At 66.2% G+C, this 104,000-nt stretch carries 87 protein-coding genes and 1 tRNA gene; 36 read left to right on the plus strand and 52 right to left on the minus strand.

What is annotated here, in order from left to right:
• The 3 genes from ACTIF2_RS21565 to ACTIF2_RS21575 all read left to right on the plus strand — a co-directional run.
• On the plus strand, positions 1-686 hold a 686-nt coding region (locus ACTIF2_RS21565; RefSeq protein WP_439499174.1), incomplete at its 5' end, for an amidohydrolase family protein.
• A 24-nt stretch (positions 687-710) separates the two neighbouring features.
• Positions 711-1,706, plus strand: coding sequence for an ABC transporter ATP-binding protein (locus ACTIF2_RS21570; protein WP_439499175.1), 996 nt, complete (start codon positions 711-713; stop codon positions 1,704-1,706).
• Positions 1,703-2,755, plus strand: coding sequence for an ABC transporter ATP-binding protein (locus ACTIF2_RS21575; RefSeq protein WP_439499176.1), 1,053 nt, complete (start codon positions 1,703-1,705; stop codon positions 2,753-2,755). The genes ACTIF2_RS21570 and ACTIF2_RS21575 overlap by 4 nt, the downstream gene beginning before the upstream one ends.
• Before the next feature lie 8 nt (positions 2,756-2,763).
• Here ACTIF2_RS21575 and ACTIF2_RS21580 read toward each other — a convergent pair whose 3' ends face one another.
• The 9 genes from ACTIF2_RS21580 to ACTIF2_RS21620 all read right to left on the minus strand — a co-directional run bounded on the left by ACTIF2_RS21580 (position 2,764) and on the right by ACTIF2_RS21620 (position 12,063).
• The gene (locus ACTIF2_RS21580) at positions 2,764-4,341 is read right to left on the minus strand and encodes a gamma-glutamyltransferase family protein (RefSeq protein WP_439499177.1); all 1,578 of its coding nucleotides are present in this window, start codon (positions 4,339-4,341) and stop codon (positions 2,764-2,766) included.
• Between the two features lie 154 nt (positions 4,342-4,495).
• Entirely contained in the window at positions 4,496-5,890 is a 1,395-nt protein-coding gene (locus ACTIF2_RS21585; RefSeq protein ID WP_439499178.1) for an amidase, read from the minus strand.
• A 16-nt stretch (positions 5,891-5,906) separates the two neighbouring features.
• A complete protein-coding gene (locus ACTIF2_RS21590) occupies positions 5,907-6,665 on the minus strand; it encodes an SDR family NAD(P)-dependent oxidoreductase (protein WP_439499179.1) in 759 nt (252 codons plus the stop codon).
• A 10-nt stretch (positions 6,666-6,675) separates the two neighbouring features.
• Positions 6,676-7,437 (minus strand): SDR family NAD(P)-dependent oxidoreductase, encoded by a 762-nt coding sequence (locus ACTIF2_RS21595; RefSeq protein WP_439499180.1) that lies wholly within the window; start codon positions 7,435-7,437, stop codon positions 6,676-6,678.
• Entirely contained in the window at positions 7,434-8,267 is an 834-nt protein-coding gene (locus tag ACTIF2_RS21600) for a polysaccharide deacetylase family protein (protein WP_439499181.1), read from the minus strand. Before ACTIF2_RS21600 ends, ACTIF2_RS21595 begins: the two co-directional genes overlap by 4 nt.
• 14 nt (positions 8,268-8,281) lie before the next feature.
• The gene (locus ACTIF2_RS21605; RefSeq protein ID WP_439499182.1) at positions 8,282-9,085 is read right to left on the minus strand and encodes an ABC transporter permease; all 804 of its coding nucleotides are present in this window, start codon (positions 9,083-9,085) and stop codon (positions 8,282-8,284) included.
• A complete protein-coding gene (locus ACTIF2_RS21610) occupies positions 9,082-9,933 on the minus strand; it encodes an ABC transporter permease (protein WP_439499183.1) in 852 nt (283 codons plus the stop codon). Before ACTIF2_RS21610 ends, ACTIF2_RS21605 begins: the two co-directional genes overlap by 4 nt.
• Positions 9,930-11,012 carry an ABC transporter ATP-binding protein gene (locus tag ACTIF2_RS21615; protein ID WP_439499184.1) on the minus strand — a complete coding sequence of 361 codons (1,083 nt, stop codon included), beginning with the start codon at positions 11,010-11,012 and terminating at the stop codon, positions 9,930-9,932. Before ACTIF2_RS21615 ends, ACTIF2_RS21610 begins: the two co-directional genes overlap by 4 nt.
• 25 nt (positions 11,013-11,037) lie before the next feature.
• A complete protein-coding gene (locus ACTIF2_RS21620) occupies positions 11,038-12,063 on the minus strand; it encodes an ABC transporter substrate-binding protein (RefSeq protein ID WP_439499185.1) in 1,026 nt (341 codons plus the stop codon).
• A gap of 221 nt (positions 12,064-12,284) precedes the next feature.
• On the opposite strand from ACTIF2_RS21620, the gene ACTIF2_RS21625 reads away from it, so the two are divergent.
• Together ACTIF2_RS21625 and ACTIF2_RS21630 are read left to right on the plus strand one after the other, a co-directional pair.
• Positions 12,285-12,827: a MarR family winged helix-turn-helix transcriptional regulator gene (locus ACTIF2_RS21625; RefSeq protein ID WP_439499186.1), complete on the plus strand. Its 543-nt coding sequence runs from the start codon at positions 12,285-12,287 to the stop codon at positions 12,825-12,827.
• A 104-nt stretch (positions 12,828-12,931) separates the two neighbouring features.
• The gene (locus ACTIF2_RS21630) at positions 12,932-14,290 is read left to right on the plus strand and encodes an amidase (RefSeq protein ID WP_439499187.1); all 1,359 of its coding nucleotides are present in this window, start codon (positions 12,932-12,934) and stop codon (positions 14,288-14,290) included.
• A gap of 48 nt (positions 14,291-14,338) precedes the next feature.
• Here ACTIF2_RS21630 and ACTIF2_RS21635 read toward each other — a convergent pair whose 3' ends face one another.
• Both ACTIF2_RS21635 and ACTIF2_RS21640 read right to left on the minus strand, forming a co-directional pair.
• On the minus strand, positions 14,339-15,775 hold the full coding sequence (locus ACTIF2_RS21635; RefSeq protein ID WP_439499188.1) for an aldehyde dehydrogenase family protein: 1,437 nt from the start codon (positions 15,773-15,775) through the stop codon (positions 14,339-14,341).
• A gap of 130 nt (positions 15,776-15,905) precedes the next feature.
• Positions 15,906-17,561 carry an acetolactate synthase large subunit gene (locus ACTIF2_RS21640; protein ID WP_439499189.1) on the minus strand — a complete coding sequence of 552 codons (1,656 nt, stop codon included), beginning with the start codon at positions 17,559-17,561 and terminating at the stop codon, positions 15,906-15,908.
• 309 nt (positions 17,562-17,870) lie between these two features.
• Here ACTIF2_RS21640 and ACTIF2_RS21645 point away from each other — a divergent pair, with 309 nt between their 5' ends.
• The 3 genes from ACTIF2_RS21645 to ACTIF2_RS21655 all read left to right on the plus strand — a co-directional run bounded on the left by ACTIF2_RS21645 (position 17,871) and on the right by ACTIF2_RS21655 (position 21,759).
• Positions 17,871-18,620 (plus strand): gluconate 2-dehydrogenase subunit 3 family protein, encoded by a 750-nt coding sequence (locus tag ACTIF2_RS21645; protein ID WP_439499190.1) that lies wholly within the window; start codon positions 17,871-17,873, stop codon positions 18,618-18,620.
• A gap of 158 nt (positions 18,621-18,778) precedes the next feature.
• The gene (locus tag ACTIF2_RS21650) at positions 18,779-20,542 is read left to right on the plus strand and encodes a GMC family oxidoreductase (protein ID WP_439499191.1); all 1,764 of its coding nucleotides are present in this window, start codon (positions 18,779-18,781) and stop codon (positions 20,540-20,542) included.
• Entirely contained in the window at positions 20,539-21,759 is a 1,221-nt protein-coding gene (locus ACTIF2_RS21655; protein WP_439499192.1) for a cytochrome c, read from the plus strand. Before ACTIF2_RS21650 ends, ACTIF2_RS21655 begins: the two co-directional genes overlap by 4 nt.
• Here the strand turns inward: ACTIF2_RS21655 and ACTIF2_RS21660 are convergent.
• The 6 genes from ACTIF2_RS21660 to ACTIF2_RS21685 all read right to left on the minus strand — a co-directional run bounded on the left by ACTIF2_RS21660 (position 21,756) and on the right by ACTIF2_RS21685 (position 28,190).
• Positions 21,756-23,357, minus strand: a complete 1,602-nt coding sequence (locus tag ACTIF2_RS21660) for an FGGY-family carbohydrate kinase (RefSeq protein ID WP_439499193.1) — start codon at positions 23,355-23,357, stop codon at positions 21,756-21,758. The genes ACTIF2_RS21655 and ACTIF2_RS21660 overlap by 4 nt on opposite strands.
• 65 nt (positions 23,358-23,422) lie before the next feature.
• A complete protein-coding gene (locus tag ACTIF2_RS21665; RefSeq protein WP_439499194.1) occupies positions 23,423-24,712 on the minus strand; it encodes an ABC transporter substrate-binding protein in 1,290 nt (429 codons plus the stop codon).
• A gap of 30 nt (positions 24,713-24,742) precedes the next feature.
• Positions 24,743-25,576 carry a carbohydrate ABC transporter permease gene (locus tag ACTIF2_RS21670; protein WP_439499195.1) on the minus strand — a complete coding sequence of 278 codons (834 nt, stop codon included), beginning with the start codon at positions 25,574-25,576 and terminating at the stop codon, positions 24,743-24,745.
• Positions 25,566-26,447 (minus strand): carbohydrate ABC transporter permease, encoded by an 882-nt coding sequence (locus tag ACTIF2_RS21675; RefSeq protein WP_439499196.1) that lies wholly within the window; start codon positions 26,445-26,447, stop codon positions 25,566-25,568. Before ACTIF2_RS21675 ends, ACTIF2_RS21670 begins: the two co-directional genes overlap by 11 nt.
• A 92-nt stretch (positions 26,448-26,539) precedes the next feature.
• Positions 26,540-27,421: a TauD/TfdA dioxygenase family protein gene (locus tag ACTIF2_RS21680; RefSeq protein WP_439499197.1), complete on the minus strand. Its 882-nt coding sequence runs from the start codon at positions 27,419-27,421 to the stop codon at positions 26,540-26,542.
• 112 nt (positions 27,422-27,533) lie between these two features.
• Positions 27,534-28,190 (minus strand): TetR/AcrR family transcriptional regulator, encoded by a 657-nt coding sequence (locus ACTIF2_RS21685; RefSeq protein ID WP_439499198.1) that lies wholly within the window; start codon positions 28,188-28,190, stop codon positions 27,534-27,536.
• A 321-nt stretch (positions 28,191-28,511) separates the two neighbouring features.
• On the opposite strand from ACTIF2_RS21685, the gene hpaI reads away from it, so the two are divergent.
• Positions 28,512-29,279 (plus strand): 4-hydroxy-2-oxoheptanedioate aldolase, encoded by a 768-nt coding sequence (gene hpaI, locus ACTIF2_RS21690; protein ID WP_439499199.1) that lies wholly within the window; start codon positions 28,512-28,514, stop codon positions 29,277-29,279.
• Between the two features lie 240 nt (positions 29,280-29,519).
• Here the strand turns inward: hpaI and ACTIF2_RS21695 are convergent, their stop codons facing one another.
• Both ACTIF2_RS21695 and asnB read right to left on the minus strand, forming a co-directional pair.
• Positions 29,520-30,176: a Crp/Fnr family transcriptional regulator gene (locus tag ACTIF2_RS21695; protein ID WP_439499200.1), complete on the minus strand. Its 657-nt coding sequence runs from the start codon at positions 30,174-30,176 to the stop codon at positions 29,520-29,522.
• 269 nt (positions 30,177-30,445) lie between these two features.
• Positions 30,446-32,395: an asparagine synthase (glutamine-hydrolyzing) gene (gene asnB / locus ACTIF2_RS21700; RefSeq protein ID WP_439499201.1), complete on the minus strand. Its 1,950-nt coding sequence runs from the start codon at positions 32,393-32,395 to the stop codon at positions 30,446-30,448.
• A gap of 220 nt (positions 32,396-32,615) precedes the next feature.
• Between asnB and ACTIF2_RS21705 the strand changes: the two genes are divergently transcribed.
• From ACTIF2_RS21705 to ACTIF2_RS21735, 7 genes are all read left to right on the plus strand, one after another.
• The gene (locus tag ACTIF2_RS21705; RefSeq protein WP_439499202.1) at positions 32,616-33,881 is read left to right on the plus strand and encodes a glycosyltransferase family 4 protein; all 1,266 of its coding nucleotides are present in this window, start codon (positions 32,616-32,618) and stop codon (positions 33,879-33,881) included.
• Positions 33,878-35,323, plus strand: coding sequence for an O-antigen ligase family protein (locus ACTIF2_RS21710; RefSeq protein WP_439499203.1), 1,446 nt, complete (start codon positions 33,878-33,880; stop codon positions 35,321-35,323). The genes ACTIF2_RS21705 and ACTIF2_RS21710 overlap by 4 nt, the downstream gene beginning before the upstream one ends.
• Before the next feature lie 4 nt (positions 35,324-35,327).
• Positions 35,328-37,061: a lipopolysaccharide biosynthesis protein gene (locus tag ACTIF2_RS21715; RefSeq protein WP_439499204.1), complete on the plus strand. Its 1,734-nt coding sequence runs from the start codon at positions 35,328-35,330 to the stop codon at positions 37,059-37,061.
• 80 nt (positions 37,062-37,141) lie between these two features.
• Positions 37,142-38,278: a glycosyltransferase gene (locus tag ACTIF2_RS21720; RefSeq protein ID WP_439499205.1), complete on the plus strand. Its 1,137-nt coding sequence runs from the start codon at positions 37,142-37,144 to the stop codon at positions 38,276-38,278.
• 124 nt (positions 38,279-38,402) lie between these two features.
• Entirely contained in the window at positions 38,403-39,617 is a 1,215-nt protein-coding gene (locus ACTIF2_RS21725) for a glycosyltransferase family 2 protein (protein WP_439499206.1), read from the plus strand.
• 167 nt (positions 39,618-39,784) lie between these two features.
• Positions 39,785-41,146, plus strand: coding sequence for a right-handed parallel beta-helix repeat-containing protein (locus ACTIF2_RS21730; RefSeq protein WP_439499207.1), 1,362 nt, complete (start codon positions 39,785-39,787; stop codon positions 41,144-41,146).
• Between the two features lie 379 nt (positions 41,147-41,525).
• Complete coding sequence (locus ACTIF2_RS21735) at positions 41,526-42,527, plus strand: NAD-dependent epimerase/dehydratase family protein (RefSeq protein WP_439499208.1); 1,002 nt, start codon at positions 41,526-41,528, stop codon at positions 42,525-42,527.
• A 79-nt stretch (positions 42,528-42,606) separates the two neighbouring features.
• Here the strand turns inward: ACTIF2_RS21735 and ACTIF2_RS21740 are convergent, their stop codons facing one another.
• The 7 genes from ACTIF2_RS21740 to ACTIF2_RS21770 form a co-directional block, all read right to left on the minus strand.
• The gene (locus tag ACTIF2_RS21740; RefSeq protein ID WP_439499209.1) at positions 42,607-43,695 is read right to left on the minus strand and encodes a glycosyltransferase family protein; all 1,089 of its coding nucleotides are present in this window, start codon (positions 43,693-43,695) and stop codon (positions 42,607-42,609) included.
• Between the two features lie 23 nt (positions 43,696-43,718).
• Positions 43,719-44,600, minus strand: a complete 882-nt coding sequence (locus tag ACTIF2_RS21745; RefSeq protein WP_439499210.1) for an O-methyltransferase — start codon at positions 44,598-44,600, stop codon at positions 43,719-43,721.
• Between the two features lie 323 nt (positions 44,601-44,923).
• Positions 44,924-46,195 carry a polysaccharide biosynthesis/export family protein gene (locus ACTIF2_RS21750; RefSeq protein ID WP_439499211.1) on the minus strand — a complete coding sequence of 424 codons (1,272 nt, stop codon included), beginning with the start codon at positions 46,193-46,195 and terminating at the stop codon, positions 44,924-44,926.
• Between the two features lie 77 nt (positions 46,196-46,272).
• Entirely contained in the window at positions 46,273-47,280 is a 1,008-nt protein-coding gene (locus ACTIF2_RS21755) for an SDR family NAD(P)-dependent oxidoreductase (RefSeq protein ID WP_439499212.1), read from the minus strand.
• A gap of 17 nt (positions 47,281-47,297) precedes the next feature.
• Entirely contained in the window at positions 47,298-48,029 is a 732-nt protein-coding gene (locus ACTIF2_RS21760) for a sugar transferase (RefSeq protein WP_439499213.1), read from the minus strand.
• A complete protein-coding gene (locus ACTIF2_RS21765; RefSeq protein ID WP_439499214.1) occupies positions 48,026-49,219 on the minus strand; it encodes a DegT/DnrJ/EryC1/StrS family aminotransferase in 1,194 nt (397 codons plus the stop codon). The genes ACTIF2_RS21760 and ACTIF2_RS21765 overlap by 4 nt, the downstream gene beginning before the upstream one ends.
• A gap of 52 nt (positions 49,220-49,271) precedes the next feature.
• Positions 49,272-49,988 (minus strand): nucleotidyltransferase family protein, encoded by a 717-nt coding sequence (locus ACTIF2_RS21770; RefSeq protein WP_439499215.1) that lies wholly within the window; start codon positions 49,986-49,988, stop codon positions 49,272-49,274.
• A 228-nt stretch (positions 49,989-50,216) separates the two neighbouring features.
• On the opposite strand from ACTIF2_RS21770, the gene ACTIF2_RS21775 reads away from it, so the two are divergent.
• The 3 genes from ACTIF2_RS21775 to ACTIF2_RS21785 all read left to right on the plus strand — a co-directional run bounded on the left by ACTIF2_RS21775 (position 50,217) and on the right by ACTIF2_RS21785 (position 54,534).
• Positions 50,217-52,427, plus strand: coding sequence for a GumC family protein (locus ACTIF2_RS21775; RefSeq protein ID WP_439499216.1), 2,211 nt, complete (start codon positions 50,217-50,219; stop codon positions 52,425-52,427).
• A 43-nt stretch (positions 52,428-52,470) separates the two neighbouring features.
• Positions 52,471-53,286: a YdcF family protein gene (locus tag ACTIF2_RS21780; RefSeq protein WP_439499217.1), complete on the plus strand. Its 816-nt coding sequence runs from the start codon at positions 52,471-52,473 to the stop codon at positions 53,284-53,286.
• A gap of 540 nt (positions 53,287-53,826) precedes the next feature.
• A complete protein-coding gene (locus ACTIF2_RS21785; protein ID WP_439499218.1) occupies positions 53,827-54,534 on the plus strand; it encodes a class I SAM-dependent methyltransferase in 708 nt (235 codons plus the stop codon).
• A gap of 53 nt (positions 54,535-54,587) precedes the next feature.
• Here ACTIF2_RS21785 and ACTIF2_RS21790 read toward each other — a convergent pair whose 3' ends face one another.
• The 11 genes from ACTIF2_RS21790 to ACTIF2_RS21840 form a co-directional block, all read right to left on the minus strand.
• Entirely contained in the window at positions 54,588-55,856 is a 1,269-nt protein-coding gene (locus tag ACTIF2_RS21790) for a DUF4910 domain-containing protein (RefSeq protein WP_439499258.1), read from the minus strand.
• 191 nt (positions 55,857-56,047) lie between these two features.
• Positions 56,048-57,355: a methyltransferase domain-containing protein gene (locus ACTIF2_RS21795; protein WP_439499219.1), complete on the minus strand. Its 1,308-nt coding sequence runs from the start codon at positions 57,353-57,355 to the stop codon at positions 56,048-56,050.
• The gene (locus tag ACTIF2_RS21800) at positions 57,348-57,935 is read right to left on the minus strand and encodes a dTDP-4-dehydrorhamnose 3,5-epimerase family protein (protein ID WP_439499220.1); all 588 of its coding nucleotides are present in this window, start codon (positions 57,933-57,935) and stop codon (positions 57,348-57,350) included. The genes ACTIF2_RS21795 and ACTIF2_RS21800 overlap by 8 nt, the downstream gene beginning before the upstream one ends.
• 13 nt (positions 57,936-57,948) lie before the next feature.
• Positions 57,949-59,004, minus strand: a complete 1,056-nt coding sequence (locus tag ACTIF2_RS21805) for an NAD-dependent epimerase/dehydratase family protein (protein WP_439499221.1) — start codon at positions 59,002-59,004, stop codon at positions 57,949-57,951.
• Positions 59,001-59,846: a glucose-1-phosphate cytidylyltransferase gene (gene rfbF, locus ACTIF2_RS21810; RefSeq protein ID WP_439499222.1), complete on the minus strand. Its 846-nt coding sequence runs from the start codon at positions 59,844-59,846 to the stop codon at positions 59,001-59,003. The genes ACTIF2_RS21805 and rfbF overlap by 4 nt, the downstream gene beginning before the upstream one ends.
• Before the next feature lie 270 nt (positions 59,847-60,116).
• Complete coding sequence (locus ACTIF2_RS21815) at positions 60,117-61,424, minus strand: HlyD family type I secretion periplasmic adaptor subunit (protein WP_439499223.1); 1,308 nt, start codon at positions 61,422-61,424, stop codon at positions 60,117-60,119.
• Entirely contained in the window at positions 61,417-63,186 is a 1,770-nt protein-coding gene (locus ACTIF2_RS21820) for a type I secretion system permease/ATPase (protein ID WP_439499259.1), read from the minus strand. Before ACTIF2_RS21820 ends, ACTIF2_RS21815 begins: the two co-directional genes overlap by 8 nt.
• Before the next feature lie 322 nt (positions 63,187-63,508).
• Positions 63,509-65,242, minus strand: a complete 1,734-nt coding sequence (locus ACTIF2_RS21825; protein ID WP_439499224.1) for a calcium-binding protein — start codon at positions 65,240-65,242, stop codon at positions 63,509-63,511.
• Positions 65,243-65,661: 419 nt separating this feature from the next.
• Entirely contained in the window at positions 65,662-66,726 is a 1,065-nt protein-coding gene (locus ACTIF2_RS21830; RefSeq protein ID WP_439499225.1) for a helix-turn-helix domain-containing protein, read from the minus strand.
• 318 nt (positions 66,727-67,044) lie between these two features.
• Positions 67,045-67,119: transfer RNA gene (locus tag ACTIF2_RS21835), tRNA-Glu, on the minus strand.
• A 123-nt stretch (positions 67,120-67,242) separates the two neighbouring features.
• Complete coding sequence (locus tag ACTIF2_RS21840) at positions 67,243-68,349, minus strand: alkene reductase (RefSeq protein ID WP_439499226.1); 1,107 nt, start codon at positions 68,347-68,349, stop codon at positions 67,243-67,245.
• 189 nt (positions 68,350-68,538) lie between these two features.
• On the opposite strand from ACTIF2_RS21840, the gene ACTIF2_RS21845 reads away from it, so the two are divergent.
• From ACTIF2_RS21845 to ACTIF2_RS21870, 6 genes are all read left to right on the plus strand, one after another.
• Positions 68,539-69,345, plus strand: coding sequence for a ComF family protein (locus tag ACTIF2_RS21845; RefSeq protein WP_439499227.1), 807 nt, complete (start codon positions 68,539-68,541; stop codon positions 69,343-69,345).
• A 45-nt stretch (positions 69,346-69,390) separates the two neighbouring features.
• Positions 69,391-69,648 carry a glutaredoxin 3 gene (gene grxC, locus ACTIF2_RS21850; protein ID WP_439499228.1) on the plus strand — a complete coding sequence of 86 codons (258 nt, stop codon included), beginning with the start codon at positions 69,391-69,393 and terminating at the stop codon, positions 69,646-69,648.
• 161 nt (positions 69,649-69,809) lie between these two features.
• Positions 69,810-70,283, plus strand: a complete 474-nt coding sequence (locus ACTIF2_RS21855; RefSeq protein WP_439499229.1) for a DUF1178 family protein — start codon at positions 69,810-69,812, stop codon at positions 70,281-70,283.
• Positions 70,284-70,445: 162 nt separating this feature from the next.
• Entirely contained in the window at positions 70,446-70,844 is a 399-nt protein-coding gene (locus ACTIF2_RS21860) for a MarR family winged helix-turn-helix transcriptional regulator (RefSeq protein WP_439499230.1), read from the plus strand.
• 45 nt (positions 70,845-70,889) lie between these two features.
• Entirely contained in the window at positions 70,890-72,206 is a 1,317-nt protein-coding gene (locus ACTIF2_RS21865) for an MFS transporter (RefSeq protein ID WP_439499231.1), read from the plus strand.
• Positions 72,207-72,264: 58 nt separating this feature from the next.
• Positions 72,265-72,957 carry an SDR family NAD(P)-dependent oxidoreductase gene (locus ACTIF2_RS21870; protein WP_439499232.1) on the plus strand — a complete coding sequence of 231 codons (693 nt, stop codon included), beginning with the start codon at positions 72,265-72,267 and terminating at the stop codon, positions 72,955-72,957.
• 149 nt (positions 72,958-73,106) lie between these two features.
• Here ACTIF2_RS21870 and ACTIF2_RS21875 read toward each other — a convergent pair whose 3' ends face one another.
• Positions 73,107-74,345: an aminotransferase-like domain-containing protein gene (locus ACTIF2_RS21875; RefSeq protein ID WP_439499233.1), complete on the minus strand. Its 1,239-nt coding sequence runs from the start codon at positions 74,343-74,345 to the stop codon at positions 73,107-73,109.
• 148 nt (positions 74,346-74,493) lie between these two features.
• Between ACTIF2_RS21875 and ACTIF2_RS21880 the strand changes: the two genes are divergently transcribed.
• The 4 genes from ACTIF2_RS21880 to ACTIF2_RS21895 all read left to right on the plus strand — a co-directional run bounded on the left by ACTIF2_RS21880 (position 74,494) and on the right by ACTIF2_RS21895 (position 79,444).
• The gene (locus ACTIF2_RS21880; RefSeq protein WP_439499234.1) at positions 74,494-75,657 is read left to right on the plus strand and encodes a mandelate racemase/muconate lactonizing enzyme family protein; all 1,164 of its coding nucleotides are present in this window, start codon (positions 74,494-74,496) and stop codon (positions 75,655-75,657) included.
• A gap of 116 nt (positions 75,658-75,773) precedes the next feature.
• A complete protein-coding gene (locus ACTIF2_RS21885; RefSeq protein WP_439499235.1) occupies positions 75,774-77,765 on the plus strand; it encodes a methylmalonyl-CoA mutase family protein in 1,992 nt (663 codons plus the stop codon).
• A 273-nt stretch (positions 77,766-78,038) separates the two neighbouring features.
• A complete protein-coding gene (locus ACTIF2_RS21890; RefSeq protein WP_439499236.1) occupies positions 78,039-78,629 on the plus strand; it encodes a helix-turn-helix domain-containing protein in 591 nt (196 codons plus the stop codon).
• Positions 78,630-78,640: 11 nt separating this feature from the next.
• Complete coding sequence (locus tag ACTIF2_RS21895; protein ID WP_439499237.1) at positions 78,641-79,444, plus strand: SRPBCC family protein; 804 nt, start codon at positions 78,641-78,643, stop codon at positions 79,442-79,444.
• 15 nt (positions 79,445-79,459) lie between these two features.
• Here ACTIF2_RS21895 and ACTIF2_RS21900 read toward each other — a convergent pair whose 3' ends face one another.
• Positions 79,460-80,080 (minus strand): DnaJ domain-containing protein, encoded by a 621-nt coding sequence (locus ACTIF2_RS21900; RefSeq protein WP_439499238.1) that lies wholly within the window; start codon positions 80,078-80,080, stop codon positions 79,460-79,462.
• A gap of 110 nt (positions 80,081-80,190) precedes the next feature.
• Between ACTIF2_RS21900 and ACTIF2_RS21905 the strand changes: the two genes are divergently transcribed.
• On the plus strand, positions 80,191-80,463 hold the full coding sequence (locus ACTIF2_RS21905) for a BolA family protein (RefSeq protein WP_439499260.1): 273 nt from the start codon (positions 80,191-80,193) through the stop codon (positions 80,461-80,463).
• 5 nt (positions 80,464-80,468) lie between these two features.
• On the opposite strand, the gene ACTIF2_RS21910 is transcribed toward ACTIF2_RS21905, so the two are convergent.
• The 3 genes from ACTIF2_RS21910 to ACTIF2_RS21920 all read right to left on the minus strand — a co-directional run bounded on the left by ACTIF2_RS21910 (position 80,469) and on the right by ACTIF2_RS21920 (position 83,904).
• Positions 80,469-81,665, minus strand: a complete 1,197-nt coding sequence (locus ACTIF2_RS21910) for an MFS transporter (protein ID WP_439499239.1) — start codon at positions 81,663-81,665, stop codon at positions 80,469-80,471.
• Positions 81,666-81,687: 22 nt separating this feature from the next.
• Positions 81,688-82,857 (minus strand): acetyl-CoA acetyltransferase, encoded by a 1,170-nt coding sequence (locus ACTIF2_RS21915; RefSeq protein WP_439499240.1) that lies wholly within the window; start codon positions 82,855-82,857, stop codon positions 81,688-81,690.
• 144 nt (positions 82,858-83,001) lie between these two features.
• A complete protein-coding gene (locus tag ACTIF2_RS21920; RefSeq protein WP_439499241.1) occupies positions 83,002-83,904 on the minus strand; it encodes an EamA family transporter in 903 nt (300 codons plus the stop codon).
• Between the two features lie 204 nt (positions 83,905-84,108).
• On the opposite strand from ACTIF2_RS21920, the gene ACTIF2_RS21925 reads away from it, so the two are divergent.
• From ACTIF2_RS21925 to ACTIF2_RS21940, 4 genes are all read left to right on the plus strand, one after another.
• The gene (locus ACTIF2_RS21925; RefSeq protein WP_439499242.1) at positions 84,109-85,686 is read left to right on the plus strand and encodes a D-alanyl-D-alanine carboxypeptidase family protein; all 1,578 of its coding nucleotides are present in this window, start codon (positions 84,109-84,111) and stop codon (positions 85,684-85,686) included.
• A gap of 10 nt (positions 85,687-85,696) precedes the next feature.
• Positions 85,697-86,614, plus strand: coding sequence for a DMT family transporter (locus ACTIF2_RS21930; protein WP_439499243.1), 918 nt, complete (start codon positions 85,697-85,699; stop codon positions 86,612-86,614).
• A gap of 12 nt (positions 86,615-86,626) precedes the next feature.
• Positions 86,627-87,769, plus strand: a complete 1,143-nt coding sequence (locus ACTIF2_RS21935) for a CobW family GTP-binding protein (RefSeq protein WP_439499244.1) — start codon at positions 86,627-86,629, stop codon at positions 87,767-87,769.
• A 116-nt stretch (positions 87,770-87,885) separates the two neighbouring features.
• Positions 87,886-89,022 (plus strand): GNAT family N-acetyltransferase, encoded by a 1,137-nt coding sequence (locus tag ACTIF2_RS21940; RefSeq protein WP_439499245.1) that lies wholly within the window; start codon positions 87,886-87,888, stop codon positions 89,020-89,022.
• Here ACTIF2_RS21940 and ACTIF2_RS21945 read toward each other — a convergent pair.
• From ACTIF2_RS21945 to ACTIF2_RS21955, 3 genes are all read right to left on the minus strand, one after another.
• Complete coding sequence (locus tag ACTIF2_RS21945; RefSeq protein ID WP_439499246.1) at positions 88,991-90,607, minus strand: AMP-binding protein; 1,617 nt, start codon at positions 90,605-90,607, stop codon at positions 88,991-88,993. The two genes, ACTIF2_RS21940 and ACTIF2_RS21945, sit on opposite strands and share 32 nt — an antisense overlap.
• A gap of 146 nt (positions 90,608-90,753) precedes the next feature.
• Complete coding sequence (locus ACTIF2_RS21950) at positions 90,754-91,809, minus strand: ABC transporter substrate-binding protein (protein ID WP_439499247.1); 1,056 nt, start codon at positions 91,807-91,809, stop codon at positions 90,754-90,756.
• Between the two features lie 178 nt (positions 91,810-91,987).
• Entirely contained in the window at positions 91,988-92,443 is a 456-nt protein-coding gene (locus ACTIF2_RS21955) for an Lrp/AsnC ligand binding domain-containing protein (RefSeq protein WP_439499248.1), read from the minus strand.
• Between the two features lie 128 nt (positions 92,444-92,571).
• Here ACTIF2_RS21955 and putA point away from each other — a divergent pair, with 128 nt between their 5' ends.
• Positions 92,572-95,691, plus strand: coding sequence for a bifunctional proline dehydrogenase/L-glutamate gamma-semialdehyde dehydrogenase PutA (gene putA / locus ACTIF2_RS21960; protein ID WP_439499249.1), 3,120 nt, complete (start codon positions 92,572-92,574; stop codon positions 95,689-95,691).
• A 53-nt stretch (positions 95,692-95,744) separates the two neighbouring features.
• Here putA and ACTIF2_RS21965 read toward each other — a convergent pair whose 3' ends face one another.
• On the minus strand, positions 95,745-96,845 hold the full coding sequence (locus ACTIF2_RS21965) for an NADH:flavin oxidoreductase/NADH oxidase (protein ID WP_439499250.1): 1,101 nt from the start codon (positions 96,843-96,845) through the stop codon (positions 95,745-95,747).
• A 91-nt stretch (positions 96,846-96,936) separates the two neighbouring features.
• Between ACTIF2_RS21965 and ACTIF2_RS21970 the strand changes: the two genes are divergently transcribed.
• Positions 96,937-97,242 (plus strand): ArsR/SmtB family transcription factor, encoded by a 306-nt coding sequence (locus ACTIF2_RS21970; RefSeq protein WP_439499251.1) that lies wholly within the window; start codon positions 96,937-96,939, stop codon positions 97,240-97,242.
• Between the two features lie 82 nt (positions 97,243-97,324).
• On the opposite strand, the gene ACTIF2_RS21975 is transcribed toward ACTIF2_RS21970, so the two are convergent.
• From ACTIF2_RS21975 to priA, 6 genes are all read right to left on the minus strand, one after another.
• Positions 97,325-97,741, minus strand: a complete 417-nt coding sequence (locus tag ACTIF2_RS21975; RefSeq protein WP_439499252.1) for a F0F1 ATP synthase subunit epsilon — start codon at positions 97,739-97,741, stop codon at positions 97,325-97,327.
• A gap of 104 nt (positions 97,742-97,845) precedes the next feature.
• Positions 97,846-99,342 (minus strand): F0F1 ATP synthase subunit beta, encoded by a 1,497-nt coding sequence (gene atpD / locus ACTIF2_RS21980; protein ID WP_439499253.1) that lies wholly within the window; start codon positions 99,340-99,342, stop codon positions 97,846-97,848.
• 72 nt (positions 99,343-99,414) lie between these two features.
• Positions 99,415-100,284, minus strand: a complete 870-nt coding sequence (locus tag ACTIF2_RS21985; RefSeq protein ID WP_439499254.1) for a F0F1 ATP synthase subunit gamma — start codon at positions 100,282-100,284, stop codon at positions 99,415-99,417.
• A 96-nt stretch (positions 100,285-100,380) separates the two neighbouring features.
• Positions 100,381-101,910 (minus strand): F0F1 ATP synthase subunit alpha, encoded by a 1,530-nt coding sequence (gene atpA / locus ACTIF2_RS21990; RefSeq protein ID WP_439499255.1) that lies wholly within the window; start codon positions 101,908-101,910, stop codon positions 100,381-100,383.
• Positions 101,910-102,482: a F0F1 ATP synthase subunit delta gene (locus ACTIF2_RS21995; RefSeq protein ID WP_439499256.1), complete on the minus strand. Its 573-nt coding sequence runs from the start codon at positions 102,480-102,482 to the stop codon at positions 101,910-101,912. Before ACTIF2_RS21995 ends, atpA begins: the two co-directional genes overlap by 1 nt.
• A 211-nt stretch (positions 102,483-102,693) precedes the next feature.
• A partial coding sequence (priA, locus tag ACTIF2_RS22000) for a replication restart helicase PriA (protein WP_439499257.1) occupies positions 102,694-104,000 on the minus strand: 1,307 nt, incomplete at its 5' end.

Raw genomic sequence — 104,000 nt, forward strand, 5'->3', positions numbered from 1 at the left:
AATGGCTCGAGCATCTCGATGTGCTCGGCCCCTCGACCATCATTGGCCACGGCATCTTCCTCGACCATCACAGCTCGGTGAAATGGCCGGCGACCGACGATCTCGGCGCGCTGGTCGAGACCGGCACCCATGTCGCCCATTGCCCGATCGTCTTCCAGCGCCGCGGCATCGCGATGCAGAGCTTCGGGCAATATGTCGCCGCCGGTGTGAATCTCGGCATCGGCACCGACACCTACCCGCATCATATGCTGGAAGAGCTGCGCGCGGTCTGCATCGGCTCGCGCATGGTGGCCGAGGACGTCTACGACCTGCGCACCTCGGATGCCTTCAACGCCGCGACGCTCGGCGGCGCCAAGATGCTCGGCCGCAACGATATCGGCCGGCTCGCCAAAGGCGCCAAGGCCGATATCGTGCTGGTCGACGTCACCCATCCGATGATGCGCCCGCTGCGCGACCCCATCCGCAGCCTGATCTATGCCGCCGGCGAGCGCGCCGTGACCACCGTCGTCGTCGATGGCGTCACCGTGGTCGAGAACGGCAAGGTCCTGACCATGGATTATGCCAGCGCCGCGGCCGAGCTCGAGGAGGCGCAGCGCCGGGCCGAACCGAATGTGAAGGGGCTGGACTGGGCCAAGCGCGACCATCTCGAGATCTCGCCGCTGACCTTCCCGGCGGGCAAAGCCTGAATGAGCGCGCCGGATCGACAGGGGATGCCCGCAAGCAACGCGCCGATCCTGGAGGTGCGCGATCTCAAGACGCATTTCCGCACCGAGCGCGGCTTCTACAAGGCGGTCGACGGCGTCAGCTTCCAGGTCGCTCCCGGTCGCACGCTCGGCGTCGTCGGCGAGAGCGGCTGCGGCAAGAGCGTGACCTCGCTCTCGATCATGGGCCTCGTGCCGGAGCCGCCCGGCATCCGCGCCGGCGGCGAGATCATCTTCGAGGGCGCCGACCTGCTCAAGCGCAGCCGGACGGAGATGGAGGAGATCAGGGGCGCCAGGATCGCCATGATCTTCCAGGAGCCGATGACCTCGCTGAACCCGGTCTACCGGGTCGGCGACCAGATCGTCGAAGGCCTGCGCCGGCACCGCAGGATCTCGAAGGGCGAGGCCCGCGAGCGCGCCATCGAGATGCTGCGGCTGGTGCGCATCCCGTCGCCCGAGACACGTGTCGATTCCTTTCCGCACGAGATGTCGGGCGGCATGCGCCAGCGCGTCATGATCGCGCTCGCGCTGGCCTGCGACCCGCAACTGCTGATCGCCGACGAGCCGACGACGGCGCTCGACGTCACCATCCAGGCGCAGATCCTCGACCTGATGCGCGACCTGCAGAAACGGCTCGGCACCGCGATCATCCTGATCACCCATGATCTCGGCGTCATTGCCGAGACCGCCGACGATGTCGTCGTGATGTATGCCGGCAAGATCGTCGAGCGCGCCGATGTCAGGACGCTCTTCGCCGACGCCCAGCACCCCTACACGCTCGGCCTGCTCGCCTCGATCCCGCGGCTCGACACCGAGCGCGACCGGCTCCAGACCATCGAGGGCATGGTGCCGGCACCCGACGACATGCCGGCCGGCTGCCGCTTCGCGCCGCGCTGCACGCTGGCGAGCGAGCGCTGCCGCAACGAGGAGCCGCCGCTGCGCCCGCTCGGAACCGGCCATCTCGTCGCCTGCTGGCGCGCGCCGATCGAGGAGGCCTCGCGATGAACGCGCCCCTGCTCGAAGTCGAGAACCTGTCCAAGCATTTCGTCCTCGATGGCGGCCTGTTCGGCCGGCGCAAGGGCGTGGTCAAGGCGGTCGACGGCGTCTCCTTCACCGTAGCGCGCGGCGAGACGCTGGCGCTTGTCGGTGAATCCGGCTGCGGCAAGTCGACGACCGGGCGGCTGATCCTGCGCCTGATCGAGCCGAGCGGGGGCGGCCTGCGCTTCGACGGCGCCGACATGCTGGCGCTCGACAAGACCGCGCTGCGCGCGCTGCGCCGGCGCATGCAGATCATCTTCCAGGACCCGTTCGCCTCGCTCAATCCGCGCATGTCGGTCTCCGATATCCTGGCCGAGCCGCTGCTGCTGCACCGGCTCGCGACGCCGGCCGAAATTCCCGGCAAGGTGCGCGAGCTGCTCGGCCTCGTCGGACTCGGCCCGCAGCATGCCGAGCGCTTCCCGCATGAATTCTCCGGCGGCCAGCGCCAGCGCATCGGCGTCGCCCGCGCGCTCGCGACGCATCCCGACCTCGTGGTCTGCGACGAGCCGGTCTCGGCGCTCGATGTCTCGATCCAGGCGCAGGTCGTCAACCTGCTGCAGGACCTGCAGGCCAGCCTCGGCCTGTCCTATATCTTCATCGCGCATGATCTCGCGGTGGTGAAGCATATCGCGACCCGCGTCGCGGTGATGTATCTCGGCCGCATCGTCGAGCTCGCCGACAAGCACACGCTCTATGCGCAGCCGCGCCATCCCTACACCCAGGCCCTGCTCGCAGCGGCGCCGCTGCCGAACCCGGGCCTCAGGCTGGAGCGGCCGATCCTGCAGGGAGACGTGCCGAGCCCGCTGAAGCCGCCCTCGGGCTGCGCCTTCCATCCGCGCTGCGTGCACGCAAAGGCAGTCTGCAAGGACGAGACGCCGGCGCTGCGGCCGATGCCGGACGGCGCCGTGGTCGCCTGCCATTTCGCCGGCACGCTTCCCGCGCCGGCGCTGGCGACGGCAGCCTCGCCCAACCCCGTGCTGGAGCGCCGCTTCGCCGCGCTCGCTACGGGCGAATAAAGCCGCCGCTACGCCGTCGCGACATAGCCGTCGCGGCGCGGGTCGGCCGCGCCGGTGAAGACGCCGGTGGCGGGATCGACCGCGATCGCCTGCATGCCGCCGACCTTCATCGTCCAGCCGGCATCGAAGGCCTCGATCTCGTGACCGCGCGCTTTCAGGCCGGTGATCACCTCAGGGATGATCCGATTCTCGGCCTGGACGAGGCGGCCGTCCCAGAGCCGTGCCCGCGGCGCCTCGATCGCCTGCTGCAGCGGCAGCCCGAAATCGACATATTGCACGAAGGCCTGGGCCTGGGTCTGCAGGATGCCGTAGCTGCCGGGCGTGCCGAGCGCCAGCACCGGCTTGCCGTCGCGCGTCGAGATCGATGGCGACATGCACATCAGGAGATCGCCGCCCGGTCGCGACCGGTTCGGGCTCTCCGGCTGCACATCGGCCCAGTACAGGAAGTTGTTGAGGCACAGGCCCGTGCCGGGCACCACGACGCCGCTGCCGAACGGGCTGCCCAGGCTCTGCGTGACGCAGATCAGGTTGCCGTCGCGGTCGGCGATCGAGAAGGAGGTGGTGTGCGCCGGGTCCTCGCCATCCTGCGGCATCCATTGTTCGGTCGGCCCGACGATCGGCTTGCCGTCGCGCAGACGCGCACGCAGGCGCTCGACGGACGCGTCCGAAAGCAGCTCGGCCAGCTTGTCCGGCGCCGGGTTGTTATGAGCGATCCGGATCCCGGCCGCGAGCCTGATCGCGCGATAGACCTGGTCGAGATGCTCGGTGCCGTTCGGCGCAGCGCCCTTGAGGTCGAGGCCTTCCAGGATGCGCAGCGTCAGCAGGAACTGGAAGCCTTCGCAGGGCGGCGGCGGCACATGCACGGTCAACCCGCGATATTGCACGGGCAACGGTTCGCGCCAGACCGGCTTGAAATCCGTGAGGTCGGAGAGCGTCAGCGTCCCGCCGAGGCTCCTGACATGGGCGACGATCGTCTCGCCGAGCGCGCCGCCATAAAGGTGCTCCGGCCCTTTTTCGGCGATGGCGCGTAAGGTCGCGGCGAGATCGGGCTGGCGCAGCAGCTTGCCGACGCTCGCCTTGGCTCCGTCGGGATAATAGGCTCGCGCCCAAGGCTCGTAGAGGTCCGGATACGCCTTCAGGACTGGGCGCTGCTCCTCGAACTCGAAAACGCCGAACTCGGCGAGCCCGAAACCGTCCTCGGCGAGCGCGATCGCCGGCGCGAAGATCTCGGGCAGCGCCTTTCGGCCGTAGCTGCGGACCAGCTCGCACCAGCCCCCGAGATTGCCGGGCGTGCCGACCGGCAGCGCCCCGCGTTCGAGCTCGGCGCGCTCGCGCAGGCGCTCGACCGGGAAGGCCGACGGGATTTTTGGCACGAAATCCAGCACCCGGATCCGCTTTTCGGCCGCGACCCACATCGTCGCGAGACCCTCGCCGGCGAGGCCCGACATGAAGGGCTCGACGACATTCAGCGCCGCCGCCGTCGCGGCCGCCGCATCGAAGGCATTGCCGCCATTGGCGAGGATGCGCGCGCCGGCCTGGGCCGCGTGAGGATGCGCCGCGGCCACCATGCCGTGGGCCGATGTCATCGTCGGCCGTCGTCCGTCCATTGCCGTCCCCTCTCGCATCGTTGTCCTGGAGACGATCATAACCACGACGCAGGGTTGCGCCCCACCCGCAATGGCGGGGCGCGCATGCAGCAGCGGCTGGGCGTGAGGCGACCGCCCGGCGAGCGGTTCGACTCTAGGCAGGGCGCGTCTGGACCCCCAGAACCGCCTCGAGCCGCGCGGTGATGTCGAGCAGATAGGCGTCCTCGTGCCAGCGCCCGACCAGTTGCAGCCCGATCGGCAAACCGGCCTGCGAGAGGCCGCAGGGCAGCGACAGCGCCGGATGGCCGGTGAGATTGAACGGAAAGGTATAGGGATACCAGGCGCCGCGGATGGTGCCGGCGTCGCGGCCGGCGATCTCGATCCGCCCGAGCGGATCGAGCCCGACCGGCAGGGCCGGGGCGGACAAGGTCGGCGAGGCGATGAGGTCGAAGCGAGAGAGGATATCCTGGATCTGCGCGAAGCAGTTTGTGCGGGCGAACTGCGCCTCGCAGAGATCGGCGGCGCTATAGGCCCGCCCGGACTCGATCGTCGCGATGAGGGTCGGGTCGAGCTTGTCAGGTGAGCGGCTGGCATGCCCCCCGAGCCGCGCCAGCAGCAGCGAGCGCAGCAGCACCAGAAAATGCGGTTCGAGCGAGACGAGGTCGAGCTCGATCGGTTCGACGATCATGCCGAGCGCTTCCGCCTGGCGCATGGCCGCGTTGACCGAGGCTTCGACCTCGGGATCGAGGATAGTGCCGCAGCGCAGGAGGAAACCGACGCGAGGCTTCTCGCCATCGGCAAGCCCACGACGCGGGAAGGCCTCGACCTGGCCATAGGGATCGCGGCGGTCCGGCCCGAGCAGTGCCTCGAACATCAGCCGCGTATCGGCAACATTCCGCGCCATCGGCCCGACAAAGGAATTGGCGCCGAACAGGTCGGGTGCCTGCAGGTTCGGGATCGCGCCGAGCGTCGCCTTCAGCCCGACCACGCCGCAGCAGGCGGCGGGAATCCGGATCGAGCCCCCGCCATCGGAGCCGAGCGCCAGCGGCCCCATCCCGGCCGCGACCGCGACAGCCGCGCCGCCGCTGGAGCCGCCGCAGGTATGGCCATGGTTCCAGGGATTGAGCGTGCGGCCGAAGAAGGGGCCCTCGGTGAACGGCTTGTGGCCGAATTCCGGCGTCGTCGTCTTGCCGATCAGGATCGCGCCGGCCGCGCGCGCCCGCGCCACCGCGACGGCATCGGCCTTCGGCACGTTGTCCGCGAAGAGCGCGCTGCCCTGCGTCGTCGCGACGCCCTCGGTATTGGTCAGGTCCTTGACCGAGAACGGGATGCCATGAAGCGGGCCGAGCACCTCGCCGCGCATGACGGTGGCCTCGGCGGCCTTCGCCTCGGCGCGCGCGCGTTCGGCGCAGATCGCCATGAAGGCGTTCAGCCCGGCCTTCTCCTCGATCCGGACAAGCGCGGCCTCGACCGCCTCGACAGGCGAGACGGACTTCGCCCGGATCGCGGCGGCGAGGTCGACGGCGGAAAGATCGGCGATGGCGGTCATGGTCTGGCTCCTCGCCTCAGATCATCCAGCGCCCGCCATCGATCAGCAGCGTCTGGCCGGTGACGTAGCGGGCATCCTCGCTGGCGAGGAAGGCGACGCAGCCCGCCACATCCTCGGGCTCGGCGATGAAGCCGGCCGGCGTCGTCGCCTTGATCCTCTCGATCACCGCCGGCGTCAGCCGGTCATGGGCGCGGGTACGGATGGCGCCGGGCGCCACCGCGTTGACGGTGACGCGATGGGGCGCGAGCTCCCGGGCAAGCGCGCGGGTGAAACCGATGATCCCCATCTTGGCGGCGGCATAGTCGGTCAGGCCGGCATCGCCGACGAGAGCCGCGTCGCTCGACATGTTGACGATTCGCCCGCCGCGCTCGCGCATCGTCGGCACGACGAGCCGCGACATCCGCATCGCGGTGAAGAGCGAGACCTCGAGCACGAAGCGCCAGACCTCTTCCTCCGATTCGTGGAACTGCGCCGCCCGCTCGCGCCCGCTCTGGCCGACATTGTTGAACAGGATGTCGACCGGCCCGAAGGCCGCGACGCTGCGCTCATGGAAGCCAGCGAGAACGGCTGCGTCGGTGCAATCGCCGGCCATGCTCAGCAGGCGCTCGGCAGGTTGGCCGGCAAAGCTCTCGGCAAAGCCCTCGGCCTCGCGATCGATGACGGCGACCCGCGCGCCCTCGCTCAGGAAGCGCCGGGCCGTCGCGGCGCCGATGCCGTGCGCGGCACCGGTAATGGCCACGACCTTCCCGGAAAAACGTCCTTCGGCTGCGGTCATCCTGGCGGCCTCAATGAAAGGTTCTGCCACCATCGACGGCAATCGCCGTGCCGGTGACATAGGAGGATTCCGAACTGGTCAGCCAGAGGATCGCGGCGGCAATCTCGTCCGGCGCGGCGATGCGCCGGAGCGCATAGCGGGCGCGCACCGCCTCATGGGCCGCCTGCGGGTCCGCCGCGCCGTCGATGCTGGAGCGGAACAGCTCGGTCTCGACCGCGCCGGGGCAGATCGTGTTGACGCGGATGCCGAATTCGGCCGCCTCCATCGCCAGCGCCTTGCTGGCCATCTGCAACCCGGCCTTGGAGGCGCAATAGGCTGTGCGGTGCTTCAGCGGCGCGAGACCGGCGCCGGAGGAGACATTGACGATGGTGCCGCCGCCGGCGGCGCGCAGATGCGGATAGGCTGCCTGCATCACCAGCATCGGCCCCGTCAGGTTGACCGCGATCAGGCGGTTCCAGTCCGCCAGCGCCATCGCCTCGATATCGGCGATCAGGTCGATGCCGGCCGCGTTGACGACACCGTCGAGCCCGCCGAGCGCTGCGGCTGCAGCCGTGACGGCGCGTATGACCGCCTCGGGCTCGACCACATCGACCCTGGCAGCATGGAGCGACGAGGCGTCGAAACGCCGGCGCAGCGCCGCCAGGGCGGCATCGTCGCGGTCGAGGGCCGCCACGCGCGCCCCCTCGGCGATGAAGCGTTCGGCGGTGGAAAGCCCGATGCCCTTGGCAGCGCCGGTGATCAGGACGCGCCGCCCGGCGAGCCCGCCGCTCACCGCCTTGCCTCCGCCCGCGCCGTCTCGAGGCCGGGGCGCATGTCGTCGACCAGCTCGTCGCAGCGGCCGATCCAGACATTGGGATGCTTCAGCGCATGCTCGATCAAGCCCTCCAGCACCTTGATGCGCGAGGGCTGGCCGATCATCTCGGGATGCATACCGAGCATCATCATCCGGTCCTCCGCATAGAGCACGTCGAACTCGCCCTTCCAGGCTTCGAGCAGCGCGGAGGGCGCCTGCATGGTGCGGCCGGGCAGCACGATCGAGTACTGGAAGAAGGGCGCGTCATCGAGCACCCAGCGGAAGGGCAATTCGACGATCTTGGTCTCCTTGCCCTCGACCTCGTGCAGATAGGGCGAGTCGTCGTCGAAGAAGTTGGACGAGTAGTCGAAGCCGTATTCGACCAGCATCGGCATGGTGATCGGACTGATCTCGGCGGCGGGCGAGCGCCAGCCCCGCGGCGCCTTGCCGCTGACGCGCTTGATCGACTGAAAGGCCTTCTCCATCTCCTCGCGCTCCTGCTCGGGCGTGAGCGAGAGGATCCAGGTGTGGCTGTAGCTGTGATGGGCGAGCTCGTGGCCGCGCTTCAGGATCTCCTCCATCAGTCCTTCGCGCTGGTCGATGATGATCCCCGGCACGAAGAAGGTCGCCTTGATGCCGTAGCGGTCGAGCAGATCGAGCACCCGGCCGGTTCCCACCTTCCAGCCATAGGCGCCCTGCGACATCAGGATCGGGCGTTGCGCATAGGCCGGGTCGCGCCCCGTCCACATCGTCTCGGCATCGAGATCGAAGGTCAGGAACAGCGGGAAACCCTTGCTGGTGAGCGGCATGTCAAAAACTCGGTTCAGACGAAGCGGTGGAAGCCGGCGCGGCGCTCGGCGATGAGCAGGACGATGCCGGTGGCGACGATCAGCAGCGTCGAGACGGCGGCGACGCTTGGATCGATGCCCATCTCGACGGAGGAGAAGATCAGCACCGGCAGCGTGGTCTGGTTGGCGCCGATCAGGAAGATCGTCACCGGGACATTGTCGAGCGAGGTGATGAAGGCGAAGAGCGCACCGGCGACCAGCCCCGGCTGGATCAGCGGCAAGGTGACCAGCCGGAACGCCTCGAAGCCGGTGGCGCCGAGCACGCGTGCCGCTTCCTCGACCGCGAGATCGAGGCCCGACAGACTCGCCAGCGCCGAGCGCACGATATAGGGCACGGTGATCACGACATGGGCCATGAGCAGCCCGAAAAGCGAGCCACGCAGCCCGGTCAGGCTGAAATATTGCAGCAGCGCGACGCCGATCACGACGGCCGGCAGGATCAGCGGCGCCATCAGGAACGAGGTGATCGCCTCCGCACCGGGGACCGCCTTGCGGAACAGCGCATAGGCCGCCGCGACCCCGAGCACGAGCGAGATCACGGTCGAGCCGCAGGCCAGGATCAGGCTCATGCGGATGGCGGAGAGATAGGTCGGGTCGCTCAGCACCTTGCCGAACCAGGCCAGCGTCCAGCCCTGCGGCGGGATCGTCAGGTAGGAGGTGGTCGAGAAGGCCGCCAGCACGACGACGATCACCGGAATCTGCAGGAAGACGATCACCGCCAGCGCCGCCGTCGTGACGGCTCGGCCCGGCATGGCGTCGCTGTCGGAGGCGCCGCTCATGCCATCCCCGCCCAGCGCTTGGTCAGCCGGCTGGACAGCCAGATCACGCCGACGGCCATCAGCGTCAGCGTGAAGGACAGCGCCGAGCCGCTCGGCCAGTCGAGAAGCTGCATGTATTCGTCGTAGATCAGCGTCGCCATCACCTTGTAGGTCGGCCCGCCCAGCATGCGCGGCGTCACCAGCGCGCTGATCGTCAGCACGAAGACCAGGATCGAGCCGGCGAGGATGCCCGGCGCCGACAGGGGCAGCGTCACCGAGGCGAAGACGTGCAGCCGGCTCGAGCCCAGCGTCGCGGCGGCGGATTCGACATCGCGCGGCACGTTGCGGATCGCCGCGACCAGCATCAGCACCATGAAGGGCAGGTAGATATGGGTCAGCCCGATCATCAGCCCGGTGAGGTTGAACATCAGCTTGAGCGGCGCCGCGATCAGGCCGAGATCGATCAGGAGGTTGTTGACCAGCCCACGATTGGCGAGCAGCGCGATCCAGCCGAAGGAGCGGACCACGAGATTGAGCAGCATCGGGAAGATGACCAGCAGGATCAGCGGCACGCGCCAGCGCTCCGGCCCGCGCGCGATCAGATAGGCCACCGGATAGCCCAGCAGCAGGCAGGCGAAGGTCACGAACAGGCCGAGACCCAGCGTGCGCCAGATCACCTCGCGGTAGTAATCGTCGGTGACGATGCGGGTGTAGTTCTCCAGCGTCCAGACACCCTTGGCGAGGCCGGAGCCCGGGACATATTCGCCGAAGCTGGTCGGCAGCAGCATCAGCACCGGCACGAGGAAGAAACCGGCCAGCACCAGCGCCAGCGGCGCCACCAGCATCAGTCCGTGCCGCGTCGCGATCACGCTGCCGCCCCGTCCGGCGTCATCGCGAAGACGGAGGCTGGATCGACCGCCAGCGCCACGGAGCTGCCGATGGCGAGCGCCGAATCCGGCCCGCTGGACGGCGCCTCGGCGACCAGCTCGACGCCGTCTGCGAGCTTCACCACATATTGTACCCGCGCGCCGCTGAAGGAGCGCAGCGCGATGGTGCCGGGCAGCGTGCCGGCCTCGACCTTGCCGCTGCGCAGCTGGACGGCTTCCTGCCGGATGACGATCTCGACCGCCCGCCCGACGTTGCCATCGACATAACCCGCCTGGAGCATGGGCCCCTCGCCGAGCCGGATGCGCCCGCCCGCGCCCTCGCGCGAGGCGACCGTACCGACGAGCCGGTTCGGCTTGCCGATGAAGCCTGCGACGAAGCCCGTCGCCGGGCGGTGATAGATGTCCTCGGGCGTCGCGAATTGCTGCATCACGCCCTTGGCCATGACGCCGACGCGGTCCGACATCGACAGCGCCTCGCCCTGGTCGTGCGTGACGAAGAGCGTGGTGATGCCCAGCCCGCGCTGCAGGCGCTTGAGCTCGATCTGCATTTCGTCGCGAAGCTGCGCGTCGAGATTGGACAAAGGCTCGTCGAAGAGCAGCACGCGCGGATGCGGAGCGAGCGCCCGGGCGATCGCGACCCGCTGCTGCTGGCCGCCCGAGAGCTGGCGCGGATAGCGCTCGCCGAAAGCGGCGAGCCGGACCATCGCGAGCGCTTCCTTGACGCGCTTGTCGAGCTCGGCGCCGGCGACCTTGCGGCGGCGCAGGCCGAAGGCGACGTTCTCGAACACCGTCAGATGCGGGAACAGCGCATAGGACTGGAAGACCAGCCCGAGGCCGCGCTTGTTCGGCGGCAGCGCCGTGACGTCGTCTTCGCCGATCAGGATACGGCCGCGGCTCGGCTCGACGAGGCCGGCGACCATCCGCAGGATCGTGGTCTTGCCGCAGCCGGACGGGCCGAGCAGCGAGACGAACTCGCCCTCCTTGATGGTGAGCGACACGTCCCTGACGACATCGACCTCGCCATAGGATTTGGCCAGCCCCTCGAAGGTCAGCGCGCTCATGCCCGGCTCCCGGTCGATGTCGCGCTCAGCGCGCGACCTCGCGCTGCCAGCGCCGGGTCCAGGTGGCGGTGTTCTTGGCGATGATCTCGGGATCGATGAACCAGGCCTTCTCCAGGCTCTCGCCATTGGGGACGATCTTCTGGACCTTGTCGGAGAGCTTCACCTTGGTGTTGACCGCGCCGATATAGGCGCGCTCGGAGAAGCAGCCCTGCCCGTCCGCCGACAGGATCTGGTCGAGGAACTTGTGCGCCAGCTCCGCCTTGGCCGTGCCCTTGGGGATGACGACCGCCGGCAGGATGCCTACCGCGCCTTCCTTCGGATAGGCGACGGCGAGCGACAGGCCCTTGTCGATCGCGACGCCGGCGCGGTCCGGATACCAGGGCGCGATCGCGATCTCGCCGCGCTCGAACAGCGAGAGCAGCTGGTCGGCCTGGGTGTAGAGCACGGCGGAGCCCTTCGCGATCGGCTTGATCGCCTCGATGCCGGGATCGACATTCTCGAGCGTGCCGCCCTTGAGCTTGTTCAGTGCCAGGAAGAAATGCAGGCCCGACGTGCCGCTGATGTCGCCGATCGAATATTTCCCGGCATAGGCCGGATCGGCCAGATCGAGCCAGGAGGTCGGCGGCGTCTTGACCAGCTTGGGATTGTAGACGAGCGCGGTCGCGCTCACCATGGCGACGACATAGGAATCGTCCTTGCCCCAGGCGGTCGGGATCACGTCGGCGGCGTTGCTCAGCTTCTTGCGGTCGATGGTCTCGGCCAGCTTCTCGCCATGAACCTGTGCCGCCAGCGAGTTGTCGATATAGACGATGTCCATGTCCGGCTTGCCGCCGGTGGCGCGGATCGCGGCGGCGAACTGCGAGGAATTGCCGAGCTTGAGCGAAACGGTTGCGCCCGTCGCCTTCTCGAAGGCGGCGACATGGCAGGCCTTGACGTTGTCGGCGAAGGAGCCGCCGAAGGAGCCGACGACCAGCTCCTCGGCCCGGGCGGAAAGCGAGAATCCGGCACACAGGATGGCGGTGGCCGTCGCGAAGCGAAACATATGGCGCATGGTTGCGTGTCCCCGTCTGTTGCGTGGCGCCAGCCGCTGTTCCGCGGCCTTGCGGCGGGAGGACGGGGCCTTGCCCTGCCGTCCGGAGGGGAGCATGGCATGGCTTCATTTCTCTTTCAAGAAAGATAAATGAAAGATACCATGATGCCCTCGGCCATCGATGCCGCCCCTTGCGGAGCGCCGCGCATCATGGTCGGAAAGGGTACGGTCTGGAGGACGGCATGCGCAGCAACGAGGCCCTGCGACGCGTCGAGGCGGAGGCGCCGGCGGAGCTCTGGGAGAACGACCGGGTCGGCGCCGGCATCGGGCGCTGGCGCCGCGAATTCCCCGAGATCGATTCCTCCGGCAAGGCCGTGGTCGGGCGCCTGCTGCATCTCCACGAGGTCTTCCTCACGGCGATCAACCGGACGCTCGCCCGGCACAAGCTGAAATACCCCTCGTTCGCCGTGCTCGCGACGCTGCGCGTCGAGGGCGCGCCCTACCGGATGTCGCCCAAGGCGCTGCTCGACACGCTGATCCTCACCTCAGGCGGCCTGTCGAACCTGCTGCGCCGGCTCGAGAAGGCCGGGCATGTCCGGCGCATGGCCGACGAGACCGACGGGCGCGGCGTCATCGTCGAATTGACCGAGCAGGGCCGCCGCCTGGTCGAGCCCGCGATGCGCGACCATGCCGAGACGGAGCGGCGGCTCGTCGCGGCGCTGTCGCAGGAGGAGCGGCAAGCGACGGCGCGGGCGCTGGGCCGCATGATGCTCGGCCGGCGCTAGAGCACGCTGATTTTGCACGAGCCGATCTTTCCGGTTGGACCGTGCCAGGAGAGCCGGCATCATCGCGCGCCGATCGACCCGCTTTCCGAAAATGGCCTGACGCGATGACCGAGACATTGACCGCCCTGAGCGCCGCCCTCACGGAGCGTCGCACGACCTCCGCCGCCCTGACGGAGGCCGCCCTCGCCCGCGCCAGCGACAAAGCAGGAGAAGGCGCACGCGTCTTCACCCGTCTCTACGCCGATCGTGCGCGCCTCGCCGCCCGCGCCTCCGACGACCTGCGCAAAGCCGGCTTCCCACGCTCGCCAATCGAGGGCCTGCCGATCTCGATCAAGGATCTGTTCGACGTCGCCGGCGAGACCACGCTGGCCGGCAGCGTCGCGCTCGACGACGCGCCGCCGGCCGAAACCGATTCTCCGGTGGTGAAGCGCCTGCTCGCCGCCGGCGCGGTGCTGGTCGGGCGCACCAACATGACCGAGTTCGCCTTCTCCGGCCTCGGCATCAATCCCCATTACGGCACGCCGCTCAACCCGTTCGACCGGGCGACGGGCCGCATCCCCGGCGGCTCCTCCTCCGGCGCAGCCGTCTCGGTGACGGACGGCATGGCGGCCGCGGCGATCGGCACCGATACCGGCGGCTCGGTCCGGATTCCGGCCGCGCTCTGTGGTCTCGCCGGCTTCAAGCCGACCGCGCGCCGGGTGCCGCGCGACGGCGTCGTGCCGCTCTCGACGAGCCTCGACTCGATCGGCCCGCTCGCGCCCTCGGTCGCCTGCTGCGCGATCCTCGATGCGGTGCTGTCGGGTGAAGCCGCCAATATCCCGCAGCCGGCCGCTCTCGACGGGCTGCGTCTCGCAGTGCCGCAGACGCTGGTGCTAGACGGCATGGATGCGGCTGTCGCGGCCGCGTTCCAGGCGGCACTGAGCCTGCTCTCCAGGGCAGGCGCGCGCATCACCGAGATCCCCCTGTCGGAATTCGGCTCGATCGGGACCATCAACGCCAAGGGCGGCTTCGCGCCGGCCGAAGCCTGGCACTGGCATCGCGCCCTGATCGAGCGAGCCGGCCCGCGCTACGATCCACGCGTGCTCTCGCGCATCCAGCGCGGCAAGGACATGTCGGCGGCCGACTATATCGACCTGCTCACGGCCCGCGCCGCCTGGATCGAAGCCGTCGAGGCCCGCCTTGCGCCATTCGACGCCCTGATCATGCCGACCGTACCGATCATCGCCCCGGCGATTGCCGCGCTCCAGGCGGACGACGCCGCCTATGGCGCGACCAACATGCTGATCCTGCGCAACCCGAGCCTGATCAATTTTCTCGACGGCTGCGCCCTCACCGTGCCCTGCCACGAGCAGGGCAGCGCGCCGGTCGGGCTGATGATCGCCGGCGCCGGCGGCCAGGACCGCAGGATCCTCGCGATCGGACAGGCCGTCGAGCAGGCGATCGCCGCAGCGCAGCGCGGCTGAGCCATCGCAGGACGAAGCGGAAAAGCGGGCGCGAGCCCGCTTACAGCCTCAGCCCCGGCGCATCAGGATCATCTTCTCCTGCGTCATGTCGCGCATGGTGTAGGGGATGCCGCCTATGCCGTAGCCGGATTCGCGGCGGCCGGCGAAGGGCATCCAGTCGGTGCGGAAGGTCGTCGGATCGTTGATCATCACCGCCGAGGCATCGAGCCGGTTGGCGGCCCGCAGCGCCACATCGATATCCTGCGCGAAGACGCTGGCCTGGAAGGCGACCGGCAGCGCATTCGCCCGGGCGATCGCGTCGTCCAGCTCCGAATAGCGATAGACGCAGACCACGGGTCCGAACACCTCGAGCTGCGAGACCTTGGCATCGACGGCCGGATCGACCAGCACCGTCGGCTCCAGCGTCGTCTCGGAGATGCGTCCGCCGCCGGTCGCGAGTTTTGCCCCGCCCTTGACCGCCTCCTCGACCCAGGAGGCGACCCGGTCGGCCTCGCGCGGCTGGATCAGCGGCCCGACCTCGGTGTCCTTGAGCGTCGGATCGCCGACGCGCAGCTTTTTCACCCGCGCCACGAGACGGTCGGTGAACGCCTCCGCGATGTCCCGATGCGCGAAGATGCGCTGCGTCGACACGCAGACCTGTCCGGCATGGTAGTAGCCGCCCTTCACCATCGGCTCGATGATCTTGTCGAGATCGGCGCTGCGGTCGACGATCGCGGGCGCGACCCCGCCATGCTCCAGCGCCGAGCGTGCGCCATGGGCGAGCTTGGAGTGCAGGTACCAGCCGACCTTCGCCGAGCCGATGAAGCTGAGGAACGCGACGCGCCGGTCTGTGGCCAGCTTCTCGGCGAGCTCGGTGCTCTCGGGGATGAAGGTCTGGCACCAGGCTTCGGGAAGACCGGCCTCGTGCACCAGCGCAACGAAGTCACGGCAGGAGAGCGGCGTCGTGCCGGCCGGCTTGATGATCACCGGGCAGCCGGTGGCGATTGCCGGCGCGACCTGATGCACGATCAGGTTGAGCGGGTGGTTGAAGGCCGAGATCGCGGCGACGATGCCGATCGGCTCTCTGGTGGTGAAGGCCCAGCGATCGGCGGCAGCCGGCGAAAGCCCCATCGGGATCTCGCGGCCGGCCAGGTTGCGCAGCTCGTCGGCGGCATTCTGCACGCCGTCGATCGCGCGCGTCGTCTCGATGATCGCATCGGGCAGCGGCTTGCCGCCCTCGCGCGCGATCTGCATGGCGAAATGGTCGCGCTTGGCCGCGAGCAGCCCGGCCAGCCGGCGCAGGATCGCCATCCGCTCATGCGGCTTCAGCCAATGATCGCGATCGCGAAAGACTTTTTCAGCAGCCTTGAGCTTGGCTTCGAGCGCCGTCGCGTCATCGGTCGCGATCTCCTCGATCGGCGCCCGGTCATAGGCCTGAACCACCTGCAGCATCGTTCTCTCCTGGGAGTCTGTAGAGCTTGTCCTGCCACCCAGCCACGCCGTCATTCCGGACAAGCGGCGAAGCCGCGACGCTCCGGAATCCATAGTAGAGTGCCGGAATCCTTCGATGGATTCCGGCACTCCGCTTCGCTACGGCCGGAATGACGGCCGTTTCCGACAGAGCACAGGAGCTCATTCAAGCCAGCTCGATATCGGGCGAGCGGTTGCGCAGCTCCTCGACGAGCACGCGGGTGTTCTCGGAATAGTCGATCGGCACGTCGACAATATGGACGCCGCCGCCAGTGAAGGCAGCTTCCAGCGTCGGCACCAGCTCTTCGACCGCGCTCACGCGCGAGCCCTTGGCGCCATAGGCCTGCGCATAGGCGACGAAGTCCGGATTGCCGAAGGTCATGCCGAAATCCGGGAACTTGTCGACCGACTGCTTCCAGCGGATCATGCCATAGGCGCCGTCGTTCAGGATCACGACGACGAGGTTGAGGCCGAGACGCACGGCCGTTTCCATCTCCTGCGAATTCATCATGAAGCCGCCATCGCCGCAGACGGCCATGACACGGCGCTTGGGGAAGAGCATCGCCGCCATCATTGCCGAGGGCAGGCCGGCCCCCATCGTCGCCAGCGCATTGTCGAGCAGCAGCGTGTTGGCGACATGGGTCCGGTAGTTCCGGGCGAACCAGATCTTGTACATGCCGTTGTCGAGGCAGACGATGCCGTCTTCCGGCATCACCTTGCGGACGTCGTGGACAAGGCGTTGCGGCGTCACCGGGAAGCGATCTTCGTCGGCGCGGTCGTTGATCCGCGCCAGGATCTTCTGGCGCAGCTCCAGCAATGCCGTGTCCGGCCCGAGCTTGCTCTCGAGCCGGTCGGCGAGCGCCGTGACGGTCGCGCCGATATCCCCGACGACCTCGGCGTCGGGATGGTAGACCTGCTCCACATTGGCCGACTGGTAGCCGATATGGATGACGCGCGGCCCGCCGGCGCTCTTCATCAGGAAGGGCGGCTTCTCGACCGTGTCATGGCCGATCGCGATGATCAGATCGGCCCGGTTCACGGCCAGATGAACATAGTCGCCCTCAGAGAGCGCAGCCGTGCCCATGTAGAGATTCGAGCCGCCGGTCACGGCGCCCTTGCCCATTTGCGTGTTGAAGAAGGGCAGGCCCGTGCGCCGGACGAAGGACGAGAGCGCCTCGACCAGCCGCGGCCGGTTGCCGGCGGCGCCGATCATCACCAGCGGCTGCTTCGCGGCCAGGATCATCGCGGCCGCGCGATCGAGCGCGACTGCGGGCGCCACCGGCTGCTCGAGCGGATGCACCGGGATGACCGGGACATCCTCGATCTCCTCGCCCGCGACGTCCTCGGGCAGCTCCAGATGGACCGGCCCGGGCCGCTCCTCCATCGCCACACGGAAGGCGTCGCGCACCGTCGACGGGATGCTCGCGGCGCTGACGATCTGCCGCGTCATCTTGGTCAGCGGCTTCATCGAGGCGACGACGTCGACGATCTGGAAGCGCGCCTGCTTGGCGCTCATGATCGGCTTCTGGCCGGTGATCAGGATCATCGGCATGGCGCCGAGATGGGCATAGGCCGCGCCGGTCGAGAAATTCAGCGCGCCCGGCCCGAGCGTGGCGATGCAGACGCCGGGCCGGCCGGTGAGCCGGCCATGAGTCGCCGCCATGAAGGCCGCCGCCTGCTCATGCCGGGTCAGGACCAGCTCGATCCTGGAGTTCCGGATCGACTCGACGACATCGAGATTTTCCTCGCCCGGCACGCCGAAGATGCGGTCGACGCCCTCGTTCTCGAGCGCCGCGATCAGGAGATCGGAACCTTTTTTCATCGCTTGTCGCCTTTCCGGTGAGCATGACCGCCGGCCCGTCATCGCCCGACAATGACGGCGCCCGCGACCGAAGGAAGGAAACACCGGCTGCGGCGCGCATGCAAAGGGAAGCCTTGCCGTCCCGCCGTCAGGCAGGCGAGGCATGCATAAACAGCAAGATAATGCGTCAACTCATCCAAACCCATGCGCGGGAGGGATGGCTGCACCGCGCATGTCGGATGTTGATTATTCTTGATCGAAAGAAGAGCCTTCTCACGTCCACGGTCGCCGCGGCACATCCGACCGGCGACGCGGACGCTCGAGGCCGGCATGACACGCTCCCCACCGTTTCGCCCCAGCCGCCGTCATTTCCTCTGCTCGACCGGCATGACTTTGCTCGTCGCCTCCCTCGGTGGCGCCAAGGCCGCCGAGCATTCCGGCGTCCTGCCATGGAAGCCGTTCTCGGCGCTGCCGCCGCAGGTTCTGCCGGGAGGCCGCTGGTACGTCTTCGCGCCCGACGAGGCGCGCGCCGTCGAGGCTGCCGTCGACCGCCTGATTCCGGCTGACGACCTGAGCGTCGGCGGCAAGGATGCCGGCTGCGCGACCTTCATCGACCGCCAGCTCGCCGGCAGCTACGGCTCCTCCGACAGGCTCTACACGCAAGGGCCCTTCCTGCCCGGCCTGCCGACCCAGGGCTATCAGGGCAGCGAGACTCCCGTCGGGCGCTACCGCGCCGGCCTCGCCGCGCTCGATCAGCATGTGCGCGCGCAATTCGCCGGCAAGGCCTTCGCCGACATCGCCGCCGCCGAGCAGGACAAGGTGCTGCAGGATTTCGAGGGCGGAAAGGTCGGGTTTCCGGCTGCGGCGAGCTTCTTCAACCTGCTGCTGCAGAACACCATGGAAGGCTTCTTCGCCGATCCGATCTATGGCGGCAATCGCGACATGGCGGGCTGGAAATTCATCGGCTTCCCCGGCGCCCGCTACGACTACCGCGACTATGTCACGGCCCATAACCAGCCCTTCCCGCTGCCGCCCGTCTCGATCGCCGGGCGGCCGGACTGGAAGGTCGGCGGCAGGTAACGAGCTGCAACGAGAGCCGGATGATGTCGGATGGCATCACGACGTGATGCCATCCGACATCTGAATCCGTCTCTCATCTTAAGAGTGAGAGCAGGATCAATGCGAAAAACCGGTTCCCACTTTTTCGCATCCTGCTCCAGCGAGCGAGACCAGGCACGATGGTGAAGAAACTGCCCCGCAGGGATGTCGTCATCGTCGGCCTCGGCTGGACCGGCTCGATCCTCGCGCATGAATTGACCGATGCCGGGCTCGACGTCGTCGCGATCGAGCGCGGTCCCTGGCGCGACACGGCGACCGATTTCAACATCACCTATGCGCCCGACGAGCTGCGCTACGCGATCCGCAAGGACCTGTTCCTGCAGCCGGCGCAGGAAGCGATGACGATGCGCAACAACGCCAGCCAGACGGCGTTGCCGATGCGCGATTACGGCTCCTTCCTGCCCGGAACCGGCGTCGGCGGCGCGGGAACGCATTGGAACGGCCACACCTGGCGCTTCTTCCCCAGCGACTTCGTGCTCAAGACCCACCTGACCGAGCGCTACGGCGCCGAACGCATCGCCGAGCTGTCGATCCAGGATTGGGGCGTCACCTATGACGAGCTCGAAGGCGCCTTCGACCGCTTCGAATATCTCGCCGGCATTTCCGGCAAGGCCGGCAACCTGAACGGCACGATCCAGGAGGGCGGCAATCCGTTCGAGGGGCCGCGCAAGCGCGACTATCCGCTGCCGCCGATGCAAATGACCTATGCGCCGACCCTGTTCGCCGAAGCGGCGCGATCGGTCGGCCTGCACCCGTTTCCGACACCCTCGGCCAACCTGTCGAAGGCCTATGTCAACCCGCTCGGCATCGCCATGGGGCAATGTACCTTCTGCGGCTTCTGCGAGCGCTTCGGCTGCGCCAATTATTCGAAATCGAGCGCGCATACGACGATCCTGCCGGTCCTGATGCGCAAGTCGAATTTCGAGGCGCGGACCGAATGCGAGGTCCTCAAGATCGATCTCGCGCCGGACGGCAAATCGGCGCGCGGCGTCACCTATGTCGACGTTTCCGGCGAGACCTACGAGCAGCCGGCTGACATCGTGCTGCTCAACGCCTATGGCCTGCACAATGTCCGCCTGATGCTGCTCTCTGGCATCGGCACGCCCTATGACCCCGCCACCGGCGCCGGCACGGTCGGACGCAACTACGCCTACCAGACCAATGCCTCGACCCAGGTCTTCTTCGAGGGCAAGAACTTCAACCCCTTCATCGCGGCCGGCGCGCTCGGCCAGTCGCTCGACGACTACAACGGCGACGCCTTCGACCATGCGCCGCTCGATTTCGTCGGCGGCGCTGGCGTCAACTGCATCCCGACCAACGGCCGGCCGATCTCCTACCGCCCGACCCCGCCGGGCACGCCGCGCTGGGGCAGCGCCTGGAAGAAGGCGACGAAGGAGCATTACGGCAACACCCTGATCTTCAGCTCCCAGGGCAGTTCCTACGCGACGCGCGGCAACCATCTCGACCTCGACCCCACCTATAAGGACCGCTTCGGCCGGCCGCTGCTGCGCATCACCTTCGACTTCCCGGACAACGACATCCGCATGTCGAACTGGGTCAGCGACCGCATGCAGGAGATCGCGACGGCGCTCAGCGGCAAGCAGGCCGTGGTCGGCCGCGCCCGCAAGGGCTGGAACGCGGTGCCCTACCAGAGCACGCACAATACGGGGGGCGCGATCATGGGTACGGACCCCGCCACCAGCGCGGTGAACCGGCATCTGCAGAGCTGGGACGTCCCCAATGTCTTCGTCGTCGGCGCCTCCGCCTTTCCCCAGAACGCGGGCAAGAACCCGACCGGGCCTGTCGGCGCCCTCGCCTATTGGGCGGCGGATTCGATCCGCAACCACTACCTGAAGAACCCCGGCCGACTGGTGCAGGCATGAGAAAGGCAGCTCTCCTGGCCGGCATCGTCGCCGCCGCCATCGTCAGCGCGGGCAGCTTCGCCTCCGATCTGTTCGACCGCATCGCGGCCGGGCGCTACCAGGCCGTTCTCGCCGATTGCGCCGCCTGCCATACCGCGCCGGGCGGGCGCCCCTTCGCCGGCGGCGCGCCGCTGGAGACACCGTTCGGCAAGCTGGTGCCGCCGAACATCACGCCCGACCGCGAGACCGGCATCGGCGACTGGAGCTATGTCGAGTTCCGGCGTGCGCTGAAGGAGGGCATCGGCAAGGGCGGCAAGCGGCTCTACCCGGCGATGCCCTATCCCGCCTACACGATGATGAACGAGGCCGACATCGCCGACCTCTGGTCCTATCTCCAGAAGATCGAGCCGGTCCGCAGGCAGGTCGTCGCGAACCAGCTGCCCTTCCCGTTCAACATCCGCGCCGCGATGATCGGCTGGAACCTGTTGAATTTCAGGGCGCGCGACTTCAAGCCCGATCCCGCCAAATCAGCCGAGTGGAATCGCGGCGCCTATCTCGTCAACGGCCCCGCCCATTGCGGCACCTGCCATACGCCCAAGAGCCTGACCGGCGCCGACAAGAACGAGCAGTTCCTGCAGGGCGGCAATCTGCAGAGCTGGGTCGCGCCCAACATCACCAGCGATCCGCACAAGGGGATCGGGAGCTGGTCGGGCGAGGACATCGTCACCTATCTGAAGACCGGGGCGAACCGCTTCGACATCGCCTCGGGCCCGATGTCGGAAGTGATCATCAATTCGACCCAGCACTGGGCCGAGGCCGACCTGAAAGCGGTCGCGACCTATCTCAAGGACATCAAGGGCGACGGCGCCGCGCCCCCGCAGCCGCTCGCAGCGAGCGACCCCGTCATGATGGCGGGCAAGGCGATCTTCGTCGATCGCTGTGCCGCCTGCCATGTCAGCTCCGGCGCAGGCGCCCCGCTCCTGTTTCCGACGCTCGCCAAGGCGCCGGTCGTCAATGGCGACGACCCGACCTCGCTGATCCGCGTCGTGCTCCAGGGCAGCCAGGCCGCGACCACGCCGGCGCGCCCGACGACGCCGGCGATGCCCTCCTTCGCCTGGAATCTCGGCGACGCCGAAGTCGCGAACGTCCTGAATTACGTGCGCAACAGCTGGGGCAACGCAGCGGCGCCCGTCACCGCCGGCGAGGTCAAGGACATGCGCGAGAAGCTGACGCGTTAGCGGTCCAGATCGTCCAGTTCACGGCGCTGCTCGTGCATGCGCAGGAAGACGCGGTAGTCACGATCGAGGCGTCTGCGCGCCTCGGCATCGGGGCGGCTGCGGCGGCTCTTGCCGAGCATGGCGCGGCAGGCCTCGGCAAGGCTGCCGAACCCTCCCGCCGCGGCCGCAGCCATCGCCGTGCCGAGGAGCACCGCGTCGCCCGTCTTCGCCTGCACGACATCGCAGCCCGTCGCATCGGCATAGAGCTCCATCAGCAGCGGGTTGTGCACATGCCCGCCCGCGACATGCAGCGTGTCGATGCGATAGCCCCTTTCGTTGAGCGCCTCGACGATATGGCGCACGCCGAGCGCGATGCCGACCGCCGTGCGCCAATAGAGCCGGCACAGGCTGTCGAAGCCGGCATCGAGCGTCAGGCCCGAGATCACACCGACCGCATGCGGATCGGCCAGAGGCGAGCGGTTGCCATGGAAATCCGGCAGCACATGCAGTCCGCTGGCGAAATTCCCGCCTTCCGCCGCGCGCAGCGCACCGATCCGCGCGACGATCCGCGCATGCGTGGCCGCATCCGGCTCGCCCCCAGTGCCATGCCAGCGAATGATATGGTCGAGCAGGGCGCCGGTCGCCGACTGGCCGCCCTCGTTGAGCCAGGTCCCGGGCAGCACGGCGCCGAGATAGGGCCCCCAGACGCCCGGCACCGCCCGCTGCTCCGGCGAAAGCGCCATCAGGCAGGTCGAGGTGCCGGCGATCAGGGCCGCATTGCGGTCGATGGCGCCGCCCTCAGCCGCGCCGCCGAGCAGGCCGAGCGCGCCGGCATGGGCATCGATCAGCCCGGCCGCGACACGGCATTGCGCGCTTAGGCCGAGTTCATCCGCGGCTTGCCCGGTGAGCGGGCCGAGATCGGCGCCCATGCCGCTCACCGCATCCGGTAGCCCGCCGCGCTCCAGCATGTCGGGGATGCCGACCGTCTCGAAGAAACCGCGCTGCCAGCCGCCCTGATGGGGAAGATAGGTCCATTTGCAGGTCAGGGTGCATTGCGAGCGCGCGGTCGAGCCGGTCGCGCGCCAGGTCAGGAAATCGGCGAGGTCGAAAAAATGGCCGGCGCGCTCCCAGCTCCCCGGGGCATGGCGCTTCAGCCACATCAGCTTCGGCGTCTCCATCTCGGGCGAGATCGCGCCGCCGACGAAATCGAGCACGCTATGCCCGGTTGCGTTGCAGCGCTCGGCCTCGGCAGTGGCGCGATGGTCGAGCCAGACGATGGTGTCCCAGCGCGGTTCCGAACCCGGAGACACCGGCAGCGGCGAGCCCTCCCGGTCGCGGACCACGAGCGAACAGGTGGCGTCGAAGCCAATGCCCCGCACCAGCGCCGCATCGATGCCGGACCGCGCGACCGCCTCGCGAACGGCGGCGCAGACGGCGGCCCAGATCTGGCTGGAATCATGCTCGGCCCAGTCCGGCTGCGGCCTGCGCAAGTCGATCGCCCGCTCGGCCCGGGCCAGCTGCCGGCCTTCGAGATCGAAGACGCCGGCTCTCGCGCTGCCCGTCCCGACATCGACCGCGACGACGAAAGACTGGCGCTTGTCTGGTGCTGGAAAAGCCATGCCCTGCCTCGTTCAGGCCCACCGGAAGGGAGGCGGCCATGATGGCCGCCTCGAGGTCGACCCGTTCAGGCCGGCAACAGGGGCTGGACCCGCTCGGCGATGGCCTTGACCGCATCCTGCGGTGTCTTGCGGCCGAGCACGGCGAGCTGCACCTCCTCGAGGAAGACGGCCTGGGCCCGCACGGCCTCCGGGAAGGCGGGGAAAGCCGGGCGCGCCTTGGCCAGCACCTCGGATTCGATCGTGGCGAGCGGCTGCGACGAGGCGAAGCTCGGCTCGGCATAGGTCGAGATCCGGACCGGGCCGTTGCCGTTGCGCGCCATGCCGAGCGTCATCGCCTTGCTCGACACCGCCTTGATGAAGCTCCAGGCCAGTTCCTTCTCCTTGGCGTTGACGGGAATGGACATCGCCCAGGATTCGACGACCGCGCTCATGCCCGCGCCACCGGGCACCGTCGCCGAGCCCGGGAAGGCGACGGCCTTGATCTTGCCGGCGAATTGCGACTGCTCGGCATTGTTGAGCTGGGCGTAGCGGGCGAAGGGCAGGACGCAGAAGGCGGCCCTGCCCTGCTGCATCCAGGTCACCATGTCGTCATTGCGCGTCGTCGCGTAGCTGCGCGGCAGGGCCTTGGCGGCGAAGAGATCGGCCAGCACCGCGAGCCCCTTCTGCATCGCCTCCCGGTTCGGCATCAGCTTGAAGTCGAGCGTGATGAAATCGCCGCCGAAGGCGCGCGCGAACATCACCGGAAAGACGGAGAGATCGCTCGCCAGCACCATGCCGGAAACCGGCGTGCCGGCGGCCGAGGTGAAGGTCAGCTTCTTGGCCTGCTTGACCAGCTCCTCCAACGTCTTCGGTGGCGCCGCGAGGCCGGCCTCCTTGAGCAGCGCCTCGTTGTAGAACAGCGCCTGGGTCGCGTGCCGCACCGGGATGCCGACGAGCTTGCCGCCGACCGTCATCGCCTTGGTCAGGCCCGGCGCGATATCGTCGAAGGCCTCGATCGGGTCGGCCTTCTGCATCTCGTCGAGCGGCGTGAACAGCTTGGCGACGTCGCCGGTCATGCGGTTGTCGATGACATAGCCGACATTGAACTCGGTCGCGTTCAGGCTCGCCTCGCGGAACAGCCGGTCCTGCAGCGGATTGCTGTCGAGCGTGGTCCAGGCGAGCTTGACCTTCTGCGCCTCGCGCCAGGGCGCGATCACGTCACCGGCCGCCCCCTTGGTCAGGACGTTCTGGTGCACGAGATGCGACAGGATGTTGAGCGTCTTCTCCTGCGCGAGAGCCGGCCCGCCCAGGGCCAGGGATGCGCTGCCGGCGCCTGCCGCAGCGAGGAAACGGCGTCGATTCAGGTACGAGGTCATGGCGTTCTCCCTGGGATGCGGCGACATTCGTCACCCTTTTGTGGCGCCGGCGGTGAGGCCGGCGACGAGAAACCGGTTCATGAAGATCACGAAGAGCAGAACCGGGATGAGCTGCACCGTGGCGCCGGCGAAGAGCACGCCCCAATCGACCCCGTCGACCGAGCTAATCATCTCGGACAGCACGAAGGGCGCAGTCTTGGCCTTGGTCGCGGTGAAGATGAAGGCGAAGAGGAACTCGTTCCAGGCATAGACGACGACGAAGACGGCGACGGCCAGCATGCCGGGCGCTGCCAGCGGCAGGATCACCCGCACGAGCAGGGTCAGCCGGCCGGCGCCGTCGATCGTCGCCGCCTCATCGAGCTCGCGCGGGATCTGGTCGATGAAGGTCCGCATCAGCACCGTGCCGAGCGAGACGAAGAAGGTGGCGTAGAGCAGGATCAGGACGAGATGCGTATCGTTCAGCCCGAGCCAGTTGACCATCGGGAACAGCGGCAACGTCACCACGATCGGCGGGATCAGGCGGATGCAGATCAGGAAGAAGATCGAGCCGGCGAGGAAACGGCTGCGGTAGCGCGAATAGGTGAAGCCGGCGAGCGCGCTCACCGCGACCGCCAGCACGGTCGCGCCGACGGTGACGATCAGGCTGTTCACTAAGCCGGTGAAGAAGCTGCCCCAGCGCTCCCAGAGGTTGAGGTAATGCGCGAAGGTCGGCGTGAAGACGAGCTTGGGCGGCACCGCGAAGATGTCGCGCCCCGGCTTGAACGACGACAGCACGATGAAGGCGATCGGGAAGACCGACCAGAGCACGATCAGGCCGACCGCGGCCGCCTTGCCGAGACCGATGAGGAGACGTTCAGGCCGCATGGGCGGTCTCCTTCCTCAGGCGCCAGATATAGCCCGTCGCCAGCAGCAGCGAGATCGCGACCATGATCCAGGCGGTCGCCGCCGCGCTGCCGAAGGAATTGTACCGGAAGGCCTCGAGATAGAGGTAGACCGCCACGACCTCGGTCTCGCGCGCCGGGCCGCCCTGGGTCATCAGCCAGACCTCCGAGAACAGCCGGAAGGCGAAGATGTAGCGGAACAGCATGGCGATCAGGATCGCCGGCGCCAGCATCGGCAGGGTGACATGGCGGAAGAGCTGCCAGAGCGAGGCGCCGTCGGTCCGCCCCGCCTCGTAGAGCTCCTTGGGGATCGCGAGCCGCGCCGCATAGAGGATGATGAAGGTGAAGGGCAGGTGCAGCCAGATGGTGAGCAGCCCGATCAGCACCAGCCCGTGCGACGGCACGAAGGTCCAGTCGAGCGGCGGCAGCCCCAGCCAGGAAACCGCCGCCGTGACCGGGCCGACATCGGGATCGAACAGGAAGCGCCACATCGCGACCGCGGTCACCTCGCTGATCGCATAGGGCGCGAGCACCACCACCAGCAGCAGGCGCCGCATCGGCAGGCCGCCGGCAAAGAGCAGCGCCATGCCGAGCCCGACCAGCATCTCGAGATGCACCGCGACCGCGACGACGATGACGGTGTTGAGCAGCGAGCGCCAGAAATACGGATCGCCGAGGACGCGGACATAGTTCTCCAGCCCGACGAAGCGGGCCGACTGGCCGAAGGTCGAGGACTGAAAGCTCAGCCAGAGCACGAAGAACGCAGGAATCACGATCACGCCCAGCACCATCACGTGCACGGGCGCGATGAAAGGCAGGGTCGCCCCCGCCAGTCCTCGTGGCTGACGCTCCATTCTCCTCCCTGTCTCCCCGCCTTGGCGGCGGTGGAATCTTATTGGCGCGGACGCCGCCCGGCTCGGGCGGCGTCAGGAGTGGGCGGCAGCGCTCAGGCCGCGCGCGAGGCCGAAGCCGGGGTCGCGGCCATCGGCACCGCGCCTTCGATCGTGGTGCGGTACATCACCCGGCGATAGCCCGGATAATCGTTGATCGCGGTGTGCAGCACATAGGGATTGTTCCACATGCCGAGCGTGTTCTTCTCCCAGCGCAGGCGGCAGTGGAATTCCGGACGCGTGGCGCGCGCCATCAGGAACGCGATCAGCGGCTTGCTCTCCTCCTCGGTCATGCCCTTGAAATGGGTGAGCACGCTGGAGACGAAGACGTAGCGCTTGCCGGTGGTCGGATGCTGGCAGATCACCGGGTGCTCGACGGCCGCGTTCTCGATCGCCTCGACATCCTTGCTGACGCCGAGGCGCTTCTGCGAGGCGTTGATGGCGAAGACGCCGCGGCCGCTATGGATGCCCGTCAGGGTCTCCAGGGTGGCGACCATCTTCGGCGAGAGCGACTGATAGGCCTTCTCGAGGCTCGCGAAGCAGGTGTCGCCGCCGACCGGCGGGATTTCCTCGGCATAGAGCATGGTGATGCCCGGCGGCTTGGGCAGCCAGGCCAGGTCCATGTGCCAGTCCTCGCCGATCACCTTGCCGGTATCGTCGGGCTCGCGCACGAAGCGGACGATGTCCTCATAGCCTTCGAGCCCGGTATGGACCGGATTGCCGCTGAACGGGCCGAAGCGGCGCGCCACCTTCTGCATGCTCGGCGTGTCGAGATCCTGCCCGCGCACCGCCAGGGCATGGAACTCGTGCAGCGCGCGGACGACGTCGCGAAACACGTCCTCCGGTGCCGTCCTCAGGTCGACGCCGATGATCTCGGCGCCCATCGCGCCGGTGAACGGCCGAACCTCGAAACGCTTGTAGTCCTGAACGCTTTTCATGAGCGGTCCTCCTGGTGACCCGTTGCGATCTGCGCCGTGACTTACTTACTCATAAGTAAGTCACCATGAACGCGAGCGCCGGTCAATGGCTTTTTCACTCCTCCAGTTCGAATCAGTGGCGCGCGCGCGCCGTCTCGCCGGACCAGGCCTTCAGCACGGTCTCGTCCAGGGCCGCGAACAGCCGCTCGACCTCCAGGAAACTGCCGGCATCCTGCGTCATCGGCGGGCAGGACAGCAGGGTTGCGCGGAAGATCCGCACGATAGCCTCGACGGGCGCATCGCTGCTGAGCTCGCCCTCCGCGATCGCCGTCCGCACCGCGTGGTCGAGCGCGCGGTCATAGGTGCGGTTGACCTTTTCCAGGGCCTTGACCGCGATCTCGCCGAGCGTCGCGAGGTCGTGCCTGAGACGCGAGAGCGGGCTCCAGACATGGCGGTCGTCCGGCTCCGGATTGTACCGGTCGTAGAAGCGGCGCAGGTCGTCGAGCTGGAACGAGAGGCGCTGGCCCAGCGAATGGCGGCCCGCGGTCCAGTGCTGCTCGATCCGGGCCTGGGCATCGGCCGAGATATCCGCCACGAGCTCGTCCATCAGCAGCCGCTTGCTGCCGAAATGATGATGGATATTGGCCCGCGTCGTGCCGATCACGGCGGCGATGTCGCCGAAGCTGAAGCCGTCATGCCCGCGCAGGACATAGAGTTCGGCGGCGATCGCCTTGATCCGGTCGCGCGTGCTGGCGCCCTCGCCCACCCCGCTGGAAGCCGTCTGCGTCAAGCCAAGCTCCTCCAGAGCCGGATGCATTCAGATGCTGAATCCGTCTCTCGACAATAGGTTAGGGCAGGATCAATGCGAAAAGCCGGTTCCCGTTTTTTCGCATCCCGCTCCGAGTGCCGCTCGCGGCCCGCAGATGGCTCTAGGCCGAGAGCCGTCTTCAAGGCAACTGCAGGCGGACGAGCTGCCATCCCTGCCCTGCCTCGCGTGTGGCCGCGGGTTGCGCCATCACGGGTTGCCGTGAGCGCGAGCTTCGGTCGATGATCCCGCGCCGGCTGCCGCGCCTCTCCGAGCTCGGGCCCGAACGACGAGGACTTGGACCCGATGCAGCTCCCCGAGAACGCCTTCAAGCGCGCGCTGCGCGAGGGCCGCCCGCAAATCGGCTTGTGGTGCAGCCTGCCCGGGGCCTATGCCGCCGAGGCGGTCGCAGGCTCCGGCTTCGACTGGCTGCTGTTCGACACCGAGCATTCGCCGGGCGATCCGTTGACTGTGCTGACGCAGCTCCAGGCCGTCGCGCCCTACCCCGTATCGGCCGTGGTCAGGCCGGCCAGCAACGATGCCGTCCTGATCAAGCGCCTGCTCGATTTCGGCGCGCAGACCCTGCTGATCCCCTATGTCCAGAACGCGGCGGAGGCGCAGGCCGCGGTCGCGGCGATGCGCTATCCGCCCGCGGGCATTCGCGGCGTCTCGGGCGTGACGCGTGCGACGCGCTTCGGGCGGGTCGCCGATTACGGCAAGCGCGCCCACCAGGAACTCTGCCTGCTGGTCCAGATCGAGACGCAGGAAGCGCTCGACAACCTGGAGGCGATCGCCGGGGTCGAGGGCGTCGACGGCGTCTTCATCGGCCCGGCCGACCTTGCCGCCAGCCTCGGCCATGTCGGCGAGCCCGGCCACCCCGAGGTCAAGGCGCTGATCGAGCAGGCGATCGGCCGGATCCGGGCCTGCGGCAAGCCGGCCGGAATCCTGACGCCGGACAACGCCTTCGCCACGCGCTGCATCGAGCTCGGCACGCTCTTCACCGCGGTCGGTGTCGACGCGGCCATGCTGGTTCGCGCCAGCGAGACCCTGGCGCGCCAGTTCGGACGCGGCTGAGAGGCCTCTGCCAACCTCCATAGAGGGACGGCGCACCCGGCAGGCACTAGCTCGACTATGCTGCCGTCAGGGCTTGAGCACCAACCATCGGTTATCGGCTGCCCGAATCAGCTCTAGGAGCCGGATGACTTCAGTTGGAATCGCTTTGCGGTTTCAACTGAAGTCTGAATCCGTCTCTCACTATTAAGTTAGAGCAGGATCAATGCGAAAAACCGGGCTCCCACGTTTTCGCATCCTGCTCTAGCAGCTTTCCGACTGCAGCGAGGCAATCCGCATCAAGCGAGGAATGTTAAGATAACAAATCGTTTTACGGGTCGGCAGATCGATTAAACCTTGCGCTCGAAATGCAGCGAGCGTCCGACACGCTGTTTCCAACGTCATTCCGAGGTAATCTGCGATATCGTTGCGTGGAATAACGATACGAGAGGCATTTTGAAGCACAGGATCCCGCGGAAGATGTTCGCGGATCTGGAGCAAGAACCAAGCCATTCGGCACGTCGCACTCTTTTTTCCCGTCGCAGCCAAAAGGCGGAGGGAAGCTTGAAGAGCCTGATCGGTGCCGCACGGTTCAGGCGCGACAACATCCTCGCGGGGCCGCAAGGTGCATCGCGTCAAGGTTTCAGCGGTGTAACGCTGCAAGGCCGCAGGCGCGATGATGCTTCCGGGCCAGAAGAATGTCACGATCTGGCGAGTGCCGTCGCTCCAGAGCCGAACTGCCCGGATCGCACCGTCGACCACTTCGATGGCGTGGGGCAGGTGCTCGTCTTGCCAGAAAAGAACGACATTGCCGGGAACGAGCCTGAGTCGAGGATCTCGAGCCGGTGGCCGGATCAGGCTTTTTGTAGCTAAAACTCCAGAAAAATTTGCGTGCTGTGAGCTGTCGAGCGTTAGCAACATTTGTCTAACCTCAATCCCGCAACTGTTTAACATCAATACCGCAACGACATCATATCCTTGCCGTGGCGGTTCTCGACTGGGCTTCCGAGGTAGACAACAGGTAGTAGCGGCCGGGCCCCCCGACGGGGCATAGGGTACGGATGGCTATTCAGCAGTGCTCGCCTGCCGCGGCCTGTTCCCCTGCTGAAGGTCCGCTCACGAAGCTGTACGGCGACGGAGCGTGGAACGAGAGGCTTGGAGTCCGCCTCGGCATCCCTCGCATGAGCAATCTACGAGCTATAGGCCGGGCGCCGAGCGCGTTCGCTCACGCGTGAGCCGCTTGGTGTCGACGAGGCCTGCCAACCCTGGGGGGCGTTCGCGTAATGGCGGGACCAGGCGTCGAGCATGAGCAGCCGCCAGAGGATCAAGCCGAAGCCGCGACCTCGGCTGGCCCCGTGAAGCCCCAATATCCGCTCGACCCCTGGCACGTTCCAGTACCGATTTGCCCGGCTTTCGGGAGCGAGGAGCCGGTCTTGGACCATCTCCCGGCCCGCCGGGCTTCGGAACCAATCATCCAACGGCACGCCGAAGCCGCGCTTTTCGGCCTGGAGGGTCGCCGCCGGAAGCAGTCGGGGGCCGAGCGCCCTGAGCGGCAGTTTCCCATGTGTGCGATTGAGAAGCGCCGAGCGCGGAAGCCGCGCTGCCCACTCGACCAGCCTGACATCCAGAAACGGTGAACGAACCTCGATGGAATGCGCCATGGAGGCCCGGTCGACCTTCACCAGCACGTCGTCGGGCAGATAGAGCCCGTAATCCAGCCGCTGCTGGCGGGTCGTCACGCCGGCACCGCTACTTCTTTGCCATCTCTCCCACATCGGCCTGCTCGCAATTCGCATGCTGGGCCGGAGGTCCGGATGAATGATGCCGTCCAATACCGGATCGTCGGGCATTTCATCGAACGCGGCCGCACAGCCATGGTCAGGCAGGGCGAGCTTCGAGAGTCGGAAGCGGGCGAGCGAGCCTTGTGGCAGAAGCCGGCTTGCCGTCCGAAGCGTGCCCCCCACCCGTCCGGCGGCCCTGATCACGCCGGCGCGGTTTACGGCCTCGATGTAGCGGCGATAGCCCGCGAACGTCTCGTCGCCGCCATCTCCGGACAGGAACACCGTGGCGTGCCCGGCCGCCGCCTCGCAGAGCGTGAAGAAGGGCAGCGCAGAGGGATCGCCGAAGGGCTCATCGAAAAACCAGGACAGGCGGTCCACGTCGGCGAGCCCGCCGGACCGCTGCGGGATGATGCGGTGCTGCAATCCCACATGGTTCGCAGTGGCCGAGGCGAGCTTGCTCTCGTCCCAACCCTCCTCCGCAAAGCCGATCGTGAGGGCGAGCGGCGCCACCTCGGACTTTGCCGCCATGGCCGCAACCAGCCCGCTATCGAGGCCGCCCGAGAGAAAGAGACCGACCGGAACGTCGCTGCGAAGACGGATGCGGACGGCGTCGAGCAGCAGGCTTTCGAGCTGGTCCAGTTCCGCCGGCGTGATGAGCCGGCGGCCGGGATCGTCGTTGAGCTCCAGGCTCCAGTAGGGCGTCGGATACGCGGCTTCCGGCCGGTCTAGGGATCCCGAGAGGGCATGGCCCGGCGGCAGCTTGCCGTGGCCCTCGAAAATGCAGGTCTCGCACGGCAGATAGCCGAGGGCCAGGTATTGAACGACGGCGTTGCTGTCGACGCGCCGATGGGCATTCGGCTCGGCGACAAGCGCCTTCAGCTCGGACGCGAAACGGAGGCAGCCGTCAGTGACGGTGTAATAGAGCGGCTTCACGCCCAGCCGGTCCCGAGCCAGCACGAAGCTGCGCGCCTCGGTGTCCACGAACGCGAGCGCGAACATTCCGTTCAGCAGCGGAAGCGCGTCCGCGCCCGACCGCATCAGCAGCCGAAGCAGGACCTCCGTGTCGGAACCACTTCGGAAGCGCTCTCCGACGCGCTCCAGATCCTTGCGAAGCTCAAGATAGTTGTAGATCTCGCCGTTGAAGGCCAGCCAATAACGCCCGTCCTCGCTTCGCATCGGCTGATGCCCCGACGGGCTGAGATCGAGGATGCTGAGGCGCCGGAAACCGAGCTCCCAGCCGTCCCCGCTCTCGATCCCGGCATCGTCGGGACCGCGATGACGCAGCTGTTCGACCATCCGTAAGGTGGCCTCATGCGCCTCCTGAGGACGTCGTCCGAACCATCCGCAAATGCCGCACATCGGTGATTGCCTCGATATTTCCTGCCGACGCGCCACGCACGCCAATCGTCGGCACTCTCGGTCCGGCGATCAGGCAGCCTGGACGGTGATTTGGATATGACGCACGTCAACTCTGCGATGCGGAACCCCGTCAGCTTGGGTGCCAATGCGCGCAATCGTGCCAGGGCGGGCATCGACCCCCGTCCGCGTCCGCAATTGCGAGCCAGGAGCAGTCCGGATCATGCTTGAAGCCACGATTGCGTCCAGAGCCGCGGCCAGCCGAGCGACCGCCATGCGCAACTCCTCTGCGTCCACGGAAACCGAGGGCCAATTCAAGTCCGCCGATCGGCGGATACGGTGGTGCTTCTACTCGCCCGGCCACCGCTCCGTGAGGGTGCTGGGCGGGGATACGCGCATGTCGGGCGGCGCGGAGGCGCAAGTGGCTCATCTCGCGGCCGCCATGGCGCGGCTCGGACACGAGGTCAGCCTGATCTATGGCGATGGGGAGGGGCGCTCGCCGCCAGCGACCATCGCGGGCGTTCTCTGTCTCGATGCCGCGCCCTCATGGCGCAGGCCTTCGAGCGCGGCGCGGCTGTGGCGGGCATTGAAGGACGTTTCGCCCACCGTTCTCTATGCGCGCCTGCCCGACGATTTTCTCTGGCTGGTGAGGCTGATGAGCCGTTTCCGCAGCCGAACCCGCTTCGTCTATGCGCTCGCGCATGACGATCACTGCAAGCCCTGGTCCACCTATGGGCATCGGCCGTGGCTCCATAATCCGCTCTATGCGCTCGGGCTGCACGGCGCGGATGCGATCGCGATCCAGCATGAGGGGCAACGGACCCGGCTCTCGCATCGGCTACGAGGGCGCGCCTTCCCCGTGCCGAACCTCCTGAGGTCCTTCGCGTCCCGGCCTCGGCCCCTGGAGGGCACCCAGATCGACGCCCTCTGGATTGCGCAGATCCGCCCCGAGAAGCGTTTTGAACGGTTCCTCGACCTCGCCGAATCCTGCCCGGATCTCCGTTTCAGCGTCGTTGGCGGGTTCGATCCGACCTTCCCCCGCGCGATGCGGTCGGATCTCGAACGCAAGATGCGCTCGCTGAGCAACGTCGCCTTCCTGGGCCCGAGGCAAGCCGCTGAAATCATCGCGCTCCTCGAGGGCAGCAAGGTCCTGGTCAATACATCCGACGCGGAAGGCTTTCCCAACACGATGCTGGAGGCCTGGAGCGCCGGCGTTCCGGTGCTGTCGCTCTCGGTCGACCCGGGACAGGTGATCGAAACGCAGGGGCTGGGGCGGATCAGCCGGACGGAAGCGGGTTTGCTGAGCGATCTGCACCTGCTCACGAAGAACGGCACCCTGAATCGCGAGATGGGCGAACGCGCGCTGGACTATGTGAGGCGCCGCCACAACATGCCGACGGTCTGCGACATGCTGGAATCGGCAGCTCTGGGCCGGCCGGTGAGCGCCCCCATCGACGGAACCGCTCGGTTGCAGGACGCAACGCCATGAGCGCCGGAATCCTGGCGGGACGGGGCGCGATGTTCGGCACTCTCGCAGCCGGGATGGCTTTGTTGGCACTCGTCATCGTCGGGCTCCTCTTTCTCAAGGATCCGCTGGCGCCTCTGCTGCTCATTGGCATGGCCGTGGCCGGGACGCTGGGACTGCTTCTGCTGCAGCGACCGTTCACGGCGACGTTGATCGCCTGGTTCCTGATACTCCTTCCGCCCGGCGACCTTCGTTTCGACGAGACCACTTACACGCTTGCGGCGAATGGGGCCGTCCTGGCGGCTCTGGGTGCCGGGACGGCTCAGGCGATGGGCCGACCGGGACCGATCCGGTGGAACGCTACCTGCCTGCTCGTCCTGCTCTACATCTTGTGGGGCGTGGTGACGTTGCTTTGGGCGCCGGACCTGATCGAGGCGCGCCGCAAGCTGGTGTCCTGGACGATCAGCTTTATTCTCTTGCTCACGATCATCAATCAACTCAGGTCGGTTGATGCGCTCGACAGATTCATGAAGATGTTGAGTCTCATGGGTTGGCTGCTTGTTGCATGCGCAATCTATACCATCTTCTTCGGAGGCTATGAGTTCGGGCAGAGATTGAAAGTCTTCGAGACCAACGAGAATGTTTTTGGCTTGATGCTCATCACGACGCTTCCCGGCGTCCTGTGGCCTGTTCTGCGTTCGTCAGGCCCGCGGCGGATCGTCATGATGGTCCTGAGCGTCGTGTTCCTCCTCTGCGTTCTGCTCGGCACGGCGCTGAGCGGATCGCGCGGCAGCTCGCTCGCGGTCCTGCTGTTGCTGGTCGCCTTCCTGTTTGGAAAGTCGACCCGGACATGGGGGATCGTCGGTCTCGCCCTCCTTCTCTGCATCGCGGTCGCCGCGCCGTTCCTTTTCGAGACGATTTCCAATCGGTTCGCCGAGGAACAGGGTGGGGAGTTCGGCGGGCGAGAGGTGCTGTGGTGGGCGAGCCTTCAGCTCCTCCGCGATTATCCCGCGACCGGAGTCGGCATCGGCAACGGTCCGTTCGCGCTGCACCCCTATCTGGCTGCGCTGACCACAGAGTCCAACCACCGGCTCGACTTGCCGAGCCATCAGCCCTTCCTCGAAGTTGCCATTGAGACGGGGCTCTTCGGCCTGCTCATCTATGTCGCCATTTTGGCATCGGCAATTCTGAGTTTCGTCAGATTTCGCGCCGCTTGGACGGCCAGCCGGGAGATGCCGAACGCCTACTACGCCATCATACCGGGCATCACCGTCGCTTATGTGATGGCCTGGATCAAATCGGGAGGGCTCGAGAACCACACCAGTCTCCTCGTGGTTCTGGTGCTGCTTCTCGCCCCATCGCTGATCGCAACGGCACAGGCCCGGGAGCCTGTCGCGGAGCGGCGGTCGGGGGAGGCACCGTCCTGGAATCGATCACCGGCGAGCGTCGGCCATGCGGCCGGTTAGCGCCGTGCTGACGCGCGCGTCCGCCCACGGCGATCCGAGCATCTCCGGTCGCGCCTGCTGCGAGAAGCCACGCGACAGCGGCGAGCTGAAGCGGTTGCTGCCGGTCGACACGGGCTCGTCAGAGCGTTGGACCGCAGCCTTGCACCACGATCAGCGCGGCGGGGTCGGCTCGACATCGCTCGACGCCGCCGCAGCTCCGACGCGAACAGGCCCGGAGGATCATTCGGGAAGCCGCCGATTCTCCCTGAACGTCCTGAGCAGCTTCGGCTTCATCTCGCTCAATGCCGGGCTGATGGTCTGGTATGTCCCGTTCTTGCTGAGCAACCTCGGGCTGGCCGCCTATGGAATGCTGTCGCTCGTCAATTCTCTGGTCCTCTATCTAGCGATCGTGACCGATAGCCTGAATGGGTCCGTCTTCCGCTACCTGGGGATCGACCTCAGCCAAGGCAACGTCGCGTCGGCGAACCGGACGTTCAACAGCGCACTGATCCTGGCCGTCTACGGCTGCTGCGTGTTGCTCGTCCCGATCGGCGCCACCATCTACTTGTTGCCGCTGATGTTCCAGGTCCCGCCGGACCTGGTTGCGGCAACCAGGTTCCTGCTGGCTGCGATTGGCGTGGCGGCAATGGCTGCGCTCGTCGGCGGGGTTTTCGGCGTGTCGAGCCTCATCCGTCATCGGTTCGATTTGCGCAACATCGTCCGGTCCTTGGTCGCGTTGTGCAGGATCGGCGTCGTGGCGCTTCTCTTCGCCGTCGAATCCCCAAGTCTCGTCCATGTCGGGATTGGCCTCATCGTGGCGGCCACCGTCGGTCTGGCAGGGGAAGTCCTCCTGTGGAGGAAACTGACGCCTGAGCTCTCGATCAACCCTCGCCTGATCGAGCGCGCGCGATTTCGTCCTCTCATTGGCCTCGGCGGCTGGTCTGCGATCAACGTCATCGGCCTTCTGTTCATCATGCAGGTCGATGTCGTCATCGTGAATAAACTGTTGGGACCTGAAGCGACAGGTCGCTATGCTTCCGTCTTACTGTTTCCAGTGCTGATCTACACCATGGGGGAAGCCGTTCTCCCGGTGCTGAGCCCAGCCATCATGGCGCATTACGCGACAGGCGCCAGACAAGCCCTTCAGGATCTGGCAAGGCGCTCCGTCAGGCTTCTCGCCGTTGCACTTGCCCTGCCAATCGGCCTTCTCTGCGGCATGGGTGCGCCGCTGCTGGCGCTTTGGCTCGGCCCGGCTTTCGCCGATCTCGAAACCATTCTGATCCTTCTCGTCGCGCCTCTGACCATCAATCTGGCCACGCGGCCTCTCTCCTACGTGCTGACGGCCTATAACGAGGTCAAAATCCAGGGCCTCGTGACGCTCGTTCTCGGCGCGGCGAACGTTGTCTTGGCGATCGCGCTCGTGCGGGCCGGTTGGGGCCTCGTCGGCGTCCCGGCAGCCGCGGCGCTCGTCTGGACCGTGCGGAACGTGCTCTTCGTGTCGAGCCGTAGCGCCGTCTTGCTGGGGCTTCGCTGGTACGCCTTCATTGGCCACCTCGCCATCGGCCTGTTGGCAATGGCTGGCGTGGCCGCGCTCGGCCGAATCCTGCGTGCGCTGTGGTGGCCGACCGACTGGCCGTCGCTGGCCTTTTTCGCGGCCGTGATCTCCCTCGCTTATGGCGCGTTCGCCTACTTCATCCTGATGACAAAGGCCGATCGCGCGCTGGTGTCGAGCGCCTTTGCGAGGAGAAGCGCGTCGTGAGCTCCGAGCCGAGGACACGAGCCCTGGGGCACACAGCGTCAGTGCACCGCTTCCAGCCGCCGGCGTCGCGGGGCAGCACGATGCCGGACGCGGCGGACAGGCCTCGCGAAAGGCCCGAGGGCCGGCCCGAGCCGGTCGCGGTGCTGATCGGCCAGCTGTCGCAAGGCGGCAGCGAACGCCAGCTCTTCATGTTTCTGAGCCATTGCGACCGCACGCGCTGGGCTCCGGTCGTCTACGTGTCTGGCGAGCTCGGGTTCTGGGAAGAGCATATCCGCGCCCTCGGCATCCCGGTACGGCTCCTCACGGGGGGCCGGCTCGCGAAGATGCGTCAGCTCCGTGCCGCCTGTGCGGCTCAGGGCACCAGGTACTTCTTCTCGTGGTCGTCCTACACGAACCCGTTCGGCCTGGCCCTTCTGGGCCTGGACGTTTGGCGCATCGGCTCCTTCCGGAACGCCCTGTTCGCTGATCTGCCCGCTCGCCTCAGGACAGCCTGGGCCTGGGCGAGCCTTTCGGCGATATCGCTCGCCGTGTGCAACTCCAGGGAAACCTACGACGAGATCGCGCTGAGAAAAGCCGCGCGCCCGAAGCCGGTCTACATTCCCAACGGCGTCGAACCGCCAGCCATCGATCAGATCGCCGTCTGGCGCGCGACGTGGCGCGCGCGGCTCGGCATTGGAGATGACGTGGTCCTCGTGGTGGGCGTTGGCCGCCTTGTAAGGCAGAAGCGGTTCGATCGCTTCGTCCAGGTCATCGAGAAGGCGCGCAAGGAAGTCCCCGCGGTGGCAGTTGTCGCTGGCAAGGATTTCGGCTGCCTTCAGGATCTCGAGCGCCAGGTCGCGCAGTCGAACCTGAATGAGGCGGTGCGATTCATCGGCGCGATCCCCGACGCTCGGGAGCTGATTTCTGCCGCGGATATCCTCCTGCTGTCATCCGATCACGAAGGCATGCCCAATGTCGTGCTGGAGGCCATGTCGGCGAGCGTGCCGTCGGTCGTCACCCGGGTCAACGCCGTCGCCGATCTGATCGAGCATGGAGAAACTGGCTTCATTGCGGATCGCGACGCAGACGATCTCGCACGGCATGTGGTTCGTCTGGCCACGGATTGCGAGCTTCGTCGCCAGGTCGGCGAACGCGCACGTTCCGCCGTCATGCTCCGGCACGGTCCCCGCGCCATCGCCCAGCAGCTTTGGGCCTTGTGCGACGCTAGAGCCGGATGACTTCAGTTGGAATCGCTTTGCGTCCGCGATGCCGAATTGCGAGAGCGGCTCAGGAAACGTGGGCGCGCTCTGATGCGCGACAATACGCTCGAAGCCAATCGCGACCGAATCTTGGAGGACGTCCGTGAGGAAATCGCTCGGCAGAGAACATAGCTATCGGTCGGCCCTCCAGGACTATCCCGGCGGGATCGTTCCGGCGCGCCCGACGGTCAGCGTGGTGGTGCCGACCTACAATGAAGCTTCGGGGCTGGAGCAGCTCGTCAGCGACATCATCGCCCAGGATTACGATCGGATCGTCGAGATCTTCTTCGTCGACGGTTGCTCGAAAGACGGAACATACGAGACCTTGCTCGACCTGGACGGTCGGAACCCGACGTTTCGTGTCTTGCGCAACAGCAAGGGGCAGACTGCAGCGGGCATCAATCTGGCCTTCGGCCAGGCGACTGGCGATGTGGTCATACGCCTCGACGCTCATGCCCGCTTCGAGCCTGACGTGGTGCGCAAGAGCGTGGAAAGCCTGTTGCGAACGGGAGCTGCGGGCGTGGGCGCGATCGCGCGTCCGGCCGAGAGCGGGACGCTCGTCGGCCGCGCCATCGTGAGCGCGCATAGAAGCCCGTTCGGGGTCGGGGTTGCGAAGTTTCGCAAGGACGGGGCGGAGGGCTGGGCGGATACGGTCTGGAACGGCTGCTATTGGAGGCACGTCGTCGATCGGGTCGGACCGCTGCGCGAGGATCTTCACCGGGCCGAAGACAATGATTTCAACGCCCGTGTTCGCAGCCTCGGCTACGGGCTCTACCTGTCGCCCGACATTCGCGCCCTCTATCAGCCACGGCATACCTTGGGGGGCTTGTGGCGGCAGTATTTCGCCAATGGCGTGGGGGTCGCGCGGGCAGCCCTCGGCAGCTCGGGAGCTGTGACGATGCGGCACTTCGCGCCGCTCGGCCTGGTCCTGCTTGTGGTCCTGCCGGCCTTGCTCTCGTTGGTTTCTCCGCCGGCGCTGCTCGTCGCAAAGGCAGCCCTGCTCGGCTACGCGGCCGTTCTGCTCCTGTCGGTGCTGCTTGCAGCCCGCGACGAGCCGGCCCGTCACGTCGCACTCCTTCCAGCGGTGCTGGCGACGCTCCATCTCAGCTATGGATTGGGAACGAGCTGGGGGTTCGTTCGGGGCGCGTTCGGCCGAATGAGCCGGGCAAGGGCACCCGCATCCCAGCAGGACGATCGCGCGAATGAGCCGGTCTGTAGCGCGACCGCGGCCGTGTCGGCTCCGACGAGCCCTGACCGGAAGACCGCACGGCCGGTGTTGACGAGCGTCAAGAGCTCCGCGCGCCAGACGGGCATGTGACTAGAGCAGGATGCGAAAAAGTGGGAACCGGTTTTTCGCATTGATCCTGCTCTAACCTATTGGTGAGAGACGGATTCAGACTTCAGTTGGAACCGCAAAGCGATTCCAACTGAAGTCATCCGGCTCTAGCAGTTGCTGTGACAGGCAAGAACGTGGAGCCAACCGCCATGAAGCGCCTCGACGTACTATCGCGCCGTTCACTTATCCGAAGCGCGGGTATGGGACTGCTGGCTTCCACTGGCTTGGCGGCGCGCTCCGCCCTGAGCGCCGACGAAACATCCTACTACGTCGCGCCGACCGGGGACGACGTTGCTGGCAATGGCTCGATCGGCTCGCCTTGGGCGACCTTGCAAAAGGCCTATTCGGCCGCCCGGCCCGGCGCCACGATCTTTCTGCGCGGCGGGACCTATGATCTCACGGGCCCCTCGGGCATCCATCTCACGGGCCATTCCGGGACATCCGAAAAGCCCATCACGATCCGGAACCACGCCGCCGAAGCCGTCATCCTGAATGGTTCCGGCCTGGCCTCGGCCAGGGATAGCTTCAACAGCCCGACCGATGCGGGGGGCTACGTATTATCGCTCTACAACGTGTCCCACATCATCATCAAAGGCCTGGACATCCGCAATGGACCAATGGGGGGCGTCATCCTCGATGGTGGGCAGTCGCTCGACGAAGGGTCGCACGGCAATATTTTTGAGAACCTCAGAATCCATGGCAATGGCTGGAATGGATCGGAGGGCAAAGGCTTCTCGCTGTTCGGCTACGCAACCGGCAATCTGCTGGTGAACTGCGACAGCTACTTCAACGTCGATCTCGAGCAGGGCAACGCGGACGGATTTCAGATCAGCCCTTGGGGCCCGGCTTCGACCGGCAACGCGCTGAGAGGCTGCCGTGCCTGGCAGAATTCCGACGACGGCTTCGATCTGTTCAACGTGAACGACAATACCGTGCCCGCGCCCGTCGTGCTGAGCCGCTGTTGGGCTTGGAAGAACGGCTTCCTTGCTGATGGATCGCAGGGCAAGGGCGAAGGGAACGGCTTCAAGCTGGGCGGTCAACGGCAAGCGGCGAAGGGCAACGCCAGCGGAACCTCCGGCGGACATACCGTGACCGACTGCTACGCCTGGGGCAACGTTCTGAACGGCTTCACGGATAATTCCGCCACGATTGCCAACACGGTCGTGAATTGCACCGCCTACGACAATTGCCGCAGCAAGGACGAGAACGGACGCCCGTCGGAGACCTGGACATATGATTTCTACTTTCCGACGCCGGCGGGACACGTGCTGACGGGCAATGTCGCGTTTCAACCGGCCGGCCGTGAGGCGCGGGTTGCGGCCGAGAATACCGACCGGAACAATTCCTGGACGCAATCGCCTCCCGTCTCCCCGGCAAGCTTCATCTCTCTCTCCGACGCTACTGCGACCGGTCGACGGATGGCGGACGGATCCTTGCCCGAAACGGCGTTTCTCCGGTTGGCCCCCGGGTCAAACCTGCGGAAGACGGGACCAGGCTCGGTTCCGTTGTAGGTTCGCTTGCAAGAGGTGGCCTTTCGCGGCCGGGCACGCCGGTCTTCAGCCTAAGCCTAGACTTAGGACCTACGAATTTCGTTTGAGAGATGATTCACGGTGCCTGGAGGACGCTGGATTGGGTGATTTGTTTTTGCTGAGCGAACGCCAAATGACGCGGATCGAGGCGTATATCGCTCTGTCGATAGCGTGCCGCGCGTCGACGATCCGCGGGTGAGCTGGCGCGGTTCATTGTCGAGGATGACGGCCTGACGGAAAGCCTCGCCCGCATGGGCAAATCGATGAAGGAACGCGGGTCGGCCAAGCAATCTGACCCCGAACCTAAGGTATAATAAATTCTTCGCAGGTTGCTAAAAATCCTCAGACGAGGAGCCAAACAGTGAAACACGTCGACATAAACGGCAAGAATACTCTTGTTATTGGAGCGACCGGCTTTATCGGATCGCATCTTGCATCAAAATTGGCCCTTCATGGGGCAAATGTTGTATGCGTATCCCGCAATATTAGAAATCGACAACTTTTGACATCAAAAAATACGATCTGGGACGAATGCGACGCAAGCAAAAAGATAGATGTCGAAAGAATTCTCAATCGATATAGACCTGAAATCATATATCAGCTTACCAGCGACAGCAAGGGTGGGCGCGATGTGACCCTTATTCCAGGTAGCCTGCAAAATGATGTAATAGCAACAACAAATGTCCTTCTTGAAGCCTCTAACTTTGGCGGTATTCATGTAGTTATAGCGGGATCATTTGAGGAACCTGGCAGGGATGATAAATTTCCCTGCTCTCCTTATGCCGCAGCCAAGGCAGCAAGCACATCTTATGCAAGGATGATTTCCGCCCTCAGTGATCTAGAAGTGTCCATTCTTCGTCTTATGATGGTCTATGGCCCGCGGCAAAAGGATTATAAAGTTTTCCCCTATGTCATCAATCAATTGCGGGATGGGCAATTGGCTGAGCTCGGCAGTGCCGATAGGGTTCTGGACTGGGTGTATGTTGATGATGTTATCGACGCATTCCTCCGTGTCGGATCCCGACCATGGACGAGTGCCGATCCAGTTGATATCGGCACCGGATCATTGATGCGACTGCGGGATTGCATCGAGTTAATTGGAGAGTTGATGGGGCGACCTGACCTCCTCAGATTTGGGGCTATAGAAGATCGCGTTCAGGAGCGTGAGGAGCCAGCCGACACTGAATTGGCACGAATTAAGCTAGGATGGCGAGCACAAACTAAATTTAGAGATGGGATACAGGCAACGATTGATAGCTTTACAAGGAGAATGGGTGCATACAAGATTGCTATAATTACACAGATTACAACTGGTTTTAGCATTCTTAGTGATTTGCTACCTGTTTTTATATTCACTATATAATATTTGATATAGGATTTTGGTTCGAAGAATACGAATATGGAGCTCTATTACTAGCAATAGAGAGCAACCGGTCCTGAGCCTATCCCGTGGCGCGATCGGCGCTCTCCTGCGCGCCACCTTCCGAAAGCGAACGCTTCCGCAGAACCAGTTCGGCCTGACGAAACAGCTCACCGGCAAGTCGATCGGAGGTGAACGAGGCGGCCTTGACGCGTCCCCGCTCCGCCATCGCGGCGACGTCCTGCTGCTTCTGCGGGTCGAGAAGCCAGGTAAGCGCGCCGACATACCCTGACGTCGTTCCGTCCACGACGAGCGCATGCTCGCGGTCCTCGACGTGATGCGAGATCCCCAGCCCGCGCGCCACCACGGTGGGCTTACCCAGATACATGCTGTTGAGATAGGTCTGCTGTCCGACCGAGCGTTTCATCCCCTGCTGGAGGGGAACCACGGTGGCGCGTGCCGTGCGGAGCAGACGAATAAACTCGGCATGCGACGTGTGGGTGCGTTTGGCGAGAACGATGTCGACATTCGGCGGCACGGGTTTCGAACTCGTCCAGGCCGTTGCCAGGATGAACCGCGTATCCGGAAACAGGCGCGCAGCCTCGACGAGAGGCGCATAGTCGCGTCCGCTATCCCCCCCGGCGAAGATGTGCTCTCCATTCGGAGGGGGCGGCCCTTCGAGATCCCGAGCGGACAGGTGATAGTAGCACAAGGCTATCCCGACCTTGTCCGGGTCGATTCCCCACAAGGCGCAGAACGACTGCTTGTCGTCCTGGGAGTAGACCACATACCGATCCACTGCCCGATCCACGAGGCGAACGACGAGCCTCTCGACGAACCCCCTGAGCCCGGTGTTCGGCTCCCACATCTCGCCGACGAGCATCAGCGCCGCTCGGTATCGCCTGGGAACGAAGCCGAGGATCATACAGGCCAGAAGGTCGGGGTAGATGACCCCCGACGAGCTGTTCAGCATGAGAAGCCGTTCATGACGGGCAGAGCGCAGAATCCTCGCCAGGGTGATCAGCTCCTTGTAGGGAGCGTGAGGTCCCGATCGGCGATACGGCAGCTCCAGCGCGCGGACCCGGTCTTCCCACCCCGGGAACCATAGCGTCGACAAGAACGCATGCGTCCTCGTCTCTGCCCGAAGATCCGAGGCTGAGATCGATGACATGCGAGCGCTCCATCTTGGATCGATCACTGGACCTGCATGCCGCCGCGCCGCACCGCAACGAGGCAGCTCGTCGCGAGCGCCAGAGATGTCGTGCGCACGCCTTGCTTGGATTCCCAAGGCAGCTCGCCAAGAGGCAGAAATCCGATACCTTCGCACTCTGCCGTGATCCGCTCGGCCGCGACCACAGGGCCGGGCTCGATCGACCCGTTTGGATAGAGCGGCCTGCCGTCAGGGTAGAAATCATGGAGCAGAATCGCGCCGTTCGGAGTCAGGCAGTTCAGTGCCTGGGCAAACTCGCGATAGACAGCAGGCGCGGCGTGATCGCCGTCGAGGAAGATCAGGTCGAACCTGTCTTCGGTTTCCCGAAGGAACTCCGACGAGGGCCTGGCGATGAACGTCACCCGGTCGGATAGTCCAGCGCGCGCGAGGTTCTCGCGAGGGGAATCGAGCCCGAGACGCGCGAAGGCCCCGTGCGCCGGATCGTTGACATCCGCGATGTCGACCGTGGTCAGATGCGCGTCAGGGCCGGAATGCGTTGCGAGTGAGCGGGCGATCGCCAAGGTCGATGCACCGATATGGGTGCCGATCTCGAGCACTCTTGCCGGCTTGAGCGACGCGACCAACTGGTAGAGGGCGCGGCGTTCCCCGGGGCATATGCCGCCATCGATATCCGCGAACGGCATGACCTGGGAGAGCTGGTCTTCATCTCGAAGCCATTCCCTTGATATCGACGAGCTGTGGAGAGCCTGCATGAGGGAGCGACTCGTCATTGTTCCGAGCCGCTTGGCATCGAACGCCTCCCGCGAGATTTTCGCCAGACGGAGACGTTCACGCCGAATCTGGAGCGCCCCGAACACACGGCGCGGAAGCATGGTCTCGGCTGATTGTTTGAGAAGGTTCATCATCTGCTCGACCAACCTCGAATTGCGATATTGCGCTCCAAAGGCAGAGCCTTCAGCCGAACCGGCACATGCCGGCAGGGAACGTCCTAGCGCGCCGGAACGGCGCATACTTGACCGGTGACAACATCCGCCACTCCCCTTGCATGGCGCTGATCTCGCAGGAGCGCATTCAGCGGTCGGCAGAAGCTCCGGCGCGAGCAAACACTACGTTTGGCGAGCGAGGAGAGCCTTACTTTGCGTAATGGCCCAGGCCGTCGCGACGTCATTCATGAGGGCGCTCCGGCAAGGCATCCGGCAGGGCCGGCTGCCCCCCGAGCAAGGAGACTTCACTGCGCCGCCGCAGTCGCGACTGGATCGGGGCGAGCGACGACCTCGATCGCATCGCCCGGCAGCAAGTCGGCATCTTCCGACGCGGAGAGACGATCCCATCCATCCCCGTTCCTGCGGATGATCGCCAGTGCCGGGCGGACACCATTATTGGCTGGATCCGCGGAGATTATCCGTCCGAAGATCTGCAGCTTCTGAGCCGCCGCTTCGAGCCTCGTCCTCAGCTCGCCGGCTCGCGATTGCGACTCCTTCATCTCCCGCAGAACGTCGAGCCGGCGCTGCGTGTCGAGCTTATCCAGGCGGAACAGGTATTCGTCCCGCAGCTGCTTCACCTGGCTCAAAGTCGCTACGGTCTGGAGGCGGCGGGTCGACGACAGCAAGACCGCCCTTCGGCTCTCCGTCACGCGCGGGCTGACAAGGCTGCCCGAACCGAAGAGCTTGTTGATCCGGTCCAGCTCGTCGATGTCGGATTGAAGGCCTTGCGCCTCCTGCTTCTCCTGGTTCGTCAAGGTTGCAATCTGCTCGCTGGCGAGGCGCGCCGCGTTCTCCAGATGAGCCTTCTCGTTTCTGTACTCGAGCAGCCGGATGTTCAGGTAGCTGGATTCGACTGAGAGATACTCGCTCAATGTCGCGGCCGGTATGGGAGCATCCGGGAGCCGTTGTTCCTTGATGGTCTCCGATCCCTCGAGCTCCGCCGTAAGCCGCCACGTGAGAACATGTTCCTTGGCCAAGGCGAGGACAGTGGTACGGTAATCCCGGTCGACCTCTACGACCTCCACGCCCATGGTCGCCGAGCGCCCCCGGACCATGCTGACGCCGCCCGAGAGGGCAATCGCCTGTCTGACCGTCATCTGGGGTCGATAGGGGTGCTGGCCCGGTTGCAAGACGTCGCCGTTCACATAGACGGGCCTGTATTCGACGACCGCCACGGCCACGTCGCCGGGCTGGATCAGCACGGCGCGGTCGCGCCCGTCAGGTGTTCTCTGGCGAAGGACTTTCGCAGCCAGTGCCATCTCGGCCCGAGCCTGAACGTCCGCGGACGTAGAGCCCGCCGCGACGATGGTGCCGGCCATCGGAATCGCGATCGTGCCGTCGAGCTGGATCGGAGCGCGTTGCTTCAGCTCCGGCATGCCGGCAACGGTGATCTCGATGACGTCGCCGGGCGAGAGCCGATACTCCGCCCGGCACGGAACGAGCGCGCTGAGCAGCGCCAGCCCGATTGCAGCCAGGAGTGCTCCGGTTCGACCGCCGCGTATATGTCGACGCATCATGTGAATGGCCCCGGTTCGTGTGAGAAGTGGATGTCGCGGAGCATCGTCTTCTGGGACGCGCCCGGCATCCGCTGCGCTCACGTCATGAAATGGCTGTGCCGGCGCACTTGCCCCGCCGCCAGACGAGCGCGCCACCAGTCGATCGTTCGGTCTAGGCCCTCGCGCAGGCCGATCCGCGCACCCCATCCCGTGGCGGCCGCGAAGCGGCTGCTGTCGGCCAGGAGAGCGCGCACCTCGGAGTTCGCAGGGCGCATGCGGACGCTTTCCTGCTCCACTGGCTTCGAGCTTCCACACAGATCGAGAACGAGATCGATGACCTGGGCCACCGTGACGGCCCTTTGGCTGCCCGCGTTATAGGCCCGCCCGAATTCGAGGTTCGTCGCGATGCCCGCGGTCAAGAAGGCGCGCACCGTGTCTTCGACATAGGTGAGGTCTCGCACCGGCGTCGTATCTCCGACCCTCACGGCCTCGCAACTCGGATCGAGCGCTTGCCGGATGAGCGTCGATATGAGCGCACGCTCGCTTTGGCGGGGGCCGAAGGTGTTGAAAGGCCGGAGCGTCACGACCGGCACGCCGAATGATCGCGCGAAGGCCTCCGCCATCATGTCGGCTCCGATCTTGGAGGCCGAATAGGGCGACTGTCCCTGCAGCGGGTGGTCCTCCGAGATCGGCATCCTGAGTGCGGTGCCGTAAACCTCGCTCGTCGAGGTGTGAACGATGCGCTCCGTTCCCAACCGGCGGGCGGCCTCCAGCACGTTCAGCGTGCCCAGGACGTTCGTCTCGACATAGGTCTGCGCCGCCGCGTAGGAATGCGGAATGGCGATCAGCGCCGCGAGATGGAAGACGATGTCCTGGCCCGGCATGATCCGCCCGACGAAGGCCGCATCCCGAACGTCGCCGCGCACGAGATCCAGGCGACCCCTCATATCGTTCGGCACCTCGTCGAGCCAACCGTTGCTGTCGAAGGAGTTGTACAGGGTCAGCGCGGTGACGTTGGCTCCTTGACTTGCAAGGGCCTCGGTCAGGTGCGAGCCGATGAACCCGTCGGCCCCGGTGACCAGAACATTGACGCCGTCATAGGTCATGCCACGAACCCTTCTCGTTAGACGGAAGCCGGGCTGGCACCCGGGCGTGCGGCCCTGACCTGCGGCTCCAGCTTGATTGCCTTCAGGCCGGCATGCGGTGGCGGAACATAGCCGCCCACCGCCAAGGCGCCTCGCACCATGATGATGAGATCCCCCGTCAGGGTCCGGGTTTTGAAATATTCAAGGTCGATACTCGCCTTCAACGGAAAGAGTACGGCCCTGTAGAACTGATCGGGTGCTACGTTGCCCGGAAACGCATCGGCTTCATTTCGAAACATGATCTGACAAGGGCCGATCAGGCCGGGCTTGAATCTCAACAGATCCTCCCAGCCGTTCTGAAAGCAATCAGCGAAGGCCAGGCTTTCGGGACGTGGCCCAACGATCGACATGTCGCCTCTCAGCACGTTCCAGAGCTGAGGCAGCTCGTCGAGTTTCGTCGCCGCGAGAATGCTTCCGACAACCGTGAGCCGAGGATCCTTCTTGAGCGTCAGAGGGCTGCCCGCGCTCCCCGCGTCGGCATGGAATTTTCTGAACTTGTACATGCAGAAATGTCTGCCGCCTTTGCCGATCCGAACCTGACGAAACAGGACCGGACCTCCGGATTCGAGCCACACCGCGGCTGCGACCAGCAGCAGGAGCGGCCCCAGGAACAGCACGGCCAGGCAGACCAGGCAGATGTCGAGCGCGCGGCGCAGGCGCTCTGCGGCGGTCCCCGGGCCTTCATTCTCGGACAAGGTCGTTATGATCATGACGACACCCCCACGGACAGGTTCGATGGAGAAGCGGCATGGAGGCCCTGAAGAGAGGCTGCTCCGGCAAATCCCGGCTCGGCCTCCAGAGCTTCCGCGAGACAGCGCGTGACGGTCTCGACATCCGCGCCCTCCATACGTGGATGCAGCGGCAATGTGAGTTCGCGGGCTGTAAAGTCCTCGGTCTTCGGCAGCGACACGCCCGGATAGAGATCGCGGTAGAAGGAGAGACGGTGCGTCGGCGGATAATGGATGGTCGTCTGGATCCCGGCCTCGCGCAGATGATCGATGACGTTCTGCCGATCGGCCGACCGCGGCAGCAGAACCGGCATGATATGATGCACCGAGGCCCGTCCGGCATCGAACGGGACCGTCACCGTCGGGCATCGGGCTTCGATCGAGCGCCGATAGAGCTGCGCCAAGTCTTTTCGCTTCGCGTTCCACCGCTGGACGTGACCGAGTTGAACGAGGCCGATCGCAGCCCTCAATTCGTCCAGCCGATAGTTGAAGCCCAGCATCGTCACATCGTAGATCGGGTTTTTGCCGGACCGCCTTTGAAAGGTGCCGCTGGTCAGCCCGTGGCCGCGCGCCCGTCGAATTCCGTCGCGAAGCTTCTCGTCGCCGGCCAGGATCGCTCCCCCCTCCGCCGTCGTCATGTTCTTGTTGCCGTAGAAGCTGAAGGCGGCCGCCACACCCAGCGTACCGACCCCCGGGAGCACGGTGGCGTGCGCCGCGTCCTCGACGATCAGCAAGCCACGTTCCGCCGCGAACGCCTGCCATGGCTTGGGATCAATGAGATAGCCGGCGAAGTGCACGAGGATGATCGCCTTCGTTCGACTGGTGCATTTCGCGGCCGCATCCTCCAGGCACATCAGAGGCGTATCCGTCGACGCGATATCGACGAAAACCGGCTTCGCCCCGACATAGAGGACGCAATTCGCAGTCGCCACGAAGGTCAGCGCGGGCACGAGCACCTCATCGCCCGGACCGATCCCAAGCGCATGCAGGATCAAATGCAGGCCGGCCGTGCAGGAACTCACCGACACGGCATCGTCGGCACCATGGGCCTCGGCGAACGCCCGTTCGAAGGCGTTGACCCTGTCACCCATCGTGATCCAGCCGCTGTCGATGACCTCGGCCAGCGCCGCCTTCTCTTCCCATCCAAGCGTAGGCTCCGAGACAAGCAACATGGAATGACCTCTTATTTTCGGCGACGCAGGTTGCGGCAGGCTGCGAGGACGGCTAGCCCGCCGTCGCGACAAAGGACGGCGCCCGCTCTTCCCACTTGATTTCCTGAGCGCGGTGAAAATCTTCGACCCGGCCGACGTCGAGCCAGAGCCCTTCATGCTTGTAGACATGAATCGGCACGCCCTTTTCCAGCAAGCAATGGGCAAGATCATCGAGCCCGAAGGGTATGCCAGGCGGTATATATTTGATAACGTCTGGCTCCATGCAGTACACGCCCATGCTGACGCAGTTCGAAAGCGTCGGCTTTTCTGTAAATTTAGTGACGGCACCATTCTGATCTTCGATGATTCCGAAGTCCATCGGGGTGGAGCGGGTGGTCGTCGCGATGGTCAGAGGGACACCGTGCTTCCGGTGGGTCGTGGCGAGCGCATGCAGGCTGAGATCCGTGAGGACGTCGCCGTTCAGCATCAGGAACGTGCCGTCCAGGGCCTCGCGCAACAGGGTGAGTGGCCCGACAGTCCCGAGCGGCTCGATTTCTTGCGTATATTTGATGTTGATGCCCCACTGGTGTCCGTCACCGCAGAAGCTCCTGATCAAATGACCGAGATATCCCGTGGTGATGTAGACGTCTTCGACGTTGTTGCGTCGGAGCCATTGCAGCAGAAGCTCCAGAACCGGCCGCGCGCCGATCGGCATGAGCGGCTTCGGAAGGACCGAGGTGTAAGGCATCAGCCGTGTGCCCCTGCCGCCTGCTTGAATGACAGCTTTCACTTGCGCCTCCTCTGAAGTGAGGTGACGCTATGTCGGCAAAATCCGCCCGTCTTGATCGCAATCAAGTTGCATCGGATGAGCCCCCGCTAACGTTCGGTTGAGTGCCGCGTCTACGCTCGTGCATCCTTATACTGGTTGCGCATGCAGTAGGCGCGGCGCTCACCAGGTCGATGACTTTCAACACAAGGTCTAGACACCCTTTCCGCACGAGCAGAAAAGAGTTCTGTGATGAAACTTGGTGCAACCGAGTTTATCTCAGCCGGTCGCTCCCCCGGAGCGGCCTTCTCGGAGCTTTCGGACGACACGCCGCGCAATCGGGATGTCAAGATCCATAACATTGTAGCTCTCGTCTGGCGACGTAAGGCGTTCATCGCCTATTTCGCACTTGTCGGAGCGCTTCTGACTGGCATCGCGGCCTTTGTCTTGCCGCCGAAATACACCGCTACGTCGCAAATCGTGATCGAGCCTACGCAGACCCAGATCGCGGCCGGCGTCATGGATGCCGTCGTCGACACCCATATCGCCACCATCACGTCGGATGCTCGCCTGCGTGCGGTGCTGGCGAGCCTGTCAGGTCTTCCGGAGTACGAGGCGACAGCGCCGTCGAGCTCGGCCGGGTCCGAGCCGACATTCGAGGCTCGCCTACGCGACTGGCTGCTCGATGCCGCGGCGCAACTCCAAGCGGTGGTCTCGACACCTCCAGCCAATCAGGTGCCGTCGGATGGCCGAAGAGGGCTCGCGCCTCCCAGTCTCGACGAGGCGAAGTTCTCCCTCATGGTTCGGCAAGAGCGGCGCTCAAGCGTCGTTTCGATCAGCTACAAGAGTTCCAACCCGGTCAGAGCCGCCCTGATCGCCAACCAGATCGCCACCTTTCATTTGAATACCCTGTCGCAGCACAAGCAGCTCGCGCTGGAGAATTCGCAACAATGGCTGGATCAGGGCCTCGTCGAGGCGCGACGCGAGTCGGACGCTGCGGACGAAGCGTTGCGCGCCTACTCGTCGATCCATGGAGCCAGCGTCCCGGATGGCGTGAAGGGAGAGCCGATCGCGGAGATCGTCCAACAGCTCGAGGGGGTCCGGACCGAGCTGGCGAGAAAAAAGGCGAGGCTGGAACGCCTCAGGGATCTGCGGCGCGCGGGAGCGGATGCAGCCCCGACCGCCACCCTGGCGTCCCCGTCCGGAAGCGCGCGCGTCGCGCAGGATGCGCCCGTACCCGATCTGCCGAACACCGCCGCGACCGCGCCCGGAAGCATGTCGGCATCGCGGCCGGCCCTGGCCCGAGAGGCCGAGGCCGAGGTGGAGCGGCTCGAACATGACGTCCGCCTGCTGCGTATTCAGGAGCGCTCGCTTGCGGAACACACCGAGTCGCTGCAGGCCGTATCGGGATTTGTCCTCGCCCAGCGGAAGGAGTTTCAAACCCTCGAGCGCAGAGCCGCTTCGGCGGCAGACAGCGTCAGGGAGCTCAGCCGGCTCAAGCGAGAATACAAGGATCCTCCCGCAACCGGCGTGCAGCTACTTGCGCCTGCGTCCGTGCCCCTGCGTCCGAGCTCGCTCAGCCCTTACCTCTACATCCCCGCTGCGGTCATAGCCTTCGCCGTGCTCGGCGGGGTAGCCGCTTCAACCCGCGAGCAGCTGGACCGTACGTTCCGGCAGCCCCGTGAAATCGAGAGCGTGCTCGGCGTTCCATGCATCGGTCTCATCCCCGATACCCGTCGCTCGTCCAATCGGCCGCGCCGGCCCACGCTCGAAGCCTCTGCCTATCCGAATGCGTTCGCGATCGAAACCACGTGCGCCATGACATTGGCCGTCACCGGGCACCGCAAGGAGGGCAAGATCATCCTCCTGACGTCCAGTCATCCCGCCGAGGGCACCACGGCGCTTGCGGAAGGACTCGCGTCCTGTCTCCAGAGCCTGCGGCAACGTGTTCTCCTGGTCAGCGCGGATATCCCGCAGGAGCCCATTCACCCGACGCCGCCAAGCGCACCGACAGGCCTCGACGAGGGTTTCACCCCCCCGCCCTATTCCGGCGACCCAGACCTGGGGTTCGACCGCCTGAGCGTGATGGAACTCACGGCCGGGGACCCGACATTGCTCGCGAGCGCGGCGTTGATCGCAGGCCTGAAAAGGGTGCAGGAGCGTTACGACTATATCGTCATGGACGCACCGGCGGTGTTCGTGTCGCCCAGCATTCCCGCTCTCGCAAGCATGGCCGACGCGGTCCTCTTCGCCGTGAGATGGGGGAGCACGACCCGGGAGGTTGCGGCGAACGCGCTGACGTTGCTGAGAAAGCCGGCGACGGTCAGAAGGGATCCTCCGCCGAACGTTCTGGCCGTGCTGACGCGCGTCGACCTCAAGTCCTATGTGCGGTATCGGCCCGGAGATGCAGCCGAATACTTGTACGACCATCGGGCGAGGCTGGCGGCCAACTCGTTATCCTAACGCTCTCCGTCCGCGCGGCGGGCTCCTTATCGGACGGAAACCCATGTTCGCGACGATCTCTCAGATCGCAACATTCGCTGCCGCGCCCTCGAACCTTCTTCCCGCAGTCGGCCTGCTCGGCTTGATCATCGCACTTGCTCGCCGGCGGAGTGCTGGTCTTTGGCTGGCCAGCCTGGGCATCGGTGGGACACTGATTGCCGGAATCCTGCCGATTGCCAATATACTGATCCGTCCTCTCGAGGAGCGCTTTCCCAGGTATCAGGAAGACGGGCGCCCGATCGACGGCATTATCGTCCTGTCGGGCGCCGTGGACCTGGCGAGATCACTCGATCGAGGCGAGTTTTCGCTGAATGGGGCAGCCGAGCGGGTCGTGAGTTTTATGGAGATGGCTCGGCGCCATCCGGAAGCACGCCTGATTTATACGGGGGGAAGCGCAGGTGGTCGGTCGCGATCGGAGGCGCAGCTGGCTGCCGAGCAAATGAAGAGGCTGGGCTTGTCGACGGAACGCCTCCTCATCGAGACGGCGTCAGGGACCACCTGGGACAACGCGCGGAACACGAAAGCCCTTTTGGGTGATCGGGCGCAAGGGCGCTGGGTTCTGATAACGTCCGCATCGCACATGCCGCGCGCAATGGGCTGCTTTCGGACGGTCGGGCTGACGGTCATCCCGTATCCGGTCGACTACCAGACCCGCGGAGCAACCGATACGATTCGCCCCTTCACCATCGTGGGACAGGGCCTTCAGCGGCTGGACATAGCCGCCAAGGAGTGGCTCGGCTTGTTCGGGTATCGCATCTCTGGACGGACGAGTTCTTTTTTCCCGGGTCCGGACCCGGTAGGTTCCCCCGGCGCGACCTGACGCCCGCGGCGGCGAGCGCTATCGCCGGGCGCCACGCCTTCAGCGTTGAGAGCGGCGCCGGCATGGCAGATCAGCGCCGCGGTCACGCCCTCGCCGGCATCCTGTCGGAGAAGGTACTCGGGTCGGCCATGTTTCAACGAGAATTGCTCCGGGGCCGGCGGGACTTGATGCGGGTCAAATGCCGCGCTCAGTCGTTCCGTTAGATCAAGCCTTGCCGGTGGCGCTGTGAGGCACCTGAAACGTAATCGTTCGCATGATCGGTTGAGTCTACTTACTCAGGAATTTACCTCATGGGATCATCGCATGCAAAACTCGCATTTTATTCTTTCGACTTCAAATTTCACAACTGGGACGGCCGGGCTCGAACGCTTGATCTTCCATACCGGGCGCCGGCTCCGCATCGCAATTGGGATGAGGCCGTGACAGCTTGGCGGCTTCTAAGCGCCGCGGGAAGAGAGCGCGCCTGTCCGTCGCCGCTCAGGGATCGTCGGCTGCAACTGCTGACGAGATCTGACGCTGCCCTGGGCGCGGGAGGATAACGTGTCTCACGAAACGGAGCTCGAGGCGGTCAAGGCGCGCTACGCGCGTCGCCGGGACGGTTCAATAGGTTCACTATATGAAATGAGCCGTCCCGAGATGCGGCACAGCCTCGACGAACGAAGGCGGCTCATACAGTGGTTCCTGGCCAGGCGGGCTTGGCATGATCTGAGCACGCGCTGCGCCGTGGAGATTGGATGCGGAGAGGGCAATGTCCTTGCGGATCTGCTCCAGATCGGGTTCTCGGCCGAGCGCCTGATCGGCGTCGACCTTCTTCCTGAGAGAGTGGAGATGGCGCGGCGAAAGCTTCCGGCAGAGGTCCGGCTGTTTAGCGGTGATGCCTCCGTATCGCGCGTGGATCCGCTGAGCCAGGATCTCGTCCTGCAGTTCACGGTATTCTCCTCGATCCTGGATCGAGCGTTTCAGGTGGAACTTGCGGATACAATGTGGGGATGTCTAAAACCCTCCGGGGCAATCCTCTGGTATGACGCTGCCGTCAGCAATCCTCGGAACCCCGATATGCGGGGTGTCCCCGTCCGCCGGATCAAAGAGCTGTTTCCCCGAGCGAAGATCGAAACTTGCCGGGTCACCCTGGCACCGCCTTTGGCGCGTGCCGCGTGCCGCTTGCATCCCTCGCTGTACCCGTTGCTAAATCGCGTCGCGCTGCTGAGGACGCATGTCATGGCGTGGATCGAGAAACCTGCTGGCTGAAGGGCTCTCGGAGTGCCTTTGCGTGTCACGCGAGCGCGCGATCTGCACTTGGATCATGCGGGCCGCTGATCCAGCACCTCGAGCAGGCCCTCCCGGCAGAGTGCTCGCCGGGCCTCCTTCACGCTTGGCCACGGGAGACCTGCCTTGGCGGCAATATCCAGGAGGCTGTTCGTTCCGTCGCTCATGTTGAGGAGCCAAAGCATCGCAAGCCGAAAGTCGCTCGCGACCTGACCGCCCAGGCTCTCGTAGAGCCCGCGGCGCCCGAGCTGCGGCTCTCCGAAGGGCTGAAGATTGCGGTAGATCCGATTATTCTCGATCACATCGATCACCTCAAGGCACGTCCGGGCGGAATCCGCCAGGGCGGCCGGGCGCACGAAACTCAGGTCATCGGCAGAGGTGTGGTATTCCGGGAATGCGCCGTGCGGCGTCCGCATCAGGCAGCCGACCGGAAGATTGAAGCCGGGCGATCCGTATTGACGCTCGTCGTACCCGTCCGGAGAGAAATCCCGGATCGCGAATTCCGCAGCCTTCTGCTGAAGCACATAGGCGACGGCACGATCGATCTCGGCGTCGCCGCCTCGGCTCTTCTTGTAGGTGATGCGGCCCGCGTCGCCGAGACAGGTCAGAACGAGACCGTGCTTCACCCGCTCCAGGACAGACCGGTTCCGGGCGAGCCAGGTGATCGCCCCGATCGTGCCCGGCACGAAGACGAAGCGGTAGCTATAGCGGGTCGGGCGTCGTGACAATTCTTGGGCAAGCGCCGCTGCAATGACGATACCGGACAGGTTGTCGTTGCAGAGCGACGGATGGCAGACGTGGCATGAGATCAGGACCTCGTCCGAACTTTCGCCTGCGACCAGGCATTCGCCATAGGTGAGGGACCCATCCTCCAGGGTTGAATCGATGCAAACCTCGTAGACCTCGTCCTCGAGGCTTTCGAGCTGCTTGTGCGAAAGGCAAAAGCCCCATGTCTCGGCGTAATAGGACGTCCGATAAGGGATCAAGTCGGGCTGGGCGGGCAGGGAATGCAGATGCGAGCGGAGATCGGCCAAACTCATCAGGGCGCGAACTGGAGCGCTGTAGCCCACGACATGCAGGTTGGAGTTCCCAAGATCGACGACACGCTCTCCCGAGAGTCGTTTGATGAAAGCGTCGCGGATGTTCCACTCCCGCGGGGTCGTCCAGTCCAGGACCTGTATTCCGGTCGGGACCTCCACGACGTCCAGCGGAAGATACGGCGACAGGCAGCCGAGCGTGGCGCGCACCCCATCGCCGGTGATGCTGCGGCAGATGGGATAAAGCTCTTCGACGAGGCTATACATGGCGTCGCCCGAACCCGAAGCGAGATGCCGCGCTTCTCGTCGTGGCGCCGGCGCAGTCCCGCTTCCGTGGCCGGCGCCAGGCTGGCCTGCCCGCGCCACCTTCGACACGCCTAAGCGATCCTGTTCGAAAGGACCCCGCTCGTCGGCCGCCGGTTTTTCAATCATGACGTTTGCCCGCCAGTGTCACTCTCCTAGTCGATCACCTGCGCGAACGGGATCGGCACGATGAATTTCCCACCCCAATCGCGGATATAGGCCATCTGCTCCATGATCTCGTCCTTCAGGTTCCAGGGAAGGATGAGGACATAGGCAGGCCGGGTCTCCCGGATGCGGCCCGGGTCGTCGATCCGGATATGCGTTCCCGGGAGGAAAAGCCCCTGCTTGTGGGGGCTGCGGTCCACTGTGTAATCGATGAAATCGGAGCGGATTCCGCAATAGTTCAGGAGCGTATTGCCCTTGGCCGGCGCGCCATAACCGACGACCTGCTTGCCGGACCGCTTCGCCGCAATCAGCAGTTCGAGGAGCCTGCACTTCGTTTCGTGCACCTGGCCCGCGAATGCGAGATACCGTTCGGTACTCGCGAGCCCGAACTCGGTCTCGCGTCGACGAAGGTCGGCGACCCTTGGGCTGACCGGGCGGGTATCGCTCCGATCATGGCGGGCATAGATGCGCAAGGAGCCGCCGTGGGTCGGCAATTCCTCGACGTCGAACAGACACAGGCCTCGCGCGGCGAATATCTTTTCGACCGCCAGAAACGAAAAGTACGAAAAGTGCTCATGGTAGATCGTGTCGATCTGGTTCTCTGCCATGAGCCTCATGAGGTGCGGGAATTCGAGCGTGATTACGCCATCGTCGGCGAGCAGGATTTTCAGGCCGCGCACGAAATCGTTGAGATCTGGAACATGCGCGAGAACGTTGTTTCCGATCAACAGATCGGCCTGGATACCCTCCCGCACCAGTTCGCGCGCCGTCTCCTGGCCGAAGAATCTGACACGGGTCGGAACTCCGCGCCGACGGGCCGCCTCCGCGACGTTACCGGCCGGTTCGATTCCGAGGACGGGCACGTTCCGCTCGACGAAATATTGAAGCAGATAGCCGTCGTTGCTGGCGATCTCGACGACCTGGCTCTGCTCTCCTATGTTGAACCGTTCGGAGATGTCGTGGACATAGCGCCGGGCATGATCGAGCCATGAATCCGAGAACGACGAAAAATACGCGTAATCGCTGAAGATGGCTTCGGGACTCTCGGAGTCCTCGAGCTGGACGAGAAAGCATTCGGCGCAGACATAGGCTCGTAACGGGAAGAAGCGTTCGGGCTTGCCGAGGTCGTCACGCCGCCGATAGGAGTTGGCGAGCGGCGACATTCCGAGATCGACGAACACATGCTCGAGAGCTGTCCCGCAGAAGCGGCACCCCTTCTTGGGCTGGAGGGTCGAAATCGCCGGGCCGACATCGGCTCTCGGGAGGCCCCTCGCTTCGACACCAGCTGCTTCAAGCATTTCTCGTCTCCTGTTCAGTCAGCACGGCCCGCAGCGGACGCCGCTCCCCGTAGCGCTCAAGATCCGGCCAGGACGCGTCTTTTTCGGAGATTACGGCCACCGGCTCGGGCCAGACGATCGCGATGAGTGGGTCGTCGTATCGGATCCCGGCGGCGGCGTGCGCGGCGTAGGGTACTGAAATCCGATAATGAACGACCGTCGTGTCGGCCAGCGTCTGGAAACCCTGGGCAACGCCTTCGGGAATGTAGAGAGCCCTGCCGTTGCCGGCGGAGAGCTCGAAGCTTTGCCAGGCCAGATACGTCTTCGAATCGGGCCGCATGTCGACGAGCACGTCATAGACCGCGCCCTGCACGCAGCGGACGATCTTCGTCTCTGTGAAAGGAGCCTTTTGGTAATGCATGCCCCGCAGGGTTCCACGTATCCGGTTGAAGGACGTACTGTCCTGCGCGTAGTCGACAACCAGGCCCTGCGATGCGAGCTCGCCCCGACACATCGTCCGCGCGAAGTAGCCGCGATTGTCGTGTTGCCTCTCGAGGTCGATCGCAATCACGCCCTCCAGATCCGTCGCCGAGAAGATCATTTGCTGCACTCCGTCAGGCGGCGACTGACTCGGGTCGAACAGCCCCCGTCGTCCAACGCAAGGCTTCATTGATCTGGCCGGTCCGCCTGAGATGCTTGAGCTCCTCGAGCCGGGTGAAGGGAGGCGCGTTGAGCACCGCCAGATCCAACTGGATTCGTTCGAACACGGAGCGCAACTGAAGCGCCCCGCGCTCCGCACTCCAGGCGCAGCGGAAGCGCGGCATGCGCTCCCTGATCTTGTCGAAACAGACGCGGTAGCTGCGATTATCCCCGCTCGCTGGGCCGTAGGTGATGCGGCAGTTCGGGAACGCGGCGCCGACGATCTCGGCAATGTCCCGCACCGTATAGTTCTGGTCGTTGTCGCCGACGTTGAAGGCTTCCCCGGCCACGGCTTCTCGTGGCGCCTCCAGCGCGCAGAGAACCGCCGAGCAAATATCCTCGACATGGACCAGCGGCCGCCAAGGCGTGCCGTCGCTCGTCATCCTGATTTCACCGGCGGCATGCGCCCAAGCCGCGAGGTTGTTCAGCACGAGGTCGAAGCGCTGGCGCGGGCTCGCCCCAAAAGCCGTGGCGTTGCGAAGGAAAACCGGCACGAAGTCGATGTCCGTAAGCTTGCGGACCTCCTCCTCCACGAGGATCTTGCACTTCGCATAAGCCTTCTGCGGATGAAGGCTCGAGAGCTCCGTTTTGGCTTCGCCCCCACCCGCGCCATAGATGCTGCACGATGATGCGTAGATAAAGCGGGCGACCCCGGCCGCCCTGCACAGGCGAGCGAGGCGAACCGAGCCTTCGTGATTGATTGCGAATGTGATCGAAGGATCGTTCTCGCCGAGCGGATCGTTCGAGAGCTCCGAGAGATGGACGACCGCGTCGACGCCCGCAAGATCTGCCGGGCCAATGTCGCGCAAGTCCTTCGTGAGAACGGACGGCCGGTTCAAGCCATCCTCGAACAGCCAGCCGCGCCGGTAAAAGCCCGTATCGAGCCCGACCACGTCGTGGCCTCGGTCGAGCAGCCTGGCGCCGAGAACGGCCCCGATGTATCCGTCGGCACCTGTGACAAGAACTCTCATCGGCGTGCACCTATGCTTGCGGCCAGGATCGGCGGTGTTGCGCGCGGCTCGGCCTTGGCTTTGGGGCGCTGCCAGACACGCCAGGGCGGTTGCCCCGAATCCCAGGTCTCCTGGAGCAGAACCTTGTCTCGCAAGGTGTCCATGCTCTGCCAGTATCCCTCGTGCCGGTAGACCGCGAGTTGATCGTTGTCGACGAGCCGGCGCATGGGCTCCTGCTCCCAGACCGTCTCCTCTCCGTCGATCAGATCGAGGGCCTCCGGCTCGACGACGAAGAACCCGCCGCTGATCGTGTGCCCGTCGCCGCTGTCCTTCTCCCGAAAGCCTACGACTCGCGGACGGTCGGAGGAGAGATTCAGCGCACCCCAGCGGCCCGGGAGCTGAACGGCCGTGACGGTCGCCAGCGCGCCCTGCTGGTGGTGGAAGGCAATGAGGTCGCGGATGTTCACGTCGGCGACGCCATCGCCATAGGTCAGGCAGAAGGTTTGCTCGCCAAGATGCTCACGCACCCGCTTCAAACGGCCGCCGGTCATCGTCTTCTCGCCGGTGTCGACGACGGTCACCCGCCAGGGTTCGCGCGGGGAATGGTGCGTCACCAACGTGTTGTCGGTGAGGTCGATCGTAAAATCGCAGTTTCGATGGAAGAAGTTTCGAAAATAGTCTTTGATAAGCGAGCCCTTGTGCCCGCAGCAGATGACGAAGTCATTCAGCCCATAATGCGAATAGATCTTCATGATATGCCAGAGGATCGGATACCCGCCGATCTCGACAAGCGGCTTCGGGATGACCGTGGTCTCTTCGCTCAGGCGCGTACCATAGCCTCCTGCCAAGATGACGACTTTCATAGCGCTGCTCCGACCGGCAAGGAGCCTAGGTAAATCTAGGCATGCCGGGGAATGTGCAGCGCCGTTTCAATGCCGAGTTGAGGCCCATCAAGAACGGCGCCGGCGCCAAAATGTCAGCGCCGCCCGTCCGGCGCCCGACGGCGCGGCGCCTCTCCGATCCGATGCCGGACTTCGTGGGCTCGGCTTCCCCCGAGGCCTGGATGGGCCTGCGTCGCTTCGGCCGCGCCCGCCCGTCCGGGCGTCACCCACGCGGGCGGGCGAAGCCGGCGCTCATCGTTCTCGGAAAGCGCGCGAGATCTGGTCCGCGAGGGGCTTGGTGAAATAGGTCAGGACGGTCCGCTGCTGCGTCTGCAGGAAGGCTTCCACGGGCATGCCTGGCGTCAGCTTCGCCCCCTGGAGCCGTGCCAGCTCGTCATCCGCGACGGCGATCCGAACCGTGTAGAAGCCTTGGCCCGACCGCTGGTCAACCGTCAGGTCGGCCGACACGAGCGAGACCACGCCGCCAACCTCGGGCGTGGTGCTGTGGTTGAGGGCAGAAAAGCGCAACATGGCGCGTTGCCCCAAGTGGATCTGCTCGATCTCCTGGGGCGCCACCTTGGCCTGGACCGCCAGCCGCTCGGATGTCGGCACGATCAGCATCAGGGTTTCCCCGGGTGCGGCAATGCCCCCGACCGTGTGGATGGCGAGCTGATGAACCGTCCCGTCCCGAGGCGCCCTGATATCGATCCTCTTGAGTTGATCCTCAGCCGTGATCTTTCGCTCGACCAGCTCCGAGATCTTGCCTCGGAGGTCAGCGAGCTCCTTGCCGACTTCGGTCCGAAAATCCTGGTCGATCTGCAGTATCTGGAGCTCAGTCTCCGTAATCTTGCCCTTGGTTTGAGCGACTGCCGAAGCAAGAGATCCTCGCTCACCGCTGAGGCGCGCGCCTTCGCGTTCCAGCGCATTCGCACGGCTGACCGAAACGAGCTTCTTGCCAAGCAGGTCCCGTACACCTTCGAGCTCCTGCCGAATGAGCTCGATTTCGCGATCCTTCGCAGCAATCTGCTCGGAATACGACTGGATCTGGTCCCGGAGCTGCCCGATCCGTTCCGCGTGCTGAGACTTGATGCCGGAGCGCGCCGCCTTGCGCATGCCGAGAAGCTTCAGCTCCCCATCCATCAGCGCCTTCACCGCCGGCATGGCGGCCAAAGACAGCAATTCCTCTGGGAACAGGATCTCCGCGGCCTCGTCCTGTTCGGCTCGGAGGCGGGCTTGCCTCGCCATTGCCTCGTTCAGTGCGCTCTGCACGATCGCAAGGCTCGCCTGGGTCACGGTCTCGTCGAGGCGGACCACGATGTCCCCCGCCGAAACCTGGTCGCCATCGCGAACACGCAGTTCGCTAACGACGCCCCCAGTCGGGTGCTGCACCTTCTTCAGCTCGGATTCCACGACGAGCGAGCCCGAAGCCACGACCGCACCCGAGAACTCGGTCGTCGCGGCCCACCCCCCGACAGCAATGAGAAAAAAAGCCACGCCGGCGCCCGCGGCAAGAAGGAGTCGGTCGATCGAGGCGACCGTCCGCTGAGAAACGTCACTCATGCGATGCACCCTCTCGCTTCGGTATTGCTCCGCCTTGTACCCCGATGGCCTTGGGCACTGCCTTGAGTGAGGTGAAGAGGACTTGTTCCTTGGGCCCGAAGGCTTGCATCCGGCCGTCCGCCATGACCATCGCCTGGTCGAGAGCGGCGAATGCGCTCGGCCGATGGGCAACGACGACGACGATTCCACCTCGCTTGCGCACGCCGAGAATGGCTTCGGTCAAGGCCTCCTCGCCATCGGCGTCGAGGTTCGAGTTGGGCTCATCGAGAACGACCAGGAAGGGCTCGCCGTACAGCGCACGAGCCAACGCGATCCGCTGCCGCTGCCCCGCCGAGAGGGCGGCACCCCGGTCGCCGATCTGTGTCTGGTAGCCGTTCGGAAGGCGCTGGATGATGTCGTGGACGCCGGCCGCCGTTGCGGCACGGACGATCTCGGCAGCCGTCGCATCACTGCGAAAACGCGCGATATTCGCCGCCACGGTACCCGAGAAGAGCTGGACCTCCTGCGGCAGATAGCCGACGTGACGTCCCAAAGCCTCGGCTTGCCAGTGCTGGATCGACGATCCATCGAGTCGGACCGTGCCTCGGAGCGGCTGCCAGATGCCGACCAGCATGCGGGCCAGCGATGACTTTCCGGAGGCGCTGCGTCCGATCACGCCCAGGCCTTGCCCGGCCCGAAGAGAGAAGGCGATGTCGATGACCGTCAGGCGCTGCACGCCGGGTGGCGTCGCCGAGGCGGTCTCCACCGCGAGGTATTCCCGGGGCGCGGGCAATGCCAGGGCCTGCGGCGCGGGCGGATGCGCGGCGAGCAGCTCCGTCAAGCGCGCCCAGCCTTGGCGAGCCCTGACGAACCCGTTCCAGTTGCCGATCGCCAGGTCGACCGGCGCAAGAGCACGCGCGGTGAGGATCGAGCTGGCCACGATGATGCCGCCCGACGCTTCCTGCTTGATCACGAGATAGGCTCCGACGCCAAGCACCATGGATTGCAGCAGCAAGCGGAGCACCCGAGAGGTGGCTCCGAAACCGCTGGAGACCTCTGCGGCGCGTTGCTGATGACGGCGGTGCTCGTCGTTCACGGCCGTCCACAGGCCCGTCATCTCGCTGCCCATTCCCATCGCCTGGACGGTCTCGGCATTCCGGCAGCCGATTTCTCCGACGTGCAGCCTTTGCGCCGCCGCCTCGCTCGCCGCCCTGGCTGGCGAACGGGAAAGACGCTCGGTCAGAACCGTCAAGGCGATCAGAATGATGGTGCCGGCGAGAGCGGTGACACCGATCCAAAAGTGGAACAGGAAGCACACGCCGAGATAAAGTGGGATCCACGGCAGGTCGAACAGCGCCCCTGGGCCGCTGCCGGATAGGAACGTACGCACCTGATCCAGGTCGCGCACGGGTTGCATGCTCTCGCCCGGCGACCGTGAGGCCAACGAACCGGCCAGGACGGCCCGGAACACTCTCGACGTCATCGCCTCGTCGAGCGCGCCGCCAATCCTCAGCAGGAGGCGGCCCCGGAGGATCTCGAAGACGCCGTGGAAGAAGAACAGCACCACGACGAGCAGAGTGACGCCGATCAGGGTCGGGACGCTTCGGCTCGGCAGGACACGATCGTAGATCTCGAGCATATAGAGCGAACCGGCCAATGTCAGGACGTTCAACATGCCGCTGAGCATCGCGATCGTGATGAGCGCACCGCGCCATCGGTAGAGCGCCTCCTTGAGCGGAGAAGCCGATGGAGCCGAGCGACCGCCGATTCCGAAGGTCGCCATCGAGATGGGGGCTGCCGGCACGCCCTCCGGCCGCGCCCCAAAACGAGCGCGGAAAGCTCGCCAAGAAAGAAGCACCTTCTTCCAGGCATTCAACCACATCCTCAAAAGAACGTGGAACATTCGCCAGGAAAGAAGCGTCTTCTTCCAGGCATTAAACGCGGCGACGCCTCGCTCCCGCCAAGAATCCAGGGAGAAAGTCGGCCTGCCAAGGGGCTGGGAGTCGGACAGTTCAAAGCCTCGCGATTGGAAGTGACGGGAGCAGATCTGGTGTGCCAGGCCGGCCCGGGAAGGGTCGACCTGGCCTGACTAGGGTATTCGCCGATCAGAGGGCGAAGTCAGATCGATGGAGATGCAGCTTGCTGTTGAACTCGATCTGGAAGTCAGCCGTACTATCTCCATTGAGATCTCCATGGAGGATAGTAGAGCTGCCTTCCCGGAAGAATGAGATCGCGTTGGCTTCGACAGAGTGTGACTCACCCGCGAATTTGAACAGCTGATCCCCCGCAAGCGCGGTGTTCGCATCGATCAGGCTGAGGTCCATGGTGTCGGCCCCCTGCTGGAACCATTGTATGACGTCGCGATGACCTGAGCCGACACCGCTCTCGTCTGCGGTCCTGAACACGAAAGTGTCTCGACCATCGCCGCCGTGCATGAGGTCGGCACCAAGGCCACCCGTCAGGCGATCATTCTCGCCTCCACCGCGGAGTTCGTCGTTCCCGGCGCCGCCATCCAGGCGATCGGCGCCGCTGTTGCCGTGAATGAAGTCATTCCCAGCCGTACCTTGGAGCGAATCGGCAAACTCCGAGCCGTACTGCTTGGCTGTAATCACCGAATTCGGCGCGGGTATCGGATCCGAATGAGTAGGAGGCGTGCCCGTGTCGGTGACCGGCGGGGGGATCGGCTCCGAAGGAGTGGGAGCCGTGCCCGTGTCGGTGACCGGCGGCGGAATCGGTTCCGAAGGAGTGGGAGCCGTACCCGTGTCGGTCAAGGGCAGCGACCCATCGGCAGCACGATCGGCGCGCCCCAAGGCGCCCTCCAGCGACGCAAAGACGTTGCTCACGACGCCCGCCCCGGCGTCCCATGAGTTGCCCGATGCCGTTCCGGAAGCCGCAACTTGGCCTTCACCGAACGCAGCATTGTCGTAGAGGCTGCCACTCCCGGAGAAGAAGCCGTAATTATAGGTGCCGTTGTCGTAAGCCGTGTTCCCTCTCAGCGTGGTCCCGGTTCCACCATTCTCGTCGAAACCGATCGCCATGTTCCCCCAGGCGACGTTGTCGATGACAGTGTGACCGCCGGAGGAACCGTCGGTGCCCTGCCGGATGCCGCCGAGCTTGAACCCGTTGCCATCGCCCACCGCTTCGCCGTTCGGGCCGTAGCCGTTGTCGAATGCCCAGTTGCCCTCTAACCGGACCGGCGCGTTCCGCGTGCCGTCTTGGATATTGAAGAGGTCGAAACCGTCATCGGAATTGCCCCAGGCGCGGTTGCCACGCAGGACATTGCCGGCACCGCTGGTGCTGACCTGGAAGCCGTCGGCATTGTCGCCCGCCAAGTCACGATTGTCATGGGAGTCGTTGTTGAGGAAAAGGTTGTTCGAACTGGCTCCGAACAAGGAAAAGCCCTTGCCCTCTGAGCCGCCCCCGCCATTGTCGTGCACGTCGAGGCGCTCGATGACGTTGTTGTGGGACTCATCCCGCAACACGACGCCGCCCATCGGCCCGCCGCGAATCTCCAGCCCGACGATGTGATTCCACGAGATGCTCGAGCCATCGAGCACCCAGCCACCAGCCCCGCTGCGGCCGTAATAGTCGGTCGACGTGATCCCGGACCCGTCCAGGATAGGCGTCTCGCCCGGGTAGTTGGCGATTGTGATCGGCGCCCCGCTTGTGCCGTCGTGGGTCAGCTGGATGCCGTTGGTGAGCGCGTATACGCCGCCCCGCAGATAGATGGTATCTCCCGGCTGCGAGAGGTCATGAGCATGTTGCAGGGAGGCGAACGGCCGTTCGATGGCTCCTGTTTGGCTGTCAGATCCGGTCGGCGATACGTAGTATATAGTCATGAAGTCACTTTCCATGGGTGGACTTGCGAAGCCGCTCAAGAAGAGACGGCTCCGCCGTGGGCCAGCCGATGTGGCTAGCCGGCGGCTGGATTACGCAGAAGCAACGGTTGGAGAAGGAAGAAGGCGCGCAGGCGATCCGGGTGCTACCGTAAAACTGCACATAGCGGAAATAATCCGCCGCCTAATCCAGAACTCATTTAAGCTTCCAAAATCGTAATCGGGCGGCGCACAGAATACGCACCGCTCCATCACAGCAACGCGGTCCCGCGTTGCATGGCAATTTTGTTAGCGCGCTGATTCGCACGCATCCAAAGCACAGCGATGTTGTGTATAGGGGAAAGGCGGCGGGCATGTCATAGCTTCGCCCGCCAAAGGATTGCTTTTTCCCGCCAATGTGCAGCCGCAGCGGCTCACCCGAGTCAGGCGTCGTCGATCCTGCCTCTGAGCTCACGCCGAAACTCCGTGGCCGTCTTGCCCGTCCACCGCTTGAACGCGCGGACCAGGGTGCTCGGCTCGCGATAGCCCAGCAGCCAGGCGAGCTGCGACATGGTGGGCTCGCCGCTTCGCATGTATCGAACGGCGAGGGAGGCTCGCACGCCGTCGAGAACGCTGCTGAAGCTCATCCCCTCCTCCGCAAGCTTCCGTGTCAGCGTGCGCGCGCTCGTTCCGAGGTCCCTTGCGACGGCGTCGATCGTGACCGTCCCGTAGCGGAGACGTGCGGCGATCGCCTTTTCCACGCGCAGCCGCAGCGAATCGGGCTCCGGAGCGCGCACCGTGGACTCGCTGCTCTGCAGCCGCCTCAGAAGCTGATGCAGATGCGGATCGTGCGTCACGAGCGGCAGGTCGCCCGCGTCCTTTCCGAATTCGAGAAGGTCCCTGTCCGCGCCGAAGACGACCTCCCGACCGAAATAGCGGTCCATCTCAGGCACCTTGCCTGCCCGCAGGTGGACCATGGTCGCGGAGGTCGGGACCAGCTCGCGGCTCGTGAAGTCGCGGCACAGCCTGAGCGTGCCCGTGATCCAGAACTCCGAGAAATGGCGGTCCAGGTGCGGATCCAGACCGTCGTAACTCAGTTCGACGGACACACCGCTCGTTCCGCCACTTCGGAGCCGCACCGGTTCGTTCAGGGACGCCAAATATTCTTCTTCACTGGCGAGCGCTTCCCCAAGAGTTTCAGCGGAGGCCCCTACATAATAGATAAAGCCGAGCGTCCGAAAATCAAAGCTCAACGCAAGATGGAATCCAAGTAAATCATCCTTCAGGGCATCTGCAGCCAAATCAAGAAAGATCGATTGACTTATGATAGGAGAATTCTCTGATTTTCTATTAGAAAGTTGAGATGGCATACCTGATTCTAATAGAAGAGGAGCTGGATCAATGCCATTGTTGACCAATTCTCTGGCCGCCAGTATCGTGAGGAATGCTACGTCATTATCCGGGTTGTTTGGGTAGCCGGTCGTTGTAGCTTGCCGTTCTCGAATCATGCTTGCCTCACGCGGTGCCTTCAGCTGATTCGAACTATGAGGACTATTACTTGTCCTTCGCCCTGAGCGAATCGCTCATTGTTCGGCTTCCGCCGTTGAGAGCGCCCGGGAGATTAACCGCGTCACATCTTTCGACTTGATCATCATCAAGATGGGAAACTGCGAAGAGCGTCGTTTGCCAAGGCCTGCAGTGCCGCGACGCGCAGCCAGACAGGCGGAGGCTGACGGTCGCGTCGCTGCCTTGCGCGCCGAGCCGATCACCGCCGCCGCAACACGGGAGCTCTCAAAGAGCCCGGTGTTCGCAGCTCTGTACGGAAATGGCGCTCCCATGGGGAATCGAACCCCAGTTTTCGCCGTGAGAGGGCGACGTCCTAACCGCTAGACGATGGGAGCAGCGCGGCAAGGTCGCTGTTTAGTCGGGCTTCCGCCTCGCCGCAACTGTTTTCATGCGCGCCGCTGCGGATAAGGTTGGAGCAGGGAGCGCCGCGGGGCGCCGCCCTCCCTCCGGCAGAAGGCTCAGGCCGCCTTGCCCGCCAATGCGGGATAATCGGTATAGCCCCTGGCATCGCCGCCATAGAAGGTCGCGACATCCGGCGTGTTCAGCGGTGCGTCCCGCTTCAGGCGCTCGACGAGGTCCGGGTTGGCGATGAAGAGCCTGCCGAAGGCGATGAGGTCGGCGCAATCCTCGGCGAGCGTCTCGATCGCGAGGTCGCGGGTGAAGCCGTTATTGGCGATATAGGCGCCCTTGAAGGCCTTGCGTAGCGCCAGGTAGTCGAAAGGCAGATAGTCGCGCGCCTCGCGCGTCGCGCCCTCGACGACATGGATGAAGGCGATGCCGGCCGCGCTCAGCTTCTCGACGAGATGGCCGAACAGCGCCTGCGGGTCGCTGTCGCGCGCGTCGTTCGCCGGACTCACCGGCGAGATGCGGACACCGATCCGGCCCTTCGGGAAAACCGTCGCCACGGCCTCGACGACCTCGAGCACCAGCCGCACGCGGTTCTCGATCGAGCCGCCATAGGCGTCGCTGCGGGCGTTCGAGCCGTCGCGCAGGAACTGGTCGAGCAGGTAGCCATGCGCGCCATGCAGCTCGACGCCGTCGAACCCGGCGGCCTTGGCGTTCTCGGCCGCCCTGACATAGTCGGCGATGATGCCGGGGATCTCGTCGAGTCCGAGCTCGCGCGGCTGCGAGACCTCGGCGAAGCCGCTCTCGATATAGGTCTTGGTCTTGGCTTGGATGGCGGAGGGCGCGACCGGGGCCCCGTTGCCCGGCTGCAGCGAGGCATGGCTGACGCGCCCGACATGCCAGAGCTGGGTGATGATCTTGCCGCCCTCGGCGTGGACGGCGTCGGTCACGGCCTTCCAGCCCGCGATCTGGGCCTCGCTGTAGATGCCGGGCGTCCAGATATAACCCTGTCCCTGCTGCGAGATCTGGGTGCCCTCGGTGACGATCAGCCCGGCGCCGGCCCGCTGCCGGTAATATTCGACATTGAGCGCGTTGGGCGCATCGCTGCCGCGCGTCGCGCGATTGCGCGTCAGCGGCGCCATCACGATCCGGTTCTTCAGCTCGATTTCGCCGAGGCGAAACGGCGAGAACAGCACGGCGCTATCGTTGGATTGGCTCATCGGGATGGTCCTCGTGGTTCACTGTATTCGCCGCAGGCGATGGAGCGGCGTGACGATTGGCGCAGGCCGTGCCGTCCTGTCCTGGCATCGGTCGAGATAGGTGTTGCATAGCGAAATCACAGGGACGCAAATACCATCTTGGAGAGGAAAGCAGCGCTCATCTCCACCCGAGGCGACATCGAAACCGAAATGACTGCGCCGGAACAGAGCCGTGGCAAGTTTTCCTTCGCGCTGGAGCCAGGGCGGGTCCTGTTGTCGCTGCGGTCGGCCTGCCGCCATGCCCTGCATGGCGCCATCGGCCTGGTCTATCCGCCCTCCTGCGTCGCCTGCCAGGGCGCGACCGCCGAGGCGCAAGGCCTCTGCCCCGCCTGCTGGGGCGGCATCGGCTTCATCGAGCGGCCCTATTGCGAACGGCTCGGCACACCCTTCGCGATTGATCTCGGCGCCGGCCTGATCTCGCCGGCGGCGATGGCCGACCCGCCGGTCTTCGCCCGCGCCCGGGCCGTCTGCCGCTTCGACGGCACGGCGCGCGAGCTGGTGCATCGCCTGAAATACGGGGACAGGCTCGAGCTCGCGATCACGCTTGGCCGGATGATGGCGCGGGCGGGCCACGAACTGCTCGCCGGGGCCGATCTCGTCATACCCGTGCCGCTGCACCGCACGAGGCTCTGGAGCCGCCGCTTCAACCAGGCGGCGGCGCTGGCGCAGGTCGTCGCCCGCCAGGGTGGCGTCGCCCTGGCGCCCGCCGCTTTGGCCCGCGTCAAGCGCACCAGGCAGCAGGTCGGCCTGACGCGGGCCCAGCGCGCCGACAATCTGCAGGGCGCCTTCAGGGTCCTGCCGGCGATGAAGCCGCTCGTCGAAGGCCGCCGCCTCGTCCTCGTCGACGACGTGCTCACCACCGGCTCCACCGCCAATGCCGCCTCCCGCGCCTTGCTGCGGGCGGGCGCGAGCCAGGTCGACATCCTGACCTTCGCGCGGGTGGTGACGGATGGCTGAGCGCGCACTACATCTGTCGGACAGACAGCATCGCCGGAACCGTTCATGCCGAAGGTCGTCCTCTACACCACCAGCTGGTGCCCCTACTGCGCCGCCGCCAAATCGCTCCTGAAGAGCAAGGGCGTGGCTTTCGAAGAAATCGATGTCGATGGCAAGCCGGACCTGCGCCGGGCCATGACCGAGCGTTCGGGAGGCCGCAGCTCGGTGCCGCAGATCTTCATTGGCGACAGGCATGTCGGCGGCTCGGACGACCTGCACGCGCTCGACGCGCGCGGCGAACTCGATCCGCTGCTGGCCGCCTGACGAGGCAGGATGTTTCGGGTGCGAAACGTCCTGGCTCGAGTTATGTCACCGCGCGCCATGCCGAAAACTCGCATCATCCCTTCGCCGGGTAACGCTTGTGCAGGGTCTGGCGAGGATTATCTCGCGGTATTGCGGCGACCTGCCGCCCGACAGAGCCAGAGATGATCCGCTACGCCCTCGTTTGCGACAACGCGCATGAATTCGAAAGCTGGTTTCCGACCTCGGCCAGCTTCGAGGAGCAGGCGCGCCGCGGCCTCGTCTCCTGCCCGGTCTGCGCCAGCGGTAAGGTCGAGCGGGCGATCATGGCGCCGAATGTCGCGCGCACGGATCGCAGTCCGCGGGCGCCCGAAGCCGCGTCCGAGGCCGCTCCTGCGGCTGCGCCCGCCGCGCCGGTCGCGCTGATGGGCGAGAAGGAGATCGCCTTTCGCGAGATGCTGACCGCCCTGCACAAGCATGTCACCGAGAACGCCGAGCATGTCGGCCCGCGCTTCGCCGAGGAGGCGCTCAAGATCCATCATGGCGAGGCCGACGGCCGCGCCATCTATGGCGAAGCGACCCCCGACGACGCCCGCCTGCTGCACGAGGAGGGCGTCGAGTTCATGCCCCTGCCCCGTTTGCCGGGCGGGCGGAACTAGCGGTTCATCCGGTCCTATCATGAGATGCTCGGGCTTGCCCCGAGTATCTCATGACGGAAGGGTGACTTATTCTGCCCGAGATTCTCGGGTCTCCGCTGCGCTCTGCCCGAGAATGACGCTTGGCTCTTGCCATCGCCGAGATACGGGCATATACCCGCACCCATGTCGGTTCCCTGCATCTGCACGACCCTGCGCTCGGCCTCGCGCCGCATGGCGGCGTTTTACGATGAGGTGATCGCGCCGGTCGGGGTCAATATCGCCCAGTTCAGCCTGATGCGGACGATCGCGCGCGCGGCCCCGGTCACCCTGACAGAACTCGGCCGCCTGACCGAGCTCGACCGCTCGACCATCGGCCGCAATGTCCGCGTGCTCGAGAAGATGGGGCTCGTCGCGCTCGGCCGCGGCAAGGATCAGCGCGAGGCGACGGTTTCGCTCACCGATGCCGGCCGCAAGGTTCTCACCGATGGCGCGCCGCTCTGGGATGCGGCCCAGCAGGCGCTGGACGACCGGCTCGGCGCCGAAAACATGCGGCAGCTGCGCGCCGCGCTCGATTCGCTTTAATTTTTCGCTCAAATGCGGGCATATACCCGTAAATTGGAGACCAGCATGCCGACTGAGACACTCGACCCGCCGGCGCCGACCGGGATCGCCGCCCTCCTCGCCCGCCGCGGCATCCATTACGGCTGGATCGTCGCCGCCGTGACCTTCCTGACCATGCTGGTGACGGCCGGCGCGGTCGGCGCGCCCGGCGTGCTGATCGGCCCGCTGCAGAAGGAATTCGGCTGGGCCACCTCGGAGATCTCCTCGGCGCTGGCGGTCCGGCTCGCGCTGTTTGGCCTGATGGGCCCTTTCGCCGCCGCCTTCATGAACCGCTTCGGCGTGCGCCCCGTCGCCAGCGTCGCCCTGACCCTGATCGCCGCCAGCGTGCTCGGCTCCTTCGCGATGACGCAGCTCTGGCACCTGATGCTGCTCTGGGGCATCGTCCTTGGCCTCGGCACCGGCATGACCGCGATGGTGCTCGGCGCCACGGTGGCGACGCGCTGGTTCAGCCATCGGCGCGGCCTCGTGATCGGCCTGCTGACGGCCAGCACCGCGACCGGGCAGCTCGTCTTCCTGCCGCTGCTCGCCGACCTGACCGAGCGCGTCGGCTGGCGCTACGCCATGGTCTTCGTGCTGGCGATGATCCTCGTCGCCGCCGTCGCCGTCCTGTTCCTGATGCGTGACCGGCCGGCCGATGTCGGGCTCGCCCCCTATGGCGAGGCCAGGATCGTGCCGGCTCCCGCCGCTTCGACGAGCCTGCTGACCATGCTGGCCTCGCCGCTGGTGGCGCTGCGCGAAGCCTCGACCTCGCGCACCTTCTGGGTGCTGTTCGGCACCTTCTTCATTTGCGGCGCCAGCACCAACGGGCTGGTCCAGACGCATTTCATCGCGCTCTGCGGCGATTACGGCATGGCGGCGGTGACGGCAGCCGGCGTGCTCGCGGTGATCGGCATCTTCGACTTCGCCGGCACGGTCGGCTCGGGCTGGCTGTCCGACCGCTATGACAGCCGCTGGCTGCTGTTCTGGTATTACGGGCTGCGCGGCCTCGCGCTGCTCTACCTGCCCTTCACCGATTTCTCGTTCTACGGTCTCGGGCTCTTCGCGGTGTTCTACGGACTCGATTGGGTCGCGACCGTGCCGCCGACCGTCAAGATCGCCGCCGACCGCTTCGGCGAAAAGACCAATCTGGTCTTCGGCTGGATCTTCGCCGGCCACCAGCTCGGCGCCGCCTTCGCCGCCTATGGCGCGGGTTTCAGCCGCACGGTCTATGAGAGCTACCTGCCGGCCTTCTTCATCGCCGGTGCGCTTTGCCTCTTCGCGGCGGCCTTCGTGATCACGCTTCGCGGCACACCGGGCGTCGCCCTGAGCAAGGCTGCGGCCTGACATCATGACCGGCGTCGCCAGGCCGGCTACGATCCCCCGACCCCGAGCAGGAGCGAGCATGACCAACATCCCCTACGGCACCGCGCTCATCATCGGAGCTGGGCCCGGCATCAGCGCCTCCCTGGCGCGGCAGCTCTCCGCGGCTGGCGTCAAAATCGGGCTCGCGGCTCGCGATACCGCGAAGCTCGCGCCGCTCGCCACGGAAACCGGAGCCCGGACCTTCGCGCTCGACGCATCGGAGCCGGCGGCCGTGGCAAAGCTGTTCGAGGATTTCGAAACCGGGATCGGCGGGCCGGAAGTCGTTGTCTACAATGCCAGCCAACGGGTTCGCGGGCCGATCGCCGAGCTCGACCCGGCCGCGGTCGGCCGGGCGCTCACTGTCACGGGCTACGGCGCCTTCCTCGCGGTTCAGCAGGCGGCGAAGCGGATGATCCCGAAGGGGCGCGGCGCCATCCTGCTGACCGGGGCGACGGCGGGGATCAAGGGCTATGCGCTCTCCGCCGCCTTCGCCATGGGCAAGTTCGCCCTGCGCGGCCTGGCCCAGAGCGCGGCGCGCGAACTCGGGCCCAAGGGCATCCATGTCGCGCATTTCGTCATCGACGGCATGGTCCGCAGCGCGTCCAGGCCGGATGAAGCCGACAACACCATCGATCCCGACGCCGTCGCGCAGACCTATCTCGACGTGCTGCGCCAGCCGCGCAGCGCCTGGTCGCAGGAGGTCGAATTGCGGCCCTGGGTCGAGAGCTTCTGAGCCATCGACTGTAAGGGCTCTCCCGTCATGCTCGCCCTTGTGGCGAGCATCCACGTCTTGAGCACCGCCCTCGACCAGCGAAGATGTGGATGGTCGGGACAAGCCCGACCATGACGGCGGGGCCGAGATCGACGGCAGAGACCCGGATTTCAGGCCGCCCGTCCGGCCCGCGCGGCGAGATAGCGTTTCACCGCCCGCTCCAGCCGTCGCACGCCCTCGACGAGAACCTCGGGCGAGGAGCGCGTGAAATTGACCCGCATCGCGCTCTTCAAGGCGCCATCGGGATCAAAGACGCTCGACGGCACGAAGGCGACCTTCTCGGCGAGTGCATGCGCATAGAGCGCGTCGGTGTCGATGTCAGTCGTCTTGGCCCGCATCCAGACGAACATCCCGCCGGGCGGCGCCTCCCACTCGAACCACTCCGAGAGATGCTCTGTGGCGGCCCGGCAGAGCGCATCGCGACGGTCGCGATAGGCCGTGACGATGCGCGGGACGTGGTCAGCCTCGAATCCGCTCTCGATCAGCTCGAGCGCGATCGCCTGCGTCAGCAGGCTGGAGGCGATGTCGGTCGATTGCTTGGCGAGCGCCAGCGTCGCGACCATCCCGGCCTCGCCGACGACCCAGCCGACCCGCAGGCCCGGCGTCAGGCTCTTCGACAAGGTGCCGAGATAGATCACCGGCCCGTCATAGGGGCCGTTCGGATGGCGCGCCGCATGGTGCGCGAGGATGCTCGGCCCGGCCGGCCCGTCGAATTGCAGCGGAAGGTAAGGGTCGTCCTCGACCAGCCAGGTGCCGGCCTCCAGCACCTTGTCGAGCAGCGCCGCGCGCTCGGCCTGCAGGACCAGCGCGCCGGTCGGGTTGGAATAGTTCGGCACGGCATAGACGAACTTGGCCCGGCGCAACTCCGCCTCGAATCCCGGCCGCTGCAAGCTCCAGTCGAGCTGCGCATAGCTCGGTTCGCGCGGTCGCCAGGCGTCGAGCGCGCCGAGATAGGTCGGGAACTGCGCCACGATCAGCTCGCCCGGATCGACCAGCGCCTTGCCGACGAGGTCGAGCCCCTGCATGGCGCCGGTGGTGAGCAGCACGTTCTCGGGGCCGAAGCTGCGGCCGGTCGTCGCCGAGAACCGCGTTGCGATCGCCGCGCGCAGCGCCGGCAGGCCTTCGATCGGCCCGTATTCGAGGATGGCGCTGCCCCAGCGTGTCAGCGCCCGCTCGCTCGCGGCCGCGATCGCCTCCACCGGGTAGAGCTCGGCCGCCGGCAACCCGCCGGCGAGGCTGACGACATCGGCTCGCCCGCCGATCGCCATGAATTGCTGGGTGATGCTGTTGCCGGTCGAGAGCCAGCCGGCGAGCGCCGGGCGGGCCGCCCGCGATTTGGAAAATGACATGCTTGACCTGAAGCTGCTTGATGATCGCGGCTTAAGCTATAGAGCCTGGCGCGCCGGGAAAACCGCTCCCGGAACATTGGACCGTCCCGCCACGGGCTGTGGCCAGCCGCGCCGCTGCCGGGCATAAGGCGCCGCAAAGGGAGACACCATGCGCATCGTCGACGTCCGCGAGATCACGCAACCGATCGCCTCGCCGATCCGCAACGCCTATATCGACTTCTCGAAGATGACGACCAGCCTCGTCGCGGTCGTCACCGACGTGGTCCGCGATGGCCGCCGCGTCGTTGGCTACGGCTTCAACTCGAACGGCCGCTACGGCCAGGGCGGGTTGATCCGCGAGCGCTTCGCGCCGCGCCTGCTCGAAGCCGAGCCGAAGGGCCTGCTGAATGATGCCGGCGACAATCTCGACCCCGACCGCGCCTGGGCGGCGATGATGAAAAACGAGAAGCCGGGCGGCCATGGCGAGCGCTCGGTCGCCGTCGGCACGCTCGACATGGCGATCTGGGACGCGACCGCCAAGATCGCCGGCAAGCCGCTCTTCCGCCTTCTGGCCGAGCGCCATGGCCGCGAGGCGGACCCGCGCGTCTTCGTCTATGCCGCCGGCGGCTACTACTATCCCGGCAAGGACGACGACGCGCTCCGCGCCGAGATGAGGAGCTATCTCGACCGCGGCTATCGCGTCGTGAAGATGAAGATCGGCGGCGCCCCGCTCGCCGAGGATCGCCGCCGCATCGAGGCGGTGCTGGCCGAGATCGGCAAGGATGCGCAGCTCGCGGTCGATGCCAATGGCCGCTTCGATCTCGAGACCGCCATCGCCTATGCCAAGATGCTGAGGGACTATCCGCTCTTCTGGTACGAGGAGGCGGGCGACCCGCTCGACTACGCGCTGCAGGCGGCTTTGGCCGAGTTCTATCCCGGCCCGATGGCGACCGGCGAGAACCTGTTCAGCCACCAGGACGCGCGCAACCTGCTGCGCCATGGCGGCATGCGGCCGGACCGCGACTGGCTCCAGTTCGATTGCGCCCTCTCCTACGGGCTGTGCGAATACCAGCGCACGCTGGCCGCGCTCAAGGTCGCCGGCTGGGGCTGGGATCGCTGCATCCCGCATGGCGGCCACCAGATGTCGCTCAACATCGCCGCCGGCCTCGGCCTCGGCGGCAACGAGAGCTATCCCGACCTGTTCCAGCCTTATGGCGGCTTCCCCGACACGGTGCGCGTCGAGGATAGCGTGATCACCATGCCCGAGCTGCCGGGCATCGGTTTCGAGGGCAAGAGCGACCTGATCAAGGTGATGCGCGAGCTTGCGGAGTAAGCCTCACGCGCCTCATCCCATCGTCGCACGCGACTTTTCCGGCCCTCTGGCCTTATCTTCGCTGCAGTGCAACAATGAATTGCACGAGCGCGAAGACGGCACGGCAGGGAGCGACTATGACAGCGAGCGATCCGATCGGCGACAAGCCGGCGCAGCGCGAGAAGCCCTGGATCTTCCGCACCTATGCGGGCCATTCCGACGCCTCGGAATCGAATCGGCTCTACCGGAACAACCTCGCCAAGGGCCAGACCGGCCTCTCCGTCGCCTTCGATCTGCCGACCCAGACCGGCTACGACCCCGACCATGTGCTTTCGCGCGGCGAGGTCGGCAAGGTCGGCGTGCCGATCGCCCATCTCGGCGACATGCGGGCCCTGTTCGACCAGATCCCGCTGGCGCAGATGAACACCTCGATGACGATCAACGCGACGGCGGCCTGGCTGCTCTCGCTCTATATCGCCGTCGCCGACGAGCAGGGCGCGCCGCGCGAGCGCCTGCAGGGCACCACCCAGAACGATCTGGTCAAGGAATACCTGTCGCGCGGCACCTATGTCTTCCCGCCGCGCCCCTCGATGCAGCTCACCACCGACATCGTCGTGTTCACGGCCCGCGAACTGCCGAAATGGAACCCGACCAATGTCTGCTCCTACCATTTGCAGGAGGCCGGCGCCTCGCCGGTTCAGGAGCTCTCCTATGCGCTTGCGACCGCGATCGCGCTGCTCGACTCGATCCGCGCCCAGCCCGAGGTCAGCGAGGCGGAGTTTCCGGGAATCGTCGGGCGTATCTCCTTCTTCGTCAATGCCGGCATGCGCTTCATCACCGAGCTCTGCAAGATGCGGGCTTTCGTCGATCTCTGGGACGAGATCACGCTGAAGCGCTATGGCATCGAAGACGCCGCGATGCGCCGCTTCCGCTATGGCGTGCAGGTCAATTCGCTCGGCCTGACCGAGCCGCAGCCCGAGAACAACGTCTACCGCATCCTGATCGAGATGCTGGCGGTGACGCTCTCGAAGAGGGCCCGCGCGCGGGCTGTCCAGCTCCCGGCCTGGAACGAGGCGCTCGGCCTGCCCCGCCCCTTCGACCAGCAATGGTCACTACGCATGCAGCAGGTCCTGGCCTACGAGACCGACCTGCTCGAATTCGGCGACATCTTCGACGGCTCGACCGCGATCGACGCCAAGGTCGAGGAGCTGAAGGCGGCGGCGCTCGCCGAGCTGGCCAAGATCGATGCCATGGGCGGGGCGCTGGCGGCGGTCGAGTCCGGCTACATGAAGCAGGCTCTGGTCGAGAACGGGGCGCGCCGCATCGAGGCGATCGAGCGCGGCGAGCAGATCGTCATCGGCGTCAACAAGTTCACCAATAGCGAGCCCTCCCCGCTTTCGGCCGGCGAGGGCAATGTCGTCACCGTGCCCGATTCCGTCGAGCTCGAGGCGATCGGCCGACTCAAGGCCTGGCGTAGCCAGCGCGACACCAAGGCGGCGGAAAGCGCGCTGGCGGAATTAGCTTCCGCGGCGAAAGAGACGCGAAACGTCATGCCGGCCTCGATCGCCTGCGCCAAGGCCGGCGTCACCACCGGCGAATGGGCCCAGACCTTGCGCGAGATCTTTGGCGAGTATCGCGCGCCCACCGGTGTCGACACCGGCAAGGCCGGCGACGATCCCGGCCTCGCCACGGTCAAGGCCGCGGTCGCCCTCGCCGCCGAAAAGCTCGGCCGGCCGCCGCGCTTCCTCGTCGGCAAGCCCGGGCTCGACGGACACTCGAACGGCGCCGAGCAGATCGCGGTCCGCGCCCGCGATGCCGGCATGGCCGTGAACTATGGCGGCATCCGCCAGACGCCGGAGGAGATCGTGACGCAGGCGCGGGAAACCGAAGCCGACATCATCGGCCTCTCGATTCTCTCCGGCTCGCATTTGCCGCTGGTGCGCGACGTCACGGCGCGCCTGCGCGTCGCCGGTATGGATGTGCCGGTCGTGGTCGGCGGCATCATCCCGCCCGACGACGAGAACGCGCTGAGGAACATGGGCGTCGCCGCCGTCTATACGCCGAAGGACTTTGCGCTGGACGGCATCATCAGCGACGTCGCCGGGCTGGCGGCGAAGACGAAGCGGTAGGGCCTCTCGGAGTCCGGCACGATCGCAGCGTCATTCCGGGACAGGCCGAAGGCCTGGGCCCGGAACCCAGAACCACTGACTTCATTCAAAAAACACCTACCTCAACGGCCTCATCCGGCAAGACCTGTGGCTCTGGGTTCCGGGCCCGCTGCTTCGCAGCGTCCCGGAATGACAACGTGGTTCCACGAATGGCTGCGGCGTGCAGGCGTGTTGTCATGCGCTGGTTGCTGACTCTGCATTGACAAATTTTTTTGTCAATGCATGCTTGCGGCCATGCTGGATCTCGACGTCATCGACGACCCCGCCCGCGCGACGCTGGCGCTGGACCCGATCAAGCGGCGTCTCCTGGCCGAGCTCGCCTCTCCCGCTTCCGCCGCCGCGCTGGCCGGGCGGGTCGGGCTGACACGGCAGAAGGTCAATTATCACCTGCGTGCGCTGGAAGAGCACAAGCTCGTCGAGCCGGCCGAGGAGCGGCGATGGGGCGGCCTCACCGAGCGTTTGATGGTCGCGACGGCGACGTCCTATGTCGTGTCGCCGGCCGCGCTGGGCGCGATCGGCGCCGATCCGGCGCGCAATGGCGACCGTCACTCCGCGAGCTATATGATCGCCGTCGCGGCGCGGATCGTGCGCGAGGTCGGCAGCCTCTGGGCGCGCGCGCGGCTCGCCGACAAGCGCCTCGCGACGCTCTCGATCGACACGGTCGTCCGGTTCAGATCGCCCGCCGACCGCGCCGCCTTCACCAGCGACCTCGCAAGCGCGATCGCGGCCCTCGCCGCGCGCTATCACGACGAGACGGCAATGGGCGGCCGGTCGCACCGGCTTGTGGTCGCGTCCTATCCGGCGCCCGAGCCCACCCAACCCTGAGAGGACCATTCATGCCGATCAAGAAGGACGGAACGGGGAAACGCTGGGTCGAGATGGAATTCCTCGTGCCCGGCACGCCGGACGAAGTCTGGCAGGCCATGGCGACGGGAGCTGGCAACACCGCTTGGTTCACCAGGGCTGCGATCGAGGAGCGCGTCGGCGGCGAACTGCGCTTCGAGTTCGGCCCCGGGATGAGCTCGTCGGGCCAGGTCACGATGTGGGAACCGCCGCATCAGTTCGGCTATGTCGAGCGCGAGTGGAACGGCGACGCGCCGCCGGTCGTGACCGAGATCGTGATTGCCGGCCGCGCTGGCGGGCAATGCGTCGTGCGGATGGTGCATTCGCTGTTCAGCTCGTCCGATGATTGGGACGATCAGCTCGAGGGTTTCGAAGGCGGCTGGCCCGGCTTCTTTGCAGTTCTGCGAATCTATCTCGGCCAGTTCGCCGGCAGCAAGGGCGCTTCGTTCCAGGCGATGACCAGCACCGAAGGCGAGCACCTGGCGATCTGGTCGCGCTTGATCGAGGGCTTGAGCCTCGCCGGAGCGAATATCGGCGAGCAGCGCAGTTCGCCGGGCCCCGACAGCCTCTCGGGAACGATCGAGCAGGTCCAGCAGGACCGGAAGGTCCGTTCCGTGCTGATGCGCCTGGAAAAGCCGGCGCCGGGCGTCGCCCTGGTCGGCACCTATGGCACGGCCCAGGCCATCAATGTGAGCATGAGCCTGTTCTTCTATGGCGAGGATGCGGAAAGTGTCGCAGCAGCCAGCGAAACCCGCTGGCGCGCCTGGCTCGGCGAGACCTTTCCGGGCAAGGCGTGAGTCCCGCCGGCCGCGCTAGACCAGCCCGGTGCTCTTCAGCTGCTGATAGGCCTTCAGGATCTCCTGCAGCGTGCCTTCGCGCGAGCGGTCGCCGCCATTGGCGTCCGGGTGCAAGCGCTTCACCAGTTCCTTGTAGCGCGCCTTGATCGCGACGGAATCGGCGTTCTCGTCCAGCCCGAGCGTGTCGAGCGACTTGCGCGCCACCGCGCCGACCCGTGGCTCCGGCTGCGCCGCATGCTGCTCCGTGCGCGCGCCGAAGATGTTGAAACCGTCCTGGACCTCCGGACCCGCGCTACCTGCGGCGGCAGCCCGGCCGCGTTGCGCCATCCGTGCCGCCTTCGAGTTGACGCCGAGCTTCCAGGTCGGCCGATGGCCGATCTCTTCCTGCTTCTGATAGGCGGCGAGCGCCTCGTCGTTCATGCCGGCGAAATAATTATAGGTCGCGTTATAGGCCTTCACATGCTCGAGGCAGAACTGGAAGAACTGGCCTTCCTTGCCCCGGCCCATCGGCGCGCGGAACTCGCCGGCGCGCTGGCAGCCGGGATGGTCGCAGCGCGCGACATCGGGTTCGGCCACCTCTTCCGCCTCGGAAGGGCCGATCCTGATACGGTCGAAAAGGCGCGAGTTGAAGTTCATGTTCGAATGGTTATGAGACCGAGAACCGAAACCGGCAAGTGCGCCGCAGCATGCGCGCCGCCGGCAAGCGACCATCAGGACCAGAAGACCATCAGGACAATGTCGCGATCATGACCGCAATGGCTGAACGGATCACCAAAAAGCTGGAAGAGGCTTTGGCGCCACAGCGGCTGAACGTCATCGACGAGTCGCACCAGCATCAGGGCCATGGCGGCTGGCGCGAGGGCGGCGAAACCCATTTCAGGGTCGATATCGTGTCGGCGGCCTTTCTCGGCAAGAGCCGGCTCGAACGTCATCGCATGGTCAATGCCGCGCTGAGCCAGGAGCTGGCCGAGCGGGTCCATGCGCTCGCGATCGCCGCGAAGGCGCCCGGCGAGGCCTGAAGCGCTCAGGCCCGCACTGGGCGCTCCGGCGTCAGCGCGTAGATCGCTGCCGGGACGAGCAGTGCCGCCGCGAAGAACCAGTGCAGGTTGCTGAAGGTCGAGGCGACATCGAGCCCGGCCTGGCGCTGCGCCGCGATGAACCAGCCCGAGCCCGACTGGGCCGCCGCAGCGCCGGCGATGAACAGGAAATTGATGCAGGTCATGCCGCGCCCGGTCAGGTGCTCGGGAAAGAACAGGCGCGCATGCGCCATCAGCACGGCATAGGTGAAGCCCGTGGCGCCGATCAGCGCGAACAGGATGATGGCCGGCGCATGGGCGAGGTCACCCCAGACCGCCAGGGCGATGAAGCAGAGCCCGGTCAGCACGGTCCCCCACAGCACCAGCGGCTTGCTGCGCCCCGAGCGCTGCTCGAGCCCGCCATAGAGGAACGCGCCGATGATCATGGTGAGCGCCATCACCGTCGCGACATGGCCGCTGGTGATCGCGTCGAAGCCGTGCACGTCGCTCATGAACGGCGCGATCCAGAGGCCGCGCACCGTCGCGACGATCGCGTAGCCGGTGATGGTGATCGGCGCGAGCAGCCAGAGCGGGCGGATCGCGACGATGCTGGCCAGGCCCTTGAGCAGGCCCTCATGGTCGCCGGCGGCGGCCGAGGCGCGCGGCGGATCGCGCACCAGCGCGGCCGCCAGCAGCGCCGCCGCCAGGAAACACGCCGCCATGACCAGCATGGAGGGGCGCCAGCCGAAACGCTCGGCCGCGGCTGCCAGCGGCGTCGCCCCGACCAGGTTGCCGATCGAGCCCAGCCCGATGAAGACCGAGGTCAGGAAGCCGAAGCGGGCGGTGTCCTGCGTCCGCGCGAACAGGAACAGCGCCGACATGAAGATCGGCGAGCAGCCGAGCCCGATCAGCGCCATGCCGATCGTGCCGGTGACCGCGTTCGTCGCGCTCGCGAACAGGAAGGCGCCGGCCGAGCCGATCGCCATCGTCACCGCCACCGTCCGGCGCGGCCCGAGCCGGTCCAGCGCCCAGCCGATCGGGAACTGCGCCAGCGCGAAGGCGATGAACCAGGCCGCGCCCAGGAAACCCAACTCCCGCGGCCCGATCCCGAGATCCGCCATCACCGGATGGGCGATGACGCTCAGGAACGAGCGGTAGAAGATCGAGAGGATATAGGCCGGCAGCAGCGCCAGAAAAATGGTCACGTCAGATGATCACGTCAGCCGGTCACTTGATCCGCTCGAGCACCGAGACATAGTTCGCGACAGCCGCCCCGCCCATGTTGAAGATGCCGCCGAGGCGCGCGTCCGTGACCTGCATGCCCTCCGGCGCTTCGCCGGTGAGCTGCATGGCGGACAGCACATGCATCGAGACGCCGGTCGCGCCGATCGGATGGCCCTTGGCCTTCAGCCCGCCGGAGACGTTGACCGGCAGCTTGCCGTCCTTCTGCGTCCAGCCTTCCTTGATGGCGCGCGCGCCGTCGCCCTCGCGGGTCAGGCCCATCGCCTCGTATTCGATCAGCTCGGCGATGGTGAAGCAGTCATGCGTCTCGACGAAGGAGAGATCCTCCAGCGTCACGCCCGCCTGCGCCAGCGCCTTCTTCCAGGCCTCGGCGCAGCCGTCGAATTTCAGGATGTCGCGCTTCGACATCGGCAGGAAATCCTGGACATGGGCCATGCCCCGGAAACCGACGGCGCGGCGCATCTCCATCGCGGTCGCCTCATCGGCGAGCACGAGCGCGGCGGCGCCGTCCGAGACCAGCGAGCAGTCGGTCCGCTTCAGCGGCCCGGCGACATAGGGGTTCTTCTCGCTCTCCGCGCGGCAGAAGGCATAGCCGAGATCCTTGCGCATCTGGGCATAGGGGTTCTCGACGCCGTTCTTGTGATTCTTGGCCGCGATCATCGCGAGCGCGTAGGACTGGTCGCCGTGCTTCTGGAAATAGGCCCCGGCGATCTTGCCGAACACGCCGGCGAAGCCGCCGGGCGTCTCGCCATCCTCGGGCAGATAGGAGGCCTTGAGCAGGAACTTGCCGATATCGGCCGAAGGCGTCTTGGTCATTTGCTCGACGCCGACCACCAGCACCACCTTGGCGGCGCCGGCCTTGATGGCGCGCACACCCTGATGCACCGCGGCCGAGCCGGTCGCGCAGGCGTTCTCGACCCGCGTCGTCGGCTTGAAGCGCAGCGCCGGGTCGGCCTGCAGCACCAGCGAGGCGGTGAAATCCTGGGCGGAGAAGCCGGCATTGTAGTGGCCGAGCACGATCTCATCGACCTGGTCGGCCGTGATGCCGGCATCGGCGAGGGCCTCGCTCGCCACCTTCACGATCAGGCTCTCGATGGTCTCGGCATCCTGCTTGCCGAACGGCGTGTGGGCCCAGCCGACGATTGCAGCGCTCATAGCCAGATCTCCTGAGTGATGTGCAGATACACATTATCTGCGCATCCCGGCGTCTCGCGACAAGCCGGAATACGCGCATTTCCGCCGTGCATGGAAAGGGCAACGGACGCGGCGGATGTCAAGCGCATCGCGATGCCCCTCCCCTCAGATCGCCAGCATCAGCAGGACGCCGACCCCGACGACGATCATCGCCATTCCCAGCAATTCGCGCCAGGTCGTGCCCTCGGAGAAGATGCGGCGCGAGGCGACCTGCGCCAGCGGCACCTCGATCAGCGCCAACGTGCGGACATTGGCGGCGCTGGTCAGCGAGAAGCCGATGAACCAGAACTGCGAGGCGGCCGCGCCGAGGAAGCCGGCGGTCAGCGAGCGGCGCCAGTTGCGCAGGCTCAGCACCAGCGCGGAGCGGTTCGCGACCAGCATATAGAGCGTCAGGAGCAGCGTCTGCAGGCCGAGCCCCAGCGCCAGGATGGTGGTCGCGCGGATCAGGAAATTGCCGTCCGGCAGCGACTGGATCGCGGCCCGGTAGCCGATCGCCGACAGAGCGAAGAAGGCGCCGGAGCCGACCCCGAGCACGGCGGGGCGCAGCCCGGCCCGGCTCAGCTTCTCCCCCGGCTTCCATGAGACCACGACGACGCCGGCGGTCGCGACCGCGATCGCGATGAACTTCCCGAGGCTGAGCGTATCGCCGAGCAGGAGCGCCCCGAAGATCGCGACCTGGACCGGCTCGGTCTTGGTATAGGCCGTGGTCACGGCGAAGGAGCGCTCGCGCATCGCCGCCAGCATCAGCCCCGTCGCTGCGATCTGGGTCAATGCGCCCCAGACGGTGAGGCCGAGCGTCGCAAGGCCGACCGTCGGCGGCATCCGCGCCAGTCCGATGCAGACCAGCAGCAGGAAGAGCAGCGCGAAGGGCAAGCCGAACAGGAAGCGCACCTGCGTCGCGCCGACGACGCCGATCGCATCGGTCAGCGAGCGCTGGGTCAGGTTGCGTGCGGTTTGCAGCAGCGACGCCAGGATGGTCGCCGGAATCCAGAGAAGGGAGAAGCTCACACCGGCATCCGAGGGTCGAAAATCCGGGACGAAGGTCCCGCCAAGGCTTTTGGACCGGCCGGCCCGACTAGGCAAATCGCTCCGCTGGGGGTAGGTATGCGTGCACGGGCGGGCTGAACGACCGCGCCGTCTCGAAAATGCCGCACGCGTCGCGTTGAACCCCTGCGCCTTCAACCCTCGTCCTGACAGGTTCAAGACCGCCCGATGATCGTTTCCCGTCTCGCCGCCCTCGCCCTCGCTTTGTCCGTCACCAGCCCGGCCCTCGCCGGCACGAGCCTGGTGGTCGACGCCTCCAGCGGTCAGGTCCTGTCCAGCGACAATGCGAGCCAGGCCTGGCATCCGGCCTCCACCACCAAGATGATGACGGCCTATCTGGCCTTGAAGGCGGTGCGCTCCGGCAAGCTCGGCCTGGAGACCGCGATTCCGGCGTCGAAGCGCGCCGCGAGCCAGCCGCGCGTCAAGGTCTATATCAAGGCCGGCCAGGAGATCACGCTCGACAACGCGCTGCGCATCATGATGGTGAAATCGGCCAACGACATCGCCTATGTCGTGGCCGAGGGCGTCGGCGGCGATGTCGAGACCTTCGTCGGGATGATGAATGCCGAAGCCCAGCGGCTCGGCATGAACGACACGCATTTCACCAATCCCAATGGCTGGCACGACCCCGACCAGCAGGTCAGCGCCCGCGATCTCGCCGTCCTGGCCATGGCGCTGATGCGCGATTTCCCGGATTATTCCGACTACTGGAACACCGGCGCGGTCCAGCTCGGCCGGCAGGTCCTGCACAACACCAACGGCCTCGTCGGGCGCTATTCCGGCATTGGCGGCATGAAGACCGGCTTCGTCTGCGCCTCGGGCTTCAATGTCGTCGCGACCGCGACCCGCGGCGGCCGCACCTTGATCGCTGTCGTGCTCGGCGCGCTCTCGGGCGCGGAGCGGACGATCACGGCCGCGCAACTGCTCGACGAGGGCTTCTCGAAATGGGGCGGCACCGGCGCCACGCTGGCGAGCCTGCCGTCCGGCAATGGCGGGCGCGCCCACAACATCTGTTCTGAGGTTCGCCGCAAGGGCGGCGGCGTCGCGCTCGCGGACGATGCGGATTCGGCCGGCCCGATCTCGGCCTCCAGCTTCGCGATCGGCGGCAATAGCGACAATGCGATGAGCGAGCGTTTCGGCGGCCCGCAGCCGCAGGCGCGCGCCACCGGCGCGATGCTGACGCGCTCTCCCTCGGGCCGGATCGTGCTCGGTCCGCGCGCGCCGATGTCGCCGGTGCAGGTCTCGTTCGGCCGCACGCCGGGCTCGGCCAGGGCTCCGCTCGCCGCCAATGTGACGTCGCGGCCCGACAGCCAGGTCGCTCGCGGCGCGGCGCCCACGATCGAGCCGAGCGCTCCCGTCGCAGCCGGGCTCGTCGCCGCTCCGAGCACGCGCACGGCCTCCCGCAATGGCGGCATTCCGGGCGCGACCACAGCCTTCGCACCGACCAACGCCGACGAGGCCCCGGTCGCCTCGACCGGCGGCACGGGCCCGCTGCGGCTGCAGGGCGCGATCCAGCCCGGCGCGGCGACGGCCTCGAGCCTGCGCCCCGGCGCGGCCGCCGGCATCAGGCAGGCCACGCGCCCGCCGGCGAAGGCCAAGCCCGGCCAGGTCGCCAAGCCCGGCCAGGTCATCGCGAAGCCGCCGGCGCGGCCCGATGCGGCCAAGCCCGCCGCCAAGCCCAAGACCACGAGCAACAAGACCACGACGAGCAGCAAGCCCAAGACCAAGCCGAACGACGACGCCTGAGCGCCGGAGCTTGCCGGACGCGCCCATTGACGCCACGAGGCAGCAGGGCATCGCGCTGGCGCTCGCGTCAGCCGCAGCCTTTGGCAGCAACATCGTCGCGGCCAGGCTTGCCGGCCAGGCCGGCCTGAACGGCCCGCTCCTCGTCTTCTACCGCGTCTTCGTCATGCTGGCCTTGGTCGGCCTCGCCGCCTGGCTGCTGCGGGCAAGCTTCGCCGTTCAGCCCGGCCAGCGCCGCGCGCTCTTCGCCTTCGGGCTCACCAGCGCCCTGGTCGGCTCGGCCTATCTCTCCTCGGTGGCCTTCCTGCCGGTCACCGTCGCCGTCGTCATTTTCTACACCTTTCCGGTCCTGATCGTCCTGACCGAACCGCTGCTGACCTCCGCGCGCTTCAGCCTCGACCGGCTCGCCGTCGCCTTCCTCGCCTTCCTCGGCGTCGCCATGGTGGTCGGCCCCGATCTTCACGGGCTCGATCCGCGCGGACTGGCGCTGGCGCTGGCGGCGAGCGTGCTCGCCGCCTCGCAATTCTTCGCCGGCGCCGCCTGCGCGCAGACGCCGCTCGTGCCGAAGCTGTTCTGGTCGCATCTGCTGATCCTGCCGGTCACGGCCGCGATCCTCTTTCTCGCCGGCGGCTTCCTGCCGCCCAGCGCGCTGGCGCTGGCGCCGATCGCCGCCGCGATCACCATTGGCGGCTATCTGGTCGGCTTCCTCTTCCAGGTCATGGCGCTGGCGCGCGTCGCGCCCGGCCCGGCCGCCCTCGCCTTCTGCGCCGAGCCGGTCTTTGCCGTCGCGATCGCCGCCTTCTTCCTCGGCGAACGGGTCGGGGTGCTGCAATATGCCGGCGGCGCCCTTGTGGTCGGCGCCATCATCACTAATGTAATATTAGAACAAAAGCGGGTGCGCCCGACGCCCGCGACCAGCCTTGGCTCCTGACGGCGCGACATGATGACCAGCCACGACCAAAGACCGGCCCCGATCCCGCTCACCTTGCTCACCGGCTTCCTCGGCGCCGGCAAGACGACGCTGCTCAACCGCCTGCTCAAGGATCCGGCGCTGGCCGACACCCTGGTCATCGTCAACGAGTTCGGCGAGATCGGCCTCGACCACCTGATGATCCAGGGCGTCGAGGAGAACATGATCCTGCTCGCCTCGGGCTGCCTGTGCTGCACCATTCGCGACGACCTGATCATCACGCTCGAGGACCTGCTGCGCCGTCGCGACAATGGCCGCATCGCGCCCTTCAGCCGCGTCGTGATCGAGACGACCGGCCTCGCCGACCCGGCTCCGATCCTCAATGTCCTGATCAACCATCCCTATCTCGCCATGCGCTTCAGGCTCGATGGCGTCGTCACGCTGGTCGATGCCGTCAACGGCATGGCGACGCTCGACGCCCATGACGAGGCGCGCAAGCAGGCGATCGCGGCCGACCGCATCGTCCTGACCAAGGCCGACCTGCTCGACGTTTCCCACGCCGCCGCGCCCCTGCGCCAGCGGCTGGCGGCGTTGAACCCCGGCCTCGTCCTGCTCGCGCCGGACGTATCCGCCGACGCGCTGGTCGGTGCCGGCCTCTACGACCTGGCCGAACGCCCCGGCGAGCTCAGGGACTGGCTCGCGGCCGAGGCCCTGGCCGACGGCGCGGACCACGGACATCACCACCACCACGACCACGGGCATCATGCCCACGACGATCACGGCCATGGGCATCGTCATGGCCATCATCACGACGTGAACCGGCACGACGAGACGATCCGCGCCTTCTCGCTCTGGGCCGATGCGCCGATCAACCAGGCCACATTCGAGCTGTTCTGGACATTGCTGCGCTCGACCCATGGCTCGAAGCTGCTGCGGCTGAAGGGTCTCGTTGCCCTGACTGAGCATCCGGGCCAGCCGCTTCTGGTCCACGCCGTCCAGCAGATCCTGCATCCACCGGTCCTGCTCGAGCGCTGGCCCGATTCCGACCGGCGCTCGCGTCTCGTGCTCATTGTCCAGGACCTCGAAGAGGCGACGGTCGAGCGGCTCTGGGCCGCCTTTCTCGGCCAGACCACCGCATCCGCCGCGGAAGATAAGCGGCGGCCCGCCCACGGCTGAAACGTTGGCCCCGTTCTTGACACCAGACCCGCGAGCGACCGCGGCGCACCTGTCCCCGTCCCATCCCGGCACAGGTCCGCACCGCGGCGAGCCAGCACGCCGAAAGGCAGGGTCAGATGAACAAGCTCATCGCGTTGGAGGGGTTCTCCGCGGACAGCGTGGCGCTCCCCATGGGCGCGGCGCCGGGCCTCGTGCTCGCGCCGTCCCTGCATACCGAGATCCGGCCGCTCGCGGCCTGTGCCGATATCCGCGCCGCATGGGCCGACCTCGCCTCGCGTGCGCTCGAGCCCAATCCCTTCTTCGAACCCGAATTCGCCCTGGCGGCCGCGCAGCATCTGGTTGCCTTCCGCCGGGTCGACGTCATCCTCGTCTGGCAGGGCGCGAGCACCGCCGCCCAGCGCCGCCTGGTAGGCCTCCTGCCCTGTTTCCCGCGCCGCGGCCTGTTCGTAGCCGAACGGCTGACCGGCCTGTCGGACCTGCGCATTCTCAACGGCGCGCCGCTGCTCGACCGGCGCCTGGGCGAAGCCGCGCTCGAAGCCATCCTGACCGCCCGCCATGGCCGAAATCTCGCGCAAGGCGGCCTGGTCCTGCGCGAGATCGACCTTGCCGGCCCGGCCGCCACGGCGTTGCTGAAGCTGAGCGGCAAGCTCGGGCTCGGCGTCTCGCAGCGCCACTCGACCCTGCCGCCTGCGCGCGCGGCCGACACCACCGAGATCGCCGCCTTGCAGCAGGCCCTGGCGCGTCAGGGCAAGGTCAGGCTCGTCGAGGCGGCATCCCGCATCCAGATTCGCGACGCGGTCGAGCTCGTGCTGGCGCTGGAGGCGTCCGGGCCGCGCGCACGTGCCGGCGCGGCCGTGCTGCAGGATACCCGCGAGGCCGGCTTCGTGCGCGTGATGACACGCAGCTTCGCGCGCAACGGCCAATGCCGCATCGGCCTGCTGATGCTGGACGAACGGCCCATCGCCGGCGCGATCGTGCTTGGCCGCGCCCCGCATGGCTGGCTCTACCTCTCCGCGCAGGACGAGGCCTATGCGCCGTTCGAGCCGGAGCGGCTGCTGCTCGCGCGGATGCGAAAGGAGGCGCCGGCGCGCCCGATCCTGCAACGCGGCGGCGCGGGCTCGGATGGGGCTGCGATGGGCGAGCTGGACCTGGCACCCGCCGCGACGCGGACGCCAAAACATCTGGCGGCACGGGCGCGGGACGCGCTTCGCCGCGGCGGCTTCAGGCTTCGGCGCGCAGGAGCCGCCGGATGATCTTGCCCGTCGTGGTCAGCGGCAACGCGTCTCGAAAGGCGATCTCGCGCGGGTATTCATGCGCCGAGAGCCGTTTGCGCACGAAGGCCTGAAGCTCGCTTGCGAGTTCCGGCGTGGCCTCGCGCCCCGGCTTGAGCACGATGAAGGCCTTGACGATCTCCGTGCGCAGCGCGTCCGGCTTGCCGACCGCGGCCGCCAGCGAGACGGCCGGATGCTTCAGCAGGCAATCCTCGATCTCGCCGGGTCCGATCCGATAGCCCGACGAGGTGATCACGTCGTCATCGCGGCCGACGAAGCGGACATAGCCGTCGCCGTCGCGCATGGCCTGGTCGCCGGTCGTCATCCAGTCGCCGATGAACTTGGCGGCCGTCGCCTCCGGCTGATTCCAGTAGCCGAGGAACATCACCGGGTTCGGGCGACGGATCGCGATCTGCCCTTCCTCCTCCGGCGCGCATTCGGAACCGTCCGGGCGGATGACCGCGACCTCGTGGCCCGGCGTCGCCTTGCCGATGAAGCCCGGCCGGCTGACACCGATCGCGGCGCAGGAGGAGAGCACGAGATTGCACTCGGTCTGGCCATAGGCTTCGTTGATCGTCAGCCCCAGCGCCTCATCGCCCCAGGCAAGCGTCTCGGCGCCGAGCGCCTCGCCCGCCGCCGCGACGGTGCGCAGCGTCAGGGCGAAGCGCTCCCGCGGCCTCTCGACCGAGCGCAGCATCCTGAGCGCCGTCGGCGGGATGAAGGCGTTGCGGATGCGCAGATCGGCCATCAGCCGGAACGCCGCCTCGGCATCGAACTTGATCTGCGGCCAGGCCACCACCGGCACGCCGAAATGCAGCGCCGGCAGCAGCATGTTCAGGAGCCCGCCGGCCCAGGCCCAGTCGGCCGGCGTCCAGGCGAGATCGCCCGGCTGCGGCAGGAACTCGTGCACCATCTGCACGCCCGGCAGGTGACCCGGCAGGACACGGTGCCCGTGCAGGGCTCCCTTTGGATTGCCGGTCGTGCCCGAGGTGTAGATCATCAGCGCCGGATCGTCGGGACCGGTCGCCAGCGGCGTGAAATCCGGGCTCGCGGCCGCGAGCAGGCGCTCGAGATCCTCGGCGCCGCTCTCCGCGCCATCTACCGAAAGCACGAGCGCGAGACCGGGCAGCCGCTCGCCAATCTGCTTCACCTTGACGAGGCCGGCCGCGTTGGTGACGAGCACGCTCGCGCCCGAATCCTTCAGGCGATAGGCCAGCGCATCGACGCCGAACAAGGCCGCGAGCGGCACCGCGATGGCGCCGAGCTTATAGGCGGCGAGATGGGCCGTGAGCACGGCCTCCCCCTGCGGCAGCAGGATCGCGATGCGCTCGCCGGCCGCGACGCCACGCGCCCACAGCGCATTCGCCAGCCGGTTGGAGCGCTCGCGCAGCCTGCCGAAGCTGACCGGCGTCACGCGCCAGTCCGGCGCGACCTCCAGGATGGCAACCCGCGCCGGCTCCAGCGCCGCCCAGCGATCGCAGACATTGGCGGCGATATTGTAGCGGGCCGGGATCCGCCATTGGAATGTCTCGCGCAGGCGGCCGTAATCGCGCAGGTCGGGAAGCATGGAGCAAGGAGGTCCGGCTGTGGGGGCGCGGCACGATAGGCAGGCCGGGCCGCCCTGTCACCTTCGCGCAGGGTCGGTTCGGGCTGCGCTCCGGTCGTGGCGGGAAGGCGGCGATCCGGCCGCGATCCCTGCCCCCTGCCGCTTGCTCAGAACACCCGTTCTTCCGTCGGCGGCAGATAGCTGGCGTCGAAGGCCGCTCCCGCCTTGGCCTTGTCCCTGAACTTGAAGGTCAACGCGATCTGGTCGAGCGCGCGCGCCCAGCGCGCCGGCTCGATGCCGCCGAAGCCGTTGGCCTTGACCCACGGCGTCACCACGTTCTGATCGAGCGCCATCTTGAGCCGTTCGACCTCGACCTCCAGCCTGGCCCCCTCATTGCGCTTGAGCACGACCTGGCCGCCGAGATCGGGATTGGCGACGGTGTCCCTGACGCTCCTTGCGATCGCGCGCAGCAGGCCGCGCACCGCATCCGGCTTCTCGGCCAGGAATTTCGGCGAGACCATCACGGCGTTGCCATAGAGCTCGACGCCGTAATTCGCCATCAGCATCACGACGATGTCGTCGACCGGCACGCCGCGCGACTTCAGGCTGACATAGGAGGAGTTCGCGTAGCCGAACACGGCATCGACCTCGCCGGCGGCCAGCATCGGCTCGCGAACGGCGAAACCGACATTCTCCAGCCGCATCTTGCTGTCGTCGAGCCCGTTCACGGTCTTGAAGATCGGCCATTGCGCGAAGGCGGCGTCGGCCGCCGGCGCGCCGAGCTTCTTGCCTTCGAGGCTCTTCGCCTCGGCCGTGACGCCGCGGCTCTTGCGGCCGACGATCGAGAAGGGCGGCCGGTCATAGACCATCATCACCGCCTTGAGATCGATGCCGGGATTCTCGTCGCGAAAGCGGATCAGCGAGTTCACGTCGCCGAAGCCGGCGTCATAGCCGCCGGTGGCCACGCGCGGGATGGTCTCGCGCGAGCCCATGCCGGCTTCGATGGTGACGTCGAGCCCTTCGGCTTTGAAATAGCCCTTCTCGAGCGCCATCAGGAACAGCGCCGAAGGGCCCTCGAAACGCCAGTCCAATGTGAAGCGCACCGGCGTCTGCGCCGAGGCCGGATTGACGCCACCCAAGCCCGCCAGAGCTGCGGCGGACGCTCCCGCCAGGGCGAGCAGCCGGCGCCGGCTCAGCGATCCCTGGACTTCGGTGACAAACATCAACAGCTCCAGACTCAACGCGTGACCAAGAATCGAGATGGACGGTCAGGTCGCGTTGGACATCAGCGAGATCCACGCATCGCCGAGATCCACGCATCGCAAGGTCCATGCCGAAGAGCCTTGCGCCGACCTGCCGCAGATCATGCAGGATGGACATGAACGCTGCATTAAGCCGCGATCAAAGCGGCAGCGCCCCGTCCGTCTTGACCTCCTCCATCACCGCATAGGTTCGCGTCTCCCGCACCGCGGGCAGCGCCAGCAACACCTCGCCAAGGAACCGGCGATAGGCATTCATGTCGGCCACCCGCGTCTTCACCAGATAATCGAAACCTCCGGCGACCATATGGCATTCCAGCACCTCGGGCGCCCGCTTCACTGCATTCGCAAAGCGCTCGAAGGCGTCGGGCGTCGTCTTGTCGAGATAAACCTCGACGAAGACCAGAAGATGGAGCCCGAGCTTCAGCGGATCGAGCGTCGCACGGTAGCCGGTGATGAAACCTTCCCGCGAGAGGCGCTTCAGCCGCTCGCCCGTCGCCGTCGGCGACAACCCGACCTTTTCCGCGAGCTCGACACCGGCGATGCGGCCATCGGATTGAAGCAGGGACAGGATGCGGCGGTCGGTTCGATCGAGCACGGGATAATTCTCTAGATATTCGATTTTCTGTAGCGATTATTACGACATCTGAATCAAAATGGCCATTGATATCCGGCGATCCTGCAGCGATCCTGCAGATCATCCCGCTCCCTGATATGGACCCTTCCATGGCCGCTCCCGCCCCACGCCCGGTCGCTTCATCCGCACCCGCAGCCTTCCGCGCGCCCTATGCCGAAGACGACGCGACGATCGCGGCGCGGCTGCTCGCCGGCGCAAGGCGCGAACCTGCGGCCAAGGCCCGGATCGACGAGCGCGCCACCGGGCTGATCGATGCGATCCGCACCCGCAAGGTCGGTTTCGGCGGCATCGAGGAATTGCTGCGCGAATATTCGCTCTCGACCAAGGAGGGCCTCGCGCTGATGGTGCTGGCCGAGGCGCTGCTGCGCGTGCCCGATGCCGCCACGGCCGACCGGCTGATCGAAGACAAGCTCGGCCAGGGCGATTTTGCCCATCACGAGGCCAAGTCCGACGCCTTCCTGATCTCGGCCTCCTCCTGGGCGCTCGGCGTCACCGCCCGCATCATCCAGCCCGGCGAGACGCCGACCAGCATCATCGGCAATCTCTCCAAGCGCCTCGGGCTTCCGGCCGTGCGCACGGCGACCCGCCAGGCGATGCGCGTCATGGGCAATCATTTCGTGCTCGGCCAGACCATCGAGGAGGCGCTGAAGCGCGCCCGTTCGGGCAGCGGCAAGCTCTACCGCTATTCCTTCGACATGCTCGGCGAAGGCGCGCGCACGCAAGCCGATGCCGACCGCTATTTCGCCTCCTACGCCGCTGCGATCGATGCGATCGGCCGCTCGGCCGGCAACGAGCCGCTGCCGAACCGGCCCGGCATCTCGGTCAAGCTCTCGGCTCTGCACCCGCGCTACGAGGCGACCAACCATGAGCGCGTGCTGAGCGAGCTCGTGCCCAAGGTCGTCGAGCTCGCCCGCAGGGCCAAGGTCTACGACCTCAACTTCACCATCGACGCCGAGGAGGCCGACCGGCTCGAGCTCTCGCTCGACGTCATCGATGCGGTGATGGCCGATGCCTCGCTCGCCGGCTGGGACGGTTTCGGCCTCGCCATCCAGGCCTATCAGAAGCGCGCCTCGGCGGTGATCGACCATATCGCGGCGCTGGCCGAGGCGCATGACCGCCGCCTGATGGTCCGCCTCGTCAAGGGCGCCTATTGGGACACAGAGCTGAAGCGCGCCCAGGAGCGCGGGCTTGCCGATTACCCGGTCTTCAGCCGCAAGGCGATGACCGACCTGAATTACGAGGCCTGCGCCGCGCAGCTTCTCGCCTTGCGCCCGCGCATCATTCCCCAGTTCGCCACCCATAATGCGCTGACCGTCGCCTCGGTCGCGGAGATGGCTGGGAATACCGAAGGCTTCGAATTCCAGCGTCTGCACGGCATGGGCGAGGCGCTCTACGAGAAGCTGCTGCAGGAGGATGCCGGCTTCGCCTGCCGCACCTATGCGCCGGTCGGCGGCCACCAGGATCTGCTCGCCTATCTCGTGCGTCGCCTGCTCGAGAACGGCGCCAATTCCTCCTTCGTCAGCGTCTCGGGTGATCCGGACGTGCCCGTCGCGCAGCTGCTCGTGTCGCCGGCCGACATCATCGGCAACCCGGCGGCCGCGCGGCATCGCCGCATTCCGCTTCCTGCCGATCTCTACGGCGCCTCTCGCAAGAACTCCGCCGGCACCGAGCTCGGCCACGCCGAAAGCCTCGCGGGTCTCGAAAAGGAGATAACAGCCGCCGCGATCAAGCCCTTCCCCGAGGCGGCGGCGATCATCGACGGCAAGCCGGCGGGCGGCACGGCCCGCCCGGTCCTGTCGCCGATCGACGCCAGGCCAATCGGCAGCGTCAGCGAAGCCGACGACGCGCTGGCCGACCGCGCCATGCTCGCGGCCAGGGCGGGCTTCGACGCCTGGAGCCGCACCCCGGCCCGCGCCCGCGCGGCAGCGCTGCGCAAGGCCGCCGACCTGATGGAGGCGCGGCGCGGCCTGCTGCTCGCTTTGCTCCAGGCCGAGGCCGGCAAGACCCTCGACGACGCCATCTCGGAGGTCCGCGAGGCCGTCGATTTCTGCCGCTACTATGCCGCCGAGGCCGAGGCCCATTTCGCCACGCCACAAGTGCTGCCCGGCCCGACCGGCGAGGAGAATCGCCTGATCCTGCGCGGCCGCGGCCCCTTCCTTTGCATCGCGCCCTGGAACTTCCCGCTGGCGATCTTCGCCGGCCAGGTCGCGGCCGCGCTCGTTGCCGGCAACAGCGTCGTCGCCAAGCCGGCGCCGCAGACGCCGCTGATCGCCGCGGTCACGGTCCGCCTCCTCCACGAGGCCGGCATCCCGACGTCGGCCCTGCATCTGGTGCCGGGCGACGGCAAGGTCGGCGCGCGGCTCGTCGCCCATCCGGCGGTCGCCGGCGTCGCCTTCACCGGCTCGACCGCGACGGCGCGCGCCATCAATCGCGCGCTCGCCGCCAAGGACGGCCCGATCGTGCCGCTGATCGCCGAGACCGGCGGGCTCAACGCCATGATCGTCGACGCCACCGCCCTGCCAGAGCAGGTCGCCGATGATGTCGTGATGTCGGCCTTCCGCTCGGCCGGCCAGCGCTGCTCGGCCCTGCGCCTGCTCGTGCTGCAGGAGGATGTCGCCGACAAGATCCTCGAGATGATCACCGGCGCCGGCAAGGAGCTGAAGCTCGGCGACCCGCGCTTCGTCGATGTCCATGTCGGCCCGGTGATCGACGCTGCGGCGAAGGACCGGCTCGATGCCCATGTCGCGGCGATGCGCAAGCTCGGCCGCGTCGAATGGGCCGGCGAGACGCCCGCACTCGGCGGCACCTATGTCGCGCCGCATGTCATCAGGCTCGACGCCGTCAAGGATCTGACCCAGGAGCATTTCGGGCCGATCCTGCATGTCGTGCGCTGGAAGGCGGGCGAGCTCGACAAGGTGATCGACGCCATCGACGCCACCGGCTACGGCCTGACGCTGGGCGTGCATTCGCGCATCGAGACCACGGTCGAGCGTGTCGCCGCGCGGCTTTCGACCGGCAATGTCTATGTCAACCGCAACATGATCGGCGCCGTCGTCGGCGTGCAGCCCTTCGGCGGCCACGGCCTCTCGGGCACCGGGCCCAAGGCGGGCGGGCCGCATTACCTGCCGCGCTTCGCGACCGAGCAGACCGTGACGATCAACACGGCCGCCGCCGGCGGCAATGCCAGCCTGATCGCGATGGAGGAATGAACGAAGGGCGCCTCGCCCTTCATTCACCCGCCTTTGTTCAGGCCGCTCCCCGCTCAGGCGACGCGGTAGCGCGACAGCCAGTGCGCATAGGGCGCCGGCAGCGTCTTCCAGGCCGCGTCCGCGACTCCGAGCGCCTGCGCGGCGGCGTAGGGCCAATGCGGATCGGCCAGCAGCGGCCGGCCGAGCGTGACGAGATCGACCTTGCCCTCGCGCACCATCGCGTCGGCCTGTTCGGGCCGGCTGATGAACCAGCTCGTCGAGGCGGGCAGGCCGGCTTCGCGCCGCACGCGCTCCGCCACCGGCGCCAGGAAGGCCGGCCCCCAGGGGATCTTCGCCGTATTCGTCGAGAAGCCGACGCTGACATCGATGAAATCGAGCCCCTCCGCCTTCAGCCGCTTCACCAGCGCGATGGCCTCGGCAACCGTCTCCTCATCATGGCCGTCATATTCGATCACGCCGAGCCGCGCCGAGAGCGGGCGGTCCTCCGGCCAGACCTTGCGGATGGCGGCAAGCGTCTCGACCAGGAAGCGGCTGCGGTTCTCGAAGCTGCCGCCATACGCGTCTTCACGCTGGTTGGCATGTCGCGACAGGAAGCTCTGCGCCAGATAGCCATGCGCGAAATGCAGTTTCAGCCACTGGATTCCGATATCGCGCGCCCGCTCGGCGGCAGCGACGAAATCGCGCTGCACGCGCTCGATATCGGCCTTCGTCATGGCGCGAGGAACGCGGCCGAGATGGCCGCCCTGGGCGATCGCGGAGGGGGCGATCGTCTCCCAGCCGCGCGGGTCGCTCTCCGGGATATGATCGTCGCCCTCCCAGGGTTTGTTCGCGCTGGCCTTGCGCCCGGCATGGCCGATCTGGATGCCGGCGACCGCCCCGGCCTTGCGGATGTCCTCAACCGCCGGCGCCAGCGCCGCCGCCTGCGCATCGTTCCACAAACCGAGGCAGCCGGGCGTGATCCGCCCTTCCGGCGACACCCCCGTCGCCTCGATCACGACGAGGCCGGAACCGCCCCGCGCCAGGCCGGCGAGATGGGCGCGATGCCACTCGTTCACGACGCCTTCCTCGGCCGAATACTGGCACATCGGCGATGCGACGATGCGGTTGCGCAATGTGACGCTCTTGAGATCGAACGGATCGAACAAACCGGGCATGGATGAACTCCAAAAACTGACATTGCTTTATTCGATAGTTCGATATTTTTCGAACTTTTGCAATTCACAATTTTCGTGATAGGGTCGCCTCATGCGACATGCCCGCCTGCCCGCCCTGGACGATATCGCGCTCGAGGACGTGTTCCACGCGCTCAGCGACCCGATCCGGCTCGAGATCGTCCGGCGTCTCGCAGCCGAGGGCGAGGCGAGCTGCCAGGCGCTCGAAGGCGACAGGCCGAAATCCAGCGTCTCCCACCATTTCCGCGTGCTGCGCGAGGCCGGACTGATCCGCACCCGTAACGAGGGGGCGACGCGGATGAACGCACTGCGGCAGGACGATATCGACCACCGCTTTCCTGGCCTTCTCGCCTGCATCCTGGGCAAACGCGGGGCCTGAGCTGCCGGCGATCGTCGGCGAGCCCGCAAGAAAAAAGGGCCGCTTGCGCGGCCCTTGTGGTCATTCAGGACGTATGAGGCGATCAGTTCGTCTTGCGGTCCTGGAACACGCCCTTGAACTCCTTGAGCTGCACGAGCTGGTCGTGCAGGCGGCGCTGCTCCGCCTCGTCTTCAGGCGCAGCGGCCAGGCGCGTCTCGGCCGTCAGGATCTCGGCGTCGAGCACGGCGGTGTCGACATCCTCGAGAAAGCGGGCCTGTTCGGCGAGGATGGTCAGCGCCGTCGGGTTGACCTCGACGATGCCGCCGCCGACGAAGAATTCCTTGCCGTTGCCGGCATCGGTCTGGGCCAGCACGATGCCGGGCTTCAGCGTCGCCACCACCGGCGCATGGCCGGCGAGCACGGTCATCTCGCCCTCTACCGACGGCACGATGACGCTGACGACCTCTCCCGAGAACAGGATGCTCTCCGGCGAGACGAGTTCGAACTTGAAGGTGGCCATTTCTACTCTCTCCCCGGCTCGTCATGGTCGGGCTTGACCCGACCATCTCGAAAACCAGCGTGCTCGTCAGGAGATTCTCGGGACAAGCCCGAGAATGACGCTGCTTACGCCGCCTCGGCGGCCAGGCGCTGGGCCTTCTCGACCGCCTCGTCCATCGAGCCGACCATGTAGAAGGCCGCTTCCGGCAGGTGGTCGTACTTGCCCTCGACCAGGCCCTTGAAGCCCTTGATCGTGTCTTCGAGCGCGACGAGCTTGCCCGGCGAGCCGGTGAAGACCTCGGCGACGAAGAAGGGCTGCGACAGGAAGCGCTCGATCTTGCGGGCGCGGGCGACCGAGATCTTGTCCTCTTCCGAGAGCTCGTCCATGCCCAGGATCGCGATGATGTCCTGCAGGGCCTTGTAGCGCTGCAGGATCTGCTGGACCTGGCGGGCCACCGCGTAATGCTCCTCGCCGACGATGGCGGCGGACAGCATGCGCGAGGTCGAGTCGAGCGGATCGACCGCCGGGTAGATGCCCTTTTCCGCGATCGAGCGCGAGAGCACGGTCGTGGCGTCCAGGTGGGCGAAGGAGGTCGCGGGCGCCGGGTCGGTCAGGTCGTCCGCCGGCACGTAGATCGCCTGCACCGAGGTGATCGAGCCCTTGTTGGTGGTGGTGATGCGCTCCTGCAGGTTGCCCATGTCGGTCGCAAGGGTCGGCTGATAGCCCACCGCCGAAGGAATGCGGCCGAGCAGAGCCGACACTTCAGAGCCGGCCTGCGTGAAGCGGAAGATGTTGTCGACGAAGAACAGCACGTCCTGGCCACGGTCGCGGAAGTCTTCCGCGACGGTCAGGCCCGACAGCGCGACGCGCATGCGGGCGCCCGGAGGCTCGTTCATCTGGCCGTAGACCAGGGCGCATTTCGAGCCCTCGCCGCCGCCCTTCTTGTTCACGCCCGACTCGATCATCTCGTGATAGAGGTCGTTGCCCTCGCGGGTGCGCTCGCCGACGCCGGCGAACACCGAATAACCACCATGGGCCTTCGCGACGTTGTTGATCAGCTCCATGATCAGCACGGTCTTGCCGACGCCAGCGCCGCCGAACAGGCCGATCTTGCCGCCCTTGGCGTAGGGAGCCAGCAGATCGACGACCTTGATGCCGGTGACGAGGATCTGGGCTTCCGTCGCCTGCTCGGCATAGCTCGGAGCCGGCTGATGGATGCCGCGGGTATCCTTGGTGCGGATCGGGCCGGCTTCGTCCACCGGCTCGCCGATGACGTTCATGATGCGGCCGAGGCACTCGTCGCCGACCGGAACCGCGATCGGCGCGCCGGTATCGGTGACGGCCTGGCCACGGACGAGGCCTTCGCTCGAGTCCATCGCGATGCAGCGCACCGTGTTCTCGCCGAGATGCTGGGCGACCTCCAGGACCAGGCGGTTGCCGAGGTTCTGGGTCTCCAGCGCGTTCAGGATCTGCGGCAGCTCGCCGTCGAACTGCACGTCGACGACGGCGCCGATGACCTGCGCAACACGGCCGGTGCCGGTATTGGCGGGCTTGGCGTCGCTCTTGGCGGCTTTGGTGACGGGAGTCTTGGTTGCGGTGGTCTTGGTTGCGGCTTTGGCCATGGTCGAACCTCGATGAGCGTTCAGCTTTGCGGACGACCTGCGGACATTCAGCCGCGCAGGCCTTTCAGGCGGTTACAGCGCTTCCGCGCCGGAGATGATTTCGATCAGTTCCTTGGTGATCATCGCCTGACGCGAGCGGTTGTAGAGCTGCGTCTGCTTCTTGATCATTTCGCCTGCGTTGCGCGTGGCGGAATCCATCGCCGACATGCGGGCGCCCTGTTCGGATGCGCCATTCTCGAGAATGGCGCGCAGCACCTGGACGGCGAGATTGCGCGGCAGCAGGGCCTCGAGGATCTCGGTCTCGTCGGGCTCGTATTCATAGACCGCTTCGGTCGTCTTGATGTCCGACGGGATCTCGGCCGGAATGATGCGCTGGGCCGTCGGGATCTGCGAGATCACCGACTTGAACTTCGAGAAGAACAGCGTCGCGACATCGAACTCGCCGGCATTGAAACGCGCCAGGATGTTCTGGGCGATGGTCTCGGCATTGGCGAAGCCGACCTGCTTGAAGGCGCGCAGGTCGATCAGCTCGATGATGTCCTTCTCGAACTGCCGACGCAGGATGTCGTAGCCCTTCTTGCCGACGCAGATGATCTTGACCGTCTTGCCTTCGCCCTTGAGCGCCAGCGCCTTGTCGCGCGCCAGGCGCGCGATCGAGGAGTTGAAGGCGCCGCAGAGGCCGCGCTCGGCCGTGCAGACCACGAGCAGCTGCACCTGGTCGGAGCCCGTACCGCCGATCAGCTTCGGCGCGCCGTCTCCGGAGACGCCGGCGGCGAGATTGGCCAGCACCGTCTCCATGCGCTCGGCATAGGGACGCGCCGCTTCCGCCGCGGCCTGGGCCCGGCGCAGCTTCGCGGCCGCGACCATCTGCATGGCCTTGGTGATCTTCTGCGTCGCCTTGACCGAAGCGATGCGGTTTCTAAGGTCCTTCAAAGAAGGCATTTGGCGCTCTCACCCCGTCATGGTCGACCTTGCGTCGACCATCCACGTCTTGAACCTCGATCTTGGTCGGGCGAGCCCGACCATGATGCCTGCGGATCAGGCGAACGACTTGGCGTAAGCCTCGACGATGTCCTTCAGCTTCGCGCCGTTCGCGTCCGAAAGATCCTTCGAGGAGCCGATCTCGTTGAGCAGGCCGGCATGCTTGCCGCGCACCAGCGCCAGCAGCCCGTCCTCGAACTCGCGCACCTTGTTGACCGGCAGCGGGTCGAGATAGCCATTGACGCCGGCATAGATCACCACGACCTGCTCTTCCATCTTCAGCGGCGAGAACTGCGGCTGCTTCAGGAGCTCGGTCAGGCGCGCGCCGCGGTTGAGCAGGCGCTGGGTGACCGCGTCGAGGTCGGAACCGAACTGGGCGAAGGCCGCCATCTCGCGATACTGGGCGAGCTCGCCCTTGATCTTGCCGGCGACCTTCTTGGTCGCCTTGGTCTGCGCGGCCGAGCCGACGCGCGACACCGAGAGGCCGACGTTCACCGCCGGGCGGATGCCCTGGTAGAACAGGTCGGTCTCGAGGAAGATCTGGCCGTCGGTGATCGAGATCACGTTGGTCGGGATATAGGCCGAGACGTCGTTCGCCTGGGTCTCGATGACCGGCAGCGCCGTCAGCGAGCCGTTGCCGGCGGCATCGCCCATCTTGGCGGCGCGCTCAAGCAGGCGGGAGTGGAGATAGAACACGTCGCCCGGATAGGCCTCGCGGCCCGGCGGGCGGCGCAGCAGCAGCGACATCTGGCGATAGGCGACGGCCTGCTTCGACAGGTCGTCATAGATGATCACGGCATGCATGCCGTTATCGCGGAAATACTCGCCCATGGCGCAGCCGGCGAAGGGCGCCAGGAACTGCATCGGGGCCGGGTCGGAGGCGGTGGCCGCCACGACGATCGAGTATTCGAGCGCGCCGCGCTCCTCGAGCACCTTCACGAACTGGGCGACGGTCGAGCGCTTCTGCCCGATCGCGACATAGACGCAGTAGAGCTTCTGGCCCTCGTCCGTGCCTTCGTTCAGCGCCTTCTGGTTCAGGATCGTGTCGAGCGCGACGGCGGTCTTGCCGGTCTGGCGGTCGCCGATGATCAGCTCGCGCTGGCCGCGGCCGATCGGGATCAGGGCGTCGATCGCCTTGAGGCCAGTCGCCATCGGCTCGTGCACCGACTTGCGCGGAATGATGCCGGGCGCCTTCACGTCGACGCGCGAGCGGGCCTTGGCCTTGATCGGCCCCTTGCCGTCGATCGGGTTGCCGAGCGCGTCGACGACGCGGCCGAGCAGCTCCTTGCCGACCGGCACGTCGACGATCGCGCCGGTGCGCTTGACCGTCTGGCCTTCCATGATCTCGCGGTCGGAACCGAAGATGACGACGCCGACATTGTCGGTCTCGAGGTTGAGCGCCATGCCGCGCACGCCGCTCTCGAACTCGACCATCTCACCGGCCTGGACCTTGTCGAGGCCGTAGACGCGGGCGATGCCGTCGCCGACGGAGAGAACCTGACCAACCTCGGTGACGGAGGCTTCCGACCCGAAATTGCTGATCTGGGCCTTCAGGATAGCGGAGATTTCAGCGGGGCGGATTTCCATCAGCCGACCTCTTTCATGGCAAGACGAATTGAATTGAGCTTGGTTTTCAGCGAGGCGTCGACCATGCGCGAGCCCATCTTGACGATGAGCCCGCCGATGATCGCCGGATCGATCTTGATCGCGACATCGACATTCCTGCCGGCGACCTCTTTCAAGGTCGCGCGGATCTCGTCGAGGCGCTTGGCCGTCGGCTCCTCGGCGACCGTGACCTCGGCGCTGACGATGCCCTTGGCCTCGGCGACGAGGCCGCGATAGGCCCGGATCATGCCCGGCAGCGCGAACAGCCGGCGCTTGCTGGCGACGAAGCCGATGAAATTGCCGGCGATGCCGGTGATCTTGGCCTGGGCCAGCAGCGCCTTGATCGCGGCGACCTGCTCCTCGGCGGAAAAGGCCGGGCTGGAGATCAGGCGCTTCAGGTCGTCGCTCTCGGCGATCATGGCGCTGAAGCTGTCGAGATCGGCCGACACCGCGTCGATGGCATTGGCCTCGCTGGCCAGTTCGAAGAGCGCCGTGGCGTAACGCCCGGCGACGCCCGAAACCAATGTCTGATCCTGCGATCCGCCTTCAGCCACGCTCGACATCTCTCGTTCAACGGACCGCACCGGCGACCTTCTGCGCGAAGGTGGAGTGCATCGTCCTGGCGCTGCGATGTTTCCGACGGGCGAGAAGCGCGGGAGTACGACTTTCCGCCCGAAATGTGGCGGTGCACTAGCATGTGGTTTTGGGGGGCGCAATCCGTAGATCGCGATCAACCGGGCCGTTTTCGGCACGGGCGCCCTGCATTCACAGGAAGCTCTGCGGATCGACATCGACCTGGACCCGCACCGAACCCTTCGGCCGCGGCCCGCTCTTCAGCCAGGCGCGCAGATAGTCCTGCAGATTCACCTCGCGCGTCGTTTTCACGATCAAACGCATGCGATGGCGCCCGCGCAGCACCGCAAGAGGCGCTTCTGCCGGCCCCAGCACCGCTACACCGTCAGGCGCGGCCGCGCATCGCGCGAGCGCGCGGGCATGGCTTTCCGCCTCTCCTTGACTGTTGGCGGAGATGATCAGCCCCGCCAGCCGCCCGAAGGGGGGCAGTCCCGCCGCCTCGCGCGAGGCCGTCTCTGCGGCATAAAACCGCTCCGGGTCGCCGGAGACCAGGGCCTTGAGCACGGGATGGCTCGGGTCATGGGTCTGCAGCAAGGCCCGGCCCGGCCTTTCGCCCCGGCCCGCCCGGCCCGTGACCTGCCGCAGCACCTGGAAGGTGCGCTCGGCCGCGCGCGGATCGCCCGAGGTCAGGCCGAGATCGGCATCGATCACCCCGACCAGCGTCATGCCCGGGAAATTATGGCCCTTGGCGACGAGCTGAGTGCCGATGACGATGTCGAATTCGCCATCGGCGACCGCCATCAGCTCCTGCTTGAGCCGCTCGGTCCCGCCCGGAAAATCGCTGGACAGCACGATCGAGCGCGCCTGCGGGAACAGCGTCGCCACCTCTTCCGCCAGGCGCTCGACACCGGGCCCGCAAGCGGCCAGGCTTTCCGGCGCATGGCAGGACGGGCATTCATGTGGCCGGCGCTCGACATGGCCGCAATGATGGCAGACCAGGGCCCGCCGGAAGCGGTGATCGACCAGCCAGGCCGAGCAGTTCGGGCACTGGAAGCGATGGCCGCAATCGCGGCAGAGCGTCAGCGGCGCATAACCGCGGCGGTTCAGGAACAGCAGCGACTGTTCCTTCGCCTCCAGGTTGACCGTGATCGCCCTGGCCAGCGCGCCGGAGATCCAGCGCCCACGCTCGGGCTTGTCACGGCGCAGGTCGACGAGGTCGAGTGCCGGCAGCTCGCGCCCGCCAAAGCGCTCCGGCAGTTTCAGATAGGCATAGCGCCCGCGCTCGGCATTGACGCGCGTCTCCAGCGACGGCGTCGCCGAGGTCAGGATCACCGGCGCATGCTCGATCATGCCGCGCACCACCGCCATGTCGCGGGCATGGTAGCTGACGCCGTCCTCCTGCTTGTAGGCGGCCTCGTGCTCCTCATCGACGATGATGAGCCCGAGGTCCTGATAGGGTAGGAACAGCGCCGAGCGCGCGCCCGCCACCACCTTCGCTT

The organism is Allobosea sp. (assembly GCF_051860145.1).
Taxonomy (GTDB): domain Bacteria; phylum Pseudomonadota; class Alphaproteobacteria; order Rhizobiales; family Beijerinckiaceae; genus Allobosea.

Coding starts and splice junctions, on each gene's coding strand:
- ACTIF2_RS21590 (WP_439499179.1), bottom strand. CDS start 6,665: ATGACCGCAGCCGAAGGACGTTTTTCCGGGAAGGTCGTGGCCATTACC.
- ACTIF2_RS21890 (WP_439499236.1), top strand. CDS start 78,039: ATGCTGGATCTCGACGTCATCGACGACCCCGCCCGCGCGACGCTGGCG.
- ACTIF2_RS21830 (WP_439499225.1), bottom strand. CDS start 66,726: ATGATTCGAGAACGGCAAGCTACAACGACCGGCTACCCAAACAACCCG.
- grxC (WP_439499228.1), top strand. CDS start 69,391: ATGCCGAAGGTCGTCCTCTACACCACCAGCTGGTGCCCCTACTGCGCC.
- ACTIF2_RS21695 (WP_439499200.1), bottom strand. CDS start 30,176: ATGTTGCTAACGCTCGACAGCTCACAGCACGCAAATTTTTCTGGAGTT.
- ACTIF2_RS21720 (WP_439499205.1), top strand. CDS start 37,142: ATGCCGGACGCGGCGGACAGGCCTCGCGAAAGGCCCGAGGGCCGGCCC.
- ACTIF2_RS21575 (WP_439499176.1), top strand. CDS start 1,703: ATGAACGCGCCCCTGCTCGAAGTCGAGAACCTGTCCAAGCATTTCGTC.
- ACTIF2_RS21615 (WP_439499184.1), bottom strand. CDS start 11,012: ATGAGCGCGCTGACCTTCGAGGGGCTGGCCAAATCCTATGGCGAGGTC.
- ACTIF2_RS21975 (WP_439499252.1), bottom strand. CDS start 97,741: ATGGCCACCTTCAAGTTCGAACTCGTCTCGCCGGAGAGCATCCTGTTC.
- ACTIF2_RS21670 (WP_439499195.1), bottom strand. CDS start 25,576: ATGCGGCCTGAACGTCTCCTCATCGGTCTCGGCAAGGCGGCCGCGGTC.
- ACTIF2_RS21580 (WP_439499177.1), bottom strand. CDS start 4,341: ATGACATCGGCCCACGGCATGGTGGCCGCGGCGCATCCTCACGCGGCC.
- atpD (WP_439499253.1), bottom strand. CDS start 99,342: ATGGCCAAAGCCGCAACCAAGACCACCGCAACCAAGACTCCCGTCACC.
- ACTIF2_RS21570 (WP_439499175.1), top strand. CDS start 711: ATGCCCGCAAGCAACGCGCCGATCCTGGAGGTGCGCGATCTCAAGACG.
- ACTIF2_RS21935 (WP_439499244.1), top strand. CDS start 86,627: ATGACCAGCCACGACCAAAGACCGGCCCCGATCCCGCTCACCTTGCTC.
- rfbF (WP_439499222.1), bottom strand. CDS start 59,846: ATGAAAGTCGTCATCTTGGCAGGAGGCTATGGTACGCGCCTGAGCGAA.
- ACTIF2_RS21825 (WP_439499224.1), bottom strand. CDS start 65,242: ATGACTATATACTACGTATCGCCGACCGGATCTGACAGCCAAACAGGA.
- ACTIF2_RS21740 (WP_439499209.1), bottom strand. CDS start 43,695: ATGTCATCGATCTCAGCCTCGGATCTTCGGGCAGAGACGAGGACGCAT.
- ACTIF2_RS21780 (WP_439499217.1), top strand. CDS start 52,471: ATGTTCGCGACGATCTCTCAGATCGCAACATTCGCTGCCGCGCCCTCG.
- ACTIF2_RS21660 (WP_439499193.1), bottom strand. CDS start 23,357: ATGGCTTTTCCAGCACCAGACAAGCGCCAGTCTTTCGTCGTCGCGGTC.
- ACTIF2_RS21745 (WP_439499210.1), bottom strand. CDS start 44,600: ATGATGAACCTTCTCAAACAATCAGCCGAGACCATGCTTCCGCGCCGT.
- ACTIF2_RS21605 (WP_439499182.1), bottom strand. CDS start 9,085: ATGAGCGGCGCCTCCGACAGCGACGCCATGCCGGGCCGAGCCGTCACG.
- ACTIF2_RS21970 (WP_439499251.1), top strand. CDS start 96,937: ATGCGACATGCCCGCCTGCCCGCCCTGGACGATATCGCGCTCGAGGAC.
- ACTIF2_RS21855 (WP_439499229.1), top strand. CDS start 69,810: ATGATCCGCTACGCCCTCGTTTGCGACAACGCGCATGAATTCGAAAGC.
- ACTIF2_RS21775 (WP_439499216.1), top strand. CDS start 50,217: ATGAAACTTGGTGCAACCGAGTTTATCTCAGCCGGTCGCTCCCCCGGA.
- asnB (WP_439499201.1), bottom strand. CDS start 32,395: ATGTGCGGCATTTGCGGATGGTTCGGACGACGTCCTCAGGAGGCGCAT.
- ACTIF2_RS21950 (WP_439499247.1), bottom strand. CDS start 91,809: ATGTTTGTCACCGAAGTCCAGGGATCGCTGAGCCGGCGCCGGCTGCTC.
- ACTIF2_RS21705 (WP_439499202.1), top strand. CDS start 32,616: ATGCTTGAAGCCACGATTGCGTCCAGAGCCGCGGCCAGCCGAGCGACC.
- ACTIF2_RS21655 (WP_439499192.1), top strand. CDS start 20,539: ATGAGAAAGGCAGCTCTCCTGGCCGGCATCGTCGCCGCCGCCATCGTC.
- ACTIF2_RS21865 (WP_439499231.1), top strand. CDS start 70,890: ATGCCGACTGAGACACTCGACCCGCCGGCGCCGACCGGGATCGCCGCC.
- ACTIF2_RS21860 (WP_439499230.1), top strand. CDS start 70,446: ATGTCGGTTCCCTGCATCTGCACGACCCTGCGCTCGGCCTCGCGCCGC.
- ACTIF2_RS21630 (WP_439499187.1), top strand. CDS start 12,932: ATGACCGAGACATTGACCGCCCTGAGCGCCGCCCTCACGGAGCGTCGC.
- ACTIF2_RS21730 (WP_439499207.1), top strand. CDS start 39,785: ATGAAGCGCCTCGACGTACTATCGCGCCGTTCACTTATCCGAAGCGCG.
- ACTIF2_RS21675 (WP_439499196.1), bottom strand. CDS start 26,447: ATGGAGCGTCAGCCACGAGGACTGGCGGGGGCGACCCTGCCTTTCATC.
- ACTIF2_RS21940 (WP_439499245.1), top strand. CDS start 87,886: ATGAACAAGCTCATCGCGTTGGAGGGGTTCTCCGCGGACAGCGTGGCG.
- hpaI (WP_439499199.1), top strand. CDS start 28,512: ATGCAGCTCCCCGAGAACGCCTTCAAGCGCGCGCTGCGCGAGGGCCGC.
- ACTIF2_RS21755 (WP_439499212.1), bottom strand. CDS start 47,280: ATGACCTATGACGGCGTCAATGTTCTGGTCACCGGGGCCGACGGGTTC.
- ACTIF2_RS21680 (WP_439499197.1), bottom strand. CDS start 27,421: ATGAAAAGCGTTCAGGACTACAAGCGTTTCGAGGTTCGGCCGTTCACC.
- ACTIF2_RS21915 (WP_439499240.1), bottom strand. CDS start 82,857: ATGAGCGCTGCAATCGTCGGCTGGGCCCACACGCCGTTCGGCAAGCAG.
- ACTIF2_RS21585 (WP_439499178.1), bottom strand. CDS start 5,890: ATGACCGCCATCGCCGATCTTTCCGCCGTCGACCTCGCCGCCGCGATC.
- ACTIF2_RS21820 (WP_439499259.1), bottom strand. CDS start 63,186: ATGGCGACCTTCGGAATCGGCGGTCGCTCGGCTCCATCGGCTTCTCCG.
- ACTIF2_RS21845 (WP_439499227.1), top strand. CDS start 68,539: ATGACTGCGCCGGAACAGAGCCGTGGCAAGTTTTCCTTCGCGCTGGAG.
- ACTIF2_RS21880 (WP_439499234.1), top strand. CDS start 74,494: ATGCGCATCGTCGACGTCCGCGAGATCACGCAACCGATCGCCTCGCCG.
- ACTIF2_RS21635 (WP_439499188.1), bottom strand. CDS start 15,775: ATGACGGCGTGGCTGGGTGGCAGGACAAGCTCTACAGACTCCCAGGAG.
- ACTIF2_RS21870 (WP_439499232.1), top strand. CDS start 72,265: ATGACCAACATCCCCTACGGCACCGCGCTCATCATCGGAGCTGGGCCC.
- ACTIF2_RS21710 (WP_439499203.1), top strand. CDS start 33,878: ATGAGCGCCGGAATCCTGGCGGGACGGGGCGCGATGTTCGGCACTCTC.
- ACTIF2_RS21665 (WP_439499194.1), bottom strand. CDS start 24,712: ATGACCTCGTACCTGAATCGACGCCGTTTCCTCGCTGCGGCAGGCGCC.
- ACTIF2_RS21875 (WP_439499233.1), bottom strand. CDS start 74,345: ATGTCATTTTCCAAATCGCGGGCGGCCCGCCCGGCGCTCGCCGGCTGG.
- ACTIF2_RS21765 (WP_439499214.1), bottom strand. CDS start 49,219: ATGTTGCTTGTCTCGGAGCCTACGCTTGGATGGGAAGAGAAGGCGGCG.
- ACTIF2_RS21650 (WP_439499191.1), top strand. CDS start 18,779: ATGGTGAAGAAACTGCCCCGCAGGGATGTCGTCATCGTCGGCCTCGGC.
- ACTIF2_RS21645 (WP_439499190.1), top strand. CDS start 17,871: ATGACACGCTCCCCACCGTTTCGCCCCAGCCGCCGTCATTTCCTCTGC.
- ACTIF2_RS21600 (WP_439499181.1), bottom strand. CDS start 8,267: ATGCCGCTCACCAGCAAGGGTTTCCCGCTGTTCCTGACCTTCGATCTC.
- ACTIF2_RS21965 (WP_439499250.1), bottom strand. CDS start 96,845: ATGCCCGGTTTGTTCGATCCGTTCGATCTCAAGAGCGTCACATTGCGC.
- ACTIF2_RS21790 (WP_439499258.1), bottom strand. CDS start 55,856: ATGTATAGCCTCGTCGAAGAGCTTTATCCCATCTGCCGCAGCATCACC.
- ACTIF2_RS21795 (WP_439499219.1), bottom strand. CDS start 57,355: ATGCTTGAAGCAGCTGGTGTCGAAGCGAGGGGCCTCCCGAGAGCCGAT.
- ACTIF2_RS21945 (WP_439499246.1), bottom strand. CDS start 90,607: ATGCTTCCCGACCTGCGCGATTACGGCCGCCTGCGCGAGACATTCCAA.
- ACTIF2_RS21905 (WP_439499260.1), top strand. CDS start 80,191: ATGACCGCAATGGCTGAACGGATCACCAAAAAGCTGGAAGAGGCTTTG.
- ACTIF2_RS21625 (WP_439499186.1), top strand. CDS start 12,285: ATGCGCAGCAACGAGGCCCTGCGACGCGTCGAGGCGGAGGCGCCGGCG.
- putA (WP_439499249.1), top strand. CDS start 92,572: ATGGCCGCTCCCGCCCCACGCCCGGTCGCTTCATCCGCACCCGCAGCC.
- ACTIF2_RS21620 (WP_439499185.1), bottom strand. CDS start 12,063: ATGCGCCATATGTTTCGCTTCGCGACGGCCACCGCCATCCTGTGTGCC.
- ACTIF2_RS21895 (WP_439499237.1), top strand. CDS start 78,641: ATGCCGATCAAGAAGGACGGAACGGGGAAACGCTGGGTCGAGATGGAA.
- ACTIF2_RS21750 (WP_439499211.1), bottom strand. CDS start 46,195: ATGATGCGTCGACATATACGCGGCGGTCGAACCGGAGCACTCCTGGCT.
- ACTIF2_RS21640 (WP_439499189.1), bottom strand. CDS start 17,561: ATGAAAAAAGGTTCCGATCTCCTGATCGCGGCGCTCGAGAACGAGGGC.
- ACTIF2_RS21925 (WP_439499242.1), top strand. CDS start 84,109: ATGATCGTTTCCCGTCTCGCCGCCCTCGCCCTCGCTTTGTCCGTCACC.
- ACTIF2_RS21815 (WP_439499223.1), bottom strand. CDS start 61,424: ATGAGTGACGTTTCTCAGCGGACGGTCGCCTCGATCGACCGACTCCTT.
- ACTIF2_RS21805 (WP_439499221.1), bottom strand. CDS start 59,004: ATGAGAGTTCTTGTCACAGGTGCCGACGGATACATCGGGGCCGTTCTC.
- ACTIF2_RS21800 (WP_439499220.1), bottom strand. CDS start 57,935: ATGATCTTCTCGGCGACGGATCTGGAGGGCGTGATTGCGATCGACCTC.
- ACTIF2_RS21760 (WP_439499213.1), bottom strand. CDS start 48,029: ATGATCATAACGACCTTGTCCGAGAATGAAGGCCCGGGGACCGCCGCA.
- ACTIF2_RS21885 (WP_439499235.1), top strand. CDS start 75,774: ATGACAGCGAGCGATCCGATCGGCGACAAGCCGGCGCAGCGCGAGAAG.
- ACTIF2_RS21985 (WP_439499254.1), bottom strand. CDS start 100,284: ATGCCTTCTTTGAAGGACCTTAGAAACCGCATCGCTTCGGTCAAGGCG.
- atpA (WP_439499255.1), bottom strand. CDS start 101,910: ATGGAAATCCGCCCCGCTGAAATCTCCGCTATCCTGAAGGCCCAGATC.
- ACTIF2_RS21900 (WP_439499238.1), bottom strand. CDS start 80,080: ATGAACTTCAACTCGCGCCTTTTCGACCGTATCAGGATCGGCCCTTCC.
- ACTIF2_RS21840 (WP_439499226.1), bottom strand. CDS start 68,349: ATGAGCCAATCCAACGATAGCGCCGTGCTGTTCTCGCCGTTTCGCCTC.